This is a genomic window from Nitrospira sp. (genome assembly GCA_024760525.1).
In the GTDB taxonomy this organism is placed as follows: Bacteria; Nitrospirota; Nitrospiria; order Nitrospirales; family Nitrospiraceae; genus Nitrospira_D.
This window is the reverse complement of the sequence record CP060499.1, coordinates 634,387-749,419: the sequence shown is the minus strand read 5'-3', so window position 1 is coordinate 749,419 and position 115,033 is coordinate 634,387. Positions and strand designations below refer to the sequence as shown.

Sequence of the window (115,033 nt, the reverse complement as noted above, 5' to 3'; positions counted from 1 at the left end):
GATGCACATCTTCACCGTGACCTTGAATGATATTCATGGCCAGAATGAGCAACGCCTGTTCCAATTCTCTGGGATTGCCCCTCACACGTCCCAGGAACGGATCAGAAACGATCGTGACTTCGCGGCGTACTCCGATGACCAGCCGGATCATACGCTCCATGTCCGCCAACAGCAGGTTCATGTCCAGAAGCACAGGGTCCTTCGTCGTCGTCTTTCCGAGCGAGAGCAAGTGCTGTGTAATCGCCATGGCCCGCTGGCCGGCTTTTCGAATCTGGAGCATACGGCCGTGCGCGCGGGTATCCGCAGGCAAATCATGCACGACGAGATCGGCAAACCCATTGATGGCGGTAATCAGATTGTTGAAATCATGCGCGACCCCGCAGGCCAGGTTCCCCATCGCGGCGAATTGTTCCGCCTGCCTCAATTGTTGATCGGCCTTGCTGAACTTCTCTTCCATCGCATGTTGCTCCGTGATATCGAACAGCACGCCGTCTCGATTCGGCAATGCCCCGCGTGCCGGTCCGACACCTTGACCTCGGTCGAAAATCCAGCGGATCTGGCCGTCCTTTCGACGGATCCTGTACTCGATGGAATATGGTTGTTTGCGGGTCACGGCTCCCAGCAACATGCACATCGTGCGTTCCCGATCATCCGAATGAATCAGGTCCGAGTAGCCACCCGACGCTTTCGCCATGAATTCTTCTATGGAATATCCGGTCAACGTCTCGAACGAAGGGCTCGCAAACAGCAGTGCCCCGCGCTTATCGCTATGACAGCGATACACCACGCCGGGAATGTTCGCGACCAGCGATCGGTAGCGTGCATCGGACGCTCTCCGTTCGATGGAGTACTGAATCACTCGTACCAACGCTTCCGAATTCATGGTTCCCTTCAACAGGTAGTCCTGCGCGCCATGCTTGAGTGCCTCAAGCGCCTGCGCCTTGTCGTTCAATCCGGTCAAAACGATAATCGGCGCTTCCTTCGATAGCGGCTGCAATCGCTGAAGCCCTTCCAGCTTATCGCTGTCCGGCAACGAAAGATCGAGCAGCACCACATCGAAGGACTCATTGGTCATCACGTCGACAGCCTGATTGAGACGACCGACACAGGTCACATCCACCTCGAAATCCGGCGATTCGGAGAGCATTTCCTGGGCTAGTCTGGCGTCGCCGAGATTATCCTCTACGAGCAGGACTCGTTTCATATGGGCCTCCTTTGCGGCTCATTCAATGTATTGGCTGACCTTCCCATGGATTCTCCACAGTCGCCGATTCCCGTACTATGTCCAGGAATCCACCGATCAAACATGTTGGACACTGCTTCCGCGACGAGCGGCTTGTTGAGGACATCGTCCAACCCCGACGCCATGAATCGTTCTCGATCCTGAGGCTGCATGCTGGTCGTCAGGGCGATGATCGGCAACCGCGGAGCCGCTCCAGGTTTGAGAAATGGTGTGCCGTTTTCCGCCATTGAACGGGTCGCATCGGCGAGACGCTGCGCTTCCAGCCGGCGAATGGCTCTGGCCACACCAAGGCCATCCATGTCGAGCATTTGGATGTCCATCATCACCAGATCGTACCGTCGATGACCGATGATCTCGAGCACACGCTGCCCGTTCGACACGACATCAACCCTCCCCCCCAATTTCTCAAGGAGCCGAACCGCCACCTTTTGAGTGATGTCGTTGTCGTCAACAACTAATATCCGTGTCCGCCCACTCGCGCGGCGTTCATCAAGGCTGTGTGCCGTAATCAAGGGAAGCGCCGGCTGACTTCCACTCACCAGTCCTGGACGCGTACCCATGACCATACACAGACACTCATAGAGCTGCGCCTCACGAACCGGCTTCGGTAGGTATGCGGCAATCGTAGACTGATGCGCGCGTGCCGCATCTCCCCGTTCCCCGAACGCCGTCAGGAGCACAAGGGGAAGGCTTCGAAACGCCGTATTGGCTCGGATCCGTTTCGCGAGCTCGAACCCGCTCATCCCTGGCATTTTGGCGTCAAGAATCACCAGGTCGAAGGGATCGCCATTGGCATAGGCCTTCTCGATGCAGGCCAACGCCTGTGTTCCGGACTCCGCAGCTTGCGACTTCATCGACCACACCGCCGTCAAATGTCCCAAGAGGGAGCGGCAGGCGTCATTGTCGTCTACGATACAAACCCGTAACCCTTTGAGGTCGCGACGGGGAATCGTCAGAGGACAGTCGTCGTTGGATTTTGCGTCCAAAGTGATTGTGAACCAGAATCGGCTGCCTTTTCCCGGCGTGCTGTCGACCCCGATCTCCCCTTGCATTTGATGGACAAGATTCTTGCAGATCGCCAAGCCGAGCCCCGTGCCGCCGTACTTTCTCGTGGTGGAGGTATCGGCCTGACTAAACGGTTTGAACAGGACTGTTTGTTGTTCTACCGTCAACCCGATTCCGGTATCGGCCACTTCGAAGCGTAAGACGCTTTTGCTCCAGACTTCCTGTGCCAAGCCGACCCGTACGACCACTTCTCCGCGCTCGGTGAACTTGATGGCGTTTCCCACAAGGTTGATAAGAATCTGGCGGAGCCGCCCGGGATCACCGCGGAATCCATCAGGCACAAGGCCGGACACCACCGCGACCAGCTCAAGATCCTTTTCACTGGCTTGATGGCTCAAGAGATGTAAGACATCGTCGACGGTTTTTCGAAGGTTGAAGTCGATGCACTCGAGGGTCATCTTGTTGGCATCGAGCTTCGAAAATTCCAGCACGTCGTTGAGAATCATCATGAGGTTCTCTGCGGACATCTCGATCGTCTTGGCACACTCCTGTTGTTCCGGAGTCAACCCCATGTCCAACAGCATGTTGGCCATGCCGATGATGCCGTTCATCGGAGTTCTAATCTCATGGCTCATATTGGCCAGAAATTCCCCCTTGGCCCGAGCCGCATCGAGCGCGTGATTTCTGGCTTCGAGAAGCTCGTGATTCATGCGCTCAAGGTTTCGGTTCGTCGATTCCAACTGATGCTCGATACGCTGCCGCTCGATCGCATAACGAATCGAACGAACCAGGATATGGCCGTCCACTCGCCCTTTGATCAGGTAGTCCTGCGCTCCATGTTGCATGGCTTCGATGGCAAGCGCTTCATCACTCATACCGCTCAGGACAATGATCGGTAGGTTTGGGAATGAGCTCCGGAGTGGACGCAAGGTATCCAGCCCATGAGTTTCGAGCAATGTGAGATCGAGCAGGACGGCGTCGAATTGATCGCCGCTCAAACGGCGAATAGCCGCGCTGAGGCGTGTCACATGCGCGAGGGAAAATCCGTGGGGATGCGACTCTTGAATGAATTCCCGTGCCAGGCGGGCGTCAGCCTCATTGTCTTCTACCAGCAACACTTTCGTCAGCACATCAGAGGAACAGGCTGGTTCAACTGTCGTGATGGGCATGCTTGTGCGAACCTTCCTACCGGCCTCAAATAGGAAGCACTCAGCAAAGAGGCGAATGCTTGCTCAAGGGCCAAGCCCGACCTTGGCGTGCAAAATATGGCGACATATGGCAAAAAGTTCGGAGCATGGCTCTCCTCGACTTGTCGGATAAATACTGAAAAACTTTAGACTCTTTGTCGAAAAGAGGAGCCTCCTCACGGGTTTCAGATCAATAGTATCATTTGATCGGCGACATGGCGCCGTAGAGGGGAAATTACCGGTATCACGAGCCCCTATGGAGCGGTTAGAAAATGCTTGATCTCAGCGGTACAGCGACAACCAGTGGAATAAACCCGAGGTTAATGCGTCACAACGGCGATCATTCGACAGAGTCGGAGCAGCTGCCCTATGCCAAGTTAGGCGCTACCCGCGGCTGTGGAGAGTGCCGCTTTGAGAAGAGAGGAGGATTCTGGATCAGAAAACAAAGATCTGAACATCCGGTGGACCATATCTGTATGGCGCTGATGATCCTGACGGAACCGTTCGCTCGCCTGATCCCGATCGTCCGACCCATACCCCAAGCGAACCGCACATCGCTCGAGTTCAATCCGGCTCTCCGGAAGGGCATGGGTCTGGAGATCCTGGACCATCTGGAGCTTATGCTCGACATCCCGAAGAAACAGGTACGCTGCGGTCAGCTCATCCCGTTCTTTCGCCGAAATCAGTTTCCGACGGGCGAACCGATCCAATGCACCAAGAGTACTGCGGTCAAGGAGTGCCGGAACCCGCCTCCCAGCCAGCACCTGAATCGTCTGCACGAGGAATTCTATCTCCCGGATACCGCCTGTTCCGAGCTTCACATCACGCCGTTCGTGCCCACGGTCTGCTATTTTCGTGTCGATCATCTCTTTGACGATCCTCACTTCGTGGACCACCGGCAGCGCCTCGGTGAAACTCGTCTTCGTTCCAGGCTTCCCGAAAATAAATGGCTTCACCACGCCCAAAAATGCGTTCCCGACACGTGTCGAACCGGCTACCGGCGAGGCCTTCAGGAGCGCCAATCGCTCCCAGACTTGTCCACGTCTGAGATAGTATCGCCGATAACCCGAGAGAGAGCGTGCTAACTGGCCGACAGACCCCTCCGCCCGTAAACGCAGATCGACTCGAAAGACATGCCCTTCCCTGGTCGGTTCAATCAACACTCTCGTCAATTCTCGGGCAAGGATCTCAAAATATTCCTCATTGGAAATGCCGACACCGGCCGGCTTGGCGGCGCGCCTACCTCCCGGGGCTCTGGTTTCCCCGTCATCGGACTCATAGATATAGAGCAGATCGACATCAGAGCTGTAATTCAATTCATGGCCACCGAGCTTGCCCATCCCGATCACGGCGAATCTTGTTTCCATCCATCGTCCCTGCCGATTTCGGTGCATCGGGATGCCATACTGTTGTCTGAGATCGCCGTCGACAATTTCATACGCCGCATGAATGAGCAGGCAGGCCAGATCGGACAATGACGCCGTCGTCTGAGGCACCGTGGCGAGTCGGAGCAGATCCCGGACACCGATCCGTAACATTTCCCGCCGCCGAAACCGGCGCAGCGCGTCCAACCTCAATTGGCCGGACATCAGATGCCCGATGCTCTTGCGAAGCGCGCTCTCCAACTCATTCCGCGTAGGCGATCTGGACAACACGTCTTCCTCGGCCAGCCAATACACCAACGTCGGATCTCGAACGAGGGTGAAGGTCAAGGCATCGCTATTGCCGAAAATGACACAGAGGAGATCGAGCATGCGCGGCCAGCTGTGCAAATAGTCGAGAAAGGCAGTACGGGCGACACGCGACAGCATGCGCTCCCAATGGTTCAGCGCCTGATCCGGGTCGGCCGTTCTGGAGACTGATTCCAACAAAAGCGGCAGGATGTCGGCCAACCGGCGGCGTTGGGTCGGGTCGCCTGCCATTGCATTCAGGTTGCGGTCGGCCTGGTCGGGGTCGCGCAGACCATAGGCCGACAAAATGGCCCGTACTTCCTCGGCATTTCTCTTGGTCGCGAGCAAGACAGGCCTGGGATCCGGCTTGGAGGAAGTCGTCTGAATTGTTGGTTGAGCCTGTGCCGGCGGAAACGGAATGGATGATTGAGTCATGGCGGGGCATTATACTCTCCCCTACGCACAATGAAACCCATTCGGGTATACTGAAGGCCATGCCGATCAGCTCTCCCGACCTCGGGCCGATCTTCAATACCGTCCGTCCATTGTGTCCTGACGTAGTACCAGAAGCTCTTCAAGATTTCTTCACCCGCATGGATCAGGAGTATTTCCGGCGGTTCGATCCCACGACGATCGCTCAGCATATCCGATTGACGGCACAACTGACTTCGGAACATCCCTGCACAATTGCCTTTGCTGAACAGCAGGATAAACGGTTTGAGGTGACGATCGTCGCGTACGATTATTTCTCCGAATTCGCTACTATTTGCGGCCTACTTTCAGCGTTCGGCTTGAACATTGAAGAAGGACAGATTTATACGTTTGCCGACAAAGCCGCTCCGCAGTCTGCTCGCACGAATTGGACAGGATACGGACCGCGTGTCCGCGCAAAGAGCAGCCCGAGTTTGAGCAGAAAAAAGATTGTCGACGTGTTCCGCGTCTTGCCGGTATCAGGCGCGGAGTTGGGGATTGAACAACAGAATCTCCTGGCAGACTCACTCCACTCGGTCATCATGTTGCTCGACAAGGGACAGTTCGCGGAAGCGCGCTTTGCGGTGAACCGGCGGCTGGTCGAGCAGCTGGGCAAGCGGCGCGGATCCTTCAGCGGCCTGCTCAATCCGGTCCAGATCACGTTCGACAACAGCCAATCCCCCACCGATACAGTCATGGACATCCGGTCGGACGATACCCCGGCCTTTTTGTACGCCTTCGCCAACGCCCTCGCGATGCGCAACGTGTACATTTCCAAAGCGCAATTTGACGTCGAGAATGGCAAGATTCATGACCGCTTTTATGTCCGCAACCGCCACGGCCAGAAGCTCACCGATGCGGCAGATCAGCAGCAGTTGCGCTTGACGGCCGTGCTCATTAAGCAGTTCACACACGCCCTTACCTGGGCCCCCGACCCGACCAAAGCCCTGGAATCGTTTGACCAGTTTCTTGACCTCACCGTGCAACAGGCGAAAGGGAAAGCCCTGCAGAAAGCCTTGGCCTTTCTCAGCGACAAAAAGACGTTCCCCTTGCTCGCCCGTCTGCTGGGCGCCAGCGATTTTCTCTGGGAAGACTTTCTGCGTCGCCAATACAGCAACCTCCTTCCTCTCCTGCAAGACTATCGGGATGCGCCCCTTATTGCGCCACGAGCGACACTTCGCAAGGACCTTGATCGTCTGGTGAGTCGGGCTGCAACCGATGAGGAGAGGAAGGCGGCACTGAACAGCTTTAAAGATCGCGAGCTGTTTCGCATCGATATGAAGCATATCGTCGAGCCTGGCACCGCTCTCCCTGATTTTTCCGCGGCACTCACCCAATTGGCCGAAGTGATCGTCGATCGGAGCTTGAAGGACTGCCAAGCCAAATTGAACAAACTCTATGGCCCACCGCGTTTGCCGAACAAGAAACCCTGTCCATTCACCGTTCTCGGCCTGGGCAAATTCGGCGGCAAGGAACTCGGATACGCCTCGGATATTGAAGTGATGTTTGTGTACGGCGACGCGGGGCGCACCGGCGGCAAGCAGCCGATCGAGAACAGTGAATATTTTGAGCGGCTGGGGCACGAACTTTTGCAGTGGATTGAGGCGAAACAGGAAGGCATTTTTCACCTGGACGTACGCCTCCGTCCCCATGGTGGGAAAGGCTCTCTGACCAACCCCTTCGACGAGATCTCCAACTACTACAGTGAGCAGGGCCTTGCCGCCGCATTCGAACGCCAGTCGTTGATCAAACTGCGGCATGTGGCCGGCGATGCCGCTCTCGGTAAACGAGTCGAAGCTCATCGCGACAGTTATGTCTACAGCGGCCATCCCTGGGATCTTCCCGGAGCCCTCGACTTGCGTCGTCAGCAGCTGAAGCAACTGGTCGAGCGCGGCACCGTGAACCTGAAACATAGTCCGGGTGGCATCGTCGATATCGAATATGCCGTCCAGTACCTTCAAGTCATGCACGGCCATCGGCTCCCCGTCCTACGCACCCCCAACACCATGCAGGCCCTGGCCGCCTTGGTCGACTGTGGGATCGTGACGAGGCCGGATGGCGAGAATCTTCGCAAGGCCTATTTCTTCATCCGCATGCTCATCGACGGCCTCCGCATGGTCCGCGGCAACGCGAAAGATCGTGTCCTCCCGCCCGTTGACTCCGATGAATTTATCTTTCTCGCCCGCCGTGTCGGCTATGCCACAGACGACTGGGAGGCCGGCGCTCGGCATCTCCAGACCGACGTCGAACAGCATATGAGGCTCACCAAAGAATTCTTCGAGCGGACGTACGGAAAGCTCTAGCTCACCTCACGCCACGTCCCTGAGTCTTCTGAAGCCCTCACGAAGACCTGACTATCGGGTAATGGCCACACGATGCTGCGGAGGCCCGGCGCCTCGAAACGGACATCGAGCAAGATAATGAAGGAGCCTCGTCTCCTCAAGCTTGGTGGTGTTCTAACCGATAGAGCTTCAGACGTTCGACCGAGGAACTCCTATGATTTCGTCAGGCATAGCCGCGGAATCGGCCTTGATCGACTCTATTCGTCCTCGCCTCCATCGAAATCTCAAGCCCCTCTTCGATGAGTCCAGCCGCTGCCTTCCGATCCTACAGTCAACTTGCCAGCAAATCCTGAGTCACATGGGGCCTCATTCCAACGCCGTGAGCCTCGCCCGGGTGATCAGCCGCGATCACGGACTGACATGCAAGGTACTGCAGGTCGCAAACAGCATCGCCTACAGCCCGCAACAGACGATTGTCTCGGTCCCTCATGCGGTCAGCTGGCTAGGGCTCGATACCGTTCGGTCCCTCGTGGCTGCCGCGCACCTTGTCGAGCAGCTGCGACACTGGCCAGTTCGTCAGCATGAGTTTCGAACGCTGATCGCCAAGTCCCTCATCTCCGCAACCTATGCGTGCGAACTGGGCATGGCGATCGAATACCCTCAGCCGGGCCAGTTGTTTACCGCGGCGCTTCTCTACTCCATCGGAGACTTGGCGATTGCGTATCAGGATCCGGACCTGTTTGAAGCCCTCCAAGCCACCTCTCGAAAGGCGAAGCTACCGGCAGAATGCGTGCTTCAAGAGACTCAGCTCCTCGGCATACCTCGTCTGACTTTGGCTCAAGCGTTGGCTCGGATGTGGAAACTCCCGGACGATCTCATCGAGCTCTTCAGCAGGCCCGGGGAACCGGTGATGGGACGTTGGCCAAGCGGGTTCCCCACCTACAGGGGAATCGTCGTCGGTTCCATCCGGCTGGTCGAAGCCATGACCAACTCCGCACCACAGGCTGGCATCGAGGAAGCTAAACGAACACTCCTTCTCGGAAGCGGGCTCACTTCAGCGCAGTTCGCGGATTTACTGATTCGTGCCATGGACCGAGGACGCCAGCTCATTCGCTCGATGGGGTTGTCACTCGACTCCGCCGCCGAAGCAAAAGACGAAACACGGGAGGTCACCGAGTCGCCCTCATGCCGCCAGTCCACCCACTCGGTGGCTGATGAGAAACCAGCGTCTCCTCCTCAACGGGTTGCTCCGACACAAGCCCCCCCTCCTGCTCCGATTCGGACCAAGCCGCTTGAAACACTCCAAGCCTTTCAGGACTCGCTGCAGAGTGCAAAGGACCTAAACACCTTACTTGGCACCTTCGTCACCTCTCTGCACCAGGACGCCGGATTTGACCGCGTGGGTTTGGCACTCCTGAACCAAAGCGATAGTGATCTGCTCGTCGGAAGGCTGGTGCTTGGGGTGGCTCCACTAGCCCCCTACATCCGGTCCCTGTCCGGTTCGCTCAGCCGGGAACATCAGTTTTTCCTGACGGTCCTCAAGCGGGTCGATCCTCTGCTCGTTCCAAACTTTTCAGATCAACCGCCTGGAACCATGAAGCAGGACTTTCTCGAGATCTGGCAACCGACATCGGCGATCCTTGCGCCGTTGCGGGTGGGCGCGAAACCGATCGGACTCATCTACTGCGATCGGGCGACGAGTCATCAGCCGATGCATGCACAGGACTACCAGGCCTTGCAGCTGTTCTTTGCCCAGACAACATTGGGGCTGAATCGACTGGCCGGCATACTGTAGCTCAGCCTCCATCTGGATGTCGCAAAGACCGCCCGCGAGGTTTCGACCACGCTGCATGCAACTACTGTTTGGCCTCAGCAATCGTCGTTCTGATGCGCCAGCAGCCTCTAGTCAGATCCCGATGGCCAAGCGGACTGGATGGACCGCTTCAGAAATCCCGTATGGCCCCGTCGTCTCTACTTGGTCGGGATCCACATAGGTGCCGAACAGCCGATCCCACACGGTCAACAGGACCCCGAAATTCCCCCCAGCTCTCCCCATTTGTCTCAGGTGATGCACCCGATGGTAGCGGGGCGTGACGAAGCACCACTCCAGCTTTTTCGATTGCCACGTCACATTCATATGCATCCAGTTATTCGTCAGGATCAGCATACAGGAATAGAGCGGAAAGAATAGGGCAGGCACCGGTTTGAGAAGGGGAAACGCCAGCAGATAAGGGATGTTGGCAAGTGCCACTTGCGGAAGGCTCGCCCGGACACCGGCCAGCCAGTACAGTTCCGTCGGTGAATGGTGCCAGCGATGGATCGGCCACCCCCCCGATGTATGCCAGAACCGATGCATCCAGTAGGCAATTCCGTCCATGACGAACAGGAACACCAGCAGCTTGAACCCGAATGGGACCGCCTGCCAACGCCAGTGTGAGTAGTCAGGAAATGGGATTCGATCCGTCACTTGTGTAGCGACGACGAAGAAGATCTGATAGGTGATGAACGCCCCAATATCCCATAGAAACACGCGACGATAGAGGAGTGCGCGCGACGGCCAGTAATATTCCACTGCGAAAAAGAGCAGGCCGATTCCCCAATAGACGGCGAGCCATTCCAACGAAAACACAGTGGTCAACAAGTCGTCCATGATGCTCCTGTAAGAAACATGTGTCAGATCGACAACGAGGACAAAGTGAGGCAAGAGGATCGCTCATCTTGAAGATGCCGGTCAAGTCGGCACAACACTCCATTCACCCTTCCTATGCAGGCTGCCCCGGTCGGGAAACATCCCACATCGGAGATTGTTGTCTGATCACAGGAAGGTTCTGAGGAGCTACGCCGCCAGGGCGAGGGGGTGGATGAGCGCCAGCGTCTCTTGCAGTTGTGTGTGAGCCTCTTCCAGTAGTACAGGGAGGGTGGCCGGTACGAACCGAGTGGCGGTCACAGCATGGGGGCTGAACGGCGGTGCGGCAGGGCGCCGGCTGGGCTCGAGTTCTTCATAGTCGGCAACGACACCGGCTAGATGCACGACGGAAGCATGCATGATGAACTCGCCGGCATCGTTCGGACTCAGCTGGCAACGGATGGCCTGTTCGATCTGCATGGGCATGCCCCATGACCGAATGAGTTCGGCCCCTACTTCAGCAAAGTCGCACCCAATGTTGGACTGCTCCACTTCAGCCAGGGAAGTTTCAAGGTACCCCGCCTCGATGAGAGCAGACTGGGCGCGCTGCGGCACAGCTTCGTACAAGACAAGGTGGCCGATGTCGCGCAACAGGCCTTCGATAAAGAAGCGCTCGCTATCAGCGATACCACACGATCTGGCGATCTTTCCCGCAACCAGAGCGCAGAGCACGCTTTTCCGCCAGAATTGAGGAACGTCCATGAGTTGCACCGTCATCCCGGAAAAAGTTCGGCCGACAGTGGTCGCCGTAACGAGATCGTTGATTGCCTGGACGCCGAGAAGCGTCACGGCGCGAGTGATCGTGTCGATCTGTTTAGGAAACCCATACAGCGGGCTGTTGACGATGCGGAGCACCCTGGCCGAAATAGCTGGGTCCAACTTGAGAACATTGGCGAGATCGTCCATGGTCGAGTCGGGATCGTCCACCACATCCCGCACGCGAATGTATATCTCCGGCAAGGTGAAGACCGTGGTGCAGGACTGGACCAGTTCGCTCGCCGTTGGCATGGTGGAGGGTCCCTTCGGTGATACGCCGATACAGGCTCTCGCCTCCTCTATCGGTTATGAACGGGTGGAACTGTAGAGGAAGTGTTCGTCTGGAGAGAAAGACTCGCTATGCGACAAACCAGAACCAATACACAGGACGGGAGCCGGGAGTCTGTTTCTGGTCAGCAATTTACTGGGTGCTACCGATGGCTTGAGCGCGTTTCTCCTCCAATTCGGCCCAGCGGGCGTAGAGGCGCTCGACGTCAGCTTGCGCGACATGCAGCGCCGCGTAGCGTTCTTGTAATTCAGCGGCGGAGGAAGCAATGGATGGATCATTTGCCGCCATTTGGCAAGCAACGACCCGTTCTTCGGCTTTCTGAATGGTGATTTCGATCTGATCCCATTCTTTCTGTTCTTTGTACGACAAGCCTTTCCGTTTGGACGGTCCCGCCGAGGCAGGACTTTCCTTTGCAATCTGAGATTTTCGTTCTTGCGTCGTTTTTTTTGCCTGCGCGGCTTCCCATTGGGCATAGTCGGCGAACCACTCGGCGCGGCCCGTCCCATCCAGGGCAAGAAGTCTGGTGGAGACTCGGTCCAGCAGCCACCGGTCGTGCGTCACTAGAACAAGTGCGCCCTCGAATTCCAGCAGGCTGTCTTCCAGCACATCGAGCGTCGGGATATCCAAATCGTTCGTGGGTTCGTCGAGGATCAAGAGATCCGCCGGCTGAAGCATGAGTCGAGCGATCAGCAACCGGGCCTGCTCTCCGCCCGACAGACGGGAGACCGGCAAATCCAGCTGCTCCGGCCTGAACAGAAAACGCTTGGCCCATGAGACCAGATGCACGGACCGATCCTGGTACACGACGGCATCGCCACCGGCAGGAGCGAGGGCACGCCGCAACGTGGCCTGCTGGTCCAGCGACTCGCGATGTTGGTCGAAGGTCACGACCCGGAGCCGATCGGCTCGGGTGATGGCGCCGCTGTCTGTCGGCAACGTGCCCGCCAAGAGTTTGAGGAGAGTGGTCTTGCCGCCGCCATTGGGGCCCAGAAGACCGATCCGTTCGCCTGGCCCTATCATGAGGTCGAGGCAGGACACGATCGGCTTGCCGCCGAGTGTTTTCCCGATTTCCTTTGCAACCAACAATTGTTTCGACTTTCGACCGGAAGCCGCGAAGTCGATTCCGGCCGACGCATTCCCCTGCCGCGACTCGATATCCTGCAGTTCGTCGATGAGCCGTCCCGCCGAGTCAATTCTGGCCTTGGCCTTGGTCGTGCGGGCTTTGGGGCCACGCCTGAGCCATTCCACTTCGCGCCGGACCCGATTGGCCAATGATGCCTGATAGTCGGCCTGCGCCTGTAAGGCCGCGTCGCGCTGCTCCAGGAACTCGCTGTACCGCCCGTTCGCCTGAAAGAGGCCATTGGCGTATCTCCGGTTCAATTCCCAGATCCGCGTGGTCACCGATTCCAGGAACCGGCGATCGTGACTAATGACGATGAACGCATGGGGTTCGGCTTTCAGCAGGTCTTCAAGCCAAAGGATGCCGTCGAGGTCCAGATGGTTAGTCGGCTCGTCCATGAGCAGCACGTCCGGTTCCAGCATCAGTGACCGTGCGATCGCCAACCGCTTCTTCCATCCTCCCGAAAGTGTCGAGACCACCTGATCGGATCGAACAAATCCTCCGAGGCTGAGCGCTTTGGCAATTCTCCCGCCATGCTCATGCGGATCCAGTCCCTCGTCGAGAAGGACTTGGACCAGCGTGTCCTCCACCGAGTGCTGCTCGGCAAAGGAGGGCTCCTGCGGGACATAGCCGATGCGGATCTGCCGCCGTATGGATCGGGTCCCACTATCCGGCACCTCAAGGCCGGCGAGGATCTTGAGCAACGTGGATTTCCCGGAACCGTTGGGGCCGATCAGGCCGACATGGTCGCCGTCGGCCAGTCCGAGCGACAGATCAGTAAACAACGGTTTGATACCGAAGCTTTTCCCAAGAGACTCGCAACTGAGCAGCATGATCGGCGGCATGACGGGTGACGCGCAGTGTACCCGATCGCAGTGAGAAAACGGGTATCTTTCTTCAAGAGGATGAGCCGCAGCCCCATTCGCCGGCACACGGCCGCTCAATGCTTGGCCTCTCTCCCCTTACTCTCCCGTCATTGACACCTCGCCTCAGGCACAGTAGCCTGTGCTCAGAGTCACGTCTGCGCCACACAGGGACGACAGAAAGGGGAACCCATCAATGAAATCTACATGGACGATTCTGAGTCTTTGTCTGATCATGGCAACCATAGGTTGCGGCGGCAATAAGGCCGAAATTAAGGAAGACCGTCTCACCGTCGGCAAGGTGCAGGGTGAGGTCAAAGTCGGGATGCCTGCCTCTCAGGTGGCCGAACTGCTGGGGAGTCCCAATATCGTGACGACGGACGAGAAGCGGCGCGAGGTCTGGATCTACGACAAGGTCTCGACTGATCGCGTCGACACGGCCAGCTCATCCTTTGCAAGCATCATCATTCTCGGCACCACATCACGTGACAGCTCGAGCTCACAACGCCAACGTACTCTGACCATCATCATCAAGTACGATGAAGAAAAGAAGGTCCGAGACTTTGCCTACAACTCCACCCAGTTCTGATCCGCCCGTGAGAGGGATCCGCATCAGGGTTATGGGGAAAAGACTTCTTCTTCCGATCCTGGCTCTTACATTCCTAAACGGCTGTGTCGCCCAGACCGAACCGGCCGACCTTTTCGCTCTCACACCGGACGTTCCCAAACATCGGGCTATGCAGACTCGCATGTTCGAAACGCCGAACGAGCAGGAACTTCTCTCAGCCTCGGCCGCCGTGCTCCAGGATTTGGGATTTCAGATTGAAGAAAGCCAGCGGGAAGCCGGCTTCCTGCGCGCTGCGAAGGAGCGCAGTGCCCGTGAATACGGTCAATATGCCGGAAAGGCGCTATGGTTCTTCCTCTCGTTAGGGAAGGTCTTACAGCCGGTGGATCTGCATCAGAGGATCGCCGCGGCCCTCGTGTCCCGTCCGCTCGACCGGGAAGCGACCCGCCAGGAAGTCCGCATTGTGTTCTACCGGGTCGTCTGGAAGGGAGATGGCCAGATCGATCGCCAGTACATTCCGCCCGGGACGCAATATATGGAAATGGTCCGCGATGCGGAGATTTATCAGCAATTTTTTGCCAAGCTCTCCAAAGCCGTGTTTCTCGAGGCCCATCGAATCTGAAGCCGTGCCATGGAAAGGCTCACGATGCAAACCACGATGATCTGCACCGGCGTCCTATTCGCCGGAACCCTCTTCCTCTATGGATGCGTCCCGCCGGAAGTGAAACAGGATTTGCTCGCCCCGACCGAGGCACAGATGAAGATCCGGAGCCTTCAGACGAGGACTTTCGATCTGGCTGATCGCAACGCCGCCATCCGCGGAGTCATCGCCTCGCTCCAGGACCTCGGCTTCATCATCGAACGGGCCAACGAAGGACTTGGACTTGTCACCGCGGCACGATTCGCCGAACCCAACTACTACGACGTCGTGACGATCACCGTGACGGTGCGGCAGGAGACGGCGGAGAAAATGAGCATTCGCGCCAATGCCATCTACAACAACAAGCCCATCGAGGATCCCAAGGTGTACCAGAACTTCTTCGCGGCATTGCAGCGAACCCTGTTTCTCTCTCAGGAATCCAAACCATCGTCATGATCGCCCTCAGATCGCTCGATTTGCCATCGCCTCAACAATGGTTGCCTACGATGCTGCTGGCCGTAGCAACGTTCTGCACGGCCTGTTCGCCTTACGAAATGCGGCACGACAATCAATCCGACGCGCGGACACAGATCTGGCTGTCCGAGGAGAGTCAGGTCAAGGTCCGTGCCGCACAAACACGCGTGTTCGATACCAAAGACCGGCGCAAGATGCTCCAGGCGATCGTCATGACCTTGCAAGATCTGAACTGCAAGATCGAGGTGCTCGATGAGGAGCTGGGAATCGTGTCCGGCAAGAAATTTGTCGATCTTGAGGAACCGACCTTCATCGATCCGTCCTATTTTCTTTACCAGCCGGACACACTCCTGTTTCTCACCAGAAACTACCGTGCCTGGGGTCCTTTCTATCAGCGCAGCGACCTGGTGCGGCTGACCGTCACCGTCCGCAACCGCAACGACGTGCAACTCGTCGTGCGGGCCAGCGCTCAGTTCTATCTTCGTGCTGTCGAGGATCCCCTGCCCTACCAGCAGTTCTTCCGCACCCTGGAGCAAGCGGTTTTTCTGGAAGGCCACTCCGTCGAGTAACCGGCGTCGTACTTTTCTTGGTGATCCCTCGGACAAAATGGGTGGGAGGCGTGGCACAGATTGCCAAGGAGGAACCGATTGCCGGCCTGGCCGCTACGGCATCGCTGCAGGCAGTCGACGTACTCACTCACAAGTGGCTGGATTGCCGCCCCTGCCGCCATGCGCGCGTGGTGCGGGACATGACGTTAGGACGATATCTGCGCTTCCAAGGCACGCAGGAGATCTGAAACGGAAAGTACGCCGATGATGGTGGCATCGGCAGTCACAGGCAGATGCCGGATGCCCTGCTTCTTCATCAGCGACATGGCGTCCGCTAAGGACTCATCTTCTTCGATGGTCACGATTGATCGGCTCATGCAGGTGGCGACAGTGGTGCTGTTGGGATCCAACCCTTTGGCGACCGCTTTGCGGGTGACATCGGAATCGGTGATGATCCCGATATAACGAGACCCATCGTCCACGATCAGTGAGCCGACTTTGTGTTTCTGCAACATCTGCCCCGCTTGTTTAATCGAGGCCTCTCTATGGATGCTTCGGACCTCGTGCGACATATAATCTGCGACGAGTGCCTGCCCAACTCCTTTTGCCTTCCTAGTTGCCTGCACACGCCGGCGCAATTCGAGGTCAGCCAGGCAGCTTTCCAGCACTTGGCGCCGCTGCTGCAGACTTTCGCGCTCCACATTGTGCGTCCCGCTTTCCTGCGCTTCTTCCGGTAAGAGTGCCGACTCTCCCGTTTTCGCAAGGAGGTAGGCTTCGGATTCATCGGAGGCGGCACCGAACACCTGGCCGATCAGCTCTTCAGCTGCTTCGTCGAAATCCTCAAGCGAAACGGACCCGCGCTTGCGCGAGAGAAACGGCTGAAACTTCACGAGCTGCTGCTTGAACCGTTCGACATACCGATCGAGAATATCACTCCGCGTCAACCCCGTACGAACTCGCTTCGGCATCGTCACCCTCCCCGGTTATGAACGCGAGCATACTCTAAGCCAGGATGAGGCTCAAGAGGTCGATGGAACGGAATCTCTTGGTTCGCCACCCTGCAATTTGCCGCTTGATTTTTTGCCCGTTTGCCCTTATGCCATCCGCTCTCAACCTGTATGGCTCATGAAGTAGAAAACGAACCGGGTGCGCCGTCATGATCCGATTGGTGTTTGTTGCTATGCTGATCCTCAGCGACGGGCCGGTCTTTGCGGGATGGGTGGCCGTCGAGAAACAGTCCCAACCTGCCGGCTTGGAAACCGTGTACTTCGATCCGGAGACGATTCGTCGGAACGGGAGCCGCGCGACCCTCTGGCAACTCACGGACATCCAGTGGAATGACACGACACGATTCTTGTCCAGCAAGACCCACAAGGAATTTGATTGTGCGCAATCTCTGGTTCGCGTGCTGCAAATTGTGGAATTTTCCAGGCAGATGGGTACCGGCAAGTCGGCGTCCGGCTACATCGAAAATGGCCGTTGGCAGCCTATTGAGACTCAAAGCCTCAACCATGCCCTGTGGCAGATTGCGTGCAAGAAGCCCTGACCGTCGAACAGGGCATCTCGCAAGTCACTCTGGCTCTCTTTCGCTAAACATCGTAGTACAAGAAAAACTCATACGGATGCGGACGCAACCGCATCGCATCGATCTCCTTGTTTCGTTTATAGCCGACCCAGGCTTCGATCAGATCCTCGGTAAATACCTCTCCTTTGAGCAGAAACTGATGATCTTTTTCCAGGCTGCTGATCGCTTCATCAAGGCTCCCGGGCATCGTCGGGATACTGGCGGCCTCTTTGGGATCGAGATCATAGAGGTCTTTTTCAGCCGGTTCGCCGGGGTTGATCTTGTTTTGAATGCCGTCCAGCCCCGCCATGAGCATCGCGGAGAATGCCAAATACGGATTGCAGGACGGGTCCGGAAACCGCACCTCGATCCGCTTGGCTTTCGGACTCGGGGAGTACATCGGAATACGGATCCCGGCCGATCGATTCCGACTGGAATAGGCCAGCAGCACGGGAGCTTCGAATCCCGGTGTGATGCGTTTGTAGGAATTCGTCGTCGGGTTGGTAAACGCCGCCAACGCCGGCGCATGTTTCAGAATACCGCCGATATAATACAAACAGAGCTGTGAAATGCCGGCATAATCTTTCCCGGCAAAGAGTGGTTTTCCATCGTTCCAAATACTCTGGTGCGTGTGCATTCCGGATCCCGCATCATTGAACAGCGGTTTCGGCATGAATGTCGCCGTCTTCCCATGTCGACGGGCCACGTTTTTGACGATGTACTTGTACATCATCATCTTGTCCGCAGTCCGCAACAGGGAATCAAATCGAATATCGATCTCGGCCTGCCCGGCCGAGGCCGTCTCGTGATGATGCTTTTCCACCACGATGCCGACCTTTTCCATTTCAAGGACCATTTCGCTTCGGATATCTTGTTGGGTATCTGCGGGAGCCACGGGGAAATACCCTTGCTTGTGGCGGATCTTGCCGCCGAGGTTGAGCCCCTCTTGCCCCATGTTCCATGCGCCTTCCTCAGAATCCAGATAATAGAAGCCGCTGTGGCTGTTCTGATCGTAGCGGGCATGGTCGAAGATGAAAAATTCAGCTTCCGGACCCCAGAATGAACTGTCCCCGATCTTGGTGCTCTGAAGATACCGCTCCGCCTTCTGAGCGATGAATCTGGGATCTCTGTCGTAATTTTCACGGGAGATCGGATCCACGACGTTGCCGGTCATGCTGAGTGTCGGCACCGCGGTAAAGGGATCCAAACAGGCCGTCGCCGGGTCGGGCACTACCAACAAGTCACTGTTGTTGATGGCCTTCCAGCCGCGAATCGATGATCCATCCAGACCGGAACCGTCCTTGAACAGCGTCTCGGTCAGTTCGCTCACGGGGATCGTCATATGTTGCCACACGCCCGGCAGATCGACGAATTTCAAGTCCACCATCTGCACTCTGTGCTTCTTGGCGAACTCCAACACCTCACGCACGTTCATTCCCTTCCTCCTTTACGAGATCCTTTGCAATGATGTTCCACCGCTTGAATCCCCTTCCCTCACAATGCGGTTTCTCCGGTTTCTCCTGTCCGAATACGCACCGCCTCGCTCAATTCTCGAACAAAAATTTTCCCATCACCGATACTGCCGGTTTTAGCGGCGCGAATGATGGCCTCGGTCACCCGTGGCACCTGCGCATCCGTCACGGCGACTTCGATCTTGACCTTGGGCACAAATTCGATCGTATACTCTTGCCCCCGATACATTTCCTTATGGCCCTTCTGACGTCCGAACCCTTTGACCTCGGACACGGTCATGCCTTGGACACCGATTTCCAGCAGGGCATCCTTGATTTCTTCGAGCTTGAACGGTTTGACAATCGCCTCGACCAACTTCATGTAGATGCCCTCCCTGCCCAGCTGGCTCAAGAACCCGTGAAGGTTCTGAGATCGGACCATTAAGGAGTTCGATGTAGTTAACCGGTAAGCTACGCCTATCGCCACGCGAAAGCCATGGCCACTCCATCCGTCTGCCTGACTTGGGAGAGCCATCATAGCCCATCCTTTCCGCGCACTCAACGTGGAAATCGTTCAAAGTCCGCATAATCGCTCGACCTCTCGGTCACTGTACGAGCCGAAGGGAAAAGCACCCCAGTTCCTCCACTCTTATTCAGATCTGAGGGCAAATGTCTCCGTAATATCGATGTGTTTGGGAATAAACCCGTATTACTACCGCATACTCCGGTATCGGTTGGTGATCGGCATGCGCCGGTCTTTGCCGAAGGCGCGAGGAGTGATTTTGACACCGATGGGTGCCTGACGGCGCTTGAACTCGCTGCTATCGACCATCTTCACCACGCGAGCGACCGTGGCGCGATCAAACCCGGCTTCCACGATTTCATCGAGCGAGCGGTCTTCTTCCACATACGCCTGAAGGATGGGATCGAGAACCCCATATGGGGGCAGCGTATCTTCGTCCTTTTGATTGGGTTTGAGTTCGGCACTCGGTGGCCGGTCCAGTGTGCGCTTGGGAATCACAGGCGACGAATCGCGCCCATTTCTGAACCTCGCCAGGTCATAGACCATCGTCTTCGGCACATCCTTGATGACGGCAAACCCGCCGGCCATATCACCGTAAAGAGTCGCATATCCCACGCTCAGCTCGCTCTTATTCCCAGTGGTCAGAACCACATGACCGAACTTATTGGATATCGCCATGAGGATATTGCCGCGAATGCGCGCCTGAAGGTTTTCCTCTGTCACATCTGCCGCGCGGTCGCCGAATGACGGAGCCAACGACTGTCGATATGCCTCAAACGTCGGAGTAATCGGAATGACGTTCAAGTCGATGCCGAGGCCCTGCGCAAGACCCACAGCATCCTCTTCGCTCTCATGCGATGTATAAGGAGACGGCATGAACACCCCCAGGACATTTGTGGCCCCAAGCGCATCCACGGCCACCGCCGCGGTCAACGCTGAATCAACCCCACCGCTCAGCCCAATGACGACCCGCCTGAACCCATTCTTGCTGACATAGTCCTTCACCGCCAGTACCAGAGCCTGGTAGACTTCATGGACCTCGCCCAACGGCTCTGCCAAACCCGGTACGATTCGATCTCGCTTCCTCTTTGTCACAGGCGTGTTCACCGCGAGACGATCGACAATTGAAGCAACCTTTCCCGTCAATGCCCTCGTCCGTCCGCGAGTCCCGCGCCTGGGGGGCACGGCACCCACGTGTAAATCAGCTACCAGCAACTCTTCTCGGAACGCGCCACCGCGTGCGATCACATTGCCGGATCGATCGAGAATCACACTATTCCCATCAAAGACCAACTCGTCTTGACCTCCAACCATATTCGTATAGGTCACGATGACTCCACTTTCACGCGCTCGGGTCGCCAACATCTGCTCCCTCGAACGGCTTTTACCGACGTGAAATGGAGAGGCATTGATGTTGACGATCACCTCCGCCCCAGCCGTTGCTTGAACACGGGTAGGCCCTTGAGGGAGCCAAATGTCTTCGCAGATGTTCACACCGATCGTCGTTCCATTGACCACGAGCAACGGAAGCCTCCGCCCTGGATGAAAATACCGGCTTTCGTCGAACACGCCATAGTTCGGCAAATACCGCTTGCTATAGCTGCCGACCATCCTGCGATCGCCAATCAGCGCTGCCGCATTCGAGAGCGTATGCTGACGGGCTGAGACAATCGATGACTGCGATGAACGTGCGTCAGGTTGATCACCTCGCCCCACATAGCCGATAACGGCAACTACGCCGCGACAAGCGGGAATGATCTCGTTCAGGGCACGAAGATTATCTTCCACAAACTGCGGCCTGAGCAGAAGATCTTCGGGAGGATAGCCGGTAATCGCCAGTTCCGGAAAGGCGACCAAGTCGGCCTTGGCTTTTTTCGCCTCGCCGAGCCAATACATGATCCGATGAACATTGCCGTTCAGATCCCCCACAGCGGGGTTCATTTGTGCCATCGCGATCCGCAATACCTTCATCGCACTCCAGCCGACCAGGATTATGACTCTGAGAAACAATGGGCCAGCTTATGATGAGGAGCTGTTCCTCTTGGCGTGGTCCCTATACAAGGAGGTTTCAGTATGATCTCGACTTGAGTTATGTCGCCCGCGATGCCGCATGCCACCGATCAAAGACGCGTTTCTCTAACGGCGCTATCCGGACCTCTCCAATGCGCAACGGCCACACTCCGACAACCTGACCCTCCGATACTTTCTTATCATGGAGCATGGCCTTCCATATCTTCACGGGAGCTCGCCGGGGTAGCCGGTCGCTTAGCCCCGCTTCCTTCACAAGGCACCGAATCTCTTCGACGACGGCACGGGCACACATACCCTGAAAACAAGCGAGGTCGGCTTCCTGGACCAATCCAATGCCGACAGCCTCCCCGTGGACAAGCGACTGATAGCCCCCTAACGCTTCAAGCGCATGCCCGATTGTATGTCCATAGTTGAGGATGCGCCTCCGATCGGATTCTCGCTCATCCGCAGCGACCACTTCAGCTTTGATTTCACACGATCGCTTCACCACCGTTGCGACGACATGAGGAGTTTGTTTCCGTAACTCCGGCATGTTTCGTTGCAGATAAGCAAAGAACGGCGCGTCTGCGATGATGCCATACTTAATCACCTCGGCAAGCCCCGCGACCCACTCACGCGCAGGCAACGTCCGAAGTGTCGATGGATCGATCCATACGGCGCGGGGCTGGTAAAACGATCCGATCAGATTTTTACCCAGCCGATGATCGACACCTGTCTTGCCTCCGACGCTGGAGTCTACCTGGGCGACAAGCGTCGTCGGGACTTGGACATACGAGATGCCACGCTGGTAGATCGAGGCCGCAAACCCAGCCACGTCGCCCACGACTCCCCCTCCCAGGGCCAAGAGGAGAGACGACCGCTCAAATCGATGACGTGCCAACACATCGAGAACGTGTTCCACCGTCTTCAGTGTTTTTGAGCGTTCTCCAGGAAGGAACACGATCGGAACAGGCTCAATCCCGCACCGCCTGATCACCTCACACGTGTTCTTCAGATAGTGCCGGGCCACGTTCCGATCAGTCACAATTCCTACTTGTCTTTTCACTCCCTGCTTCTTCAACTCCCTTCCGAGCCGCTCTAAAATCCCGGTCTGAACGACAATCTCGTAGCTTCTATCAGCTAGGGAAACCATGACCGTTGAAGCTGGAGTCATTTCGCCACTCTGCATATTGTTGAGAGACAGAATTTCATATCGTTTCCATTGCGCAATACGCCCCCACGCACCACAGCGGGTGGGCATCGTAACACAGCTTCGGCAAAACTAAAAAGATGGACCTAGTGAAGAAGGCACTCAGACTCTAAGTAGTATTGAAGGGGTCGCTATGGGATAAAAGCAAGAGCGTGGTGACGCCGAAAGGCGTCACCACGCTCGTAGTCAACACACGCCTGAGATAGTCGCTAGGTCTTGATGATGCTCGGTGTGAGGAAAATGAGCAACTCTTGTTTCCCAACCGATTCAGACTTATTTTTGAATAACCAGCCTAGAACCGGCATGCGAGAGAGATAGGGAACACCTTGGACATTGTTGGCTTGTGTATCGACGAACACTCCGCCGATCACCATTGTTTCGCCATCCCTGACGATCACCTGAGTGGTGGCTTCTCGTCGATCAATACTCGGCCCAGCCGGGTTGCTCCGTGCACCGACGGCATTACGAGTTGCCCGCACGCGCATCAGGATTCGTTTCGCCTCTTCCCTTGGATCGCGCGAGGTGATCTGCGGTGTGACGTTCAACTCCAGATTCGCATCGACAAATGTCGTTTGTGTGCCTTGCAAGGATGTTGTTTGAAACGGAATCGATTCGCCCTGGGAGATCTTTGCTTCCCGCTTGTCCAGTGTGGTGATCTTCGGTGCGGCGATCACTTTGGTCAAGCCAAGCAACTCTCCGGCTGAGAGCCGCATATCCAAGGCGAAATCGCCGCCAAGCTTGCCGAAGGTCCAGCCGATCGAGGGAACGGCTGGTAATCCACCGACCTGGGCCGGCAAGTTGACCAGAAAGGACCGATCGATCGTATTGTTTCCTGTCCCGGCAATCTGCCCGAATGGACCGGTAAGGCTCGAGAGGGCAAAGAAATCGGTAGGTGTGCGATTGCCCGCTTGGAAGCCCCACTGAATGCCGAGTCCTCTCGCGTAGACGGTGTCAGCTTGAACGATGCGCGCTTCAATCTGCACCTGAGGAACCTCCAGATCCAGTCCTTCCACAAGCTGCTTAATGATCGTTAGTTTGGTTTCCGTGTCTCGCACGATCAACGCGTTGCTTCCCGCATTAAATTGCATCAGGCCGCGCGGGCTTAAGTTTTGTCGGAGCGATTGCATGAGCTCCTGCGCTTGAAGATTCCTGATATAGAAGACACGGTCGACGAGTTCCTCTGCCTTGGTCTTGGCATCCTTTGCCCGTGCTTCTTCATCCTGCTGCTTGGCAAGATTCGCCAGCGAATCTACCCAAACAATGCTCCCTTGACGAATCATGCCAAGCCCGTTCATCTTCAAGAGCATGTCCAACGCTTGGTCCCATGGCACACTGACCATCTTCATCGTAACTTTCGACTTGACGCCATCTCCCACGACGATGTTGAAGCCGCTGACTTCCGCAATCAATCGGAGAATGTTAGTAATGTCAGCCTGCTGAAAATCGAGCGAGATGCGCCGACCTACAAACCGCGTTTGTCCTACCACAAGGTCATCGGATCGGTCGTCCTTCTCGGCAGGAGCACTCTCCCCCGCCATCTGAACCCGTTGCACTTTGAACTGAGGCTGTGCCGGGCTGACAATTCTCGCCGCTCTTCTGACCACATGGTCTCCAGATTCAAACAGAGCTTTGCGGGCTCGAGGGACGATTGAAACGCTTTCCTCTCTCTCCAATTGCGCAGCAACCACCGAAGGTACTTTCCGTTCGCTCGGTTTCAGGGTGACCAGGACGTTATTGTCTTCGCGCGCGAGAGAAAAGACCGGCCGCTCCGGCACGTCGAACACCAACCGGACCTTATCGGCATGATGCCCGACTCTGATCTTCTTCAGCAGGTAATGGTCGGCTCGCACCACGGATCGCCTGAGGGTGGACGAAACGGCTGGAATATCAATGATCAACCGGGACTCATCCAAGAAGTTGGCCTCGGGGAATAACTGACCGTCACCGGTGATAACAACCGTCACCGAGTCAGTTTCATGGCGCACATCAACTGCGGTCACGGCTTGTGCGAGCAATCGCAGAGTAGGCTTTTCTGCCCTCGCCACATCACTCCGCTTCATCGAGCCGATCTCTTCGGCACCAACAGCCGTATCCGTATAGATGATCAGAGCGGCGAGCGACAGCCCCACGGCTCCGATGAAACATCCAGCTGTCAGGAAGCTACCTGTGCGACAAAATAATGGTTTCATTCTGATCCCTCTTTGGGATGAAGGAGCTTGACATATTCTCGCTCCTGCTTGGTGCCATACACATCTGTGAACCGCTCTTGGACAATGATGCCACGCTCGGTAATGGCGCTGACCACTCCGTTGTTTTGCCCGATCCTCGTCCCTCGTCGAACGGTATACCCATGCCCCTCAGGAGTCTGCACCATAGCCGTATAGCCGTAGGCCCCCCATACAATGGCAATCAGGTTGAGTTCCGTCAGCGTCACCCGCTGTAATGGTGGAAGAGTGGTATCGGTTCTCCCCGGCTGAAGTTCCTGGATGATGGGGGCGAACGGATCCCGCCGACCCGAAGGGTCATACCCGGACCCAGCCACGCCATCCGTTAATGGCAACTGGGAAGGCGCCTGGGCATTGACGCCCATCGATGGAGCTTCCATTGCCGGCGGAGTGGTCCGTGGGACTTCCGGATCGGAAGACATTTTGATGGTGTTGTGCCTCATCGGGGCGACTTGTCCAGGAATGGCAGATGGCTCAGCTTGAACCGCCACACTCCCAAAAAGGATGCTCCACGAAAAGACTGTGCCGACACCGACTGCCACGGAGTATCTCCAAGCCTTCTTCTCGCTGAGATCCGATTGACGCATGGTTTCGCGATCCTCTATTTGCCGGCTTGAGCCACTTTGGGAGCGTTTGCTGATGCTCCGGAAACCGGCTTTTCTTGTGGCGCAGCATATGCGATCAGGTCAAACGTTGTTTGCGACACAATCCGCCCTTGTTCAATTTTTGGAGAGCCCATCTTAAGGCCCGACACCGTGACAATCCGAGGGAGTCGATTGATGCGGTCGAAAAACAGCGCGGCCGTATGATAGACACCCGCCACTTCGACATTGACCGGCATCTTGACAAAGAGCTTCGACGGATCTTCGGTCTGTGCGCCGGGTTTCCATAGTTTGATATCGAGCCCCAAGCGCACCCCTAAGTCGGATACTTGTTTCAACAGCATGATCGCTTCTTCTTCCGGCGGGAGGCGCTCTTTCTTCTTGGCCAATTCAATTTCAAGCTGTTTATTGGCCGCAACTAACTCATCGAGATGTTTCACTTTGATCGTGAGGGTTTGAATTTCACTCTCCAACCCGGAGTTTTCAGCTTCGACGGCCACAATGGCTGCGGACTTCGGCTCTACGATATAGAAATAGAAACCGGCAACCAGGCCGCCGACCAGGAGGAACAACAGGGCAGCCTTTTGCGCAGCCGGCACATTACGCAGAGCATCGAGATTGAGTTGGGGTAACGTCATTCCTACCCTTTCAGACGAAAGGCCAACCGGAACTGGTACAGATTGATCTTGTTCTCGACCGCAGCTTTACTCTCCTGCAGATTGATACCGGTAAAGTAATCCGTGCGGCGCAAATTGTTGACGAATTCGACTACATCATCGTTTGTCAACGCTTTTCCCTCTAATTCGACCGCATCGGAAGACACGCCTAGCCTTGTGAGCCAGACTTTGAGCGGCTCTACGCTTTGACTCACATGATCGAGAACTTTCACCGGTCCCATTCTTGATTGCTCAAGCTGATCTATGATCCGGTTCTTGTCTTCAAGCAGCTTTTTCCTTTGCTCGAAATCGTGGACTTGCTTGACCTGCTCTTTCAGCTGAGCAACTTGCTTTTCCTTATCCCGTTTTTCCTCTTGCCGAGCTTCCAGTTCGCTATCCAAGGACGCCGAATACCACCAACAGCCGGCCAGCGTGACCAGGATCACCCCGACACCGAGCAGCACCTGCGCACGGACATCGTATTGAGGTTTGGCCGATCTTCCCTTGGGCCCGCCGGGGAGGAGGTTAATGCGAATCATCTGTCACCCACCGCTCTCAAAGCCAGACCGATGCCGACGGCTGCGGATGGAGCCAGCTCAGCCAGGAAGTCGGGGTCCACGCCACATCCCGCAACATCGATCTCCGCGAATGGATCAGCCAATTCCACCGGGAGCTGCATGCGATCACCGAGCTGCTGAATCAAACCCTTGGCCCTCGCTACGCCGCCACAGACCAGAACACGATTGAGCTCGGAGTCGGCGGTCGACGTCTTGAAATAATCCACCGTCCGGGCGATCTCCGACGCGACCTCTGCATTCACGCTGTCTATGACGTTATTGAGGGACGGCCCGCCCGAATCACTCCCTCGGTCCTTCTTCTTATTCTCTTCGGCTTCTTCAAACGACAGTCCGATCTCGCGTTGTATAGCCTCGGTGTACCGATTCCCCCCCAACGCGATATCTCGAGTAAACAAGGAAGACCCCGCGCGGATGATATTCACATTCATCACGCTCGCGCCAAGATTCACCAGAGCCGTCGTTTCTTCCTGTGCCATCGGATAATTAATCGCGTGCATATTTTCGATTGCGAAGGCGTCGACATCCATGACCATTGGAACCAGTCCGGCGGACTTGACCAGTTCGGTCAGTTCATTGATTTTGTCTTTCTTTGCAGCAACGAGAATCACCGCCATATCCCCGTGTCCATCACCGGACCCATCCGATGGCAGAACATGAAAGTCGATGTTCACCTCATTGATGTCGAAAGGGATATACTGTTCGGCGGCCAATTTTACCTGTCCTTCCAACTCGTCATCCGGCATCGGCGGCAAACTGATCTTCTTCACTATGACGGCATGCCCTGAGATCGAGATGGCGACATGCTTATTCTTGACGTTGGCTTCATCGAACAATTCCCGAATAGCCGAGACCACACGACCTTCGTCCATAACGGTCCCGTCGACAATCACTTCCGGCTCAAGCGGCTTCACGCCGAACTTTTGAAGAAAGTACCGTCCCTTACTTTCTTTAAGCTGGGCGACCTTGATCGCACTTGATCCGATATCAAGCCCCACCAGTTGCCGGCGAGGAGTCAGCATCGCAATGATGTCGGTCTCTACGAGCTTTTTAAACACAGTCAGCATGCGTTACCTGCCACTCTACACGACGGTTTTCCTGGCACGAATAACTTTCTCAATTTCGTCCACATTCTTTCGCGTATACAGCCGCCAATTTCTCCAATCACGAGCCGGCTGAGTGATAACTCCCTCTCGTTCCCACCGAAAGAGCGTGGCCTTCGAAATATCGAACAAGTCGCATATCTCATACGCTTTGAACCCTGTCTGTTTTGAATGCTGCGTAAGACGTTTCACTTCCGTATTTACACCCATTTAATGGCTTTTGTTAATCACAAAGCTAAGTATAGTCAATATGCTCTACCTGTCAAGGAAACGGCTTTTTGGGGGCGATCACGGCAGGAACACGATGGCTGCCAACCCGGCAACAACCTATGTTTTATCGATATCTCGGTGTTTGAGCCCCACCTCATACCCCAAGGAGGCGAGGTGTTCGCTGAGGCTCCTGGCAATCGCCACGGAGCGATGCCGTCCACCGGTGCACCCGATTGCGATCGTGAGATAACTACGCCGCTCTCGCTGAAACAGCGGCAGAAGGAACTTCAGTAACTGTTCGACATGTTCTAGGAAGGCGGTGGCATCAGGATCCGTCAGCACGAAGTGACGGATCCGCGGGTCATCTCCGGAAAGCGGCTTGAGATCGGGCACAAAAAATGGGTTTTTCAGAAAGCGCACATCGAATAACAGATCGATGTCGTAGGGTACACCGAATTTATACCCAAAACTCAGGAGTGAGATGATGAGCCGCCTGTCCGATGACTCCCTCTGGAACTCCCTGGCAAGCAGTTCACCGAGCTCATGCACCGTCAGATCGGAGGTATCGATGATACGATCAGCCCGCCGTCGAAGTTCGGCCATGCGCTCTTTTTCATATCGGATACCATCCAGAACGGGAAGATTCGGCAAGAGGGGATGGGGCCGCCGGGATTCGGAGAAACGTCTGATCAATACCTCTTCACGAGCCTCGAAGAAGAGCAATTGAACGGCATGGCCAAGCGCTTTGACTCGTTCCAGGATTTCGACGAAATCCGAAAAAAACACGCGTTCCCGAATATCGATACCAAGAGCGACATTTGCAATTTCGCCATGCTGCTGATGACAAAGATCGACAAAGGTTGGAAGCAGAGCAGGAGGAAGATTGTCGATACAGAAATACCCGGCATCCTCAAATGCCTTGAGGGCATAGGATTTTCCGGATCCCGACAACCCGCTGATGATGACTAGATTGAGCCGAGCCATAGGTCCAGGATTGCCTCGACCGCTACCGAAGATATCCGGATCAGACCGTCACGACCGAATCCTCCGCACATGAGACCTACCGTGGCAAACACGATGCCTCGCGTTCCTCCTCCCTCGCTGCAGCGGAGTCCGCCAGGAGCACCGCTCGCATTGTTCATTGCGGGTGCTTTGGGGAGAAACAGGTCACTCCCTCTTCGGCTTGGCTGGCTTATGACTGACGAGGCGCTCCTTCCACTTTCGGAACTGCGCATCCACACGGTCGACGAGCGCATCGATGGTGGCATACATCTCCGGGGTCGATATCTTGGCTTGCACTCGCTTGCCGCTGACCGCACCGGTCACTTCTCCCTTATGCTGAAGCTTTTCAACTCCCAGTACAACTTGGAGTGATCCCACCTTCAACCCATAGCGATCCAATCGACCGAATCGAGTTTCCACATAGTTTCTGAGCGCCGGCGTGATGTCCATGTGGCGGCCTGTAATTCTCAACTTCATGCTCACCTCCAATTTGGATCACGTTGGATGCGAAGCGGCAGCGATCAAAAAAACCGTTTGCGCTGGCTGGCAGAAGGAATGTTCAATTCAGCCCGATATTTGGCCACCGTCCTCCTCGCAATGAGCACGCCCAGGTGGCGAAGTCTGGCGGCGATCTCTTCGTCTTTCAACGGACGCTTGGCATCTTCTTCAGCCACCATCGTCTTAATCATGTCTCTGACGGAAACGGAGGAATGCATCCCCGAAGGCTCGTCGGCTCGTTGGAGCCCGGCATTGAAGAAGAACTTGAGCTCCAGCATACCTTGCGGGCAGTACATATATTTGTTAGCCGTCACACGGCTGATCGTCGATTCGTGCATCCCGATATCTTCAGCCACCTGCTTGAGAACCAATGGCTTGAGATATTGTACGCCATGGTCAAAAAATTGCTCCTGAAACTTGACGATACTGGAAACGACTTTGACGATCGTCCTATTGCGCTGCTCAATGCTTCGGATAACCCACTGCGCGGCTCGCAACTTTTCATCCATGTAGGCTTTGGTCTCCGGAGTTCCGCCCTGTCCCGAGGAAATGAGCTGCTTGTAATATGGGCTGATCCTCATGCGCGGCAGCCCGTCATCGTTTAACAGCACAACCCACTCCCCTTCATTTTTAACCACAAACACATCGGGAACGATGACATAGTTCTGTGTATTGGTGAACGGCCGCCCGGGTTTGGGCTCGAGCTCTCCGATGATCTTCGTGGCTTGAAACACTTCCTCGACCGTGACGTTCAAAGCCTTGGCGATCTTGGCATATTGCTTCTTTTCCAAGTCCTTCAAATGATGCAGGACGATGCTCTCAATAATGGATCCCTTCAGCGCTCCGGGAGGTGACCCGAGCGAACCGAAGGGGTTTCGACCTAAATGCCCCAGCTGTAACAGCAGGCATTCAGGAAGATCCCTCGCAGCGACGCCGGTCGGATCGAAAGTCTGAATGTCCTTGAGCACGGATTCTGCTTCGGCTTCAGTAAAACTGGTTCCAACGATCACTTCAGCCAACGAAATGCGAAGATATCCGTCGTCATCGAGATTGCCGATGACCAAGCGACCCAGTTCCTTGTCTCGCTCAGGAAGTGTGGACAGGGACAATTGCCAGAGAAGATGTTCTTCTAGAGAGGTCGCCTTTGCCACAGTTTGTTCGTATGAGGGAAAGTCGTCTTGCGCTGAAGAATATTCGGACTCGCCGTTCCTTCGATCCCTGCCAAAGTATTCTTCCCATCCGGAAGCGGAAAACTCCTCCGGCGACCCTCGCTCTTCCGGCGTTTCAGCCCCAGCCGACTGCTCCTGCACCGCCGAGGTAGACGTTTCTTCAGCCTTTTCCTCATTGGCCAGCTGATCACCTTCTTCCACATCGGCTTGAACCTCGTCCAATAAAGGGTTCTCCATAAGGTGTTGCGTGAGGCTTTGCTGCAATTCGAGGCGAGACAGCTGCAACAACTTGATGGCCTGCTGCAGTTGCGGCGTCATGATTAACTTTTGACTGAGCTTTAGATCAAGACGCAGTTTCATCGCGGACGATTCATTCCTCTATAACTTAAACTGTTCTCCAAGATAGACCGCTCGGGCAGTCTCACTTTGCACGATCACTTCGGGAGGCCCCGATTCCAGAATCAATCCTTCGTTAATGATATACGCCCGGTCAACGATCGACAGCGTTTCCTGCACATTGTGATCGGTGATCAATATACCGATCCCCTTCTCTTTCAATCGTGTGATGATCTGTTGAATATCGGCTACCGCGATGGGGTCAATCCCTGCAAATGGCTCATCCAATAGCATAAAGGACGGCGTGGTCGCCAATGCACGCGTAATCTCCAAACGCCGTCGCTCTCCCCCCGACAGCGCATAGGCCATGCTCTTTCGAATGTGCATGAGATCCAATTCCTTGAGCAACGCATCCACTCGTTGGCTCCGTTCGTGACGAGCATACCCCAGCATTTCGAGAATCGCCAAGACATTGTGCTCCACCGAAAGCCGTCGAAAGACGGATGACTCCTGCGGCAAATACCCGATTCCCCTACGCGCTCGTTTATACATCGGCAGATTGGTGACGGATTCCCCTTTGAAGGTTATTTCTCCTTCATCGGGCTGACACAAACCAACCATCATGTCGAAGATGGTGGTTTTCCCGGCCCCATTCGGACCGAGAAGTCCTACCACCTCACCCGCGTACACCTCGATCGCGACACCCTTGACGACTTTACGGCTACGAAAACTTTTCACCAATCCTGTGGCTCGCAGACATGCCCCCTCCCGTGCAGGGGGCAAATCGACGAGTGCGCCAGGCTCAGCGTGAACACTCTGAGTCATGGTTGGTTCGGGCCCTCGCCTTCGATGCGTACATGGGAGCCTCCCTCCACCACACTCCGCTCTTCCGTCAAATAGATCGTAATCTGTTTGCCGCTGACACGGGTCCCTTTTTCCCATGCCACAGGATCGCCCGTCAGCACAATCTTTTCGCCGTCAACGAAATACACGGCTTTTTGGCACGTGGCGTTGCCATTCTCATACTTGATCTTGACGTGATGGGCGTCAGCCGTCGCCTCGATCCGGCTCACGGAACGATTCGACACCGTGGATACGGCATTACTCTCCTTGGGCGGGGAGTTGTGAACGGAATCCCCCTGATCCGTTCCTCCACGAGGCGACTGCGTGTTCTCACGGTTTCGCGAATTGAACAGGACAACCATCTTATCTGAGTGGACAACGAGTGGGCCGCGAGTGAGCACGACCATTCCTTCGAAAACTGCCTGGCTGTCTTGGTTTCGCACCGTCATTTTCTTGGAAGTAATCGTCGTCGGCACGTCGGATGCTTCCACACTCCTCTTCAGGTTTCCAGATTCCATTGAAGGAGCTGCCAACGTGGATCCGACGAAGATGACATTAAGAAGAAGGTACCAGATCCACATGGACATCTTGTAAAACCTCGAATTCTTCAGACTCCATTCGCCCGAGCAACCCCTGTCCCGTTACCACCAGCCCATGCCCCACGATCCGCACAGGATCCCCCGTCCGAATTTCTTTAGCCTCATCCGTCCAGACCAAATGATTGGTATAAATGGTATACCCGCTCTTGGTTTCCACGACAATGGGCGTATCACGATTGGCCAACGCAAAGTCCTTCGTTGCGGTATCGAGTGTCCCTTCGTCGCCATGCACGGTCACTTCTTCACCTTCCCCACCATAGAAGATGAGGGCAACCTCGCGGAGCACCGCGCGCTTTTCTTGCTCAAATAGCCGAGCCTGCTTGGCCTGCACTTGCCATTGGACAACCTCGCCTTTTGACTGCGTAAAGGTGAACTCCAAGAGTTTGGCATCTGCTTGTTCAATCGATCCGGAAGGTACCGCCTGGCCAGTAGACACTGAGTCAGCATTTCTGAAGAGAAGAACGCCGAGAAACGCGGCCAAGAGCACGCTCAATGTGAGGAGGGTTCGTCTCGCTACGAGTTCCCACATGCGTTAGGAATTCCCCCAACATAGATCCACGGTGATAGCTGGCACGATCGTAGCATGCACCGCTTGTCAAGTAAACGTCCTCCGGAGAACCAGAAACAAAAAGACTCCCGCGTGGTTTCACGCGGGAGTCTTGACGTACAAACCGAGTGTGGTTGTTTGAAACTTACGCCGACGTTCCGGTCTCGCCTGACGCAGGCTGTGCAGTCCGAGCAGCCGACTTCTTCTTGGTCGTTATTTCCGGGCGGGACACTAACTCAATCGCCACCATCTCAGCAGCATCTCCAATACGGCGCCGAGTTTTCACAATTCGCGTGTATCCGCCCGAACGATCCTTGAATCTTACGGCAACATCGGCGAACAGTTTGGACACAACGGCCTTGCTGCGAAGAAACCCCAATGCCCGCCGTCGAGCAGGAAGCGTCCCTTCCTTGCCAAGTGTGATCATACGATCGGTAAACCCTCGGATCTCCTTGGCCTTCGCTCCCGTGGTCTCGATTCGCTCTTGATCCAGCAACGAGGTCACCAAGTTTCTGAACAACGCTCCTCGGTGCTTGGTCTGCCGCCCAAGTTGTCGTCCTTTTTTCCTATGTCGCACGGTATTCCCCTTGGCTAGAAAGCATTACTCGGGCTTCGGACTTCCATTGTGCGGAGACGACGCAGCCTCGATTTTAGTCCCCAACGAAAGTCCCATCTCAGTAAGAATTTCCTTGATCTCGTTGAGGGACTTCTTCCCGAAGTTTTTCGTCCGAAGCATCTCTCCTTCCGATTTTTGCACAAGATCCGCGATCGTCTTGATATTCGCGTTTTTCAGGCAATTGGCCGCGCGAACCGACAGCTCCAACTCGTTCACGCTGCGGGAGAGATTCTTATTCACTTCCCGCTGAGACTCCTCGTACCCTGCTTCGCTTTTCCCTTCGCTGCGCTCCTCCGGATTGATAAAGATATCCAAATGTTCGCGCAGAATGCCCGCTCCAGTAGAAAGGGCGTCCCGTGGACTGATGGTGCCGTCCGTCCAGATCTCCATCGTCAGCTTGTCATAGTCCGTCATCCGCCCGACACGCGCATTCTCAACATGGAAATTCACACGCTTGATCGGAGAGAAGATGGAATCGATGGCGATCACCCCGATCGGCAATCCTTCTTCCTTATTGCGCTCGGCCGGCACATACCCTCGCCCATGCTTGACGGTCATTTCGATATCAAGCGTCGCATCTTTGTCGAGCGTCGCGATATGCAAATCAGGCGTCAGAATCGCCACGTCAGCGTCGTGAAGAATATCGGAGCCTTTCGCCTCTCCGGGGCCCTTCTTTTTCAACCGAATGGTCTTCGGCTTGTCGGTGTGAAGCGCTAACCGCAAGCTCTTGATATTCAGGATGATCGCCGTAACATCTTCCGTCACACCCGAAATCGTCGAAAACTCGTGCACGACTCCTTCGATCTTCACCGTCGTAACCGCAGCCCCCGTAAGCGACGACAACAAAATGCGACGGAGGGCGTTACCGATCGTGGTGCCAAACCCCCGTTCAAACGCTTCCGTCGTGAACCGCCCAAATGTGGGGGAATGCGCATCCTTGTCGACTTCCACCCGCATTGGGATCTGAAAGTCTTTCATCGCTTTGATCATGACCCACCCTCCATACCATCGAGTGAGGAACACATTGACAGATGACCTGAACCAACGGAATGAAATTCAGACCGGCAACCTATCGTGAGTACAATTCCACCACCATCTGTTCGTTTACCGGCAACGCGATCTGCTCCTTTACCGGCAAGGCCCGCACAATTCCCTTGAACGCCCCTTTATCCAGTTCAAGCCAATCGGGAATCCCCCGGCTATCGACGGATTCCAACGCGGCTTGGATGGCCGCCAAATCTCGACTCCGCTCACGAATCTCAATCACATCACCTGGTTTCACCAAGGCACCGGCCACCGTAATCTTCTTGCCGTTCACTGTGAAATGGCCATGACTGACCATCTGACGAGCTTGTTTCCGAGAAGCCCCAAACCCCAATCGGTACGCGACATTGTCCAATCGGCATTCGAGCAATCTCAATAAGGCATCGCCGGTGACCCCGGTCTGTCGCTCGGCACGTTCAAACACACCACGGAATTGACACTCCTGAAGACCATAGATTCGACGCAGCTTCTGCTTCTCGCGCAACTGAAGGCTATAGTCCGAGGTACGCTGACGCCCCTGCCCATGTTGCCCAGGAGGATAGCTCCGGCGTTCGATGGCACATTTCTCCGTCATACAGCGAGTGCCCTTGAGAAAGAGCTTCTCACCTTCTCGCCGACACAACCGACAGACTGGACCACGATACCTTGCCACTGCTGCCTCCTCGCCAAATGGCTACTAATTGCTTGAAAAACCGGTCATCTGGACCCTCTGACCCAGAGGACTCACTCCTTCTTGGGGTTAGACTCGCCGCCGCTTGGGCGGCCGGCATCCATTGTGCGGAATCGGTGTCACGTCACGAATCAAGTTGATCCGCAAACCAGCTCCCTGCAGGGAGCGAATAGCCGATTCTCGACCGGAACCCGGACCATTGACATACACATCGACCTGCCGCATCCCACTTTCCATGGCTTTTCGCGCTGCTGCCTCCCCGGCGCGTTGCGCAGCAAACGGGGTGCTCTTTCGCGATCCCTTGAACCCTTGATTGCCCGCGCTTGCCCATACCACCGTATTGCCGCTCATGTCGGTGATCGTCACGATCGTATTGTTGAACGATGCTTGAACATGCGCCACTCCACTCTGAACGATCCGACGCTCTTTCTTCTTGCCTTTTTTCACGCTCATACAACTCCTCCGGCTGTTTCAGCAGATTAGGCGCTTGGCGCCGTTTTGGTGACCGTCGGCCTCGGTTTACTACTGACGCCCGCACGTCGTCCCTTGCGTGTCCGGGCATTCGTCTTGGTCCGCTGACCACGAACAGGCAATCCTTTGCGATGGCGTAGCCCTCGGTACGATCCAGTGTCGATCAACCGCTTGATATTGAGCGACACTTCTTTGCGAAGATCCCCTTCGACCCGATGGTCGCGCTCGATGATTTCACGTAACTTGACGATCTTATCCTCGCTGAGATCCTTGACACGGACCGCCCCATCGACACCGGCTTCGTCGAGAATATGTTGAGCGGACACTCGCCCGATCCCGTAGATATACGTCAACCCTATATCCGTTCGTTTGTTCCGCGGTAAATCGACGCCAGCAATACGTGCCATGCTTCCTCCAGATATACGTGCTTGGGCACTAGCTAAGAGCCTGCTTCCTCATTCGTTGCGTCCATCATACATATACGCTCGAGATTCAGCACCCGTCGTTCGGGGCTGTCATTCATCCCTGTCGTTGCTTATGACGAGGGTTGTTGCAGAGAATCCGAACGACTCCCCGACGGCGTACGACTTTGCACTTCGCGCAAATGGGCTTCACTGATGATTTGACCTTCATATGAATTCACGGCTCCCGTTACTTAAAGCGATAGGTAATACGGCCTCTGGTCAAATCGTACGGCGACATCTCCACCGTGACCTTATCGCCAGGAAGAATGCGAATGAAATGCATCCGCATTTTCCCCGAGATATGAGCCAATATGATATGGCCGTTTTCGAGTTTCACCCGAAACATGGCGTTGGGAAGCGTCTCCGCGACCGAGCCCTGAACTTCAATAATGTCTTCTTTTGCCACGTCGTTCTGTATTCTTCCTGGAAACCTAAAGTTTCTCGATCTGACTCAAAACCTGGGGAGGTCCGGCCGGTTGTATGGCAATCGTATGCTCGAAGTGGGCAGACAGACTGCCATCCACCGTGACAGCCGTCCATCGATCCTCAAGAACACGAACAGCACTCCGACCCATGTTCACCATCGGCTCAATCGCCAATACCATCCCGGGCTGCAAGCGAGGCCCCTGCCCAGGTTTCCCATAGTTGGGAACTTGGGGTTCTTCATGCAACTGCCGACCGATCCCGTGACCGACAAACTCTGTCACGACCGAGAATCCGGCCGATTCGACATGACGCTGCACGGCATACGAGATGTCCGTCAATCGATTGCCGACGACGGCCTGTTTGATCCCCAGATCAAGCGCCTCTTTTGTCACCCGAACCAGTTTCTCTGTCGCCTCAGGGATTCGCCCGACCGCGACGGTCACGGCAGAATCTCCATAGAATCCACCGACAATCGCACCAAGATCCAGCCCAATAATATCTCCCTCCTTAAGCTTTCGCTTCGAAGGGATACCGTGAACCACCTGTTCGTTCACAGAGGCACAGAGGGTCTTGGGATAGTTCCGATAGCCCTTGAACGCTGGAACCGCCCCTCTGGCTCGTATTTCCTCCTCAGCAATCCAATCCAGTTCTTCGGTGCTGATACCGGGATGAACCGCCTTCTTGACGATCTCCAGCGCCTCAGCTACCACCCGTGACGCCGCCGCCATCACTTCGATCTCGGCGGGCGTTTTCAGAATGATCATGCCGCCTGGTATGCCGCCAGCGTTCGTACGAGGTTTTGGTAGACGGCTTCCACCGCCTCGGCACCATTGAGATGCGACAACACGTGCTTCTGTTCATAAAAAGCGATTAATGGTGCTGTCTGCTCTTCATACACTCGGAGGCGCATCTCAATCGCCTCCCGTTGATCATCACTTCGCTGAACCAATATTTCTCCGCACCGATCACACGAGCTTCCGTCCTTGGGCGGCGCGAAATCTACGTGATAGGTCGTCTGGCATTTAGGGCAGCTCCGTCGTCCACTCAGACGCTTGACGATTGCCTCTCGAGGAACCTGGAAATTAATCACTTGATCCAGCTGAATGCCTCGCTCCTCCAGCACTTTTGCCAACGCTTCCGCTTGAGGAACCGTCCGTGGAAACCCATCAAGAAGAAATCCATCAGCGTGAGATGGGTCCGCGAGTTTCTCCCGCACCAACCCGATGACCACGGAATCAGGAACCAGCTTTCCCTGGTCCATATGCCCTTTGGCTTCCAGACCAAGTCGGGTCTGATTGCGAACCGCCTCCCGCAGCAAATCACCCGTTGAAATCTTACGGATTCGATACTGAGCCGCGACCTTATCCGCCTGCGTCCCTTTTCCGACACCCGGAGCCCCTAGAAATACAAGCCGCATACCCCTATCCGCTTCTCCCACGCAACGGCGCCATTCCTTTGCCCAAAAATCCCTCGTAGTTACGCATCAGCATGTGGGATTCAATTTGCTGGGCCGTGTCGAGTCCCACCCCAATCACGATCAAAAGGGACGTTCCTCCAAAATAAAATGGGACATTGAGTTTATAAATCAGGAATTCCGGAATGACACAGACGACGGCGAGATAGATGGCACCGGCAAAGGTGATCTTCGTCAGCACATTATAGATATAGTCGGAAGTTCGTTGCCCAGGCCGGATCCCGGGGATAAACCCCCCGTACTTTTTCATGTTATCAGCCATATCCACAGGGTTCAGGACGACCGCCGTGTAAAAGAAACAGAAAAAGACAATTAAGCCGACATACATCAATGTATAGAGCAACGATCCTGGCGCCAGCTGGGCTCCGATCGATTTCACCCATGGGGTCTCAAAGAATCCCGCTATGGTTGCAGGAAACGCAATGATTGACGAGGCAAATATGGGAGGGATGACGCCTGCCGTGTTAATCTTTAACGGAATGTGCGTACTCTGTCCCCCATAGACCCGTCGGCCGATGACCCGTTTCGCATATTGCACCGGAATCTTTCGGCGTCCGCTTTCCAAAAATACGATCGCCGCAACCACACACACCATCAAGAGAGCCAAGGCGATCAGCAAGAACGCGTTGAGCTGACCGATCTCGTACAAATTGTAAGTCTGGGCGACGGCTGCCGGCAACCGTGCGACGATACCGGCAAAAATGATCAAGGAGATTCCGTTGCCGATCCCTCGTTCAGTGATTTGCTCGCCGAGCCACATCAAGAAGCCGGTGCCGGCCGTCAGCGTGATCACCGTCATGAGACGGAATCCCCAACCGGCGTTGAGTACGAACGCTCCCTGATTCATTTGTTCCAACCCAATTGCGATACCGAACCCTTGAATCAAGGCGATCCCGATCGTCCCAAACCGCGTGTATTGGATGATCTTCTTGCGGCCTCGTTCACCCTCCTTGGCCAACTTGGTCAAATGCGGGATGACGACTGTCAACAATTGGAGAATGATCGATGCGCTGATATACGGCATGATGCCCAGCGCAAAGATTGTCAGGCGGGATAATGATCCGCCTGAGAAAATATCAAGGAACCCCAGTAAAGATCCGCCCTGTTTCTGCAAGAACTCGGAGAGCGCCTCACCGTTGATGCCGGGAGTCGGAATATGCGACCCCACCCGATACACGACCAACATTCCGAGCGTGAACAGGACACGAGTGCGCAACTCGGGAATCTTGAAGATATTCTGAAAACTGGTGAGAAGCCGCTCAAGCACCGCCGATGACCTCGACTCGCCCTCCGGCCGCTTGGATCTTCGCTTCAGCAGATTTACTGAACTTGTGGGCTTGCACAACGAGTGGCTTTTTGAGCTCACCGTTGCCAAGAACCTTGATCGGCAGTTTTTTTCGTTTCACTAATCCAGCATCGACCATGGCTTGCGGAGTAACCGTCTCGCTCCCAGCCCATCCTTCGAAACTCTTGAGGTTCACAATGGCATATTCCACTCGGGAAGGATTCGTAAAGCCATACTTCGGAAGGCGGCGGATCAACGGCATCTGCCCACCCTCAAAGCCAGGACGCTTCCCCCCACCGGATCGAGCCAGTAACCCCTTATGCCCTTTGGTCGCGGTCTTTCCGTGACCGGACCCAGGCCCACGTCCAATACGTTTCCGTCGCTTCTTTGCCCCGCGCGCCGGAGTCAAATCATGAAGATTCATGGCTTTCCAACCTCAAGCAGATAGCCGACTTTATGAATCATTCCTCGTACCTGAGGGGTATCCGGATGCACAACGGTCTGACGCAGGCGTCGAAGCCCCAGGCCACGCAGCACGAGCCGATGGCGCTCAGGCGTTCCGATGGGACTGCGCCTCAGGGTCACTCGCACACTCTGAACCCCAGGTTCTGAACTCCCTGATGACTTTGTTGCCCCCATCAAGCCGTAACCCTTTCTTGTCCTTCAGCGACCGCCTGTCGACGGAAGCGAAGAACATCATCCAAATTTCTCAATTGGGTCAGTCCGTCGAGTGTTGCGCGAACCGCATTGAAGGGATTACCACGCCCTAAGGTTTTCGCGATCACATTGTGCGCGCCGACTAATTCCACGACGGCGCGAACCGCGCCTCCGGCAATAATGCCTGTTCCGTCGACGGCTGGTTTCAGTAACACATGCTCTCCCCCGAACAACCCATGCACTTCATGCGGGATGGTTCCACCCTTCAGAGGGACATGAACGAGGTGTTTCTTGGCCTGTTCGACAGCCTTAGAGATGGCGACCGGGACTTCAGCAGCCTTTCCCTTACCGATCCCAACCCACCCGTGACCGTCACCGACGACAACGAGCGCGCAGAAGTTGAAGCGCTTTCCACCCTTCACAACTTTTGCGACCCGGTTAATGAAGACCACCTTGTCCTTGAGGCTTAATTCATCGGGATTGACTCGCACGCTCTTACCCCTCAGTCCTAAGTTCGGTTACAGTTCGGGAGGAAGATCATCCACGATACCCTACCCGCTTCTCACCCTAAAATTGCAAACCCCCTTCGCGTGATGCATCGGCAAGCGCCTTGATTCGACCGTGGTACATCCGTCCACCTCGATCGAACACTACAGCCGTGACTTTCGCGGCTTTGGCGCGGTCGGCGATCAATTTCCCCACCGCCTTGGCCGCCTCAATTCCACCGGTCGACTTGAGCGATTTACGGAGCGATTTATCGAGCGAGGACGCGGCAGCAAGGGTTGCTCCTCGAGTATCATCGATAACCTGAGCGTAAATATGAACCGCGCTCCTGAAGACATTCAAGCGAGGCCGTTCAGCCGTTCCCAGAATGACTCGCCGCACTCGCCGGCGTCGGCGCTCAAGCTGTCGAACTTTGTCTGCAGCATTCATCATCGGTTCCTACTTCCCAGTCTTGCCTTCTTTCTTGCGCAAGACCTCACCCGCATAACGGACACCCTTTTGCTTATAGACATCCGGCGGCTTAATGGCTCGCAGATCAGCTGCGACCTGGCCGACTAATCGCTTGTCGACTCCTTTGATGTTGATGAGCGTTTGTTTGTCCACCTTCACATCGATACCTGTCGGGACCTGATAGATCACCGGGTTGATATACCCGACATTGAAGCTCAATGTTCGGCCCTGGACCTGGGTCTTGTAACCCACTCCGGTAATTTCGAGCGAGCGCTCGTACCCTTTTGTCACGCCATGGATCATGTTGCTCAATTCCGCACGGGTCAGTCCGTGTAACGCACGTAACTTGCGATCGTCGCTAGAACGACCGACAATGACCTGGCCATTATTCACGGCAACATCAACTCCATGCACGAGCGACCAATCTAACTTACCGAGCGGACCCTTGACCGACACAGTTGATCCGGCGACTTTGACTTCCACTCCACCCGGAATGGCAATCGGTTTTTTCCCAATACGCGACATCTGTTGTATTCCTTCAGCCAAGGTCTCGATAACTTATCTGCTCACCATACCGAGCAGAGCACTTCACCCCCGAGGTGACTCTTGCGAGACTCCTGGTCCGTCATAATTCCTTTTGATGTTGAAAGGATTGACAGGCCGATCCCATTACGGACCTTTTTGATATCCTGACTGCCGACATAGACGCGGCGTCCCGGCTTACTAATGCGCTCGAGCCCCGTAATCATAGGCTGTCCTTCACCGACATATCGCAGACGCACGTTCAGAACGGGATGGCCGTCCTGCACTGCGTCCTCAATTGCGTCAACGTAGCCCTCTCTTCTCAAAATCTCCAAAATCGCGCGCTTTAGCTTTGAGGTGGGAACCGTGACCATCTCAAAACGGCGTTGCGCGCCATTTCTTAAACGAACAAGAAGATCGCCGATTGGATCGGTAACCATGCTATATCCTTCTACCCTCCGTTTTCAGTCACAGACGTGAACACACCACCTACCAGCTCGATTTCCGTACTCCAGGGATCTCGCCACGTAATGTCATCATCCGAAAGCAGATGCGACACATCCGAAACCGACGCAGATATCCCCGCACTCGACCACAGACGCCGCAGCGATGATATTCGCGAGTGGAAAATTTCTGTTTCGTTGCCGCCTTATTTCTGAGCGCTAATCGTGACACAAACACTCCTTCCGTCCGACCGTGACCGTCGGCTCATGCCATTTTCACGCACGAAACGGCATCCCGAGGTGCTTTAAAAGAGCTTTCCCTTCGTCGTTCGTCTTGGCCGTGGTAACGACCGTAATGTCCATACCGTGAATGGATGCAACTTCGTCGTACTTGATTTCCGGGAAGATGAGCTGTTCCTTCAAACCCAGCGTATAATTCCCACGGCCATCGAATGCTTTCGGAGAGACGCCGCGGAAGTCACGGATACGAGGAAGCGCCAATGACACCAATCGATCGAAAAACTCATACATTCGCCGGCTACGGAGCGTCACTTTAGCACCAATGGGCAACCCTTGCCTGAGCTTGAACCCGGCGATGGCCTTTTTGGCCCTCGTGACCACCGGCTTTTGGCCCGTGATCATCCCCAATTCAGTCACCGCACTCTCCAAGAGTTTGACATTCTGAATCGCCTCACCCATACCCACATTCAACACCACGCGTTCAAGCTTGGGAACCTGCATCACATTCTTGTAGCCGAACTCCTTCATGAGTGCCGGTATCACCTGTTGCTCATACACGTCGCGAAGTCTCGGCCTAAACTTGGACTCCTCACTTCCCTGGTCCAGTTGCTGCGCCGGACTTTCCTTCTTTGAGGATTTTCGTTCAGACGGTTTGCTGGGTCGGTTCTTCGATTCCTTAGCCATTCGCCAACCTATTCCACGGTCTCGTTTGATTTTTTGCTGAAGCGCACGCGCCGCCCATCCTCTGAAATGCGGATCCCGAGCCGAGTGGGCTTTTGCGTGGCTGGGCAGAGAAACATGACATTGGAAAGCTGAAGCGGCGCTTCCCGCTCCAATATGCCCCCCTGCTTGACCTTCTGATTTGGTTTTGTATGTCGCTTGACAATATTCAGCTTTTCGACGAGGACCTTCCCGGCGCCACGATCCACCGACAAAACTTTACCGGTCTTGCCTCGTTCACGGCCGGAAACCACGACGACCGTATCCCCTTTTCGAATTCTGCTGTTTCGGAATACTCCCACAACGCCCCTCGTTCGTTTTGCCCTACAAGACTTCAGGTGCCAAAGAAATAATCTTCATGAACTTCTTCCAGCGGAGTTCGCGAGCAACGGGACCAAAGATACGCGTCCCAATCGGTTCTCCCTCTTTATTGATCAAGACGCACGCGTTTCGATCGAACTTGATGTAAGATCCATCCTCGCGTCGAACTTCTTTGGTCGTTCTGACGATGACCGCTCGGCTCACATCCCCCTTCTTCACACTTGCTTGAGGGATAGCCTCCTTGACAGCCACCACCACGACATCACCCAGCGATGCGTAGCGTCGCCTCGTTCCCCCAAAGACATGAAAACACATGGCCTGCTTCGCCCCGGAGTTATCGGCCACATCCATATACGTATAGTTCTGAATCATCGATATGTTCCTACGAGTATCGAAAGCTGATGAGTCGGAGAAGGACCTCGGTTATTTTTCAGGCTGCCCTTTTTCCATGACCTGGACGACGCGCCAATTCTTTTCTTTACTCAGAGGTCTGGTCTGAACGAGCTTGACCCGGTCTCCCACTTTACACATCCCACTTTCATCATGAGCCTTTAATCTCGTCACCCGCCTAAGAACCTTTTTGTAGACCGGATGGACGACTGACCGTGAAACGACAACGACGACGGTCTTTTGCATTTTGTTACTGACGACATCGCCATACCAATGACGTCGCTTTGCCACCTCAGACATAATGTCCTTTACCTTTTAGGTCCTTTTGTTCGACCCTTCACCTGCTGGAGAACGGTCTTCACTCGCGCAATATCCCGCTTCGTTTTCCGAATCTGCATAGGATTTTCGAGACGCCCGGTGCCGAACTGAAAGCGCAGATTGAACAGCTCTTGCACGAGCTGCTTCTCTTTCTCCGCAAGTTCATCCACCGCCATACCACTCAATTCTTTGACGTCCAGCGCCATATGCCCGCTCCTCTTTACACCGGCAAGAACTTATCCAAACTCACCGCGAACGACCAGTTTCGTCGCAATAGGCAATTTGTGAGAAGCGAGCCGAAACGCCTCTCGAGCGGTTTCCGGTGTCACTCCGTCCATCTCATACAGAATCCTGCCCGGCTTTACGACGGCAACCCAGTATTCAGGATTTCCCTTCCCTTTGCCCATTCGAGTCTCGGCCGGCTTTTTCGTAATCGGCTTATCCGGGAAAATACGCGTCCACACCTGGCCACCTCGCTTCACATAGCGAGTAATCGCAATACGAGCAGCCTCAATTTGTCGGCTGGTGACCCATCCCGGCTCCAATGCCTTAAGGCCGAACTCTCCCAGCGTAATCTGTCCACCACGATAGGCCTTTCCGGTCATCCGGCCTTTTTGCATCTTTCTGAATTTGACTTTCTTAGGCGCTAACACAGTTCGATCTCCTCACCCAAACCGTCGCTCTAAGGACTCTGCTTTCATAGGCTGAACCGGAAGCAGTTCTCCTTTGTAAATCCAGGTCTTCACCCCGATCTGCCCCATGGTCGTGTGCGCTTCAGCAAAACCATAATCTATTTCTGCACGGAGAGTATGCAACGGCACACGCCCTTCTCGATACCACTCCGTCCGCGCAATTTCCGCACCGCCCAACCGCCCCGCCACCATGATCTTGATGCCCTGAGCACCAAGTCTCAGAGCAGATTGGACACTACGCTTCATAGCACGACGAAACGCAACCCGCTTCTCAAGCTGCGTGGCGACATTTTCACTGACAAGCTGGGCATCAAGCTCGGGCTTTTTGATTTCCTTGACCGTAATGTAAACCTGCCCCCCGTACTGTTTTTCCAGATCGGCCTTCAACTTATCAACTTCGGCTCCCTTACGGCCAATGATAATACCGGGACGAGCCGTATGGATAATCACTCTGGTCTGATCTCCAGACCGTTCAATTTCAACCTTTGCCACCCCGGCATGATACAGCCGAGCCTTGACCATTTTGCGAATCTTGACGTCCTGATGGAGCAGCTTGGCATAATCTTTCCCTGCATACCAACGAGAGCTCCACGTGTAGTTGTAGCCCAGGCGATAACCGATTGGATGTGTTTTTTGACCCATGCGTTGTTTGCCTCAATAAAAGAAGATCGACCTACTTCTTGTTACCTCGAATTTCCGGCGCCGTCACCACGACGGTAATATGACTGGTGCGTTTCTGAATCGCATTGGCTCGCCCCATCGACCGAGCACGCACACGCTTGTACGTTGGGCCGCAATCAACAAAGGCTTTGGAGATCACCATGGATTCACTGTCGCCCATTTCCTTCAGTTCGGCGTTTGCCACAGCGGAACGGACGAGTTTTTCCACCACTCGCGCCGCATGTCGGGGGGTGTGCTTGAGGATGGCTAACGCCATCGGCACCTGCCTCCCGCGAATCATATCGATCACCGGCTTGGCTTTACGCGGCGCCACACGAACAAACCTGAGAACTGCATGTGCTTCAGTCATCTTCACAACCCTATTACCGGCCAACTCTCCGTGATCAATGAACTACGCTTTGCACCAGATTCGACGACGACCCACGACGGTCAGTGCTTCACTTCAAGGCGACAGCTTTTTCTGTTTTGGCTTGTCCATGCCCCTTGAAAAACCGAGTCGGAGCGAACTCACCAAGTTTATGACCAACCATATTCTCAGTCACAAACACTGGAATGAATTTCTTCCCGTTATGAACTGCGAAGGTATGGCCGATCATGTCGGGGACAACCGTCGATCGCCGAGACCATGTCTTGATCAACTTGCGATCCTTCGTCTGATTCATCTGCTCGACTTTCTTGAGAAGATGGCCGTCGACAAAAGCCCCCTTGCTTACCGATCTAGGCATTGCGCACCCCTGACTTACGTCGAGCAATAATGAACTTGTCTGTCTTCTTATTCTGCCTGGTCTTATAGCCTTTCGTCGGAAGGCCCCATGGAGAGACGGGGTGCGGGTTTCCTTGCCCTGATTTTCCTTCGCCACCTCCGTGAGGATGGTCGACAGGATTCATCACCACCCCTCGCACGTGCGGCCGCTTCCCCTTCCACCGACTTCGCCCCGCCTTCCCAACGCTGACGTTTTCATGATCGACGTTGCCAACTTGCCCAACCGTCGCCATACAGACGCCCAAGATGCGCCGCATCTCTCCGGACTTCAGTCGTACCTGCACATAGTCACCATCACGCCCCATGACTTGCGCAGACCCACCCGCACTTCGGATCAACTGTCCCCCTTTGCCGACCCTTAGCTCAAGATTATGAATGGTCGTGCCGAGCGGCATATTGACCAACGGGAGCGCATTGCCCGGTCGAATCTCCGCCTGAGGTCCCGATTGGACTTCATCATTCACGCTCAGTCCGACCGGGGCCAAAATATACCGCCTCTCTCCATCTCGATATTTCAAGAGGGCGATTCGTGCAGATCGATTCGGATCGTATTCAATGGCTTCAACCTTTGCCGGAACCCCGATTTTGTCACGATGAAAATCAATCGTCCGATACAGACGCTTATGTCCACCCCCGCGAAAACGGATAGTCATCCGGCCATCGTTGTTGCGCCCACCACTCCGCAGATGAAAAGAAGTCAACGACTTTTCCGGCTTCTTATTGGTCAGTTCCTCGGTCACCACAGCCGTCATACCTCGACGACCCGGAGATGTTGGACGATATACTTTCAACCCCATGTGCTGCTCCTACCTTCCAGACCTCAACAAGTAGAGACGATGTCCTCGTCGACTTAAGCGCTTTCGTACATCTCCAGCTTTTCACCTTCTTTGAGCGTGACGAACGCCTTCTTCCAATCAGAACGCCTGCCTGAAAACCGACCGAGGCGCTTAACCTTCCCACGGACATTCATGAGGTTGACCTTGTCGACCTTAACCTTGAGGAGCGCCTCTACCGCTTGCTTGACCTGAACGCGATTCGCATCGGGATGAACCACGAAACCCACCGTATTGGACTTTTCGCGAAGCCCCGTAATTTTCTCCGTCAAGAGCGGCTGAATCAAGATTCTGTGCATGTCGATCTTCATGACCAGACCTCGCTCACCGGGCCAAGCTCCTGCTCAGAGATCAGGATCACTCGCGCACGAACAACGTCGTACACATTCAACTCATTCGCGCTCAGCACCTTCACGGCGGCCAAATTTCCAGCGGCCTGCACGATTTCCGGGTGTCCCTTCCCCACGATGACCAGCGCGTGATCACCCCCACTAAATTGCTTCAACGCTTGAGCCAGCACCTTGGTCCTGGGTTGTTGCAGAGAAAGATCCGACACGACAAATAACTTGTTCTCCACCACCTTGGCGGACAACGCGCTCTGAAGCGCAGCACGGTACTTTTTCTTCGGCATCGAATAGGCGTAACTTCTCGGCTTCGGTCCAAACACACTACCCCCATGACGCCAGACCGGAGAACGAAGCGATCCAGCCCGCGCCCGTCCGGTGTGCTTTTGCTTCCACGGCTTTTTCCCAGACCCGCTGACTTCACCTCGGCGCAAGGTGGACGCCGTCCCCCGGCGCTCACAGGCCCGTTGCATGACGACCGCTTCATGCACCAGCGCAACACGCTGTTCACAGCCGAATACTTGCGGTGACAGCTCGACTGTTCCAACCTTTTTTCTTTGCAGATCGACCAAATCGATAGTAGGCATACTAGCTCTTCTTCGACTTCCTCACGACCACGATCCCATTGGTGGCACCGGGAACCGCGCCGCGGACAAATAGGAGATTTTCATTAGATCGCGACTCAATGACTTTCAAGCGATGAACCGTGACCCGCTCCGACCCCATGTGACCCGGCAGTGTCTTCCCCTTCCACACGCGAGAGGGGAATGAACTTGCGCCGATAGAACCAGGAGCCCGATGAAACATGGATCCGTGCGACTCAGGGCCACCCGCATAGTGATGTCGCTTAACGACACCCTGAAACCCCTTACCTTTCGATACACCGATCACATCGACCCAATCGCCCTTCTTAAACATCTCGACCGTGACCAACTGACCGACCGTCGGGTCGCCGTCCTTTTTAAATTCACGCAGGATACGACTGGGCGAGGCCTGATTTTTCTTCAGATGGCCAAGCTCCGGCTTGGAGAGCTTGCGCTCTTTGACTTCGCCGAACGAAAGCTGAACTGCTTCGTACTGATCCCGCTCCTTCGTCTTGACGGTCACCACTCGACATGGACCCGCCTCGATCACCGTTACCGGCGTCAAACGACTCTCATCGAAAACCTGTGTCATCCCTAGCTTTTTCCCGATCAGTCCGTTCGTCATAATCATCCAATACTGAGCATGATGTCCTGAATGCAGAGCCCTACCACTCAGGGCCTAGCACTCGAGGTTCATAACTTGATCTCTACATCCACCCCCGCAGCGAGATTAAGCTTCATCAGCGAATCCATCGTCTCGGGCGTGGGTTCCATAATATCGAGCAATCGCTTGTGCGTGCGCATTTCAAACTGCTCGCGAGACTTCTTGTCGGCATGCGTCGATCGCTGAACCGTAATCTTCTCAATCCGAGTGGGAAGCGGGATCGGACCGACCACCTTGGCTCCACTGCGTCGAACGGTTTCGACAATTTCGCTGACCGATTGATCCAGCACACGGTAGTCAAATCCTCGCAACCTGATTCTGATCCGCTGATCAACTTTCACTTCATTACTCCTCAGCTACCAACCGGCAGCCGTCCGTTTTACGCCAGAATTTCCGTGACGACCCCGGAGCCGACGGTCTTGCCCCCCTCGCGTACGGCAAACCGTAACCCCTGATCCATCGCGATCGGGCTGATCAACTCCCCCGTCACACTCACGTTGTCCCCCGGCATCACCATCTCGACCCCCGGATTGAGCTGCACCACCCCGGTCACATCCGTCGTCCGGAAGTAGAACTGCGGCCGATACCCGTTGAAGAACGGGGTATGCCGCCCCCCTTCCTCCTTGGTCAACACATAGATCTCCGCCTTGAACTTCGTATGCGGCGTAATGCTCTTGGGCTTCGAGAGCACCATGCCCCGCTCCACGTCTTCTTTCTTGGTCCCCCGCAAAAGCACCCCGATGTTGTCCCCCGCCTGCCCTTCGTCGAGCACTTTGCGGAACATCTCGACGCCCGTCACGATGGTGCTCTGCGTCGGCCGCAACCCCACGATCTCGATTTCATCCCCGACCTTCACGATGCCCCGCTCACACCGCCCCGTCACGACGGTGCCCCGGCCGCTGATGGTGAACACGTCTTCGATCGGCATCAGGAACGGCTTATCGATGGGCCGCTGCGGCGTGGGAATATAGGTATCAACCGCCTCTAACAGCTTCATGATGGCCGGAATCCCCAACGGCCCCTGGTTGCCTTCCATGGCTTGCAGGGCGCTGCCTTGGACGATCGGGGTCTTGTCCCCTGGGAACCCATACTTGGAGAGCAGCTCCCGCACTTCCAACTCGACCAACTCCAACAGCTCTTTGTCGTCGACTTTGTCGGCCTTGTTCAAAAACACCACGATGTACGGCACCCCCACCTGCCGCGCCAATAAGATGTGCTCCCGGGTCTGCGGCATGGGGCCGTCTGCGGCGCTCACGACCAGGATCGCCCCGTCCATCTGGGCCGCTCCGGTGATCATGTTCTTCACGTAGTCGGCGTGGCCCGGACAGTCCACGTGCGCATAGTGCCGGGCATCGGTCTCGTACTCGACGTGGCTGATGGCGATGGTCATGATCTTGGTCGCGTCCCGCCGCCCTTGGCTCTCGCTCGCCTTGGCCACTTCGTCGTAACTGATGAATTTCGCCATCCCCCGATCCGCACACACTTTCGTCAACGCCGCCGTCAACGTCGTCTTCCCGTGGTCCACGTGCCCGATCGTCCCAATGTTCACGTGCGGCTTCTTCCGCTCGTATTTCGCCTTCGCCATACCCCACTCCTCCCCTGATTCACGACCCGCTATTTCTTGATGATGGCTTCCGCAATATTCTTCGGCACCTGATCGTACCGATCAAACTCCATACTGTAGGTTGCGCGGCCTTGCGTTCGAGATCGCAGGTCGGTCGCGTAACCGAACATCTCCATCAAAGGCACGGCAGCCTCGATAGCTTGGGCGCCGGCTCGAACCTTCATACCTTGCACCTTGCCCCTCCGCCCGTTGAGATTGCCGATGACATCGCCCATAAACTCCTGAGGAACCAAGACCTCCACCTTCATAATCGGCTCGAGCAAGACAGGATCCGCTTTTTTACAGGCATCCGCAAAGCCCATCGATCCGGCGATCTTGAACGCCATTTCATTTGAATCGACATCATGGTATGACCCGTCAATGACGGTCACTTTGACGTCTCGGAGAGGATAGCCCGCAACGACCCCTGTCTCCATCCGCTCCTTCACACCTTTTTCAATGGCAGGGATATATTCTTTAGGGATCGCTCCTCCCACAACCTTGTTGACGAACTCCAACCCCTTACCCGGATCCGACGGTTCGACCGTCAACACGACATGACCATATTGTCCACGGCCACCGGTCTGCTTAATGTATTTGGATTCAGCCTCAGCTTTCCGTCGAATCGTTTCCCTGAATGCCACCTCAGGTTTTCCGACATTTGCTTCAACTTTGAATTCACGCAACATTCGGTCGACGATAATCTCGAGATGCAACTCCCCCATCCCGGCAATGATCGTCTGTGCCGTTTCTTCATCCGTCCGTACGCGGAAGGAGGGGTCTTCCTGCGACAATTTCTGGAGCGCAAAACCCATCTTCTCTTGATCCTGCTTGGTCTTCGGCTCAATCGCCATTGCAATGACCGGCTCAGGAAATTTCATCACCTCAAGCAACACCGGCTGCTTTTCATCAGCCAACGTATCTCCAGTGGTGGCTCCTTTAAGCCCCACCGCTGCGACGATATCCCCCGCGTGGACCTCGTCGATATCTTCCCGCTTATTGGCATGCATCTTCAGGAGACGCCCGATCCGATCCTTAGTGCCCTTTGTGACATTCAGTACCGGCGTACCAGTCTTGAGCATCCCGGAATACACACGGAAATAGGTCAACTGACCCGCAAACGGATCAGACATGATCTTGAACGCCAAGGCTGCAAAGGGTTCACCGTCATCGGATTTCCGCTCTACTTCCTTGCCGGTGTTCGGCTCTATCCCCATAACAGGAGGAATATCGAGCGGCGATGGCAGATAGTCTACGACACCATCGAGGAGTTGCTGGACGCCTTTGTTTTTGAAGGCCGACCCACAGAGCACGGGGGTGATTTTCATCGAAATGGCCCCGGCTCGGATCGCACGCATGACTTCTTCTTCCGTCAACGAATGACCGTTCAGATACTTTTCCATCACTTGGTCATCGAATTCCGCGACTGCATCGATCATCTTCTCGCGGTACTCTTTGGCCTGAGCAAGGAGTTCTTGAGGAATCTCATCAACCTTGTACTTCGCACCCAAGGTCTCATCGTCGTAGAAGTACCCCTTCATCCGGACTAGATCGATGGATCCCCGAAACTCCGCCTCACGGCCGATCGGGATTTGGATCGGAACCGGTTTTGCCCCCAGACGGTCGATAATGGATTGGACACTGCCGTAAAAATCCGCTCCCACCCGATCCATCTTATTCATAAAGGCAATGCGGGGTACGTGATACTTATCCGCCTGACGCCACACCGTCTCTGACTGCGGCTCAACTCCCTGCACCGAATCGAATGCCGCTACGGCCCCGTCAAGCACCCGCAGTGAACGCTCTACTTCAATCGTAAAATCCACGTGTCCCGGAGTATCGATGATATTGATGCGATGGTCTCGCCAGAAACAGGTCGTAGCAGCAGCAGTAATGGTGATGCCCCGCTCTCGCTCCTGCTCCATCCAATCCATGGTCGCGGCGCCCTCGTGGACCTCGCCCATTTTATGCGTCATGCCCGTATAGTAGAGGATCCGCTCAGTGGTCGTAGTCTTCCCTGCATCAATATGAGCCATGATGCCGATATTTCTCGTGCGCTCTAATGATGTCTGACGAGCCACTTCAACTCCTCTAAAAACACTTGTGCTGCAGATCGAGCCGGATCACGTTGCTGCGATGGAGGAGCACCCAGGTCTGCGGATCGCAGCACGCGGCTCAACTGCAGCACAGAATGACGTTACCAGCGATAATGGGCGAACGCTTTATTCGCCTCTGCCATCCGATGCACGTCTTCCCGCTTCTTGACCGCAGCCCCGGTATTGTTCGACGCATCCATCAGTTCGGCTGCGAGCTTTTCGCGCATGCTCTTGCCACCGCGCGTACGGGCAAATTGTGACAACCAACGCAACGCCAACGATACCCGGCGTGCCGGCCTGATTTCGACCGGAACCTGATAGGAGGCACCTCCCACCCGGCGAGACTTGACCTCAACGATCGGCTTCACATTGTCCACAGCCGCCTTAAATACCTTAAGCGGGTCCCCGCCGGTCTTCTCTTGGATAACGTCGAAGGCTCCGTAGCATATTCGTTCAGTCGTACTTTTTTTCCCGCTGCTCATCAGCGTATTGATAAACTTCCCCACCAACTTATCTCGATATCGCACATCGGGGAGCACTTCACGTTGACCTAAAAATCTACTGCGTGGCATGTTGACCTATTTCAATCCGAGTTAGAACCACCTAAACAATTACCCTACTTTGGCCGTTTCGCCCCGTACTTTGAACGACTCTGCTTTCGATCGGCCACTCCCACGGCATCCAGGGCACCACGAACCAGGTGATACCGAACGCCTGGAAGGTCTTTGACACGCCCTCCACGCACAAGCACGATCGAGTGCTCCTGGAGATTGTGTCCAACACCTGGGATATAGGTTGTCACTTCCATGCCGTTTGTGAGACGCACACGAGCAACCTTCCGCAAGGCTGAATTCGGCTTCTTTGGCGTCGTCGTGTAGACGCGAAGACAAACGCCTCTCTTTTGTGGACAAGACTTCAGGGCCGGACTCTTCGTCTTCGCCTTCACAAACATCCGGCCTTTTCGAACTAGCTGATTGATCGTCGGCATCGCGTTTAGACCCTCTTGAGAAACACAAAACCACCAGCCGTCAAGAGCAAAGCCGCAGGATTATAATGAGGCAACTACATCCTGTCAAGTGGCCGGGATTTCCCGGCTCATTATGACCGAGTCGCCTCTCCCGTCACTGCTGGAACAGGCGCATCAGATGTCACAGCGGCCGACGCAGGTGCGGTGCTTACCGCTGCAGTTTCAGACTTTTCACTGATCACGAACGTATCGCGATACTCTTCAAATCCTGACCCAGCCGGAATTAATCGACCGACGATGACGTTTTCTTTCAGGCCCAACAGATTATCCTCACGCCCATTGATCGCCGCTTCCGTCAGGACTCGTGTGGTTTCCTGGAAAGACGCCGCCGAAATAAAGCTGTCGGTTGTCAATGCCGCCTTGGTGATCCCAAGCAAAACAGGCTTGCCCAAGGCCGGCTTCCCATCCTTGGTGAGCACTCGTTCGTTTTCTTTTTCGAACAGGCTCTTGCTAACCTGGCTGCCCGGCAAGAATTGCGTGTCACCCGGATCCTCAACCCGCACCTTGCGCAGCATTTGTCTCACGATAATCTCAATGTGTTTGTCGTTGATCGAAACACCTTGCAATCGATAGACATCCTGTACTTCGTCCACCAGGTATTTCTGCAATTCGTTGGGGCCGAGCACATCGAGGATGTCATGAGGATTCGCGGATCCATCCATCAATGGCTCTCCGGCCCGCACCCAATCACCTTCGTGGACATTGACGTGCTTGCCCTTCGGAATAAAGTATTCCTTCACATCACCCATCTTGTTGTCGACAAGAACTTTGCGCTGGCCTTTCACGAACCCGCCATACGAAACCTCTCCGTCGATCTCAGTGATGACCGCCTGTTCTTTCGGCTTCCTTGCCTCGAAGAGCTCGACGACACGCGGAAGACCGCCGGTGATGTCCTTCGTCTTGGTCGTTTCACGAGGAATCTTTGCCAGGACGTCCCCGGCATACACGGTGGCGCCCTTCTCGACGAAGATGTGCGCTCCGACCGGCAACAAGTACCTCGCCACGGCATTGGATCCGCCGGGCACTTTCGCCGTCTTGCCGTTGTCGTCTTTGATCGACACACGAGGGCGGAGAGTCTGGCCGGTATGTTCGATGATCACCTTGCGCGATAAGCCGGTCACTTCATCGAATTCGTCTTTCATCGTGACACCTTCGACGATATCGCCGTAGGCGACCCTTCCACCAACCTCGGTCAAAATCGTGAGAGAGTAGGGGTCCCACTCAACCAATTTCTGACCCACGACCACCGGATCTCCGTCTTTGATCTTGATCTTGGCCCCATACACGACGGGATATTTCTCACGCTCCCGCCCGCTGTCGTCGACGATCGCAATCTTCGTATTGCGATTCATGACGACCCATTCGCCCTCTTTGTTCCGCACTGCGATCCCAGAGTTGTGAATGTCCGCGTTCTTTTTGGCATCGAAGCTCATGAATTTAATTCGCCCGGCATGCTTCGCCTCAAGAACCGTCTGTTCGACGACCTTGCTGGCCGTGCCGCCGATGTGAAAGGTCCGCATGGTCAACTGCGTGCCGGGCTCGCCGATTGACTGTGCGGCGATGACACCGACCGGCTCACCTTTTTCCACGAGACGCCCACGGGCCAGGTCACGGCCATAGCAGGCACGACACACACCGCGCGGTGATTGACAGGTCAGCACGGACCGGATCTTGACACGGTCCACCCCGGCTTCAACGATCGACTTCGTCAATTCTTCATTAATCTCTTCATTCCAGGATACGATGATTTCTCCCGTGACAGGGTCGCGGATATCCTCTGCCGCCAAGCGACCAAGGACGCGTTCCTCCAACGGTTGGATAATCTCACCGCCTTCGACCAGAGCGCTGACGATAATGCCGTCGCGCGTGCCGCAATCGATTTCATTGATAATGACGTCTTGAGCGATATCGACCAATCGCCGCGTCAGATAACCCGAGTTCGCGGTCTTCAACGCCGTGTCGGCGAGACCTTTACGAGCGCCGTGAGTCGAGATGAAGTACTGCAACACCGTCAACCCTTCACGGAAGTTGGCGGTAATCGGAGTCTCGATGATTTCACCGGACGGCTTGGCCATCAAACCGCGCATACCGCCCAACTGCCGAATCTGTTGCGAGCTGCCTCGAGCGCCGGAATCCGCCATCATGAAAATGGGGTTGAACGATTCCACCTTGCCCGGATCGCCTCCGGCACCGAGCTCTTTCATCATCTCGTTGGCAACTTGTTCCGTCACATGCGCCCAAATGTCGATCACCTTGTTGTAGCGCTCTCCATTGGTGATCAAACCCTCTGAATACTGCTTTTCGATCTCATTCACCTCGCGCTGTGCCTTCCCGATAAAGTCTTCTTTCTTACTCGGGATGTGCATGTTGTCGATACAGATCGACAAGCCGGCCTTGGTCGCATAGGTAAAACCTATATCTTTGATCTTATCGAGAAACTCGACGGTGTCCCGATGACCGGTCTGACGATAGACGGCGTCGATCAGCTTCGTCATCTCCTTCTTGGTCATGAGCCTGTTCGCATTGGCGAACGGCAAGCCTTGAGGAAGGATTTCCGAAAGCAACACACGACCGACAGTCGTTTGCACCATCGCGCCCGCGAGTCGGACCTTGATCCGCGCATGCTCTTCCACTTCTCGCGCGTCGAAGGCGATCCGAACTTCTTCGGGAGACCCAAACACCTTCCCCTCGCCCCTTGCACCAAGCCGTTCTTTTGTCAGCCAATAACACCCGAGCACCATATCCTGAGACGGGACCGCGATCGGCTTGCCGTTGGCCGGCGACAGAATGTTGTTGATCGACATCATCAGGACCCGCGCTTCGACCTGCGCCTCGACAGACAACGGCACATGCACCGCCATCTGATCTCCGTCGAAGTCCGCGTTGAACGCCGCGCAGACGAGCGGATGCAATCGAATCGCCTTACCTTCGACCAGCACGGGATCGAACGCTTGAATGCCCAGTCGGTGGAGCGTCGGAGCACGATTCAGCAACACGGGATGCTCACGAATCACTTCGTCAAGAACATCCCAAACCTCCGGCCGCTCTTTTTCGACCAGTCGCTTGGCGCTCTTAATGGTAGTTGCCGCTCCCCGAGCTTCGAGCTTGTGGAAAATGAAGGGCTTGAACAACTCCAGCGCCATTTTCTTAGGCAAACCACATTGATGGAGACGCAGCTCAGGGCCGACGACGATGACGGTACGGCCGGAATAATCGACGCGCTTCCCCAGGAGGTTCTGACGGAACCGGCCCTGCTTGCCCTTCAACATATCGCTCAGCGATTTCAACGGACGCTTGTTGGGCCCACGAATCGCGCGTCCGCGCCGACCGTTGTCGAACAGGGCATCCACAGCTTCCTGCAGCATCCGCATCTCGTTCCTGATGATGACGCCCGGCGCCTTGAGCTCCATCAACCGCTTCAACCGATTATTCCGATTGATGACACGACGATAGAGATCGTTCAGGTCAGACGTGGCAAACCGTCCACCATCAAGGGGAACCAAGGGACGCAGCTCAGGAGGCAGCACCGGGATGACATCCATGATCATCCACTCCGGTTTGTTCCCGGACTTGCGAAACGCCTCCAAGACCTTGAGGCGCTTGGCGTACTTTTTCTTCATGGCGGCCGATGTCGACGCCTTCGCCTTTACTTGCAGGTCATCCCACAGCGCATTGATATCGATCTTTCTCAATAAGTCACGGATGGCTTCGGCTCCGATCCCGACCTTGAACCCGCTTGAACCGAATTCAGAGATGAGCGTGCGAAGCTTATCCTCCGGGACCAATTCCTTTTCCGACAGATCGGTAGAGCCCGGGTCCACACACACATAGCTTTCAAAGTAGAGAATCTTTTCCAACTGCTTGAGGCTCATGTCGAGCAGGGTTCCAATCCGGCTTGGCACGCCTTTCAGAAACCAAATATGCGCCACAGGCGCGGCCAATTCGATATGCCCCATGCGCTCTCGACGAACCTTCGATTGAATGACTTCGACGCCGCACTTATCGCAGACAATTCCGCGATGCTTCATGCGCTTGTACTTGCCGCAATTGCATTCCCAGTCCTTGGTGGGGCCGAAAATCTTGGCGCAGAACAGCCCATCTTTCTCCGGCTTGAACGACCGATAGTTGATCGTCTCCGGCTTCTTGACTTCACCGTACGACCAGGACCGGATCTTCTCGGGCGATGCAATGCGAATACGCATCGAATCGAACGACACCGAGTCCCGTTGTTTTTCGAACAATGTATATACGCCTTCCAAGGTAGTGACCTCCTCTGATGCCGGGGTTTCACCGGCACACAAACGGTTAGTCTTGCGTCTTGACCAACTCTACATCGAGTCCCAAGCTCTGTAATTCTTTGACCAACACGTTGAACGACTCAGGCAACCCTGGTTCGAGAAAAGGCTCGCCCTTGACGACCGCTTCGTACATGCGTGACCGGCCCGGCACGTCGTCGGATTTCACGGTAAGGAATTCCTGGAGGGTCGAGGCCGCACCGTAGGCTTGCAACGCCCAGACTTCCATTTCTCCCAGACGCTGTCCGCCGAATTGAGCCTTGCCGCCGAGCGGCTGCTGGGTCACGAGTGAGTACGGACCGATGGACCGTGCGTGGATCTTGTCGTCCACCAAATGGTGGAGCTTGAGCACGTACATATATCCGACCGTCACCGGACTACCGAACGGTTCGCCTGTCTTCCCATCGATCAGTTGAGTTTGACCGCTCGTCGGCAGCTTCGCCTTCTTCAACAGGTCCTTAATTTCCTTCTCCGATGCTCCATCAAACACCGGACTCGCCACCTTGATCCCCAAAGCCCTCGCCGCCCATCCAAGATGGGTTTCCAGAATTTGCCCTACATTCATACGCGACGGCACACCGAGTGGATTTAGCACGATCTCTACAGGGGTCCCGTCCGGCAAATACGGCATGTCCTCCTCGGGCAAAACCCGTGACACGACGCCCTTGTTGCCATGACGACCGGCCATCTTGTCACCGACTTGGATCTTGCGCTTCATCGCGATGTAGACCTTGACGAGCTTGATCACACCGGGAGGCAATTCATCGCCCCGTTTCAAGCGGCCCACTTTCTCGTCGTAGAGAGTCTGGAGGATCTCAATCTGCTCTTTTGCCCGCCGTTCGACGTCTTCCAGTTCCTTTTGTTCGTCAGGATCGCTCAGAATGATGTGCCGTACCGTATCGTCGGGCAATCGTCTGAGAATCTCCGCTGTGAGCTTGCCCTTCTTCTTCAAAATAACGTCGCCGCTCTCCGGATCCATGAGATCGCGGCCTACGACCTTGCCGAGCAACAACTTCCGAATCTTCTTCGTCTTTTCTTCATCAATGATCCGCAGCTCTTCGTGGTGATCACGCTGCAACTTCATCTGGTCATCGGTCTCGATGCTCTTCGAACGTTCGTCCTTGTCGAGCCCTTTGCGCGAGAAGATTTTGACGTCGACCACGATGCCCTCTACCCCGGGAGGCACAGTCAACGATGTATCCTTCACGTCGCCGGCCTTCTCGCCGAAGATCGCGCGGAGCAGCTTTTCTTCAGGGGTCAGCTGAGTCTCGCCTTTGGGCGTGACCTTTCCCACTAGAATGTCACCCGGCTTCACTTCCGCCCCGATACGGATAATCCCGCTCTCGTCCAGATTCCTGAGCGCTTCTTCGCCGACATTGGGAATATCCCGCGTGACGTCCTCCTTACCCAGCTTGGTATCCCGGGCTTCCACCTCGAACTCTTCGATGTGGATCGAGGTGAAGGCGTCTTCGCGGACCAACTTCTCGCTGAGCAAAATGGCGTCCTCGAAGTTGTAGCCCCCCCATGGCATGAACGCGACGAGCACATTTTTCCCCAGCGCGAGTTCTCCGTGATCGATCGCAGGCCCGTCTCCCAATACCTGTCCTTTCTTGACCGGCTGCCCGATTCGAACCACAGGAGTTTGGGTGATACAGGTGTTTTGGTTCGACCGCTGGAACTTGATCAGGTCATAGACGTCTAACCCGGAATCCTTGCCCTTCTTGCCGTCTTTCGCATCGGCCCGCACGACGATACGTGTCGCATCGACACTCTCTACGACTCCGGCTCGACGAGCCTGGATGACATACCCTGAATCTCGAGCGACCACGGCTTCCATTCCGGTCCCGACGAGAGGAGATTCGGACGTGACCAAGGGAACCGCTTGGCGTTGCATGTTGGAACCCATCAGCGCGCGATTGGCGTCGTCGTGCTCCAAAAACGGCACGAGGGCGGTCGCCACACTCACCACTTGCTTCGGCGAGACGTCCATGTACTCGATCTTATCCGGAGCCGCCAACACGAAGTCTCCTCCATGACGACAGGAGACCGTTTCTGAAACCAGCCGCGCCGTTCCATCCAATTTTGAGTTGGCCTGGGCGATGATATATTTGTCACCTTCGATCGCCGAGAGAAATTCAATTTCATCGGTGACGCGCCCCTTGACAACCTTTCGATAGGGCGCCTCAATGAACCCGAACTGGTTGATCCGTGCATAGGTCGCCAGGGATGTAATCAGCCCAATGTTCGGACCTTCCGGCGTTTCGATCGGACAAATTCGACTGTAGTGGGACGGATGCACGTCTCGGACTTCAAATCCCGCCCGTTCCCTCGTGAGTCCACCAGGACCAAGCGCGGACAATCGACGCTTATGCGTGATTTCAGCCAGCGGGTTGGTTTGGTCCATGAATTGAGAAAGCTGACTGCTGCTGAAGAACTCCTTCACGGCCGCGACCACCGGTTTCGCGTTGATCAGATCATGGGGCAATACGGTTTCCATATCGAGGAGATTCATGCGCTCCTTGATGCTTCGTTCCATGCGAACCAGGCCCAGCCGAAACTGATTCTCGAGCAGTTCACCGACCGACCGTACACGGCGATTGCCCAAGTGGTCGATGTCGTCGATTTCGCCTTTTCCGATCTTAAGGTTCACGAGATAGCGAATGACTTCCACGATGTCCTGAGCGGTCAGGGTGCGCTGATCAAGCGGTAAGTCCAATCCCAGCTTCTTGTTCAGCTTGAGCCGACCGACCGGAGACAAATCGTAGCGCTTGGAATTCAAGAACAAATTGTCGAACAACGCCCGCGCCGTATCGACGGACGGAGTCTCACCAGGACGGAGACGGCGATAGATTTCCACCATCGCTTCCTCCTTCGACCCGATCTTCTCCATCTCCAAGGTATCGAGGATCACCGGCGTCGCGGTGGCCATATCGAGATAGATGACCTTAAATTCCTCAACATCGCTCTCGACAATCTGTTCGACGATTTCGGGGGTCAAACGCTGATTCTTTTCCGCCAGCTTGTTCTTCTTCGAATCGAGCAATTCCGTGAGAATGGCACGCCCCACCAACTCGGTCGGGAGCATGGGAATTTCCTTCACGCCCGACGCCTTCAGTTTGGCGATCATGCCTTTCGTCAGCCTGGCGCCTTCCCGGACTAACGGTTCCTTACCGCCCTTGTCCGTCACCTCTGCGGAACACCGAAGCCCATGATGGATGTCCGGGTCCAGCTTGCGGAACATCTTGCCCTTCGATACCCGAATTTCTTCGACCGGGTAGTACATTTTGAGCAAATCGTCGCTCGAAAACCCAAAAGCCTTCAATAAGATCGTAGTCGGCATCTTCCGGCGGCGATCGATGCGCACATACAGAATGTCTCTCGCATCGAACTCAAAATCGAGCCAAGAACCTCGATAGGGAATAATTCGCGCCGAGTACAACACCTTGCCGCTCGCATGGGTGCGTCCCTTGTCGTGCGTGAACGACGCGCCAGGCGACCGATGAAGCTGGCTGACGACGACGCGCTCCGTTCCATTGACGATGAACGTGCCGCGCTCAGTCATCAACGGCAATTCTCCGACATAGACCTCCTGCTCGCGCACATCCAGCACTTTCTTCCGAGGTCCCTTATCCTCCTTATCAAACACCACCAAACGGACACGCAACTTCAACGGAACCGCAAAGGTCATACCCTGCTCAAGGCATTCGCGTTCGTCGTATTTCGGTGTCCCCAACGTGTAGCTCGAAAATTCGAGTACGGCCGTATTGTTATAGTCCGGGATCGGGAAGACACTGGCCAACGCCGCCTGTAGTCCATGATCTTTTCGTCGCTCCGGCTCGACTTCAAGCTGCAAAAATTCTTCGTAGGAACGCTTCTGGATTTCAATCAAATCCGGAATATCGATGTTGGTTCGGATACGAGAAAAATCTTTCCGCTCGACGAACTCTTGTAGAGTCGTTTCGGACATGCCTACTCCTCCACGCGGGTTGATGGTGAACAGCAGTCACCAGTCATAACACGCTCATGAAAAGACGACCGTCGTCAGCCTCACCGACTAACGAATACCCAGTGGCTATGACGAATGCTTGCTTACTTGACTTCGACCTTGGCGCCGCTTTCTTCAAGCTTCTTCTTCATCGTGTCGGCTTCTTCCTTGGTCACCCCGGCCTTGACCGGTTTGGGCGCGCCCTCGACAAGGTCTTTGGCTTCTTTGAGTCCGAGACTGGTGAGCTCGCGCACCACCTTGATGATTTGGATCTTCTTATCAGCCGGAGCGGACGCGAGGATGACATCGAATGCCGTCTTTTCCTCGGCAGGAGCCGCTGCTCCACCACCTGCAGCCGGCGCTGCGGCCATCGCGACCGGAGCCGCTGCCGTCACACCGAACCGCGTTTCCAACCCCTTCACCAGTTCAGCAAGATCGAGCACACTCATGCTTTCGATCGCCTTGATCAATTCTTCCTGCGACAATTTCCCTTCCGTAGCTGGCATGTCCCCTTCTCCTTTCCGTTTATCCTGAATGGCTGCAATGACTCTGACGAACTTCGATAAAACCGCGTTCAACGTATAGACAACACCGCGAATCGGCCCTTGCATGGCCGAGAGCAGCATAGCCACGAGAACTTCTTTCTTCGGCAGTTTCGCAACGGCGGCCAGCTCCGCGGGCTGGAGAATCTTCCCTTCCAGCACTCCGGCCGTCATGCGAATCTTCTCTTCTCGCTTTTCCGCACCGATGAAATCCTTTAAAACCTTGGTCGGCAACACAGGGTCGTCGTATCCGATAACCACCCCGGTCGGACCTTTGAGATGCGCCTTGAGGCCGGCCAACACCGTGCCCTCGGCGGCACGAGCCGCCAACGTATTTTTCACGATACGATATTCGGCCTTTGCCCCGCGGAGCTGCTTTCGCAACTCTGTGACCTGGTTCACAGGCAGGCCGACGCATTCAGTCAAGATGGCGAGACGTGCGCGACCGAATTTTTCGGCCAATTCCGCCACCGCCGTAACCTTCTCTTCCTTTTTCATCGCTCTCCTTCTTCGAAGAATCGCCGCTCATCACTGATGAGTCGTCCACCAGGAACCATGGGGCGCCCCTGAGCGGACACGTGACGAAAGACGTCGTTCGACTAACTCCACTGCTTCGTCAGCGCGACGGTATCCAATTTCACACCGGGACCCATCGTACTGGAAATCGTGGCGCTCTTGAGATAACGCCCTTTGCATGAGGCCGGCTTCGCCTTGATGACGGATTCAAGGATGGCCGAGGCATTGTCGTACAGCTTCGTTGGATCGAAAGACACTTTCCCGACCGGTACGTGCACAATGCCGGCCTTTTCGACCTTGAACTCCACACGACCTTTTCGGATGTCCGCGACAGCCTTTCCAACCTCGAACGTCACTGTCCCCGTCTTAGGATTCGGCATCAATCCCCGAGGCCCCAGCACCTTACCGAGTTTTCCCACCGAGGCCATTAGATCAGGCGTGGAGATCGCGCAATCGAAATCCATCCATCCGCCCTTGATCTTTTCCATCAAGTCATCAGACCCGACGTAGTCGGCACCCGCTTGACGCGCCTCCTGCTCTTTTTCGCCTTTTGCAAACACGAGGACACGAACCTTTTTTCCCGTTCCGTGGGGAAGTGAAGCCGTTCCTCGGACCAGCTGATCGGAGCGCTTTGGATCGATTCCCAGCCTGAGCGCGAGATCTACCGACTCATCAAATTTGGCAAAGGCCGATTTTTTCACGGTTTCAACGGCCTCACGCAATCCATACACGCGAGGCTCAACGTTCTTGATCGCCGTATCCATTTTCTTTCCCATACCTGCCGCTCCTTCGCTCTCGCTATTATCCTTGAATGACGACGCCCATGCTGCGGGCGGTACCCTCGATGATTTTGGCCGCCCCTTCCACATCAGCTGCATTCAAATCCGCCATCTTCTTGCGGGCAATTTCGTTCAATTGCTGTCTTGTGATTTTCCCAACCTTATCTTTCTGCGGCACACCAGACCCTTTGATGATCCCCGCGGCCTTTTTCAGGAGATCCGAAGCAGGCGGCGTTTTCATCACGAAGGTGAAGGTGCGATCCTTGTAGACCGTAATGATGACGGGAATGATACTGTCCCCGTCCTTCTGGGTCTTGGCATTGAACTGCTTGCAGAACTCCATGATATTGACTCCATGCTGGCCCAGCGAGGGACCGACAGGAGGAGCTGGATTGGCCTTGCCAGCCGGAATTTGCAACTTGATCTGCGCCGACACTTCTTTCGCCATGTCTTCCTCTTTCTCCTTACGCGATCAGCAATCAGCCGTTGACGTCAACCATGATCTGGACTGACGCCAGCTGATCGGTCTATATCCGTTCCACTTGTAAAAATCCTAATTCAACCGGGGTCGACCGGCCGAATATGCTCACCATAACCTTCAACCGGCTATGATCCTGATCGACTTCATCAACCACACCGTTGAACCCCAAGAACGGGCCATCGATGATGCGAACATTGTCGCCCTTGATAAACTTGACCTGTTCGCGTGGTTCGGCCTGCCCCGCATCGACTTGCTTGAGCAAGGACTCCACCTCCTCACTGGTCAGCGGTGTCGGCACGGCGCCCCCTCCGACAAACCCTGTCACTTTTGGAGTTTCCTTGATCATTTGCAACGTCTCATCGCCCAATGGAGACTCCAGTTCCACAAGAACATAGCCCGGAAAGAACTTTCGCCGGGAGGTGCGTCGCTTGCCATCCTTAATTTCAATCACATCTTCTGTCGGAACAAGCACCTGCCCGAGCTTCTCGACAAGCCCCATTTGATTCGCACGCTCCACGAGACTGGTCTTCACGCGCCCCTCAAAACCCGCGTACGTATGGATGACGTACCAGTTCTTTGTCATGCACCACCCTCAGGTCTTCGATGAATTACCGCGGAATCTTCTCACTCATTTTCAGGAGGCTAAATGACCTTGCCCACCAACCATGAAAGGAATGAATCGATGACGGACAAGTACAACGACATCAGGATACAGAACACAATGACCACCGTTGTTGAGCCGACGGTTTCTGCACGGCTCGGAAATGAAACCTTTTTCATCTCCGCCCGCACGTCCGTCACAAACAACCGAATCGATTCTGTCATACGCGTAAACATTACGACTCCGCTTCTATCATCCTAATCAAGAACTACCCACCGGCTACGTCAGACCTGTAGTGCCTATCCGACGGCCACACTCAACACCCCCCCCTGACTCCCGGTTCGAGCAAGCTTGGGGTGGCAGGGGCACTAGGATTTGAACCCAGACTCTCGGTTTTGGAGACCGATGTGCTACCATTAACACCATGCCCCTCCCTGAATAGTGCCGAGTCCTGAGTGCCGCGCTAACCGGTTCCTCCACAAACTTCGCACTGCGCGCTCAGTTCGCTATTTCACTTCCTTATGAGGCGTGTGCTTTCGGCAGAACTTGCAGAACTTGTTTCGTTCCAACCGATCCGGATCGTTCTTCTTGTTCTTCATGGACGAGTAATTCCGCTGTTTGCAAAGCGTACACGCCATGTCGATAATTTCTCGCATTGTAATCCTCGTTATTCGTCAACCGTCACAACATCAAGCGAAGGATTCGGCTGCCCGTCTTCTCCGGTTGACCGACCATCGACGTTTGCCGTCCGTTTTACGCCAGAATTTCCGTGACGACCCCGGAGCCGACGGTCTTGCCCCCCTCGCGTACGGCAAACCGTAACCCCTGATCCATCGCGATCGGGCTGATCAACTCCCCCGTCACACTCACGTTGTCCCCCGGCATCACCATCTCGACCCCCGGATTGAGCTGCACCACCCCGGTCACATCCGTCGTCCGGAAGTAGAACTGCGGCCGATACCCGTTGAAGAACGGGGTATGCCGCCCCCCTTCCTCCTTGGTCAACACATAGATCTCCGCCTTGAACTTCGTATGCGGCGTAATGCTCTTGGGCTTCGAGAGCACCATGCCCCGCTCCACGTCTTCTTTCTTGGTCCCCCGCAAAAGCACCCCGATGTTGTCCCCCGCCTGCCCTTCGTCGAGCACTTTGCGGAACATCTCGACGCCCGTCACGATGGTGCTCTGCGTCGGCCGCAACCCCACGATCTCGATTTCATCCCCGACCTTCACGATGCCCCGCTCACACCGCCCCGTCACGACGGTGCCCCGGCCGCTGATGGTGAACACGTCTTCGATCGGCATCAGGAACGGCTTATCGATGGGCCGCTGCGGCGTGGGAATATAGGTATCAACCGCCTCTAACAGCTTCATGATGGCCGGAATCCCCAACGGCCCCTGGTTGCCTTCCATGGCTTGCAGGGCGCTGCCTTGGACGATCGGGGTCTTGTCCCCTGGGAACCCATACTTGGAGAGCAGCTCCCGCACTTCCAACTCGACCAACTCCAACAGCTCTTTGTCGTCGACTTTGTCGGCCTTGTTCAAAAACACCACGATGTACGGCACCCCCACCTGCCGCGCCAATAAGATGTGCTCCCGGGTCTGCGGCATGGGGCCGTCTGCGGCGCTCACGACCAGGATCGCCCCGTCCATCTGGGCCGCTCCGGTGATCATGTTCTTCACGTAGTCGGCGTGGCCCGGACAGTCCACGTGCGCATAGTGCCGGGCATCGGTCTCGTACTCGACGTGGCTGATGGCGATGGTCATGATCTTGGTCGCGTCCCGCCGCCCTTGGCTCTCGCTCGCCTTGGCCACTTCGTCGTAACTGATGAATTTCGCCATCCCCCGATCCGCACACACTTTCGTCAACGCCGCCGTCAACGTCGTCTTCCCGTGGTCCACGTGCCCGATCGTCCCAATGTTCACGTGCGGCTTCTTCCGCTCGTATTTCGCCTTCGCCATACCCCACTCCTTTGTCTAAAACACAAAAGGTAAAATCCCGCCGTGCTCCGTGCCTGCGCTTCGAATCCAGCAGTCCTACATAAAACCAAAAACCCAACACACGAGGCGTCTAGTCGACCGCTAAGATCACTCCTACTTGGCTCCCGATGGTGTCAAGCGCGGTATGGAGCCCACGACGCGGATCGAACGCGTGACCTCGTCCTTACCAAGGACGTGCTCTACCAACTGAGCTACGTGGGCATTCGGCGCGTCAAGGGTCATTCGTGCAACCAGGCTCTCCTCAATCTATTTCAACCACGACGCTTGACGTTGACTCTTACCGCCCTAGCACCAGCTTTTTGGAGCGGGCGATGGGATTTGAACCCACGACAGCCAGCTTGGAAGGCTGGAACTCTACCACTGAGCTACGCCCGCCTACTTTCCCTTCTTCACTCACATATCGATTCAAACCAAAACTCTTAAGGTACGCTTCTGACTCGCCCGCTCTGAAGCTCCCCGGTACGAGCGAGCCCATAAACAAACTTGCAGATCTTATCCCGTCGCCAAGAACAATATGATCGGCTCCCGGTCGAGCAAGCTTATGAAAAACCCAACCACTGGAGGCGCCTATCCGGCTCGCCCACTTGCACGCTCGCCGGAACGAGCGAAGCTTGGTTTGGTGGGCAGGCAAGGATTCGAACCTTGGAAGACATAAGCCAGCAGATTTACAGTCTGCCCCCTTTGGCCGCTTGGGTACCTGCCCGCAATGTTTCATTGTTCTATGCAAACCAAATTTGCAGCACAAATAGAGGACGTTCTCACCGACCAATCGTTCAACAAAGACAAGTAGGCCTACCCGCGCACAACTCTCTTTCTCGAATCATTGAAGATTGATCCGCTGAGGTGCTCGGACAGGCTAGATCACGAAATGCTGGATTCTATTGATGAACTTTCTCCGTGTCAAGAGGAGAATTCGGCTCGGGTCCTTTTAATTTGTCGTGTCATTGGAACTCGGACAGTTTGTGACCCTGGAGAATCCAGGCAACGTTTCCAATCGATCAATAAAATCATATTGAAAACCAAGCGCTTGCCTCATTAAGAGTATCGCCTCCTCCATGCTGAGCTGAGACGGCTTGCTCAAATATCTCTTCTGCGCGAGGCGCCGTTCATCGGGATCTTCTGGGACGTAATACCCACGAAGCTCTCCGTTCTCAAATGCCACGTGGAATCGGCGTGTCCATTCATCGCCCTGTCGCCGCTCTTGAAACATTGATTTGCCGATCTGGCGCTGCACTTCAAGCTGGTTCCACACCGCCCAACCAATGAAGACCGCCCACGTTTCATTGAGCGCTTCCCACGACTCTCCCGGCGTCAAGTAGCGCGATTCCGTCTCATCTTTTCGCTGGGCGATCGGAGTGATCTCGACTTCTCCATATCGACAGGCTTGCCACTCTCTCGCGAAGCGCAGGAGTCCTTCGGAGCGCTGGCCGGTCTCACTGACTGCCAAGTAGTCCATATAGGCATGGAACAGTTCATGATAGAGCACTTCCAACTCCTTGTGTGTCATCTTGCCAAGCGGTTTGAGCGTCCTTCCAGCGGCGTTAAATGACAACGACCGATTAAGGACCATTCGATGCTCACCGAGATGGTATTCGGCGGCGTAGGTCCGAAGATCATCGAATTCGAAATGAATAAAATCAGATGGGAGCGCTTTCAAAAACTTAGTCGGCAATCGTAAGCGTTCCACGTCATCGATGAGACGTACCCATGTCTGGCCCGCACTCCGCTCTTCATTCGACGAGATGGCCGAGGCTTCTGCGAGGAAGGCCGACCCCGACCAGCAGCACCACACCAGAAGCAATCTGATCGAGAGGTCACTCATACTGGCAGGGAAGGAAAACCGACACGCAACGCCGGAAACTGCGTGATTAATAGTACGGGTCTCGTGCCATCCCCCAGTCCTCTCGCCCACCCTCCTCTATCAATGCGAGTGTATCGAGAAGATCCGTGGACACATGGTCCAGAAACCTCGAAGGCCTTGAAAGCAACATTCCGCTGGTCCTGTCGTACACGTTGATGGGATACGTTAAAAACAAATGGCGCTTCGCTCGAGTCACGGCCACATAGAAGAGCCGCCGCTCTTCTTCCAATTCGTCATCCGTGAGAAAGGAATAGGCGGACGGAAACCGACCGTCCACCACCCAAATCACAAAAACGCACTGCCATTCCAGTCCCTTTGCGGAATGAATCGTCGAAAGCACCAGCCGTTCATCATCGCGATCAGGCGCCTCCACATCCACAGCACTGCCATCCGGCGGCTCCAGCGCCAAATCGGCGAGAAACTCATCGATGCCATGATACCCCTCGGCAATCGTGTGGAGGTGATCCAAATCTCTCGTACGCTTCGGATAGTCGTCGTACTGATCCTTGAGGATCGGAAGATAGTACTCGTAAATGTGATTGACCTGTTCAGCGGGCTGCCGGTCATCCGATCCAGCCAGGCTCTCCAAGGTATTGGCTAGATTCTTGAGACCTTGTCCGGAACGGCCACTCACCCCACGCAGCACGTCAAAGGGCCGTTCAGCTTTCACGATCGCAGCGAGTAAGTCCTGGGCCTTCTTCGGTCCCACACCTTCCACCAACATGAGGACACGATGCCAGCTGACCGTATCAAGTGGATTCGAGACCACTCGCACATGGGCCAGCAAATCCTTGACATGCGCCGTTTCGATAAACTTCACGCCCCCGCGTTTGATAAAGGGTAACCCCTTGCGCGAGAGTTCGATTTCCAGGTCAAAGGAATGAAAACTCGACCGAAACAGCACAGCCACTTCGCTCAGCGGCACTCCCTCTTCCCGCAACTCAAGAATCTTCTGCCCAATGAACCGTGATTGCGCATTTTCTCCGGCTGCTTCGACCAATGCCGGCAACGGCCCGTCGATCTTTCTCGTGAAGAGGCGCTTCGTATACTTCTCCGCCGCTTCCTCGATAATGCAGTTGGCCAAGTTCAAAATCGGCTGGGTGCTGCGATAGTTTTCTTCAAGCTTGTAGATCGTCGTGCCGGGAAACAGCACGGGAAAATCCATGATGTTTTTAAAGGTCGCGCCTCGGAACGCATAGATGGATTGAGAATCATCGCCGACCACCATCACATTCTGATGTGCCGCCGCCAGCTGGCGAATGACCTCGGCCTGCAAGCGATTCGTATCCTGGTATTCATCCACGAGGATGTAGCGATACTGACGGGAAATGTTCGCGCGAGCCGCCTCATCCAGCAAGAGCAGCTGCCGCAGCATGACCAACAGATCGTCGTAGTCCAACAGTTGTTTCTGGCGCTTCGCGGTTTGATAGGCTTTCTGAAGCCGCCCGAGATCATCGGAGTGATCGGCGAAATGGCTGAACTCCTCCAAAATAATCTCATCGAGACTGCACAGGGTGTTCTCGCTCTTGCTGATTATTTCCATGATCGTTCCCTTGCGGGGAAAGCGCTTGTCTTTTTCGTTCAGACCAAGCTGCGATCGGACTAGAGCGATCAAGTCTTCCGCATCGCCCCGATCCAGAATGGTGAACCCGGGCTCGACACCGATGGATCGGCCGTGCCGCCGCAGCAGCATGTTTGCCACCGAGTGAAACGTCCCGCCGCAGACCCGCCGGCTGCTCATTCCGATCAGGTCGCCGGCGCGCTCCAACATTTCCTGTGCCGACTTCCTCGTAAACGTGAGGAGGAGGATGTTCGATGGGTCCACGCCGGAGTCGATCAAATAAGCCACGCGATAGATCAATGTGCGCGTCTTGCCGCTTCCAGCACCCGCAATGACCAGCGAAGGACCATCGCCCGCCGTTACTGCCGCCAGTTGCTGGGGGTTTAACGCCGCAGCATAGTTGATGGTCAACTTGCGCGGTACGGCCTCCTCGGCAGGCCGCTTCAACACATAGGTTTTAACGTCTCTTTCCATGGAGGTACGGGAAGGAATTGTTAGCTGATTCGATCATTCGGGAAGGGTTGTTCTATATCATACTCCGCCGATATTTTCACAGCGACATCATTGCCCACAACTTGATCACCAGCCAAACCACGAAGACAATCAGGAACATCAGCAGTGCCACCGTACCTCCGATAATTCCGACCACATAGAACCAATCGGTATGGGTCTCACGGCCCGGTTTCATCGCAGCCTCGCGAAGCAGCGCGGCATTCCTCGCGTGACTTCGGAACCAAACCGAGAACAGATCTCCGACAATCGGAACCGCCCCCACCGTACCGTTGAGCAATAAATTGAGACTCATGCGGGCCAGCACGATGCGCGGCAGTTGCAAACGCGTCGCCAGCGCGAGGATGATCGTGCCGATGAGATTGGCCAACATGTCGCCGATTCCGGGAATGAGTCCCAAGAGCGGATCGAGTCCTAAATAGATCGACGTTCCTGGAATCTTGATCGTGGTATCCAGCGCCTTGGCAAGCATGTCCGCAATCGCGAGCAGGTCTTCGCGCGCCTCATCACGCGGCAACACCTTTACGCGAGGCTCCGACTCCGCATCCTGCGCTGGACTGAATTCCATCTTAAAACCCCTCTGACTTCGTTGGACTCACTCTATCGGAAGGGATGGGTTACGGCAACATCGCGGGAAACCATCCGTCACGCTTTGAATGCCGCTCCGGTCTCCGCTATAATCCGCGCTTTACAAGGAGAATTCATGGCCGCTGCCAATACTCAATATAAGGAACAGCTTCGCCAACTGGCTGAACTGATGCTTGCCGTGTCGGGCGAATCGGTCACGATGATGAAGCGCAATGCCCCCGAACAGGCGCTGAAGCTTAAGCGCCAGGAGGAATGGGGCATCTACCTGGAATTCCTTAAAATCATGTTCAATCTCACGGACCGATTGGTGGCTCTGCACGTCCCATTGAAGGACCAGATGGAGTTCATGAACGGGTTGGAAGACGCCGTAACGCAACAATTGAAACGCGCACTGGAACCGGCGTTCGGGACCAATGCGGATCAGATGGAAATCGTGTTGACCATCGGCACCACGGTCGCGGAGAGCCGTCAGGTGTATGAAAAATACAAATTCTTGATCACGGAAGACTCTAGGATCAAGAATGAGATGTTTCATGACTTCGGCGAGAAAGTAACGGAAGCCCTCGGAGCGCCCGGCAATGTCCAGTTGAGCTCAGCCGCAACACTCTGTGCCAGCGCGGCGGTCCCCGCGCTCAGCGCGGTGTTGCAAGGACACGCGCCACCTTCTCCTGAAATTGCGCAAGGGGCGCCTACGTCTGACCAACCTGCGATCGGGCAACAGCGATCGACCGGTCAGGACATTAAGCTTGTCAGCCTGATGTCGAGCGTATCGGGCGAAGAGGTTGAGACACGCTGGGGCCTTCATCCGCAATTCCGCAACGACCTGACGCCGGCCGAACTGCAGCAACTCACCAAACTGCTGAACCAGGTTGCGAAAATCCTTGGCGAACGTTATGCCGCCGTGGCATTCTCCGAAGAATGGGCCTCGTGGCATAAGGCAGGACATGCCTGATCCGAACCCGTGGTCGCCCCCCACAGCCTGTATCCATGGCTTATTTGAACTAAGGAGTGTTTGTGGATTCTCAGAATAATGACGTAACCAGTTCCTCCAATCCTCTCCCCCAGAGCCTCAACCGCCTGCCTGAACTGGCGCGGAACCTGTGGTGGAGCTGGACCTTGGAAGCTCGTCAACTGTTCGAAGTGATCGATCCGACCTTGTGGTTTCTCACCAACCATAATCCGGTCAAACTCCTTGCTGATGTCAAGACGGACCGGCTCACGCGCTTGGCCGAGGATCCCGCGTTTCTCCGTCAATACTCGGCCGTGTTCCGCCTGTTTGACGAGTATCTTGCCAACAAAAAGAGTTGGGTGGGAACTCACCATGCCGACATGACGAAGACGACCATCGCCTACTTCTCGGCCGAATTCGGCTTACATGCCTCCGTTCCCATTTATAGCGGCGGCCTCGGCATCTTGGCCGGTGACCATTGTAAGGAGGCGAGCGATCTGGGTTTATCGCTCGTCGGTATCGGATTCATGTATCCGCAAGGCTATTTTCGCCAACGGATTACGCCGGAAGGATGGCAAGAGGCGGCCTACGCCCCGTTCAACCGTGACGAGTCGCCAGTGCATCCGGCGCTGACTCCCGCAGGAGAGCCTTGCCGGTTTGCGGTCGAGATGGGCAACCGCCGTGTGACCGCGGCGGTCTGGAAAGTATTGGTAGGGCGGATCCCGCTCTTCCTCATCGATACCGACGTGCCGGAAAACAGTCCCGAAGACCGCGCTCTTTCGGCTCGTCTGTACGGCGGCGATCAGGAAATGCGGCTGTGTCAAGAAATCTTGCTGGGCATCGGCGGCGTGCGCATGCTGCGTTCGCTCGGTATCTCACCATCAGTCTGGCATGCCAATGAAGGTCACTCAGCCTTCCTCACACTGGAGCGAGTACGCGAACTGGTCCAAAAGGGTTCATCCCACGCGGAAGCCAGCGAACTTGTCCGTCAGAGCACGGTCTTCACGACGCACACACCCGTGCCGGCCGGGCACGATGTATTCCCGCACTATCTGATGGATCGATACTTTGCAGGCTATTGGGAACAATTGAGCCTTTCGCGTGACGAATTTCTCCGACTCGGTGAAACTCCCGAGTCGCGCGGACAAGGCTTCAACATGACCGCCCTGGTCATGCGCCTGTCGGCCCACGTCAACGGCGTAAGCCGCGAGCACGGCCGCGTCACGCGCGAGATGTGGCACCACTTCTGGCCAGGGTTACCGACCGACCAGATACCGATCCGCAGCGTGACGAACGGGATTCACGCGCCGACATGGATCTCGCCGGAACTCCACCATTTGTACAGCAAATCACTCAGCCCGACCTGGACACACACCTGCGACGATCCGGCCATGTGGCAGCGGGTGATGGATATCCCAGATCATGAACTGTGGACCGTTCGACAAACAATGAAGCGGAAGCTGATGGGGTTTATCCGCGATCGAGCCAGAAACGGCTGGATGCATGGACACCTGCAGCCGTCTCAAGTCCTCACACGCGGCACGCTCCTGGATCCCGAAGCGTTGACGATCGGATTTGCCCGACGATTCGCGACCTACAAGCGGGCAACTTTACTCTTCCGAGACCTGGACCGGTTGAAGGCTCTCCTCCAAGACCGATGGAAGCCGGTGCAACTGATCTTCGCGGGAAAGGCCCACCCGGCCGATGAACCAGGGCGATACTTCATTCATGAAGTGTTGAGCTTCTGCCATGATCATAAGCTGGGAGGTCGCGTCGCATTCCTTGAAGATTACGAGATGCATATGGCGAAGTATCTCGTCCAAGGCGTCGACATTTGGTTGAACACCCCTCGATTTCCGCTGGAAGCCAGCGGTACCAGCGGAATGAAAGCCGCCCTGAACGGCGTGTTGAATCTGAGTGTTCTTGATGGATGGTGGGTCGAGGGATACAACGGGGCCAACGGCTGGGGCATCCAGCCGTTGAGCGAGCAGGCCGATCCGCAAGCTCAAGATCACCACGATACCGAACAGCTCTATCGCATGTTGGAACAAGAAGTCGTGCCGCTGTTCTATCAGCGCGATCGTGACGGCATTCCCCGAGGTTGGCTCCAAATGGTCAAAGAATGCATCCGTACCATCGCACCCCAGTTCTGCACCACGCGTATGGTGAAAGACTATGTCAGTCTGATGTACCGTGGCGCCACGGTACGCCTGCCGACGACATGGTAGCTCGGTTCGACGTTGCAGCTCGGCGTCACCGAGAGCATCCAGGGGTCGACCCACTCCGGACCCGGCTGGTACGAGGCGTGCTCCTTCTCAGTCTCATCACAACCCCTCTCTATGCCGCCTCGGCAGAAACTCCTGCCGCGGTCGAAACGAAAGCTGAGGCGCTTTTCAAAGCCGGTGACTACCCAGCCGTCACGGCTCTCTTCCGAGAGCTGCCACCTGATGCCAGGCCGTCGCGACAGTTCCTCCGCCTTTCCCTGTTGAGCTATGTCCGCACTGGGCGGACAGATGAAGCGCTCGCTATTTATGGGAAGTTGAACCAGCCGGGACAGGCTTACGACTCTTCGCTCCTTCGTCCCTTGGCGCTCAGCGTAATTACCAGCCATGTTCGGGACCGGAAAGAGCATGTTCGTATCGCAGCCTATTCGGCATTGGCGGACTTGGGCCTGCCGGAGACCGCAGCGTTGTTAGAGGATGGCTTGCTTGACACCTCGATAGTCGTACGGGCGCGCGCGGCAGAGGCGATCGGGAAAGCCGGACTTGCCGCGAAGTCCGGCGCGTTGCGCCGCGCGCTGCGTGATGAGATGCCGACCGTCCGCATCGCCGCGATGACCGCATTGGGAGAAGCGAACGCCGCCGATGTTCGGCAACGGTTGCTCGACGTTGCGCGCACTGAAGACGGACCTGAAGCCATTTTCGCGTACGCAGCCCTGTTCAAACTGGGCCATTCCGAGAAGCTGGACGACATCACCAGCGCGGCCACGTTACCGGATGCGGAATCGAGAATGGCGGCATTGGGTGTCTTGGGGCGCCTGAAGCGCCCGGCGAGTCTGGCGGTCCTTGGCCAAGCTGTGTATGATCCCGATCCATCCGTGCGTGCCTTCGCTGCCGGAGCGTTGGGAGAATTCGGTTCCCCCGGCGGTGTGGCCCCGTTGACGCATGCAATCGGGGACGAAATGGCGATGGTTCGCGGCGTGGCCGCGGCAAGTCTGGGGAAACTCGGGATCAAGGAAAACCGGCCTCTGCTGATGGCGCTCACCAGGGATCCGAATTTTCACGTCCGTGCCAATGCCGCAGAAGGGCTGCTGCGCCTCGGAGAGGCCTCGGCGATTACTCTCGCATCCGATCTGGCCCGGCACCCCGACCCTTCCATTCGCGGCGCCGCAGCGCAGGCCTTGAGCGCATCCTCGGACGAACAAGCGCTGACGGTTCTACAAACCCTGCTGCAGGATCAGCAGCCGCTTCCTCGCCTCATGGCCGCCAAGGCCTTGCGAAAAGGCAGTGACCACGCGGTTCCCGCACTGGTGAGAGGGTTACACGACTCCGATGAAGCCGTGCAAATCGCTGCGGCGAACAGTCTGTTACAACAGTTCGGCCGGCTGAACCCATCAACACGTCGCCGCTGACTGAGGACCTCCATGGCCAAATTCTTGAGTGTCCTGGTGTTGCTCGTCAGCGCATTCGGAGCGGGCTACTATCTCGGACAACGGCCCGTCGGAACGCTGCAGAAAACGGTCTTCGACCTTCAACAGACGTTAAAGGATTTGTCTCGAAACGTATTGGATACGACGCTCGGGATCGAGCGTGATCTCCGCAGGCGTCAAGGTCTCGTGGAGGCCAAGTCCCGCTTAGTACAGGCAAAAGCGCACCTCGTCGAACGAAACTTCGGCGACACGGCGAAAGAACTGGCTGAGGCCATCAATGCCGTGGAAGCCACCACGAAAGGGACCAAGCCGGATAGCTCCACCAATGCCCTAGCGGATCTGGCTGGAGCACTGCGGGAGGCACGGTTGGAAATCGCGATGGGGAAGCCGGTATCGTTGAAGAAACTGGATGAGTTACAGCACCGGATGGATCAACTGCTCAATAAGTAGACGGGGTCAGGCATTGGCCGGTTGAGAGATCGGCTGTTTCTTCCACTTCGCCAAAATGCGTTCCACCCGCATCTTGACCACCATATCGGGATCCTTGAGCAGCGGCTTGATCGCTTCGCGGCCTCGTTCGTCGCCGATCGATTCCAAGGCGGCAGCCGCCGTCAACCGCGTGAACCAGTCTTTATCGCCAAGCATTTCAATCAACGGATCGATGGCTTCGCCGCTCTTAATCCTTCCCAACGCGAGCACTGCGCTCTTGCGGACATTTTCATCCTTGTCGCGAAGCGCCACAATCAACTTCTCAACGGACGGCCGACCCAGTTGGACCAAGGCCTCGATGGCATCATCCTTAAACTCATCGTTCCGAAGTTGGAGCATCAGAGGATCGAGCACGCGTTCATCGCGGATTTTGCCGAGCGCAGCAATGGCATACTTGCGCACTTCCCAGTCACGGAGCAATTTGAGGAGTGTGTCGACGGCGGGAGAGCCCACCTGACTCAATGCTTCAATCGCAACTTCTCGGACCTGCCAATCACCGTCGCGCAACGCGCGGGTCAATGGCGCCACACAACGCTCGTCACCCATCTCGCCGAGTGTGATGATAGCTTCTCGGCGGACCACCCAGTCAGGATCGTTCAGGAGGTCGATCTGAATATCGATCTCATCTTTGACCTGCTCTTCTTCAAGCGCAACAGGATCCTGGCCGACGGTGGCCGCGTCAGGCTGGGCAGGTGATTCAGCCTGGGTCGGATCGGCGGCAACGCCACCGAGTGGCTCATCACCGGCCTGCTGGTTGAGAGGATTCATATCCTGAGATGAGTGTTTCGGTTCTTGTTCCATTGGATCAGTACCGGACACGACTGCGGGACCCGATAGACTACGCAGGAGTTGCCGCCGCAGCTTTGCTCCCGGCCGCCCGCTTTTTTCGCAGTGCAAGCGCCCGCCGCTTCCGCTGCTCCCTCTTCAATCGTTTCTTGAGTGATCTTACCGCGGCATCCCCTTCCGGATTGCCGTGGTTGGTGAGCTTCGCTGTAATCTTCTTTTTCAACCTGGCTTCATCCGGTTCCGCGGCTCGCTTCTTGGCCATCGATCTGTGCCTCCCCTTCGATTAGACTCAAGTATTATACGGTGATGACGAGAAGGTGCAGTCTAGTAGAGAGCTTTGCGCACTGTCAACCTCGAGTGGACAACCAGCCTACAGGGTCGTTGGCAAGGAGCTGACCGGGAAGCCCGCGGGATAGGATGAACTTAGTTGATGACCAATGAGGCGACCGGAACCTGCGCCGGATGATCCGCAACGAGCATCGCAAGCGCCCAGCGATTGCGCCTCTCGATCCAAAGATCGCCTATGAAATTTCGAGCTGGAGAAGCCATGCCAGGGGAAGTCCGGTCAAATTCCGGCCCGGCAGCGGCAAGAAGTGACGTAGCTCGTTCTGAGAATCGTTCTGAAAGCAAGATCAGCTCCGGATGGCGCTCACCAACGATCTCCACTTGCACATGCGCCAACCCTTCATGCTCCATACCCAACTGCACGGCCGCACGACGGGAAAGATCAAGAATCCGACCTTTTTCGTAAGGACCACGGTCGGTAATCCGCACATAGAGGTGTTTCCCATTGGTCAAATTAACCACACGCACCACACTCCCAAGAGGAATAGTTCTATGCGCAGCCGTCAGGGCTTCCATATCGAATAGCGCGCCGTTCGCAGCTTGTCTTCCGTGAAACTGTTCACCGTACCATGAAGCCACTCCTCGATCCTTGATCCCGACATCGAGTTGCATATCCCCTTTGGGGATCCAAGAACAGGCCCCCAACGAAAGACATAGAACTATTGCACAATGCTTATACGATGAAGACCAGCTTCTGTAATGGATGTCTGTGTACATGCTGCGTATCGCCTCCCTTTGGCTTGCTATCGACCGTTCGTCGTACACGTCGATATCAGGTTATGAGAGGCCTAGGACTTCAACAATACCGACTGGAGTATCCGCCACCCCCACCTCCGTATGGAGTCAACCGATTCCGTTATCAAGGGGGAAAACACAGGCAACGGCAAGAAGCTGGCCTGCGGCGCACCTCTATATAAAGGAGAAGTGCGTCTAAATCAACACCTTGGGAGTGGAATAGATTGGGCAATGAAGACGAAGAGCTATCGACGAGCACAGGGTGACGAACGTTCACGTCCGAATAGCCATACCACAGCGCCGTCGTGTTTCCTCATGACGTTTGGTCCTTGTGGCCGTATTGACTGCTCCCGACGGAGTGAGTAAGATCCCCGAGGCAATGCTATCGTACTCTAGAGCGGTACCGCTCCATTCTCCACGGTTGCTCACACCGATATCGCATTCGTGATCGACGTTCAGAACATTACCAAACGATACGGCCATCACACGGCTATTGATCGCGTCACTTTCTCCGTGGCCAAGGGAGAAGTCTTGGCGTTCCTTGGTCCCAACGGCGCGGGTAAAACGACTACCATGCGGATCCTGACTTGTTTCATGCCGGCGACGGAGGGCAGTGCGAAAGTGGCCGGCTATGACTGCACCGATCAACCACTGGAGGTCAAGCGGCAGATCGGATACCTACCGGAAACTCCACCGGTCTATCAAGAACTGACGGTCACCGAATATCTGACCTTCGTTGGACGACTTCGCGGGATCACAGGATCTAAGCTGACATCCGCGCTCGACCAATCAGTCGGACGGCTCGAAATCGGCTCCGTACGTCACCGGCTGATCGGCAACCTTTCCCGTGGGTATCGTCAGCGTGTAGGACTGGCACAAGCGCTACTGCACGATCCCCCGGTACTGATCCTCGACGAACCGACGGTCGGTCTCGATCCCAAACAGATCATTGAAATCCGGGAACTCATCAAGAGCTTGGCCGGCTCGCATTCAGTCATTCTCAGCACCCATATCCTCCCGGAAGCGACGGCGGTCTGCCAACGAGTGGTCATTATCAATAAGGGGCGGATCGTCGCGGAGGATACTCCCGAACAATTGTCGGCCCGGCTGCGTCAATCGGAGAAAATTTCGATTACCCTCAAGACATGCCCGGCCGACTGCGAGATGAAGCTCCGCACGATCTCCGGCATCTTGAATGTTCTCCCAGGGCAGGCAGGGGGCACTTTCCTCATCGAGTGCGAACTGGGTCACGATCTGCGGGACGAGATCGCACGTGTGGTGGTCTCAAACCAGTGGGGATTGCTCGAACTCCGCACCGTGTCTATGACATTGGAAGACGTGTTTCTCCAACTCACGCGCCACGAGGACCATCTCTCAGAGCCGGCGGAAGCCATGGTCAGCACGGCCTCTGCTGAAAGGACGGACGCGTAGAAACCCCATGACCCCGGTGCAGGCCGTCATCGCCAAGGAACTGCGTGGGTATTTCGTATCCCCCATTGTCTACGTGGTGGGGGCCGTCTTTTTACTAATTTTTGGACTACTCTCATATCTGTATGTCGGATTTGCCGGGGCGCAAGCCATCCAATTGATGCAGATGCAGGGAGGGATGGCCCAGATTAACTTGAACGATCTGGTCTTTCGAAATCTCTTCGCCAGCATGCGTATCGTCCTCCTGCTCATTCTGCCTATTCTCACCATGCGATTGTTCGCGGAAGAGCGCAAGCTTCGGACGTTTGAGTTCCTGATGACGTCGCCCATCAGGATCAATGAGATAGTCATCGCCAAGTTCGTCAGTGTCTTTCTGGTGTATCTCGGCCTCTTGGGACTAACCGTGCTGGTCCCGACTGTATTGATGCTGTTCAGCGATTTCGATTGGAACCCCATCTGGACCGGCTATCTGGGGATGGTGCTGCTGGGAGCCCTCTTTCTTTCCGTAGGAGTGTTTGCGTCGGCGTTGACGGAGAACCAGATCGTCGCCGCCTTTGTCAGCTTCGGCATGCTGCTGACGATCTGGTTGATCTCCGGGTTAGGCAGCCTCTTCGGCGACACCCCTGCAGGCCGAATCATCTCGTATGTCTCCTTCATGGAGCACTATGAGCGTCTGGTGCGGGGACTCATCGACACAAGCGATCTCGTGTATTTCGGAAGTGGACTGGCGCTCATGCTGTTCCTCACACATCGAGTCGTGGAATCGACACGCTGGAAATGAACCTGAAATCCCTTCCCTTCGGCCTGCTCGGAGTCGTGCTCGGAATCGGGGGCATGATTGCGTACAGCCTTAGACCTGATTGGCTGTGGGCGGTCACGATCGCGGAAGGGTTGGGATTGCTCTGCCTGGTGCTGTTCTTTGTCTTGCACTTCGAGACCGTCAAAGCCTTTTCCGGCCGGCGTTCGACCAAGATGGGGCTGAACAGCTTTCTCATGATCGTGCTCGTTTCGGGTATTCTGATCATCGTGAACTTTTTGGCGTCTCGGCACTCGATACGCTGGGACCTATCGGAAAACCAGAACTTCACGCTCGCACCGCAAACTCATCGGATCCTGAGAACCTTGGCGCGCGACGTCAAAATCACCGTCTTCACGAGGGAAAAAGATCCCGGCTACCAGGCCTATAAGGAGCGACTGGAGAGTTATCGACAAGCCTCCACGAAGCTCGCCGTAGAGTTCATCGATCCGGAGAAACAGCCAAAGCTCGCCCAAAACTACGGAATTTTCCGAACCGATACCGCGATTTTTGAGAGCAACGGCCAAACGATCCGCGTCACCTCACCGTCGGAAGTGGAATTGACCGGTGCCCTGCTTCGGATATCCAAGGACGCCAAGAAACGCATCGTGTTTGTCGAGGGGCACAGCGAGTTGAGTGTCGAGGATAAGGATCGCAACGGCCTTTCCCTTGCCAAAGAAGCCCTGACTCGCCAAGGCTATGAAGTCGGCACTATCTCGCTCCTGAAGGAATCGGCCGTGCCGGACAACACCTCAGTGTTGGTCTTGGCCGGCCCACGCCGCGCCGTGATGAAAGAAGAGCAGGATCGTATTCAGACCTACGTCGAGAAGGGCGGCCATCTTTTGGTTCTGGCCGATCCCGATACTCAGACTGGTTTGGAGTCACTACTCGCCCATTGGGGACTCGGCTTGGGCCCCGGGGTCTTGGTGGACTTACAGGATCGATTGGCCCAGGGAGACCTTACCGCGCTGTTGGTCAGAACGTTCACTGAACATGAGATCACCCAGGATCTCACCTCTGCCGTGCTGTTGCCGCTGTCCCGACACGTGATGTTCGACGAACTCGTCGGAAAAGACTGGGACTTCGTGCCGCTGGCCCGTACGTCGCCGAACAGCTGGGCTGAAACAAACATGCAGGGCCGGGTCGTGAGCCTGAACGAAAAGGAAGACGTGAAAGGACCGCTACCCATGGCCGCAGCGCTGGCGCCTAAGAAGGCTCCTGAAGAAGGGAAACCGCGTCCGGCTATCGTGGTGATCGGCAACTCCACGTTTGTGTCCAACGCGTTTTTCAATTTTCCCGGCAACAGCGACTTTTTCCTCCACACGACGGGTTGGCTCGCAGAAGAACGCGACTTGATTTCCATCGCGCCAAAGGAGCCTGCGTTGCGGCCCTTCACGCCTAACCCCACGCAGGAACGCGCGTTGATTTACATTCAGGTCGTCTTCCTTCCGCTCATGACGTTTCTTACCGGCATCATCGTGTGGAGAAAACGCCGCCGCCTCTAGCCTATGACGCGCTACTGGCCGACTTTACTCATGTTTGCCGTGCTGGCCGGTCTGGGTGGCTACCTCTATCTCGTCGAATTTCCCGCTAAGCAGCGAGAAGAGAAACAGGAAAGCGAGCAGAAGCAACTTCTGCTTTTCCCGGAAACCGCGATCACCGGACTCTCCATCACCACCGCTCAGGGACCGATCGAATTCAAGCTGGCGGAACCCGGCAAGTGGACTATCGTAGCACCGCTTCAAACGGATGCGGATAACCGCGAGGTACAGGCACTCATTCGAGCGCTGGTGACAGGGGCCGTGAACAGAACGGTTGAAGAGCAAGCCACCACGCTGGCGCCATTCGGGCTTGAACAGCCGGTGACTACTCTCACCATCACAGCCGGGACGCAACAAGAGACGATTTTGATCGGCGACAGCGGTCCCCTTTCAAATACTCTCTATGTGCTGCGTGTATCGGACCGGCGTGTGCTCCTGACGAACCTGGCGCCGAAAGACTTCATCAATAAATCCTTGATGGCGTTCCGCCGGAAAGAGCTGCTGAGATTCGTGCAAAACGACATCGAGCGGGTTCGCCTGACCTACCCGACGACCGAGATCGTGATCTACAATATGGCCAAGGACAAGCCCAAGCCCTTGTGGAAAATCCGTTATCCGATCGAAGCTGAAGCAGACCAGAATGAAGTTCGCTCAATGATGTTTCGATTGGAAGACCTGAAGGCGCTCGGCATCATCGATCCCGGCCCCGAACGAGAAGCCATTGCCAAGACCCTGACGACGCCAAAAGTGAAGGTCACATTGCATACCGCCGCCGGCGACCAATCAGTCCGGCTCTATCAACCCGATCCCCAAAGCGGCGAGGCCATTGCGGAAACGACGGCCGATGCGCCGCTCTATTACATCAACCCGGCGCTGCTCAAGGACCTGACCAAGGAGCTGTTCAATCTGCAGGATAAACGACTCCTCGGCCTCGACTACACGGATATCGCGATGTTGTCGGTCAAAACCAGAGATCAGCAGTATGTCTTGATCAATCAAACCGGCGAGTGGGTGCTCGAAGACCAGCCTACGGATAAGGTGAGCCAAGAGGCGGCGGATCTCTTCGTCAGTCGAGTTGCGAATCTGCCGGCCGAGGAACGCGTGATGAAGCAGTCGGCGCCGCTGGCTCCGTATGGACTATTGGCGCCCAGTGCGGAATTTGTCGCCACCGGCAAAGACGGCAAAACCATCGGAAAACTGACGCTCGGCAACCATGCAGGTAATCTTGTCTTTGCCACCGGCCAACGTCTGCAGGGTGTGTTTCAAGTGCGTCCTGAGCTCCTCACTCAGATTCCACTCAAGACCGACCTTCTCGCCAAACCGCAGGGCACCCAAGGAACCGGGCATTGATCGCCTCGCCGTCAAAGATGTCCGATGGTCTTGTGACTACCGGAACCTTCAGCGTTCTAGCTCCGAAATAATGATTTCAATCTCGGATCTTTCGCTCCTCACAATTCAGGCAAACCCTTACCTATGTAGGGCTAGACCGATTTCAGACCCTCTCGTAGTATCCAGTTCTACCCTGTGAATTCACAGGAATTTTGATAGCCCTCATTCCTACATTCTGACAAGCGAATATAGGTGGGTCTATATGAAACCAACCCTGACTGCCATATGCCAATACCTAGCGGCCACCCTCCTTGTTGCTCTCTGCTTGAGTGCCTTGGGCTGTGCGGATACAGTGTCGATTTCAGATGAGCCTGAAGTACCGCTCTCCGGCTTAGGGATTGCCCCCGGCAGGCTCCAGCCCACATTTTCAAGCAATGTCACAAGCTACGCACTGAGAGTATCGGCGACCACGGCCAGTGTCACCGTGACGGCCAGACCTAAAGATAGCAATGTGACCATGACGATCAATGGGAACATCACAAGCGCTGGGCAGGGGCGCATCGTGACACTTGGCCCCCCTGGATCGACCACCGCCATCAGCATCAACTTGACGACACAGACTGGAAGCGAGACCACTTATAGCGTCGATGTCGTTCGGCCCTTGTCGAGCGACAACAATCTATCCGCGTTGAGCGTGACACCAGGCCCTCTGGCCCCTGCCTTTGATCCGGCTACCTTGAACTACACTGTGAACGTTGCCCCCGCCGCCACCCAAGTGATCGTCTCCGCAACTAAATCCGATCCTATTGCGGTGATGTCCGGTTCTGTAACGGCTGGAGCAGGAGTCCCAACAGGACAGGCGACGATCCCACTCGATGGGCCAGGAACCAGCAAGCAGGTGTCGATCACTGTGGCAGCTCCGAATGGCGCCGCGAAGACCTACACCATCACCGTGAACCGTCTCTCCGGCGATAACAACTTGTCGGCATTAACGGTCACACCAGGCACCTTGGCTCCAAATTTTGATCCAACTACGTTGAACTACGCAGTGGACGTGGCCACCGATGTCACCGCCGTGACCGTCATAGCCACGAAGTCTGATTCCAATGCCGTGATCTCGGGTGATGTGCCCAATCAAGGACAAGCGATCATCCCGCTTGACGGGCCGGGGACCAGCAAGATCGTATCGATTACTGTCACAGCCTCGAATGGTGACTCAAAGACCTATACGATTACCGTGAACCGTCTGCTCTCCAGCGACAATAATCTGTCTGCCTTGACCGTCGCACCAGGTTCCATGACACCTGCCTTTGCTGCAGGCACCTTAGACTACGCAGTCAATGTGGCCACCGACGTTACCGAAGTGACCGTCACGGCCACGAAGTCCGATTCGAATGCCGTCATCTCGGGTGATGTCCCAAACCAAGGACAAGCGACCATCCTGCTCGACGGGCCAGGGACCAGCAAGCTGGTGTCCATCATCGTGACGGCTCCGAATGGCACCCCTAAGACCTACACCGTCACTGTAAACCGCGCGGCTCCGGCAAGCGACAACAACCTGTCGGCCTTGACGGTGACGCCCGGCACCTTAGTTCCCGACTTTGCTCAGAGCACAACGACATATTCGGTGGAAGTTCCGCTCAGTGTCGACAATGTAATCGTCTCCGCGACCAAATCCGATCCGAATGCCGTGATGTCGGGTGACGTAACGGCTGGAGCCGGGGTCGCAACAGGACAACAGCCCTTTCTCCTCGTACCACTATTACCCGTGACAGTGTTGATCAACGTTACGGCCCCGAATGGAGATTCAAAGCTATACTCTGTTGTCATCGTCAGAACGTTATTCTAGAAATGCTCGCGCTCGCCGTTGGATTCTATTGGGTCCGACGGATCATAAGAGCCGCTGTATCGACATCGCCATACCTGTAGAAGACCTCCATAATCAGTCTCATCCGAAGACCAACGGTTCCCATTCCCTGGGTGAGTAACACGAGCGGCCTCAAAAAAGCTGGCTTCTCATCGAAAATCCTACATACAGTGTCCACCTGAGTTCCGCGGAGCCCAGCCCACCAAGGCCTGATGGCTCTTGACCTCACCCAAGTGGATCGGTTATACGTACTCCCCCCGTCCGCTGGGACATACAGTTAAGTAAGGTGGACCAGCTTGGACTCTCTCATAAGTATCTGCACCTCTTGTTAGGGTTCATAAGATGGACCTGACACTTCATACCTTTAGAGAAAGTGAACAATCTATATGATCCGCACCATGACCGTTGCCGGCCAATATCTAGCCGCTGTCCTTTTCGTCGCGATCGCCCTGGGAACGTACGGCTGTGGTGATACGGCATCCGTTAACCCAGAAGTGGAACTCTCCAGGCTGACAGTCAGTCCCGGCACCCTTCAACCGGGGTTCAGCGGCGGAATAACCTCATACCGTGTCGATCTGACCAGCAACATTGCAAGTGTGATCGTCACCGCCCAAGCGGCGGTGTCAGGCGACACCGTAACTATTAATGGGCAGGCGACGACAAGCCGCACCATTACACTGGATCCGGCAGGATCAACGACGATCGTCAGTATCGTTGTTTCAGAATCAGACACGAATTCGAGAACCTACACGGTCCGTTTAGTCAGAGCAGGATTAGCCGGAAACAACTCCTTACAGGGTCTGACGGTTTCCTCCGGAACCCTGGCTCCCGCATTCGATGCGAACGTGCAAAGCTATACCGTCAACGTCGCCAACAGCGTCGGAAGCGTCAATGTCACGCCCACGTTGTCGGATCCTGCTGCAACGGTAACGGTGAATGGACAAGCGGCGATCTCCGGTCAAGCCCGTGCCATAACCCTTAATGGCCCAGGCCAGAGCACGAACATCACGATTATCGTCACGGCTCAGAACGGAAATGACAAGACCTACCTGGCGACCGTGAGTCGCGGGGTGTCCAACAATAACAATTTGCAGACTCTGCCCATTTCACCAGGACCGTTGGCCCCATCCTTCAGCGCCGGCACGGTCGGCTATACGGTCAATGTGGGAAGTGGCGTAGCCAGTGTCACAGTAACACCGACCCTGCAAGATACCGCGGCAAGCATGACCGTGAATGGGCAGGCTACTAACTCTGGGCAGGCTCGAACCATTACGTTGAACGCACCGGGAGCAAACACCTTTATCAATATCGTCGTGAACCCTCAGAGCGGCCCCTCCAAGACATATTCTGTGAACGTCATCCGTGCCGCACTTGCTGGAAACAATAATCTGTCGGCATTGAGCGTGTCGCCGGGACCATTAGCCCCTGCCTTCAGCACCGCCACAGAGGATTACACAGTGAATGTAGGAAGCGGCGTGACCAGCGTCACGGTGACGCCTACTGAACAAGATACTGCGGCGAGCACGACCGTGAATGGACAAGTCACGAATTCCGGGCAGGCTCGAACCATTACGTTGAATGGGGCGGGATCGAACACCTTGATCAATATCGCTGTGACGGCCCAGAACGGCAGCCAGAAAACCTATTCCGTGAACGTTATCCGTGCCGCACTGGGCGGGAACAACAACCTCTCAGGCTTGAGTGTAACCCCAGGCCCACTATCACCTGCCTTCACTACCAACACAGAGGATTACACGGTGAATGTTGAAAGTGGCGTGACCAGCGTCACGGTGACACCCACTGAACAAGATACTGCGGCGAGCACGACCGTGAATGGACAAGTCACGAATTCCGGGCAGGCTCGAACCATTACGTTGAATGGGGCGGGATCGAACACCTTGATCAATATCGCTGTGACGGCCCAGAACGGCAGCCAGAGAACCTATTCTGTGAATGTCATCCGTGCTGCTCTGGGCGGGAACAACAACTTGTCGGCGTTGACGGTGTCGCCAGGCACCCTGAGCCCCGCGTTTACCAGTGCCAGGACTGCTTATACCGTAAACAACGTGAGCAGCAGCGATACGTCCATCCTCGTGACCGCCACTCCCCAGGACTCAAGTGCAACCGTGACGATCAATACACAAGGGGGGAATTCTCGTTCCATCCCTCTTCCGGGTGGTCCATCCAGCACCGAAATAGAAGTTAGTGTGACTGCTCCGAATGGTAATGATAAGACGTACCTTATTACCGTCAACCAACCAGCACCGGCAGCACCGCCTGCACCACCGGCAAGTGCACCGGATCTGATATCAGCGGATGACTCCTGTCCTCTTGGGGTACCTCCCAATGTTGATGCTGACGGGTGCGCCCCCGGCACGAGCAGGTCGGACAACAACACCAATATCACGACACCGAGATTCGCAATACCTCAGCCGGGGCCAGGCCTGACTCCAAACCTTTACATGGGTCCAACCAAGATCCCATCTACCTTTAATGCGACTAATAGTACTCTCCAGCCAACGGCACCGCTGCCTGACGGGACCCACACGATTACCAGCACAGTGACCAGTACGGCAACAAATCTTGAGTCTGATAAGAGTGGAGGCTTGCAAGTGACCATCGACAGCACGGCCCCTGGGGATCCCGGGTAAATACAACTGACCGCGTCCCGTCTCAGCAGTTAATGATGGCAGCGATAAGAATGGCTGAGACGGGAACAGTACCGGAAGAATAGACCTCTCACAGAATTTTCGTCACCGTACGGATCCGATTCCCACACACTGATTTACTTCTCTCTCGATTCGAGTCTTGACCTCATCAGTCGGATTGGCTATACATCTACCTCCTGCTCAACTAATCTGAACCCTCTCGTCATTTCCACATTTCACGTTTGGGTTCACCAGAACCGACGGGCTCATCATTTCGAGTACCAAGGGAAGGTGATCGGCTCCTGATGGGGCGCAGAATTCCATTCATCACACACGGGCTAGCTATCGCCCTCATCCTGGCGATCGGCTTCATTTTCTACGGCTGTCAAGATACCGGATCGATCTCGGATGAACCCGAGGCTCGACTCTCCAGCCTATCCGTCAGTCCAGGCGTGCTCCGGCCGGCCTTCTCAAGCAACACCGTCAGTTATGAGGTCGATGTCTCGACGACTGTGACCAGTGTCACGGTGACCGCCACCCCTGAAGACAACACGACCACTATGACGATCAACGGAACCGCCACCGGCGCGGGACAGGGGCGGACCATCACGTTAGGAGATCCGGGGTCACGCACGAACATTACGATCTCTTTAACGGCGCAGAGCGGAAGTCGCAATACCTATGTCGTCATCGTCAATAGACCGGCATCGAATAACAGCGATCTCTCGGCTTTGCGCGTGACGCCGGGCGCCTTGTCTCCCGCCTTTGCTCCAAGCACCTCGAGCTATACGGTCGACGTGGCGAGCACCGTGACTGGCGTCTCGGTGGTAGCCACCCCGGAAGACAACACAACCACCATGACGATCAACGGAGTTGCCACCGGCGTCGGGCAGGGACGGACCGTCATGCTGGGGTCGCTGGGATCCAGCACCAGCATTACGATCGTCTTGACGGCGCAAAGCGGAAGCCGCAACACCTACGTCGTCGTCGTCAACCGAGCGGAATCGAGCAACAACAACCTATCGGCCTTGAGCGTGACGCCAGGCCCCTTGGCCCCTGCGTTTGCACAAAACACCATCAGCTACACGGTGACCGTGGCGAGCGCTGTCACAAGCGTGACCGTCTCCGCGACGAAATCCGATCCAAATGCTGAGATGTCCGGTTCGATAACCGCCGGGGGGGGAACAGCTTCAGGACAAGCATCCATTCAACTCGGGGGACCAGGGACGACCACCTCAGTGTCGATCACTCTGACCGCTCCAAATGGGAGCTCAAAGATCTACCGCATCACGGTTGAACGAGCGGCGCTCGCCAGCAATAACAACTTGTCGGCCTTGTCTGTGACACAAGGCTCCTTGGATCCTGGCTTTGCTCCAAACACCACGGCCTACTCGGCGGACGTGGCGACCACGGTCACCGAAGTAACCGTCTCCGCCACGAAAGCAGACTCGAATGCGAGCATGGTGGTGAATGGACAGGGAACCAGCTCAGGCCAAGGCCGCGACATTACCCTCGGCGCTCCAGGATCGGACACGAACATCACCATTGTCGTGACCGCCCCGAATGGAATCGCCAAGACCTACCGCATCACCGTGAGCCGAGCAGCGTCCGCGAACAACAACTTGTCGGCCTTGACTGTGTCATCGGGCAGCCTGGCTCCACCCTTTGCTCCAGGCACTGTGACGTATGCTGTGAACGTCGATAGCGGAGTCGCCAGTGTGACCCTTTCCGCAACCAAGTCTGACCCAAACGCCGTGATGTCCGCATCCGGTTCGGTCATCGCTGCAGCGGGGGACTCAACGGGTCAAGTGACCGCCTCCGTGGGGCTAGGAACAACCACAGAGGTGTTAATCACCGTGACCGCACCGGATGGAACCCCCAAAACCTACCGTATCACCGTCAGCCGACCGTTCCGCTAGAGGATCGTCCTCGCATTCGTAGATCCGACTCCAATGGATCTATTGAATCCATCACTCTCCAAACCGAATTCCACACTGGGCGCCGGCAAGCGTACAATGAGAACCCCGCAGCAATCGACACAACCTGCCTCGGGCCCTTCGCAATCCTCATAGCTCCTCATCCAATGTGTTGACCGGACCTATGGGATCAGCTATACAATCACTAGGCCTTGTGAAGACGTCAGAGGCCGATTTTGAGCCCTCTCGTAGCCTTTACGCCTACCGTTTGGGTTCACCGGAACAGACAGCTCATCATCAATCGAGAGAAAGTGACCCGCATCACATGGGGCGCACGTTCACCATAGCCGGGCAATGTTTTGCTGCCGTCCTTCTGATTGTCATCGGCTTGGGGATCTCCGGCTGCCAGGATACGGCGTCGGTTAGCGCGGAGGGACAGCTCGCCAGCCTGAGCGTCACCCCTGGAGGGCTTGATCCGGCTTTTTCCAGCGATATCACAACCTATACAGTCGACGTGTCGACAGCGGACACCAGTGTCACCGTAAGAGCCACCCCTCGAGACGGCGGAACAACGATGACGATCAATGGGCAGGACACGAGCCCCGGAGAGGCGCGCACCATTGCACTCCCACAGCCTACAACTAACATCATTATCGTGTTGACGGCACCAAGCCGAACCCAAAACACCTACGTGGTCATTGTGCGCAAAGTAAACAACGACCTGTCGGCGTTAAGTGTGACACCTGGATCCTTGGCTCCGGCTTTTGTTCCAGGCACCCTGAACTACACGACGGATGTCGACGCTGCCATCACGAGTGTGACTGTCTCCGCGACTAAAACCGATCCGAACGCGGTCATGTCCGGTGCAGTGGCAGCCGGGGCGGGAACCGCAACCGGCCAGGCGACCATTCCGTTGGGCCAGCCAGGGTCGAGCACCGTGGTGTCGATCACCGTGACCGCGTCGAATGGAATTTCGAAGACGTACCGCATCACGGTGAGTCGAGTGAACAACAATCTGTCCGCGCTGAGTGTGACCCCAGGCGTGTTGATTCCCGCTTTTGCCCAAAGCACCCTGAACTACACGGTCACCGTCGGCAGTAGTATCGACAGCGTGGCCGTTTCCGCAACCAAGGCCGATTCGGATGCTGTGATGTCCGGGTCGGTGTCCGCTGCTGCCGGGACCGCAACCGGCCAGGCGACCATTCCGCTCGGAGGGCAAGGAACCACGACCGCCGTGTCAATTATCGTGACTGCGCCGAATGGAGACTCAAAAACGTACCGTATCTCCGTGAATCGAGCCACTCCCGGTAGCGAGAATGCTCTGTCGGCGTTGAGTGTGACACCAGGCGCGTTGGTTCCCGCTTTTTCCCAGGGCCTCCTGCTCTACACCGTCACCGTCGGCAGTGGTATCGACAGTGTGACCCTATTTGCAACCAAAGCTGATCCGAGCGCTGTGATGTCCGGTTCAGTGACAGCCGGCGCAGGAACCGCGACCGGCCAAGCGACCATTCCATTGAATGGGCCGGGAACGATCACCATAGCATCGATCACCGTGACTGCACCGAATGGAACCCCCAGGACCTACGCGATCACCATAGCCCGTGGGTTCCGATAGAAATATTGACGACTGTTTCGTCTCTTAAGGCCGTTTCAGCTAACCTGCCGTAGAGAATCTATCCCCAGCTATAAGCCATGGGCTTCCTCTCGGAATTGAAACTGTGACGAGTTGCAAAAGGCTGCTGCGGGCCACGGACTTGTCGCGGCAGTACCTCCTACCGCTTCGGATCGAGCTCGATCAGTCCTTTGCGAATGGCGAGAATCGCCGCTTGTGTACGGTCGTAGACTTGCAGCTTGTGGAAGATGTTCCTGACATGATTTTTCACGGTCTTTTCACTGAGGTCGAGGTTGTTCGCGATCTCCTTGTTGGTTTTTCCGTCGGCGACCAATCGTAACACTGTAATCTCCCGCTCAGTCAAATCGTGCTCAGCCCAAGCCGGTTTCTTCCCCTTCTTTTGGGCCATCAACGAGAATTCGGCCAAGATTTTGCTGGCGACGGAGGGATGGATCAGTGATTCGCCTCGATAGATCGCGCGTATGGCTGCAACGATCTGCGACGACTCGGAGTCCTTCAGCAGGTACCCTGTCGCTCCGGCACGAACGAGATCGAAGATGTATTGCTGCTCCTCATACATGGTCAAAGCCACGATGCCGATGTGCGGAAATTCGCGTTTGATCTGTCTCGTTGCCTCGACACCGCCCATACGCGGCATGCTCACATCCATTAAAATGACGTCCGGGAGCAGGGCACGAGCTTTCTCCACCGCCTCAACCCCGTCCTGCGCTTCACCGATGACCTGAATGTCCTCCTTAGTCTTGAGAATGGCGGCCAAGCCTTCCCGGACAACCCGGTGATCATCGGAAATCAGAACCTTAATTTTCTCCATTGCCCCTCTCCTCCTTATAACCCAGCGGCACCTCGACGATGATTTTTGTGCCCTTCCCCGGTTTGGATTGGACGCGTCCCTCTCCTCCGACTAGGCGCGCTCGTTCCAAGATGCCCTTAATCCCGAAATGATCCCACTTTTCAGGGTCACGCAAGACGGTTTCCAGGTCGAATCCCACCCCATTGTCGGTGATGGTGACATGCAACATATCGATCGCGATGTCCAGTTTGATCGAGACTCGGTCGGCTTTCGCATGTTTCTGAACGTTGCTCAAGGCTTCCTGAATGATCCGGAAGAGGAATATCTTCGTTCGCGGAAAGAGGATCTGCTCATCCCCGGCCACCGTAAACTTCGTGGTGATATGGGTTTGGATCTCGTAGGATTTGAAATAGTTCGTCAGGGCGGGAATCAATTCCATCTTGTCATAGTGCAAGGGCCGGAGGTTGAAAATGACCTGCCGGGCCTCCTGAATGGCCAACTTGAGTTGGGCTTTGCTCTCTTTGATGGTGGTCAGACTGGCTCTTGGATTCTTCCGGAACAGTTGTTGGGAGAGATCCAGTTTGAAATTCACTCCCGCCAGGCTTTGCACCAGCCCGTCATGCATCTCGCAGGCGATTCTGGTCCGCTCCTCCGTCACCGCTGCTCCGCTCTCTTTCACGTAGAGCCGGTACAGGGATTGATATTTGTTCAAGGTCTTCTCAATCTCGGCCGTTGCGCGAATCCGAGCCTCGATCAGTTCCCACATGAACTTGGCGCTGGCACCGCCGATGATCGTCACCCCCATGCGATGAAAATCCTGGAGAAACACCCAGACATCCGCGTCGCCCGACACATCGATGACCAGATCGACTCGCTCCATCGCCAACAACTGTCGATAATCGCGGGTGATCGGGATTCTGAGTTGTTTGGCCAATCCAAGTCCCGGCGCTTCCGGATCGCGTTCCGCGACGCCCACAATCTGCACCAGCGGGTCATTCGCAAAAATCTCCATCAATGCCGTACCACCGCGACCGGCGCCGATGATGGCGACGCTCGTCGCGCCTGAAGTCGGCGTATTCCGTCTCGCACGCTTGGGAAGCGGTTTGCTCATCGGTCCAGCACTTCCTGCACAGAGTCCGTCAGGATCACAATGGATGGTTGTCGAATCGGAGAGGAGGGAACGAGTCCGGAGAAGACGGACCATGGCTCCAGGAGTAACGTATTACCGTTCGCGGCGTTGCTGAGCCAGCGTTTTCAATTCGTCCATGAATTGGTCGATGTCCTTGAACTCCCGATAGACGGAGGCAAATCGGACATAGGCGACCTGGTCCAGCTGGTGCAACTCCTTCATGACTTCTTCCCCCACGACCCGACTTTCAATCTCCGTTTCGCCCATCTCTTGAATCCGTTTTTCTATCCGATCGGTGACGGTTTCGATAGTCCCGGTGCTGATCGGCCGCTTTTCGCACGCTTTCTTCATTCCGGCGAGGATCTTGGTGCGGTCGAACGACTCGCGTCGGCCGTCTTTTTTCACGACGACGGGCAGAATTTCCTCGACGCGTTCGTAGGTGGTGTAGCGGCGTTTACAGCCAAGACACTCGCGCCGGCGGCGGATGACCTCGCCTTCCTTGGCCATGCGAGAATCGACGACTTTGTCTTCGAGTTCATCACAGAACGGACATTTCACCGGCGGCGACCCTGCTCTCTCGCTATCGGCTGGCTAGTAGGGATGAAAGATGGGAAATCGGGCGCACAACGCTTTGGCCTGTGCACGAACTTCTTCGAGCACCGCCGGGTCCTGCCTGTGTTGAAGGACGCGGTCGACTAAGTCGACGATCTGCTTCATTTCCGATTCACGCATCCCGCGCGTCGACACGATCGGCGACCCCAAGCGGATACCGCTGGCTACGGCGGGTGGCTTTTCATCGTACGGAACGGCGTTCTTATTGACGATAATCCCGGCCGCATCGAGGGCGGCATCCGCTTCTTTCCCGGTGATGCCCTTGTTCGTGAGATTCAGGAGCATCAGGTGCGTATCCGTTCCGCCGGAGACAATCTTGTAGCCGCGATCGACGAATTCTCTCGCCAGGGCTTTCGCATTGGTGAGTACTTGCTGCTGATAGCGCTTGAATGACGGCGACAACGCCTCCTTGAAGGCGACGGCCTTGGCGGCGATTACATGCATCAAGGGTCCTCCCTGTAGACCCGGGAACACCAGTTTATCGACCGCCTTCGCATGTTCGGCCTTACACATCGTGACGCCCCCGCGCGGACCGCGCAACGTCTTATGGGTCGTCGTCGTGACGAAGTCCGCGTAGGGAACGGGATTCGGATGAAGCCCCGCTGCAATGAGTCCGGCGATATGGGCGATATCGACCAGCAGATAGGCTCCAACCGATTTGGCAATCCTTTGGAATCGAGGAAAATCCAGCACGCGGGCATAGGCGCTGGCCCCGACCACGATCATCCTGGGGCGGCATTCTTCTGCAATCTTTTGGACGGCGTCGTAGTCGATGATTTCGGTCTGGCGATCGACACCATACGAGAAGACGCGGAAGAGGAGACCGGAGAAGTTGACTTTGCTCCCGTGCGTGAGGTGCCCGCCCTGGGCAAGGTCCATTCCAAGAATGGTGTCCCCTGCCTTCAGGACCGACAGATACGCCGCCATGTTGGCCTGCGAACCGGAATGCGGCTGCACATTGACGTGTTCGGCCCCGAAAATCTCTTTACATCGTTGAATCGCCAGATCTTCCACTGTGTCGGCATGCTGACAGCCGCCGTAGTATCGCTTGCCGGGATACCCTTCGGCATACTTATTGGTGAGCAAGGAACCTTGCGCCGCCAAAACGGCGGGGCTGGCAAAATTTTCCGACGCAATCAAGAGCAGCTTCTCCCGCTGCCGGACTTCTTCCGCTTGGATCGCAGCGCAGACTTCAGGGTCTGCGGTCTTCAGTGCGTCCCATGAACCGATTGCATCGCCGAGCATCTTTTCCATATTCGAATACCTATGCCGGAGTCTCTTCAGGCTCTTCTTTCTTCACCACGCGAACCGTCACCGTCGCCGTCACATCTCTGGGCATCTTGATCGGTACCGCCACGGTGCCGAGTTCCTTGATCGGATGCGCCAGCTGAATCTTGCGGCGATCCACCGTCACACCTTGGGCGGCCAATCCTTCAGCGATGTCTTTGGCCGTGACGGAACCGAACATCTTGTCGTCCTTGCCGACTTGCGCCTCGATCGTCAGCGCAACCGCCGACACCTTCTTGGCATAGGACTCGATCTCCAGCTTTTCCTTCTTGGCCTTCTCAGCGGCGACTCGCTTGACGTGTTCGAACGCTTTAATGCTACGGCCGTCGGCCTCAACCGCCTTGCGGCGCGGTAACAGATAATTTCGTGCAAATCCATCAGCGACGTTGATGAGATCGCCGAGGTGACCCACGCCTTCCATGGTCTCTTGAAGAATGACTTTCATACCCCTGCTCCTTCACATAATAAAGAGTGCGAGGATACTGACCTGACTGCAAAATGTCAATTCTGGGGAAATCCTTGAAGGAGCTAGCGGATCACACCGAGCGATCGTCCCACCCGTGCAAACGCCTCCACGGCTTGCTTGAGCTGATCAGTCGTATGGGCAGCCGACATTTGAGTCCGGATTCGTGCCTGCCCTTGCGGCACCACCGGATAACTGAACCCGACGACATAGACTCCTTCTTTCAGTAGCGCTTCCGCCATAGACGTGGCCAGGACGGCGTCACCCAACATGACGGGGATGATCGGATGCTCGCCAGGAACGAGCCTGAAACCAAGCGAAGCCAGCTGTTCCCGGAAGAAGGCGGCATTGGCGCGAATGCTTTCCCTGAGATGGTCGCCTTGCTGCACCAGATCCAGGGCACACAATGCGCCGGCCGCGACGGGAGGGGGAAGCGCGTTCGAAAACAGATAGGGCCTCGATCGTTGGCGCAGCAACTCGACCACCTCGGCCTTCCCGGATGTAAATCCGCCGGTCGCGCCACCGAGCGTCTTCCCCAACGTGCTGGTGACGATCTCGATTCTGTCGGCGACCCCGAAATGAGCCGGTGTGCCCCGCCCCTTGGGACCGAGGACCCCGGTCGCATGACTGTCATCAACCACCACCGCCGCATCGTACCGTTCCGCAAGCTCCACGATCTGATCCAGTTTGGCCAGATCGCCATCCATCGAGAACACGCCATCGGTTGCGACCAGCCGCAGGCGGCAGTCACTCGAATCCTGTAGCCGAGCTTCAAGTTCCGCCATGTTGGAATGGGCATATCGGAACCGTTTAGCCTTGCACAGTCTGATGCCGTCGATGAGGCTGGCATGATTCAACGCATCACTGATGACGGCATCATGCTCATCCACCAAGACCTCGAACAATCCTCCGTTCGCATCAAAGCACGAACTGTATAGGATCGAGTCCTCGGTACCGAGAAATTCACTGACGGCCTGTTCGAGCTGTTTGTGCAGATCCTGCGTGCCGCAAATGAACCGCACTGAAGCCATGCCGTATCCATACGTTTCCAACCCCTTGTGGGCGGCCTGCACGATAGCCGGGTGATTCGCCAAGCCCAGATAATTGTTCGCGCAGAGATTCAGCGCGTGACCTTGCGCCACTCTGATGTCGGCACCCTGTGGGCTCAACAGTCGACGTTCGACCTTATAGAGACCGCGGGCTCTGATATCGGCAAGTTGAGTTTGGAGAGATGCTTTAAGTGAGTGATACGCCATGGTTCGTCGTCGACGTGGAATAGACGCTTTGCCAAAGATCGGGAAGGCCTGCCGTCTGACCGGTTAAGGGAACAAGACGACTTTGCCGCATTGGCCGGACTGGATCAATTCAAAGCCGGTCGCAAACTCTCGCAGAGGGAAAGAATGTGTGACGACCGGCCGAATATCGAGACCCGCCTTAAACAGTCCTGCCAACCGATACCATGTGCCGAAAAGACGACGGCCGGTGATTCCATAGACACGGATGCCCTTAAAAATAATTTCGTTCGGCAGATCGAAGCACACCGAACCGGTCGGAATGCCGAACAGAGTCACTCGTCCCCCGTTCTTCACTGCGCGGAAGGCCTGGTGCAAGGCCGGGGGATTTCCTGACATTTCCAGCGCCGCATCCACCCCTTCACCGCCCGTCATATCGAGGATCGCCGCCCCCACTCGTTCCGGTGATTCCGTCTTCGCATTGAGCACATGATCGACCCCGACCTGCTTCGCCAAACCGAGCCGATAGTCGCTGACATCGGACGCAATGATTGTGGCGGCGCCGGCGGTCCGCGCAACCGCCGCGGCAAAGAGGCCCGTCGGACCACATCCCGTGATCAACACCGTATGACCGGTGAGGTCTTCAGCAAGCGCCGCGTCGACCGCATTCCCGAGCGGTTCCTGCACACAGGCCAACTCCGGAGGGATTCCCGAATCCGTGTGCCACAGAACCCCCTCGGGCAACACGACATACTGTGCGTAAGACCCGTCTCGGTCGACCCCGAGAATCTTGTAATTCTTGCACACGTGCGCCTGTCCCGTCCGGCACTGGAAACACGCTCCACAGGTCAGGTGCGATTCGGCCGCGACGTAATCACCGACCTTGACGAGAGACACCTCACGCCCAACCTCGACGACATGGCCGCACAATTCATGGCCGATGATGCGTGGAGGCTGGATACGCTTCTGCGCCCATTCGTCCCAACGGTAGATATGCGCATCGGTTCCACACAATGACGTAGCGGCGACCTTCACGACGGCATCATGTGGACCGGGGGTCGGATCAGCCCAATCCCTCAGGGTCAAACCTGGTTCTGCGGCGGTCTTGACGAGTGCTTGCATGAACCTATTCTATACTAACTCCATCGGTTCGACACATAGGTTTAGGGAAAGAACGGGTTGCGCGGATGTCCCGACGATGAGTAGGATGCCGTGACCATGGTCCATCCGGCTGTTACCCGTCTGATCTTGGCTTGCGGCCTTCCGATCGTTGTATTGGGCCTCACGCTTCTTCAGGCCGACGCGCGGGCAGACTCTCGGCCTGCGGCGTCTCAGGCATTTTCTTCCGGAAAACGATGGGTCACGTTCGATTTCGCCGGTTCGAATCACTCCGGGGATATCCAACTCGGCCAACCGCTCGAATTGTCGATTACACTCGGCGGAGTCGCCCAGGGCCATGCGCCATTGGTCGCCATCTGTGAATCAAGCCATTTCCAGTTACAGGTCGTGACATTTACACCCGATCCTTCATCCATGGTGATGAAGGCAACGACGACCCTTGAACCCGTTCCGCCAACCCGACTGTCGGTGAACCCGAACATTTCACGGCTACAATTCACATTCGCCAGATCCAATGAGAAGAAGTTCGAGCGGATCATGACACGCATCGTGTACGTCACGTTGGAACCACCGGAACCACCGAGCCCCGACAAGGAGCCGTCGCCGCTCGATCAAAATGAATCGAGCGCCAGCGATTTGGCCACGGACCAAGCTGAACCACTGCCGGACGCTATTCCATTGGCCAGTGGACCGGTGATTGAAGAAGATCTCCTGCCGCCCCCTTCAGCGGAACAGCCGCAAACCTATTGGCACCGAGTGAGCCACCTCGTCAGCCGAAGCTGGAGTCATGCCGTGCGCCGAGTCCGTCATTCCCCGTCCAGCGAGACCGTGCATGTACGATTTCGGCTCTATCCCGGTGGACGAGCCCAGTTGATCCAGATTGAAAAAGGATCCGGGGCTCGCGAGATTGATACGGCCGGTATCCATGCCATCCTCCACGCGCAACCATTTCCCGTGTTTCCCCAGGATTTGGGATCGGAGCCCATCGATGTTCACGTGCTGATGAAGACAGGGGCGAAGGGAGGACAGGGATCTCGTGCGGTCATCAACCCTCAGAAACCTCGTCCAACTTCGAGGTCGCTGAAGAAATGACCCAAAGTTCATGGAGGCTGCGATGCCGAAAGGGGCAGAAATGAAGATCCGGGCGAGATGGATGCGGAGAGTCGTGATCACGGGCCTGTTGATGCTCCTCCCGCTGGGCGTCGAGGCGGAAACGACTCGTTGGGACATCGACCCGGATCATTCGACGATTGAGTTTCGTGTCGCCCATATGATGGTGTCAAAAACGTCGGGACGGTTCATGGACTATCATGGATTCGTCGAGATGGATGCGGACGCCAAAACCTTCAAAACTATTGAAGCGACGATCACCGCCGAGTCGATCAACACAAACCACGAAAAACGCGACGCGCATCTCCGCACTGCCGATTTCTTGGACGTCAAACAGTTTCCGACGATGACGTACAAGATGAAGCAGTACCAGAAGCAGGGAGACACCTACACAGTGATCGGTCACTTCACGCTGCGCGGCATGACCAAGGAGGTCACGCTCATCGGAACCTTCAACGGTGCGACTAAAGATCCCTGGGGCAACACCAGAGCCGGGTTCACCGCCCAGGGGAAGCTGAACCGCAAAGAGTTCGGCATGATTTGGAACAAAACGCTCGACAGCGGCGGACTCGTCGTCGGAGAGGACGTGGAAATCCGGCTTGACATCGAGTGCGTCAAAGCGAAAACTCCGTAAGTGTTATGAGTTTCAGGTTTCGCGAATTCGTGTCCTGCGTCTTGCAGCCTAAAACTCAAGTCCAGAACTCCAAGATCGAAACCGGAAATCCGCAACTCGAAACTGATACCCCTGAATGACGATGAAAGCGATGGTGCTCAACCGTACAAGTGATGTCTCCGGCAGTCCTTTGCAACTTCAAGACCGGCCGATTCCTGTTCCGAAGCCAGGTCAGGCTCTCGTCAAAGTTCACGCCTGTGGCGTCTGCCGCACGGACCTCCACGTGGTGGAGGGAGAGCTTCCCGACATTGCATTGCCCCTGATCCCCGGCCATCAAGCCGTTGGTACGGTGATACAAGTTGGCTCCCAGATCTCTGAGGTCAAGGAGGGGGACCGTGTGGGGATTGCCTGGCTTCAGGGCACGTGCGGACAATGCGCATTCTGCACAAGTGGGCGGGAAAATCTCTGCTTACAGGCGAAGTTTACCGGCTATCAGGTCGACGGAGGCTATGCCGAGTATGTGGCCGTACCCGCACGATTTGCCTACCCGATCCCGTCGACCTTTTCGGATGATGAAGCGGCACCCTTGCTCTGTGCCGGGATTATCGGATATCGCGCCTTGCGTCTCAGCGGCATTCAACCAGGGCAGCGTTTGGGGCTTTATGGATTCGGTGCGTCGGCACATATCGCCATCCAGATCGCGCGCCACTGGAACTGCCAGGTCTACGTCAGTTCCCTCAAGCCGGAGCATCAGGCCCTCGCAAGACAACTTGGGGCAGTTTGGGTGGGCGGGGCAATAGATATGCCGCCTGACAAACTGCACGGGTCGATCATCTTCGCGCCAGCCGGGGAACTCGTTCCTCCGGCATTACGAGCGCTCGACCGAGGGGGGACCTTAGCTTTGGCGGGCATTCATATGTCGCCGATTCCCTCGCTGGACTATGATCGTGAAGTGTTCGGCGAGCGGGTGATCCGCAGTGTCACCGCCAACACGAGACAGGACGGGATTGATCTCCTGCGCGAAGCAGCCGCCATCCCTATCAAACCGCATACGATCCGTTTTCCTCTTGAGCAAGCCAACCGCGCGTTGCAGGAGCTCAAGGCCGGGACCTTCCAGGGAGCGGCAGTCCTCACCATGTGATCGTGACGTAACTGAATTACCGATGCTGCTGGTTCTACGTCGGAAGCTACCGCAAGAGCCTGCCGGCAAGCGCTCGAGAGAACGCATCACTCGCATTGAAACACTAATAGTCGAAAGCGTAGGAGTTTCCACAGTAGATGGTAATGACCTATTTGACTATTTTAGCCTGATTGAGTAGAATGTGCCCCATGAAGAAGTCGAACACTGTCCACGCAGAAAACACGGTGACGGCGACTAAGGCCAAGGCGAGTTTCTCAGCCGTCTTAGCCAAAGCCGGCTATCAGGGGCAGCGGATCGTGATTAAGAAAGGGGCGCGCCCGACCGCCGTACTCCTTGGTTATGATGACTATCAGCGATTGGTTGATTTAGAAGATCGTTACGAGTCCGCCCTCCTCACCAAAAGCCTCAAGGACGATCGATTTCTGACCCTCGATGATATGACCAAGCGTCTTGGCCTGTGAGTTATTCGCTCGAGTTCTCAGAGGCCGTTTTCGCGACACTTGAAGATCTTGGACATTCCGATGCCAAACGGCTCCGCCAGGTCTTTCTCAAGATTCTTACTCTCCGCCGTGCCCCTCGTCCTCCTGACTCCGAACAACTCGCGCATTTCACCTACCGGGATTTTACCGGCTTTCGGGTGACACAGGGAGAATATCGCATCATCTATGCAATCGATGAAAAGGTTAAGGTGGTGAAAGTGGCCAGGGTCCTGCACCGCGACCGGGATTATCGAGAGCTGGATCGCATTTAATGCTGCGCGAAGCAGCCGCCATCCTAATCAAACCGCATACGCTCCGTCATTCTCTTGAGGAAGCAAACCGCGCGTTGCAGGAGCTCAAGGCCGGGACCTTCCAGGGAGCGGCGCTCCTCACCATGTGAGATGCGAGAATGACACTAAAACTGCGTATTCTAGATGCTCTAGTCAGCCCTTCCTAAGGATCTAACCGCGTTTGTTAATTGAGCAGAAATCGGCAAGCATTAAGGTTGTTCTGGGGTCACCCCTGATCAATGCAAATCTACCATTCGGGGAAAGGACTAGTTAGATTCATGCCAAAACATCATTCCATGTAGTTTTATGGTTGAGCGCACCCAGCGGCTCAACTTGAATAAAATCACTCCTATAGATATTGGTGGCCTCTTCTCCAAACTAAAAAAGCGAACCATTCTCCACAGCAAGTACTTCAATACCCACTTCGAATACAGCAATACCAACTACTACCTTTCGGGGCAATCTCGCGCTGTTGACTTACACGGACATGCGTCGCTCGCTCACGGTCGATAATAGGATGTATAGACGCGTTTATAGATGACTACTGCGCGGTAAATTGCACGGGCAGGAAAGGCACCATGGCCGACCCGAGATGCCACATCCATCTAAAGAAGCAGAACTTTATACTAGCTTATTATTCCTACTCTATGATAGTTACTTAAAACTTTTACGTAAGCGCCATACGGCTCTGTTGAACAAGCAAATTTGTCCTGTTTTCAAGCGGAGTAAGCGCGGTCGTACAGAATTGCTATCGTTCTCGGCAATGACCTTGTCAATCTGCGAGCGAGTGGACGAATAGGCCGCATGCCCTAAAACATGGACTCTCCGCTGTCTACTTCTCCACACATTATATGGAGCTGAGATTGCAAGAGCCTCACGTTAAACCAGAAGGAGAATTTCATGAGAAGAAATGTTTCCTGGATATTGTGTTTGCGGTATCAGTCCAAGTCTGCACTTTTATGTTGGATGCAGATTCTTGGCTTCTTGTTTCTTGCAACCCTTACAGGATGCGGAGGTGACACCCCCGAGACATCTTCAAATCCTGGAACCAATGGGACTATTACTGGTCGTGTTATTTCTTCTGACGGTGCGGGAGGAATTGCCAATGCCACAATTGAAGTGGGGTCCGTGCGGTCCTCATCAGGATCTGATGGGAGCTATACACTCTCTGTACCTGCAACTGGCCGGGCAGTGGTGCGAGTCGAAGCTGCCGGTTTTGCAGAGAACATTCGTATTGCTCGTGTGATGGCTGGGGAGAGCACGCCGCTCACCGTACAACTTGTCAGGGTCGGCATTACGCAGAATGTCGCCATCGCGTCCGGAGGCACGATAACCGTACCGAACTCTACGGCCCAGATTGTCCTTCCAGCTAACGGACTTGTTCCACAAACGGGTGGATCCCTGGCGGCCAATGTCGCAGTCTCGGTCACTCCTATTAACGTGGCAACTACTACGAACGGCATGCCCGGAGATTTTACCGCTTCTGTTGGTAATGCTATCAGACAGATCGAGAGTTTTGGCGCAATGGCGATCGATGTCCGCGACAGCAATGACGTGCGGTACAACTTATCCCCGGGTAGCAGCTCCACGATTCGTATTCCTGTCAGTACAAGATCCGCTAATATTCCTGCGACAATTCCGCTCTTCTATTTTGATGACTCGACCGGGCGATGGATCCAAGAAGGTCAAGCAACACTGGTTGGTATTGGCCCCAATCGTTATTACGAGGGTAGCGTGACTCGGTTGATCTATTGGAATGCTGATCTAGTGACAGAGACTATCTTCGTAACCGGATGTGTTAGAAACGACTCGGGCCAGCCTGCAGTCAATGCCCTCGTCGAGAGCGACGGCATTGACTACTCCGGTTCCTCACGGGTCTATACCGCAACAGATGGTTCGTTCCAGATACCTATCAGTAAAAATGGTAAAGCGACGCTAGCAGCTCTTGTCGGTACACAATTGACTAACACGGTGACAGCCGGGCCTGCAGGGACAAATATTGTTTTAGACCCGTGCCTCGCTATAACTACTAACTTGAGTGGTTTCAACATCAAGCTGACGTGGGGCACGCAGCCCCTCGATCTCGACTCCCATTTGTTCACGCCCAACGGTAGCCACGTGTTTTTCGGCGCGCCAGGTTCCTTGACCGCTCTGCCCTTTGTAAGTCTTGACGTGGATGACACCACCAGCTTCGGCCCCGAAGTTGTGACAATCACCAAGTTAATGCAAGGAACCTACACCTATGCCGTACATAATTTCAGTGGGACGCTGACTCCCGGCATGACAGGGTCGCCCGGTCGCGTGGAGCTCAGCCAGAATGGGAATATCAGCGTCTTTGCCCCGCCCCCTGGTGAAGGGTCCAAGCTTTGGTGGCATGTCTTCAATATTATCGTGGATGCGCAATGCAAAGTGTCAGTGACACCAGTAAATGCCTGGCTGGATCAACAACCTGCGTCGTCACCTGGTGGAACTCCGACATTCTGCATCGTGAACTAGGCGAAGCGGGGTCTCAATTAGCGGTCTATCTAGTTTTGGCACAAGAATACATGGGGAAGAGGCCTATCCAGTTGGGTAGGCCTCTCCAAAGAAAGAATGTTGTGCCGAATAAGAGCAACATGCTGGCATCCGAAGCCCTTAAGATGAGCCATCACTTTGATCGACAACTTCTGTTACTTTCAACAACTCATATGTCCCACCAGCGGCCAGTACTATTCTAGTGGAGAAACATTATGACTCTGATAATTGCAGGCAAGAGCGACGTTATTCCCCCGATGGCCATGAAGGTCGCCCTTTCACTGTGTATGGCGGCTATGATTGCAGGGTGTAGCAGTGGCACCATGGTAAACATGTCAGAAGATAAGAAAGATGACGAACCTTGCCTAACACAGGAACAAAAACTGGCAAAGGTAAAAGAACTCAAGGAGAAGGATTCAGGGTTTAAAAGCTTTGCTGAAAGCAAGATTGTGAGAGGAGGTGGCAATTTATTAGGATCCATGGTTGGTCTAGGTAATGCTGGTGAATATGCTGATATGGCGAATGATGTAAAGAAAATGACGGTAAAAGGGAATGCTGCGCGGGATTCTATTGATACCATACGCACGAAGGACTGCGATTCAGAACATGACTCCGCAATTGGAGCATCAGCAGTAAAGTAGTGCGAGAAGCGGTTGGAGGGTCCCGCGCACCGACAGGACGGTCGTAATTTGACTATGCACAACCAGAGCACGGTCGTCTGATATTGGTGCCGTTAACAGTCAATCTCTGAATTCTTGGAGCGTCCGACCTTGACATGTACCTGATCTTATCGCTTTCTATCGAGGATTTTAGAGGCTTGTTCCGACACTTCCTTGACCAAAACCCCCATCTTGGGATGTGACGGCTCGAAATCGATCGGCCAATTATGATGTCGCAGCCGTTCACTGGCCGTCGGGCCTATGGAGGCAACGACTATCTTTCCCAGTGCCTCGCGGAAGGGCTGCAACTTTCCATCTTGTGCTAACACATGTATGAGATGGTCTACTTGAGCCGCGTTGGTAATCAGCATCACGTTGGCCCGCCCCGCGATGATTTCATCGATCGCATGGCGAATCGGGGCAAGGTCTTCCGGCAAAGCCCATTTGTAGATCGGAACTGGAAATACTTCTGCCTCTCGCTCTTCCAGCGCCTTCAGGAGAGCGGGGTTTGAAACCCCATACTCTTGCACAGCCACCCGCAATCCCTTCACAGGGTACGACTGATCCAAGGTGGAAATCAGATCGACCCAGGTGTTTGGTTCTGGGACGGTTGCCGTCGCCTTGAGACCCAAGGCCTTAAGAGCCGCGACCGGCTTCGGCCCCCGTGCGATAAGAATAGTCCGCGTAAGCGCTTCCGAGATTGCCGTCCACGGATAGTACTTTTTGAGGAAGTCAAACAGCGTGGTGGTGCCGACACCGGTCAGCAGAATCAGCAGATCGATACGTCCGGCCATGAGCCGAGTCCCGAACTCCTGTGCCGCCGGATTGTTCTCCAGCGGGATCTCGCGCAGGGCCGGAGCGACCAGTGACCGTCCGCCGTAGCGTTCGATCAGGCCAGCGATCTCCGTTGCCATCCGGCTTTCGAACGTGGCAACCGTCATTCCGTTCAATGTCATTGACCTGAGCACCCTGAAGTCATCAAGTATGCGATTATACTCCAGTCGCCGATTTGGGGCAGGAGCCGATTTTCCGTTGACGGCTGGTCGTTGGTCTCCCTACTATACCAATTCCAGTTTGATCAACGTGAATTGCGATCGTATGACGGCTCCATTCCATCAAGGCCTTCGTCATCTGGCGTTACGTGTCATGGACCTTCCTCGCTCGCGGCGATTCTATGAACAGCTGCTTGGCATGCAGACCGTTTGGGAACCGGACCAGGAGAACGTATATTTTAGCTCCGGGACCGACAACCTGGCGCTCCACCAAATTCCAAAGGATGAGCTGTCCTCCTACCAGCCCCCAACGGCCCAACTTCTCGATCATATCGGGGTGATTCTCGACAGTCCACAGGCCGTCGATCAGATGTATCAAGCGGTCATGGTGAAGATCGAATCTCTGGGAGGACGAATCACCAAGGAACCCAAGCAACACCGAGACGGCAGCTATTCGTTCTATTTTTCAGATCCTGACGGCAATCTGATTCAGGCTCTGTATGAGCCGACGATCAGCAAGCTGAAGTTCAGAGCCGACATATGAGCCGGATTTGGACCAGCCTCCCCCCAAATCATCATCTGAGCCTCGCTCCCTGGTGCTGGATCCAACTGGAAAGCGCGGAGCCGCCGGGGCCCTTCCCGTTCGTATGCGGCGTGGCCTCCGAGGTCGTTGCCAGTCTCCACGAAGCGCACGGTCTTCTGTCCAGTGCGATTGACACGGCAATCAGCGATGTCTTCGCGAAGCGGGCACCGCTCGATGACCTCGATCGTCAACGACGGCTGGAGGATGCCTATGCAGAGCTGGTCAACGCGCGGCCATACCTCAAACAGCACATTCGCTGCGGCCGCCGACCGGATGGAACGTTCCATTGGGAGTTTCCGATCGATCCGACCGCATCCGCAACCGTGACCAACGGCGGTCTTCGCATTTTTGATGCGGTCAACCACCAAGTGGTCCCCATCGGGTTCAATGATCGGCCTCTGGGTCCTGTCGTCGGGAAATTGCTCGGTCAGCTCGATGGAACTCACACGGTGGACGATCTCAGATCTGTACTGTCTGCGATGCCTCGCGACTCACAGGGAGTACTGGCGAAGTTGATGGAGTTGCTGCACCTGCACGGGTGCTTGGCCGCTTCGCCAACGGCATCAATCCGGCGGCATTGGTTCGAAACCGTACGGGATCAAGACGCAGTCCACCTGGGACATGCGGCCCTGCTCTACCGACAACGCGAGACGGTATTACTCTTCGACCCATGGCTTCTGCCGTGGTTTGCCGAATCACCGATGCCGTCGCTCTGGGGCGCGCTTCTCCCAAAACCCGCCGCGGTGTTTCTGACCCACGATCACGATGATCATGTCGATCCCCGAACGTTGCTCCATTTGCCGAAAGACACGCCGATTATCGTTCCCAGCCGACGAAACCGAAAGCAGCTGTTCTTTGACTATCGGTCGCTTCTTACAGAACTGGGGTTCGATCGAATCATCGAACTCGCACATGGCGAAAGTTGGCCGTTTGAAGGCGGTGCGGTGATCTCCGTTCCCTTCTATGGAGAGGACCCTTGTGACCTTGAAATGCCCAGGAATTGCTATTTGATCTCGGATCGTGGGCATAACGTGTTGATCCATGCGGACAGCGGCCCGACCAACGACGGACGATCGGCGCTCAAGGATAATATCATTCAGCGATTGGTCGGGAAATACGGACCGATACCCTTGGTGCTGGCGTCGCAGCAACAACTGCTCGAGATCAGGAGCCATGCCGCCCACGCCCCTCTCTCCCATCCCGGCAAATGGCTGGATGTCGGTGAGAACGGGTATCTCACCAACAGCTACCTTGCCGAGGTTTGCGCGGCCGCCCACGCACAGATGTTTGTTTCGTACGCCACCGGCGGAGCCGACTGGTATCCCGATCATCTTTCTTTTATGTTCAGCTGCCGCAATCCCGCCAGAACCGCGCTGTTGACGGCTCACTGGGAGTCGCCTGAAAAGCTAAAAGACCTTCTCGCTCCGCACGAATGTCGATATCATTGTGCCCACGCCCTGGACCTGTATCGAACAGCCGGCAGGGACAGGATCGAAATCGTTTCAGCGGGACAAGCGTTGGCTCCGCTGACTCTGTACCGGTTGGACCACGGGGATCCGCCGTTTATAAAAGCCGCCGCACGAAGATGAATCATTTTCTTTGATTGAGGAGAAGACATGAGTGGATCACAGTCGCCGATTCTTGTCACAGGTGCCGCGGGGTTCATCGGATTCCATGTGGCAACGCGTCTGTTGGATCGAGGCGACCTTGTCATCGGCCTCGACAATATCAATGACTACTACGACGTCCGGATAAAAGAAGCTCGGCTCGCGCAATTGAAATCCCGCGAAGGATTCAGGTTCGTCAAGCTCGACCTGGCCAATCGGCAGGGCATCCGCGATCTCTTTACCGATGAGCCAATACGACGTGTGGTTCATCTTGCGGCGCAAGCAGGCGTGCGTTACTCCCTCGTCAATCCCCATGCGTATACGGAGAGCAACATCGAAGGATTCATGAATATCTTGGAAGGCTGCCGGCACAGTCACATCGAGCATCTCGTCTATGCGTCCTCCAGTTCCGTATACGGCGGCAATACTCACATGCCGTTCTCGATTCACGATAATGTGGACCATCCGGTCTCGCTCTATGCCGCCACCAAGAAAGCCAACGAATTGATGGCCCATTGCTACGCACACTTGTATCGGCTGCCCTGCACAGGTCTCCGATTCTTTACGGTGTATGGGCCCTGGGGACGCCCTGATATGGCCCTTTTTATCTTTACAAAGGCGATCTTGGAGGGGAAACCCATCGAGGTCTTCAACCAAGGCAGGATGCAACGCGACTTCACCTATGTGGACGACATCGTCGAAGGGGTCATACGGACCCTTGATCATCCGGCAACGGCCAATCCATCATGGTCAGGAGACAAGCCGGATCCAGGAACCAGCTCGGCCCCGGCGCGCATCTATAATATTGGGAACCATCAGCCGGTGGAACTCCTGCACTTCATCGAGGTGCTGGAAAACGCGTTGGAGAAAAAGGCAGAAAAGAGATTGATGCCGATACAACCGGGAGATGTCCCTGCTACCTATGCCGACATCGACGATCTCACCAACGATATCGGCTTCAAGCCGACCACCCCGATCGAACAGGGCATTCCTCGTTTTGTGAAGTGGTACCGTGAGTTCTATAGAGTGTGATGCGTTGGGTGCCTGGCGCTAGAAACACCCCACGGGCACGAACCCTGGCCCGAAGAGCCTCGACAGCGCAATATAGCGTGAGTTGTCGTAAAAGGAGTGGCTCGCTCCTCGCTGAGCGCGCCCAGTGATATCTCCCCCATAGGACGGATCCGTTCCGAAAAATACGCCGCCCCGGGTCTTCTGCACCAGATGCATCCATTCCATATACAATGTGCATACCTCGGCTTGTACGGAGCCGGAAGATGTGTTGTTCGCATACCAGTCGCGCGCCCAATCCGGGACCTGACGACCTTCCGACCCAGATGAGCGCCCCTGATGAGGAGGCACCTCATAATGCGGAGCGCCGGTGGTCATGGTTCGAGGAGCCGTCGGCATATTTTCCAAATCGGGTACCACAGACAGCGGCTTGAGCGCCATGGCATGGCAACCGGCTCTCTCCTTATTGGTGTACATAGAGCTGCCATCGGCTTGAGGGCATTCCCACGTTGTCGCAGGTCCGGGTGAGGAATCGGCGAAAGCCGACCCAGCAGACATGACCGCCAGGATTGCCGATGATAAGAATGCCGTTCGGATCAGCCGCATGGGGCACCTCCAGATCATATGGCGGAGGCACTGGGTGCCTGGTCGCCGTGTCACGTTAAGGTGCCCACACCCTACGCAATACTTTATTGTTCGGTCTATGCCTCTTTGGAGGGGGCAAAGCCAAGACTGTGGCCGCGAAAGACCATTCGGTGGCGCTCTGATCCTCCATCTTTAATCTGTACTCGCTTCGCACTCCCCCCTCACTGCGACCTCTGGGACCCATGTGAGGACAGGAAAAGTCTCTGAACAATCTTTGTGTGGGGTTGCCGCTTTGCCTTGTCCCTTGCATAGACCTCAGGTATCCTTCGTATCTCTCGTGACGGCCTCTCGACGAGAGATGTGCTGCTTCAGCGAGAAATCGTCGGACCACAGACGACGAGGGTGTTCTACGCATGACCGCCGATGCGATAAACGTACGACATGACTGACCACGGTGTGCTCGGAAACTTGCTGCTCATTTACACCGTTTCCATCGCGGTGGTGTTTCTCTTTCATCAATTCCGACTGCCGTCTATCGCGGGATTCCTCGTGGCCGGTGCGTTGATCGGTCCACACGGACTCAATATTGTTTCCGATATCGAGACGGTTCACTTATTGGCGGAAATCGGAATCGCGCTGCTCCTGTTCACGATCGGCATCGAATTCTCACTGGTCCAACTCGCATCGCTCAAGCGGCTGCTCCTGGTTGCCGCTCCCATTCAAGTGGGCGGAGTCATTGCCATCGCATGGCTTGGCGGTACCCTGACAGGATTGCCGACATCGCAGGCGATCTTCTGGGGCTTTCTGCTCTCACTCAGCAGCACCGCCATTGTGTTGAAAGCGTTGGCTGCCAGTGGAGACAATGATACGCCGCACGGGCGAGCCACCGTCGGCATTCTGGTCTTTCAGGACTTGGCCGTCGTTCCCATGATCTTGTTGACGCCCATTCTTGCCAGCCCCAATGAGGGTGCGGTCACCTCAGTGTTGCTCTCGTTAGGCAAGTCTATGGTGGTGGTCGTCTGTATCGTCGCAGCCGCATGGTATGCGGTTCCGAAGCTGCTCGATCACATCGTTCGCAGTCGAAGCCGGGAACTCTTTCTCTTGACGATCATCGTGATGTGCCTCGGCATCGCGTGGTTGACTGCTCTGGGTGGACTGTCGCTCGCCTTAGGCGCCTTCATCGCCGGACTCGTGATTTCCGAATCGGAGTACAGTCACCAGGCTATTGCCGAAGTGCTGCCGTTTCGAGACAGCTTCAACAGTCTGTTTTTTGTCTCCATCGGCATGCTGATGGATTGGCGCATTTTGTCGGAGTATCCGGCCGTCGTGACCGGCGTCTTGCTCGTGGTCCTGCTTGTAAAGTTCGTCACCGGCGCCGGAGCCGTCCTGACCATCCCTGTCCCTCCACGCTCGGCCATCATGACCGGCATTGCCCTTGCGCAGGTGGGGGAGTTCAGTTTCGTGCTGGCACAAGTAGGACAGGAGAAAGGGCTGTTGTCGGGAACGCCGTATCAGATCTTCCTGGCGGTCTCGGTCTGTTCCATGATCATCACACCGTTCCTGATGCAATTGTCGCCGCATCTCGGCCGAAGAGTCGAAGCCGTGCAACGACTCCACCACTGGCTTCCCGGACAGACGGCAGCCCATGTGCTGGAAGCGGAGGGGCGGCACCTGCGCATCAAAGACCACGTCATTATCGTGGGGTATGGGTTGAACGGGCGCAATCTGGCCCGTGTATTGAGTGAGACGGAAGTGCCGTACATCGCATTGGATTTAGACGGTGACAGAGTGCGCCGCGAGGCGGCCCATGGCTTGCCCCTCTATTATGGAGATGCAACGAACCCGACTGTGCTGAGACACGTGAAGATCGAAGACGCACGGGTCTTGGTCGTCGCGATCTCTGATCCGTTCATGGCCCGCCGGACGGTGCAGGTCGCCAGAGGCTTGAGCCCAAAGATCCATATTGTCGTAAGAACCCGCTATTTGCGAGAGTTAGAGGAACTCCACCAACTGGGCGCGGACGATGTGGTGCCGGAAGAATTTGAAACGTCGATTGAAATCTTCGCCCTCGTACTCCGCACGTACAACATGCCGCAAGACTTCGTCGTGCGAAAGGCCGAACAGGTACGCCGTGAGGGCTATGCGCTCCTACGCCGCAGCGAGCTCCCCGAGTTGGCTCATCACCTTCGCGGCGGCACCCTCACAGATGTCGAAGTGGAGACGTGCCGAATTGAGGAAGATTCACCGGCCGACGGAAAGACAATCGCCCAATTGGCGCTGCGACCACGGACAGGGGCCTCCATCATCGCATTGACCAGAAGCGGCGTGACGGAATCCAACCCCTCGGAGAAGACCACACTCCTCGCCGGCGATATCGTCGTTCTGCTCGGATCACGGCCTGAGATCAGGCGGGCCATGAGTTTTATTCTAGCGAACCAGCCTGAAAGCTAGCGTGTCGTCAAGATTGACACGCCTCACGTCTGATGCATCGCCGCGATAAATCCCGAAGGAACGTCGAGCCTATTCAAGTCGGCACGCACCGATAGGCATACCGATCGAACGAGTGCGGTCAGCTTCGCCACCGCAGCGTCACTCGCTCTTTGAGGGGGTGATCGAACGGCTGGCCGTTATGGACGGAGGCCACATGGGCCGCCTTCAATTTGTAATACCATTTGGCCGGCATGTCGGCATCGCCGAGAAACATCGATGAGGGTTTGTGACGAAGACCGACTGCCAGATGCTTCATTGCCCGCTCATCCTGGCCGAGAAACATTTTCGTCAGGGTGCGAAAAATCAAATTGCCGAACGGGAGCCAGTGCAGTCCGCGCCAATAGGCGGAGAAATCGATACGGCATTCCATATCGGATATGGGTGTGGCCATCAATCGATTGGCGAGCCACACGCTCCCGCACTGCATGAGTTCCACTCGTTGGTTCGGCAAGAGGAAGTCGATCGTGGTGGTCAGCGGTCCCCCATAGATACGCTCAATCCAATGAAACGGCCCGCTGTTCTTCGCCGGCCGGTGGGCGGTCATTCGAAAACCGTTGGGAATCGGCTCAAAGATCTTGGTCTTCTCGTGCATACGCGCATCGCTGCGCCACCAGGAATGCACGTACGGTCCATGGACCGGATCGATGAGGCCGATGATGCCGTCATCCGCAGTACAGCTGTAGGTCAACGAGATATGGAACGATTGCCGAGGCTCTGATGGAAGCGGCATGCGAGGAGCAGCCGGCAGCGGATCCATATTCCCGCGCTCATCGGCCAGATACAGCCAAATCATGCCGTCCGTTTCTTCGGCCGGATAAGTCGTGACACCGATTTTGTCGGTTTGTAGCTCCGACTCTCCAGGTAGGGCAGGAATACACCGGCAGCGACCTTTCATGTCGAACTGCCAGCCATGATACGAGCATTCCACCCGCTCACCGTTGAACCGTCCGAATGACAGAGGCATGCCGCGGTGGGGACAGATATCCCGCATTGCCGCGAGGCCACCCGCTCGATCCCGGCAGAGAACGATCGGCAACCCCAACATCTGCAATCCCTTCATGGTACCAGGGGGTAGGGTATGGCTGGGCACGGCAGGGTACCAGAATCCAAAGAGTGGAGCACTCTTGGATGATACGACTTCGGGTGACGGTTGCTCGGTCATGAGATAGGCAGGAAGCTCACAAGAAGGGCATTGTACAATGGGACCCGACTATAGCGAGGGGATGGCTGATAGGTCAAGCAACGATCGGAGGAGCGTGGTCGCCCGGTTTCTTGACACCCCAAGGATCACATACTATTCTGTTTATGCATGGAAAATGCACATCGTACAAGCATGAAGAGGTGACATGATGATTGCCTCTCAGGTAGAACCGGCGACGACGTTGGCACAGCTGCAAGAATCCAAGCCCGAGCGAGTGACGATTGTATTACTGAGCGGGGATCTTGATCGAGCCATGGCCGCTTTCATTATCGCGACGGGTGCCGCTGCGATGGGCATGCGTGTGACCATGTTCTTCACATTTTGGGGGTTGAATACGATTCGAAAGAAGGGCGCGGCGAGCTCAGCGAAGGATTGGCTTCGACGTGTGTTTGGATTCCTCAACAAAGGCGGAGCCGATACGTTGCCATTATCCCGCTTCCATTTCGGCGGGCTGGGCACCAAAATGATGCAGCAGGTGATGAAGCAAAATCGGATGCCCGGTGTTCCGGAGCTGATGCAAACAGCCATTGACCTGGATGTGCGATTTATCGCCTGCACCACGACGATGGGCCTCATGGGCATTGCCAAGGATACATTGATCGACGGGATTGATCAGTTCGCGGGCGTGACCACGTATCTGGCGGAAGCAAAACATGGCAGCGTCAACTTGTTCATTTGAACCGCCGACCAAGTGAGGTGCCTTGATGGTGCAAGCCGATATCAAGCTGGATACATTGGGGTACTTTTGCCCGATGCCGATTATTTTGACGTCCAAGAAAATCAAAGAGCTGGCTTTGGGACAAGTGCTCGAGGTCATCTCCGATGATGAGGGCATCAAGAAGGACATGCCGGCGTGGTGCGAATCCACGGGCCATGAAATGATGGGCTTGGAAGAGGAACAGGCCAAGTCCGGCCGGATCTATAAGGCCTTCGTCAAGAAAACGAAATAATCACACCTTCTTGGAGACATCAAGGCAAGAAGCCGGAGGGACGATGCCCAGTCCTCCGGCTTTTTCGTTTACGAGGGGCCTATGGACGGAATCGTCGAGTGCGTCCCAAATTTCAGCGAAGGTCGGGATCGAGCGACCATTCAAGCTCTGATCGATGCGGTGACCTCGACCACCGGCGTGGCGCTCTTAGACCATTCTATGGATGCGGACCACCACCGGTCGGTCCTGACGTTCTGTGGAAACCCTGACGCGATCGTCGAGGCGGCCTTTCGTGCCGTTCGGATCGCGACAGACCTTATCGACCTGCGCAAACATGCCGGCGGACATCCTCGCGTGGGGGCGACCGACGTGGTGCCGTTTATTCCGATCAGAGGCACAACCATGCAGGACTGTGTGCAGCTCGCCAAGCGACTGGGAGAAAAAGTCGCGCGTGAGCTGGAGATTCCCGTGTTCTTATACGAACGGGCCGCAAGTCATGCCGACCACGTCCCGTTGGAGGCAGTGAGACGTGGTGGGCTTGAAGGCTTGGCCTTCCGGATGGCCCACGATCCGGATTGGACACCGGACTTTGGACCGCCTCGACTCCATGAGAGCGCCGGAGCCATTGCGATCGGCGCCCGCCCCCCCCTGATCGCCTACAACGTGAACCTCCGATGCAAGGACGTCGACGTGGCCCAGGCCATCGCGAGGGCCGTTCGCCAATCAACCGGAGGATTGCCCCATCTGAAAGCGATCGGCGTAGAGTTGGCCAGCCGCGGCATGGTGCAAGTGGCGATGAATCTGACCGACCACCTGGCGACGCCGATCCTGACGGCATTTCAGATGGTCATGCGCGAAGCCGCAAACCGGGGAGTAGAGGTGGCGGGAAGTGAACTGATCGGATTAGTGCCGCAGGCGGCACTGGATCAAGCCGCGGCGGCTGCGGTGCAGCTCGACCGATACGATTCGGGCCAGGTACTCGAAACAAGAATAGCCGAGACAATGCTCGGGAAGAAGGAAACAGAGCACACGTTGTCGGACTTTCTCACCGCAGTCGCTGATGCCAAACCGACACCGGCCGGTGGTGGCGTGGCGGCATTTGTCGGTGCCTTGGCGGCTGCTTTGGGAGTGATGGGAGCACGTCTTGG

116 protein-coding genes, 4 tRNA genes and 1 pseudogene (2 of these 121 running past the window's edge) are annotated in these 115,033 nt (G+C 55.7%); 34 read left to right on the top strand and 87 right to left on the bottom strand.

Features of this window, described 5'->3' with window-relative positions; all coding sequences use genetic code 11:
• The 3 genes from H8K04_03625 to H8K04_03615 form a co-directional block, all read right to left on the bottom strand.
• Window positions 1-1,204, bottom strand: partial view of a response regulator gene (locus H8K04_03625; protein ID UVT16662.1) — the 5' portion only. It extends 737 nt beyond the left edge of the window; the window shows 1,204 of its 1,941 coding nt (coding positions 1-1,204); the start codon lies at window positions 1,202-1,204; the stop codon falls past the left edge of the window.
• The gene (locus H8K04_03620; GenBank protein UVT16661.1) at window positions 1,201-3,417 is read right to left on the bottom strand and encodes a response regulator; all 2,217 of its coding nucleotides are present in this window, start codon (window positions 3,415-3,417) and stop codon (window positions 1,201-1,203) included. The genes H8K04_03625 and H8K04_03620 overlap by 4 nt, the downstream gene beginning before the upstream one ends.
• Before the next feature lie 395 nt (window positions 3,418-3,812).
• Window positions 3,813-5,540 carry a hypothetical protein gene (locus H8K04_03615; protein UVT16660.1) on the bottom strand — a complete coding sequence of 576 codons (1,728 nt, stop codon included), beginning with the start codon at window positions 5,538-5,540 and terminating at the stop codon, window positions 3,813-3,815.
• Window positions 5,541-5,599: 59 nt separating this feature from the next.
• On the opposite strand from H8K04_03615, the gene H8K04_03610 reads away from it, so the two are divergent.
• Window positions 5,600-7,879, top strand: a complete 2,280-nt coding sequence (locus H8K04_03610) for a hypothetical protein (GenBank protein ID UVT16659.1) — start codon at window positions 5,600-5,602, stop codon at window positions 7,877-7,879.
• A 193-nt stretch (window positions 7,880-8,072) separates the two neighbouring features.
• Complete coding sequence (locus H8K04_03605; protein ID UVT16658.1) at window positions 8,073-9,653, top strand: HDOD domain-containing protein; 1,581 nt, start codon at window positions 8,073-8,075, stop codon at window positions 9,651-9,653.
• 111 nt (window positions 9,654-9,764) lie between these two features.
• Here the strand turns inward: H8K04_03605 and H8K04_03600 are convergent, their stop codons facing one another.
• The 3 genes from H8K04_03600 to H8K04_03590 form a co-directional block, all read right to left on the bottom strand.
• A complete protein-coding gene (locus tag H8K04_03600; GenBank protein UVT16657.1) occupies window positions 9,765-10,508 on the bottom strand; it encodes a sterol desaturase family protein in 744 nt (247 codons plus the stop codon).
• A 186-nt stretch (window positions 10,509-10,694) separates the two neighbouring features.
• The gene (locus H8K04_03595) at window positions 10,695-11,552 is read right to left on the bottom strand and encodes an HDOD domain-containing protein (GenBank protein ID UVT16656.1); all 858 of its coding nucleotides are present in this window, start codon (window positions 11,550-11,552) and stop codon (window positions 10,695-10,697) included.
• A 169-nt stretch (window positions 11,553-11,721) separates the two neighbouring features.
• Window positions 11,722-13,554: an ABC-F family ATP-binding cassette domain-containing protein gene (locus tag H8K04_03590; GenBank protein ID UVT16655.1), complete on the bottom strand. Its 1,833-nt coding sequence runs from the start codon at window positions 13,552-13,554 to the stop codon at window positions 11,722-11,724.
• A 214-nt stretch (window positions 13,555-13,768) separates the two neighbouring features.
• Between H8K04_03590 and H8K04_03585 the strand changes: the two genes are divergently transcribed.
• Genes H8K04_03585 through H8K04_03565 form a run of 5 tightly spaced genes read left to right on the top strand, consistent with a single transcriptional unit; the run spans window position 13,769 to window position 16,047 of the window.
• Window positions 13,769-14,161, top strand: a complete 393-nt coding sequence (locus H8K04_03585; GenBank protein UVT16654.1) for a hypothetical protein — start codon at window positions 13,769-13,771, stop codon at window positions 14,159-14,161.
• Window positions 14,162-14,192: 31 nt separating this feature from the next.
• Window positions 14,193-14,759 carry a hypothetical protein gene (locus tag H8K04_03580; GenBank protein UVT16653.1) on the top strand — a complete coding sequence of 189 codons (567 nt, stop codon included), beginning with the start codon at window positions 14,193-14,195 and terminating at the stop codon, window positions 14,757-14,759.
• 24 nt (window positions 14,760-14,783) lie between these two features.
• Window positions 14,784-15,233 carry a hypothetical protein gene (locus tag H8K04_03575; protein UVT17847.1) on the top strand — a complete coding sequence of 150 codons (450 nt, stop codon included), beginning with the start codon at window positions 14,784-14,786 and terminating at the stop codon, window positions 15,231-15,233.
• The gene (locus tag H8K04_03570) at window positions 15,230-15,820 is read left to right on the top strand and encodes a hypothetical protein (protein ID UVT16652.1); all 591 of its coding nucleotides are present in this window, start codon (window positions 15,230-15,232) and stop codon (window positions 15,818-15,820) included. The genes H8K04_03575 and H8K04_03570 overlap by 4 nt, the downstream gene beginning before the upstream one ends.
• Window positions 15,821-15,870: 50 nt before the next feature.
• Window positions 15,871-16,047 carry a hypothetical protein gene (locus H8K04_03565; GenBank protein ID UVT16651.1) on the top strand — a complete coding sequence of 59 codons (177 nt, stop codon included), beginning with the start codon at window positions 15,871-15,873 and terminating at the stop codon, window positions 16,045-16,047.
• Here the strand turns inward: H8K04_03565 and H8K04_03560 are convergent.
• Window positions 16,006-16,767 (bottom strand): CBS domain-containing protein, encoded by a 762-nt coding sequence (locus H8K04_03560; protein UVT16650.1) that lies wholly within the window; start codon window positions 16,765-16,767, stop codon window positions 16,006-16,008. The genes H8K04_03565 and H8K04_03560 overlap by 42 nt on opposite strands.
• A 188-nt stretch (window positions 16,768-16,955) precedes the next feature.
• On the opposite strand from H8K04_03560, the gene H8K04_03555 reads away from it, so the two are divergent.
• On the top strand, window positions 16,956-17,345 hold the full coding sequence (locus tag H8K04_03555) for a hypothetical protein (GenBank protein ID UVT16649.1): 390 nt from the start codon (window positions 16,956-16,958) through the stop codon (window positions 17,343-17,345).
• A 43-nt stretch (window positions 17,346-17,388) separates the two neighbouring features.
• Here the strand turns inward: H8K04_03555 and glnA are convergent, their stop codons facing one another.
• From glnA to H8K04_03220, 67 genes and pseudogenes are all read right to left on the bottom strand, one after another.
• Entirely contained in the window at window positions 17,389-18,798 is a 1,410-nt protein-coding gene (gene glnA / locus H8K04_03550) for a type I glutamate--ammonia ligase (protein ID UVT16648.1), read from the bottom strand.
• A gap of 59 nt (window positions 18,799-18,857) precedes the next feature.
• Window positions 18,858-19,196 (bottom strand): P-II family nitrogen regulator, encoded by a 339-nt coding sequence (locus H8K04_03545; protein ID UVT16647.1) that lies wholly within the window; start codon window positions 19,194-19,196, stop codon window positions 18,858-18,860.
• 330 nt (window positions 19,197-19,526) lie between these two features.
• Window positions 19,527-21,308, bottom strand: coding sequence for an NAD+ synthase (locus tag H8K04_03540; protein ID UVT16646.1), 1,782 nt, complete (start codon window positions 21,306-21,308; stop codon window positions 19,527-19,529).
• A gap of 118 nt (window positions 21,309-21,426) precedes the next feature.
• Window positions 21,427-22,521 (bottom strand): 3-dehydroquinate synthase, encoded by a 1,095-nt coding sequence (gene aroB, locus H8K04_03535; protein ID UVT16645.1) that lies wholly within the window; start codon window positions 22,519-22,521, stop codon window positions 21,427-21,429.
• 245 nt (window positions 22,522-22,766) lie between these two features.
• The gene (pilQ, locus tag H8K04_03530) at window positions 22,767-24,746 is read right to left on the bottom strand and encodes a type IV pilus secretin PilQ (GenBank protein ID UVT16644.1); all 1,980 of its coding nucleotides are present in this window, start codon (window positions 24,744-24,746) and stop codon (window positions 22,767-22,769) included.
• A complete protein-coding gene (locus tag H8K04_03525; protein ID UVT16643.1) occupies window positions 24,743-25,369 on the bottom strand; it encodes a pilus assembly protein PilP in 627 nt (208 codons plus the stop codon). Before H8K04_03525 ends, pilQ begins: the two co-directional genes overlap by 4 nt.
• A 14-nt stretch (window positions 25,370-25,383) precedes the next feature.
• Window positions 25,384-26,022, bottom strand: coding sequence for a type 4a pilus biogenesis protein PilO (pilO, locus tag H8K04_03520; GenBank protein UVT16642.1), 639 nt, complete (start codon window positions 26,020-26,022; stop codon window positions 25,384-25,386).
• 2 nt (window positions 26,023-26,024) lie between these two features.
• Window positions 26,025-26,579 carry a PilN domain-containing protein gene (locus tag H8K04_03515; GenBank protein UVT16641.1) on the bottom strand — a complete coding sequence of 185 codons (555 nt, stop codon included), beginning with the start codon at window positions 26,577-26,579 and terminating at the stop codon, window positions 26,025-26,027.
• Window positions 26,576-27,682, bottom strand: a complete 1,107-nt coding sequence (gene pilM / locus H8K04_03510) for a type IV pilus assembly protein PilM (protein ID UVT16640.1) — start codon at window positions 27,680-27,682, stop codon at window positions 26,576-26,578. Before pilM ends, H8K04_03515 begins: the two co-directional genes overlap by 4 nt.
• Before the next feature lie 15 nt (window positions 27,683-27,697).
• Window positions 27,698-27,928, bottom strand: coding sequence for a MerR family transcriptional regulator (locus H8K04_03505; protein ID UVT16639.1), 231 nt, complete (start codon window positions 27,926-27,928; stop codon window positions 27,698-27,700).
• 117 nt (window positions 27,929-28,045) lie between these two features.
• Window positions 28,046-28,912, bottom strand: a complete 867-nt coding sequence (gene rapZ / locus H8K04_03500) for an RNase adapter RapZ (GenBank protein UVT16638.1) — start codon at window positions 28,910-28,912, stop codon at window positions 28,046-28,048.
• Window positions 28,913-29,095: 183 nt separating this feature from the next.
• On the bottom strand, window positions 29,096-29,407 hold the full coding sequence (raiA, locus tag H8K04_03495) for a ribosome-associated translation inhibitor RaiA (protein ID UVT16637.1): 312 nt from the start codon (window positions 29,405-29,407) through the stop codon (window positions 29,096-29,098).
• Between the two features lie 44 nt (window positions 29,408-29,451).
• Window positions 29,452-30,957, bottom strand: coding sequence for an RNA polymerase factor sigma-54 (gene rpoN / locus H8K04_03490; GenBank protein UVT16636.1), 1,506 nt, complete (start codon window positions 30,955-30,957; stop codon window positions 29,452-29,454).
• Between the two features lie 18 nt (window positions 30,958-30,975).
• Window positions 30,976-31,758 (bottom strand): LPS export ABC transporter ATP-binding protein, encoded by a 783-nt coding sequence (lptB, locus tag H8K04_03485; GenBank protein ID UVT16635.1) that lies wholly within the window; start codon window positions 31,756-31,758, stop codon window positions 30,976-30,978.
• Window positions 31,755-32,267 carry a hypothetical protein gene (locus H8K04_03480; protein ID UVT16634.1) on the bottom strand — a complete coding sequence of 171 codons (513 nt, stop codon included), beginning with the start codon at window positions 32,265-32,267 and terminating at the stop codon, window positions 31,755-31,757. The genes lptB and H8K04_03480 overlap by 4 nt, the downstream gene beginning before the upstream one ends.
• A gap of 64 nt (window positions 32,268-32,331) precedes the next feature.
• Window positions 32,332-32,904 (bottom strand): LPS export ABC transporter periplasmic protein LptC, encoded by a 573-nt coding sequence (gene lptC, locus H8K04_03475; GenBank protein UVT16633.1) that lies wholly within the window; start codon window positions 32,902-32,904, stop codon window positions 32,332-32,334.
• A gap of 163 nt (window positions 32,905-33,067) precedes the next feature.
• A complete protein-coding gene (gene rplQ, locus H8K04_03470; GenBank protein ID UVT16632.1) occupies window positions 33,068-33,499 on the bottom strand; it encodes a 50S ribosomal protein L17 in 432 nt (143 codons plus the stop codon).
• 24 nt (window positions 33,500-33,523) lie between these two features.
• Complete coding sequence (locus tag H8K04_03465; protein UVT16631.1) at window positions 33,524-34,528, bottom strand: DNA-directed RNA polymerase subunit alpha; 1,005 nt, start codon at window positions 34,526-34,528, stop codon at window positions 33,524-33,526.
• 79 nt (window positions 34,529-34,607) lie between these two features.
• On the bottom strand, window positions 34,608-35,234 hold the full coding sequence (gene rpsD, locus H8K04_03460; GenBank protein UVT16630.1) for a 30S ribosomal protein S4: 627 nt from the start codon (window positions 35,232-35,234) through the stop codon (window positions 34,608-34,610).
• A gap of 87 nt (window positions 35,235-35,321) precedes the next feature.
• Window positions 35,322-35,705 (bottom strand): 30S ribosomal protein S11, encoded by a 384-nt coding sequence (gene rpsK / locus H8K04_03455; protein UVT16629.1) that lies wholly within the window; start codon window positions 35,703-35,705, stop codon window positions 35,322-35,324.
• A gap of 26 nt (window positions 35,706-35,731) precedes the next feature.
• Window positions 35,732-36,130, bottom strand: coding sequence for a 30S ribosomal protein S13 (rpsM, locus tag H8K04_03450; GenBank protein ID UVT16628.1), 399 nt, complete (start codon window positions 36,128-36,130; stop codon window positions 35,732-35,734).
• Between the two features lie 112 nt (window positions 36,131-36,242).
• Window positions 36,243-36,356: a 50S ribosomal protein L36 gene (gene rpmJ / locus H8K04_03445; protein ID UVT16627.1), complete on the bottom strand. Its 114-nt coding sequence runs from the start codon at window positions 36,354-36,356 to the stop codon at window positions 36,243-36,245.
• An 18-nt stretch (window positions 36,357-36,374) separates the two neighbouring features.
• Window positions 36,375-36,593, bottom strand: a complete 219-nt coding sequence (infA, locus tag H8K04_03440) for a translation initiation factor IF-1 (protein UVT16626.1) — start codon at window positions 36,591-36,593, stop codon at window positions 36,375-36,377.
• Between the two features lie 25 nt (window positions 36,594-36,618).
• The gene (gene map / locus H8K04_03435) at window positions 36,619-37,377 is read right to left on the bottom strand and encodes a type I methionyl aminopeptidase (GenBank protein ID UVT16625.1); all 759 of its coding nucleotides are present in this window, start codon (window positions 37,375-37,377) and stop codon (window positions 36,619-36,621) included.
• Window positions 37,374-38,030 carry an adenylate kinase gene (locus H8K04_03430; GenBank protein ID UVT16624.1) on the bottom strand — a complete coding sequence of 219 codons (657 nt, stop codon included), beginning with the start codon at window positions 38,028-38,030 and terminating at the stop codon, window positions 37,374-37,376. Before H8K04_03430 ends, map begins: the two co-directional genes overlap by 4 nt.
• A 4-nt stretch (window positions 38,031-38,034) precedes the next feature.
• Complete coding sequence (secY, locus tag H8K04_03425) at window positions 38,035-39,354, bottom strand: preprotein translocase subunit SecY (GenBank protein ID UVT16623.1); 1,320 nt, start codon at window positions 39,352-39,354, stop codon at window positions 38,035-38,037.
• Complete coding sequence (gene rplO / locus H8K04_03420; protein UVT16622.1) at window positions 39,347-39,796, bottom strand: 50S ribosomal protein L15; 450 nt, start codon at window positions 39,794-39,796, stop codon at window positions 39,347-39,349. Before rplO ends, secY begins: the two co-directional genes overlap by 8 nt.
• A complete protein-coding gene (gene rpmD / locus H8K04_03415) occupies window positions 39,793-40,011 on the bottom strand; it encodes a 50S ribosomal protein L30 (protein UVT16621.1) in 219 nt (72 codons plus the stop codon). Before rpmD ends, rplO begins: the two co-directional genes overlap by 4 nt.
• A complete protein-coding gene (gene rpsE, locus H8K04_03410; protein ID UVT16620.1) occupies window positions 40,011-40,520 on the bottom strand; it encodes a 30S ribosomal protein S5 in 510 nt (169 codons plus the stop codon). Before rpsE ends, rpmD begins: the two co-directional genes overlap by 1 nt.
• Window positions 40,521-40,596: 76 nt before the next feature.
• The gene (locus H8K04_03405) at window positions 40,597-40,965 is read right to left on the bottom strand and encodes a 50S ribosomal protein L18 (GenBank protein UVT16619.1); all 369 of its coding nucleotides are present in this window, start codon (window positions 40,963-40,965) and stop codon (window positions 40,597-40,599) included.
• A 6-nt stretch (window positions 40,966-40,971) separates the two neighbouring features.
• On the bottom strand, window positions 40,972-41,508 hold the full coding sequence (gene rplF / locus H8K04_03400; GenBank protein ID UVT16618.1) for a 50S ribosomal protein L6: 537 nt from the start codon (window positions 41,506-41,508) through the stop codon (window positions 40,972-40,974).
• 41 nt (window positions 41,509-41,549) lie between these two features.
• Window positions 41,550-41,945, bottom strand: coding sequence for a 30S ribosomal protein S8 (gene rpsH / locus H8K04_03395; protein ID UVT16617.1), 396 nt, complete (start codon window positions 41,943-41,945; stop codon window positions 41,550-41,552).
• Window positions 41,946-41,994: 49 nt separating this feature from the next.
• The gene (locus tag H8K04_03390) at window positions 41,995-42,180 is read right to left on the bottom strand and encodes a type Z 30S ribosomal protein S14 (protein ID UVT16616.1); all 186 of its coding nucleotides are present in this window, start codon (window positions 42,178-42,180) and stop codon (window positions 41,995-41,997) included.
• 44 nt (window positions 42,181-42,224) lie between these two features.
• Window positions 42,225-42,872 (bottom strand): 50S ribosomal protein L5, encoded by a 648-nt coding sequence (rplE, locus tag H8K04_03385; GenBank protein ID UVT16615.1) that lies wholly within the window; start codon window positions 42,870-42,872, stop codon window positions 42,225-42,227.
• 8 nt (window positions 42,873-42,880) lie between these two features.
• Window positions 42,881-43,210 carry a 50S ribosomal protein L24 gene (locus tag H8K04_03380; protein ID UVT16614.1) on the bottom strand — a complete coding sequence of 110 codons (330 nt, stop codon included), beginning with the start codon at window positions 43,208-43,210 and terminating at the stop codon, window positions 42,881-42,883.
• Between the two features lie 22 nt (window positions 43,211-43,232).
• Entirely contained in the window at window positions 43,233-43,601 is a 369-nt protein-coding gene (rplN, locus tag H8K04_03375) for a 50S ribosomal protein L14 (GenBank protein ID UVT16613.1), read from the bottom strand.
• A 51-nt stretch (window positions 43,602-43,652) separates the two neighbouring features.
• Window positions 43,653-43,919: a 30S ribosomal protein S17 gene (gene rpsQ, locus H8K04_03370; GenBank protein UVT16612.1), complete on the bottom strand. Its 267-nt coding sequence runs from the start codon at window positions 43,917-43,919 to the stop codon at window positions 43,653-43,655.
• An 8-nt stretch (window positions 43,920-43,927) separates the two neighbouring features.
• A complete protein-coding gene (gene rpmC / locus H8K04_03365; protein ID UVT16611.1) occupies window positions 43,928-44,143 on the bottom strand; it encodes a 50S ribosomal protein L29 in 216 nt (71 codons plus the stop codon).
• A 30-nt stretch (window positions 44,144-44,173) separates the two neighbouring features.
• The gene (gene rplP, locus H8K04_03360; protein ID UVT16610.1) at window positions 44,174-44,590 is read right to left on the bottom strand and encodes a 50S ribosomal protein L16; all 417 of its coding nucleotides are present in this window, start codon (window positions 44,588-44,590) and stop codon (window positions 44,174-44,176) included.
• Window positions 44,591-44,602: 12 nt separating this feature from the next.
• The gene (rpsC, locus tag H8K04_03355; protein ID UVT16609.1) at window positions 44,603-45,271 is read right to left on the bottom strand and encodes a 30S ribosomal protein S3; all 669 of its coding nucleotides are present in this window, start codon (window positions 45,269-45,271) and stop codon (window positions 44,603-44,605) included.
• Between the two features lie 31 nt (window positions 45,272-45,302).
• A complete protein-coding gene (gene rplV, locus H8K04_03350) occupies window positions 45,303-45,659 on the bottom strand; it encodes a 50S ribosomal protein L22 (GenBank protein ID UVT16608.1) in 357 nt (118 codons plus the stop codon).
• Between the two features lie 88 nt (window positions 45,660-45,747).
• Window positions 45,748-46,035 carry a 30S ribosomal protein S19 gene (rpsS, locus tag H8K04_03345; protein UVT16607.1) on the bottom strand — a complete coding sequence of 96 codons (288 nt, stop codon included), beginning with the start codon at window positions 46,033-46,035 and terminating at the stop codon, window positions 45,748-45,750.
• On the bottom strand, window positions 46,028-46,870 hold the full coding sequence (gene rplB / locus H8K04_03340; GenBank protein ID UVT16606.1) for a 50S ribosomal protein L2: 843 nt from the start codon (window positions 46,868-46,870) through the stop codon (window positions 46,028-46,030). The genes rpsS and rplB overlap by 8 nt, the downstream gene beginning before the upstream one ends.
• Window positions 46,871-46,923: 53 nt before the next feature.
• Entirely contained in the window at window positions 46,924-47,211 is a 288-nt protein-coding gene (locus H8K04_03335) for a 50S ribosomal protein L23 (GenBank protein UVT17846.1), read from the bottom strand.
• Window positions 47,212-47,213: 2 nt separating this feature from the next.
• Window positions 47,214-47,837: a 50S ribosomal protein L4 gene (gene rplD / locus H8K04_03330; GenBank protein ID UVT16605.1), complete on the bottom strand. Its 624-nt coding sequence runs from the start codon at window positions 47,835-47,837 to the stop codon at window positions 47,214-47,216.
• 1 nt (window position 47,838) lies between these two features.
• Entirely contained in the window at window positions 47,839-48,459 is a 621-nt protein-coding gene (rplC, locus tag H8K04_03325; GenBank protein UVT16604.1) for a 50S ribosomal protein L3, read from the bottom strand.
• Between the two features lie 68 nt (window positions 48,460-48,527).
• Entirely contained in the window at window positions 48,528-48,839 is a 312-nt protein-coding gene (rpsJ, locus tag H8K04_03320; GenBank protein UVT16603.1) for a 30S ribosomal protein S10, read from the bottom strand.
• Between the two features lie 38 nt (window positions 48,840-48,877).
• The gene (tuf, locus tag H8K04_03315) at window positions 48,878-50,083 is read right to left on the bottom strand and encodes an elongation factor Tu (protein ID UVT16602.1); all 1,206 of its coding nucleotides are present in this window, start codon (window positions 50,081-50,083) and stop codon (window positions 48,878-48,880) included.
• A 29-nt stretch (window positions 50,084-50,112) separates the two neighbouring features.
• Complete coding sequence (gene fusA / locus H8K04_03310; protein UVT16601.1) at window positions 50,113-52,182, bottom strand: elongation factor G; 2,070 nt, start codon at window positions 52,180-52,182, stop codon at window positions 50,113-50,115.
• A gap of 116 nt (window positions 52,183-52,298) precedes the next feature.
• A complete protein-coding gene (gene rpsG / locus H8K04_03305) occupies window positions 52,299-52,769 on the bottom strand; it encodes a 30S ribosomal protein S7 (GenBank protein ID UVT16600.1) in 471 nt (156 codons plus the stop codon).
• Window positions 52,770-52,813: 44 nt separating this feature from the next.
• Window positions 52,814-53,185: a 30S ribosomal protein S12 gene (locus H8K04_03300; GenBank protein ID UVT16599.1), complete on the bottom strand. Its 372-nt coding sequence runs from the start codon at window positions 53,183-53,185 to the stop codon at window positions 52,814-52,816.
• A 206-nt stretch (window positions 53,186-53,391) separates the two neighbouring features.
• Window positions 53,392-57,483: pseudogene (rpoC, locus tag H8K04_03295) on the bottom strand (DNA-directed RNA polymerase subunit beta').
• Window positions 57,484-57,529: 46 nt separating this feature from the next.
• Window positions 57,530-61,486, bottom strand: a complete 3,957-nt coding sequence (gene rpoB / locus H8K04_03290) for a DNA-directed RNA polymerase subunit beta (protein ID UVT16598.1) — start codon at window positions 61,484-61,486, stop codon at window positions 57,530-57,532.
• 122 nt (window positions 61,487-61,608) lie between these two features.
• Window positions 61,609-62,544, bottom strand: coding sequence for a 50S ribosomal protein L7/L12 (rplL, locus tag H8K04_03285; GenBank protein ID UVT16597.1), 936 nt, complete (start codon window positions 62,542-62,544; stop codon window positions 61,609-61,611).
• Window positions 62,545-62,645: 101 nt separating this feature from the next.
• Window positions 62,646-63,338, bottom strand: coding sequence for a 50S ribosomal protein L1 (locus H8K04_03280; GenBank protein ID UVT16596.1), 693 nt, complete (start codon window positions 63,336-63,338; stop codon window positions 62,646-62,648).
• Window positions 63,339-63,363: 25 nt separating this feature from the next.
• Window positions 63,364-63,789, bottom strand: coding sequence for a 50S ribosomal protein L11 (gene rplK / locus H8K04_03275; GenBank protein ID UVT16595.1), 426 nt, complete (start codon window positions 63,787-63,789; stop codon window positions 63,364-63,366).
• A 79-nt stretch (window positions 63,790-63,868) separates the two neighbouring features.
• Entirely contained in the window at window positions 63,869-64,405 is a 537-nt protein-coding gene (gene nusG / locus H8K04_03270; GenBank protein UVT16594.1) for a transcription termination/antitermination protein NusG, read from the bottom strand.
• 59 nt (window positions 64,406-64,464) lie between these two features.
• Window positions 64,465-64,659, bottom strand: a complete 195-nt coding sequence (gene secE, locus H8K04_03265) for a preprotein translocase subunit SecE (GenBank protein UVT16593.1) — start codon at window positions 64,657-64,659, stop codon at window positions 64,465-64,467.
• Window positions 64,660-64,780: 121 nt separating this feature from the next.
• Window positions 64,781-64,855, bottom strand: a tRNA-Trp gene (locus tag H8K04_03260).
• 74 nt (window positions 64,856-64,929) lie between these two features.
• Window positions 64,930-65,079 carry a 50S ribosomal protein L33 gene (gene rpmG / locus H8K04_03255; protein ID UVT16592.1) on the bottom strand — a complete coding sequence of 50 codons (150 nt, stop codon included), beginning with the start codon at window positions 65,077-65,079 and terminating at the stop codon, window positions 64,930-64,932.
• Between the two features lie 97 nt (window positions 65,080-65,176).
• Entirely contained in the window at window positions 65,177-66,382 is a 1,206-nt protein-coding gene (tuf, locus tag H8K04_03250) for an elongation factor Tu (GenBank protein UVT16591.1), read from the bottom strand.
• 164 nt (window positions 66,383-66,546) lie between these two features.
• A tRNA-Thr gene (locus H8K04_03245) sits at window positions 66,547-66,622 on the bottom strand.
• 99 nt (window positions 66,623-66,721) lie between these two features.
• Window positions 66,722-66,796 (bottom strand) — tRNA-Gly (locus H8K04_03240).
• A 242-nt stretch (window positions 66,797-67,038) separates the two neighbouring features.
• Window positions 67,039-67,124: transfer RNA gene (locus H8K04_03235), tRNA-Tyr, on the bottom strand.
• A gap of 225 nt (window positions 67,125-67,349) precedes the next feature.
• Window positions 67,350-68,243, bottom strand: coding sequence for a hypothetical protein (locus H8K04_03230; protein ID UVT16590.1), 894 nt, complete (start codon window positions 68,241-68,243; stop codon window positions 67,350-67,352).
• A 46-nt stretch (window positions 68,244-68,289) separates the two neighbouring features.
• The gene (locus H8K04_03225; GenBank protein ID UVT16589.1) at window positions 68,290-70,317 is read right to left on the bottom strand and encodes an ATP-dependent helicase; all 2,028 of its coding nucleotides are present in this window, start codon (window positions 70,315-70,317) and stop codon (window positions 68,290-68,292) included.
• A gap of 76 nt (window positions 70,318-70,393) precedes the next feature.
• Window positions 70,394-70,921, bottom strand: coding sequence for a DUF4112 domain-containing protein (locus tag H8K04_03220; protein ID UVT16588.1), 528 nt, complete (start codon window positions 70,919-70,921; stop codon window positions 70,394-70,396).
• A 135-nt stretch (window positions 70,922-71,056) separates the two neighbouring features.
• Between H8K04_03220 and H8K04_03215 the strand changes: the two genes are divergently transcribed.
• The 4 genes from H8K04_03215 (at window position 71,057) to H8K04_03200 (ending at window position 75,989) form a co-directional block, all read left to right on the top strand.
• A complete protein-coding gene (locus tag H8K04_03215) occupies window positions 71,057-71,893 on the top strand; it encodes a hypothetical protein (GenBank protein UVT16587.1) in 837 nt (278 codons plus the stop codon).
• A 62-nt stretch (window positions 71,894-71,955) separates the two neighbouring features.
• Window positions 71,956-74,118: an alpha-glucan family phosphorylase gene (glgP, locus tag H8K04_03210; GenBank protein ID UVT16586.1), complete on the top strand. Its 2,163-nt coding sequence runs from the start codon at window positions 71,956-71,958 to the stop codon at window positions 74,116-74,118.
• On the top strand, window positions 74,112-75,521 hold the full coding sequence (locus H8K04_03205; GenBank protein UVT16585.1) for a HEAT repeat domain-containing protein: 1,410 nt from the start codon (window positions 74,112-74,114) through the stop codon (window positions 75,519-75,521). Before glgP ends, H8K04_03205 begins: the two co-directional genes overlap by 7 nt.
• 12 nt (window positions 75,522-75,533) lie before the next feature.
• Window positions 75,534-75,989: a hypothetical protein gene (locus tag H8K04_03200; GenBank protein ID UVT16584.1), complete on the top strand. Its 456-nt coding sequence runs from the start codon at window positions 75,534-75,536 to the stop codon at window positions 75,987-75,989.
• A 6-nt stretch (window positions 75,990-75,995) separates the two neighbouring features.
• Here the strand turns inward: H8K04_03200 and H8K04_03195 are convergent, their stop codons facing one another.
• The 3 genes from H8K04_03195 to H8K04_03185 all read right to left on the bottom strand — a co-directional run bounded on the left by H8K04_03195 (window position 75,996) and on the right by H8K04_03185 (window position 77,771).
• The gene (locus tag H8K04_03195; GenBank protein UVT16583.1) at window positions 75,996-76,796 is read right to left on the bottom strand and encodes a HEAT repeat domain-containing protein; all 801 of its coding nucleotides are present in this window, start codon (window positions 76,794-76,796) and stop codon (window positions 75,996-75,998) included.
• Window positions 76,797-76,866: 70 nt separating this feature from the next.
• Window positions 76,867-77,076, bottom strand: coding sequence for a hypothetical protein (locus H8K04_03190; protein ID UVT16582.1), 210 nt, complete (start codon window positions 77,074-77,076; stop codon window positions 76,867-76,869).
• A 161-nt stretch (window positions 77,077-77,237) separates the two neighbouring features.
• A complete protein-coding gene (locus H8K04_03185) occupies window positions 77,238-77,771 on the bottom strand; it encodes a septal ring lytic transglycosylase RlpA family protein (GenBank protein UVT16581.1) in 534 nt (177 codons plus the stop codon).
• A 567-nt stretch (window positions 77,772-78,338) separates the two neighbouring features.
• Here H8K04_03185 and H8K04_03180 point away from each other — a divergent pair.
• The 8 genes from H8K04_03180 to H8K04_03145 all read left to right on the top strand — a co-directional run bounded on the left by H8K04_03180 (window position 78,339) and on the right by H8K04_03145 (window position 91,034).
• Complete coding sequence (locus tag H8K04_03180) at window positions 78,339-79,325, top strand: ATP-binding cassette domain-containing protein (GenBank protein ID UVT16580.1); 987 nt, start codon at window positions 78,339-78,341, stop codon at window positions 79,323-79,325.
• A gap of 7 nt (window positions 79,326-79,332) precedes the next feature.
• Window positions 79,333-80,103, top strand: a complete 771-nt coding sequence (locus tag H8K04_03175) for an ABC transporter permease subunit (protein UVT16579.1) — start codon at window positions 79,333-79,335, stop codon at window positions 80,101-80,103.
• On the top strand, window positions 80,100-81,623 hold the full coding sequence (locus H8K04_03170; protein ID UVT16578.1) for a GldG family protein: 1,524 nt from the start codon (window positions 80,100-80,102) through the stop codon (window positions 81,621-81,623). The genes H8K04_03175 and H8K04_03170 overlap by 4 nt, the downstream gene beginning before the upstream one ends.
• Before the next feature lie 3 nt (window positions 81,624-81,626).
• Window positions 81,627-83,009: a DUF4340 domain-containing protein gene (locus H8K04_03165; protein UVT16577.1), complete on the top strand. Its 1,383-nt coding sequence runs from the start codon at window positions 81,627-81,629 to the stop codon at window positions 83,007-83,009.
• A 241-nt stretch (window positions 83,010-83,250) separates the two neighbouring features.
• Entirely contained in the window at window positions 83,251-84,837 is a 1,587-nt protein-coding gene (locus H8K04_03160; GenBank protein UVT16576.1) for a cadherin-like beta sandwich domain-containing protein, read from the top strand.
• A 404-nt stretch (window positions 84,838-85,241) separates the two neighbouring features.
• A complete protein-coding gene (locus tag H8K04_03155) occupies window positions 85,242-87,506 on the top strand; it encodes a cadherin-like beta sandwich domain-containing protein (protein UVT16575.1) in 2,265 nt (754 codons plus the stop codon).
• A 302-nt stretch (window positions 87,507-87,808) separates the two neighbouring features.
• Window positions 87,809-89,422, top strand: coding sequence for a cadherin-like beta sandwich domain-containing protein (locus tag H8K04_03150; GenBank protein UVT16574.1), 1,614 nt, complete (start codon window positions 87,809-87,811; stop codon window positions 89,420-89,422).
• A gap of 322 nt (window positions 89,423-89,744) precedes the next feature.
• Window positions 89,745-91,034: a cadherin-like beta sandwich domain-containing protein gene (locus H8K04_03145; protein UVT16573.1), complete on the top strand. Its 1,290-nt coding sequence runs from the start codon at window positions 89,745-89,747 to the stop codon at window positions 91,032-91,034.
• A 157-nt stretch (window positions 91,035-91,191) separates the two neighbouring features.
• On the opposite strand, the gene H8K04_03140 is transcribed toward H8K04_03145, so the two are convergent.
• From H8K04_03140 to tdh, 7 genes are all read right to left on the bottom strand, one after another.
• On the bottom strand, window positions 91,192-91,863 hold the full coding sequence (locus H8K04_03140) for a response regulator transcription factor (protein ID UVT16572.1): 672 nt from the start codon (window positions 91,861-91,863) through the stop codon (window positions 91,192-91,194).
• Complete coding sequence (locus H8K04_03135; GenBank protein ID UVT16571.1) at window positions 91,850-92,953, bottom strand: hypothetical protein; 1,104 nt, start codon at window positions 92,951-92,953, stop codon at window positions 91,850-91,852. Before H8K04_03135 ends, H8K04_03140 begins: the two co-directional genes overlap by 14 nt.
• A 111-nt stretch (window positions 92,954-93,064) precedes the next feature.
• Entirely contained in the window at window positions 93,065-93,529 is a 465-nt protein-coding gene (gene nrdR, locus H8K04_03130; protein UVT16570.1) for a transcriptional repressor NrdR, read from the bottom strand.
• A 33-nt stretch (window positions 93,530-93,562) separates the two neighbouring features.
• Entirely contained in the window at window positions 93,563-94,828 is a 1,266-nt protein-coding gene (locus H8K04_03125; GenBank protein UVT17845.1) for a serine hydroxymethyltransferase, read from the bottom strand.
• A gap of 19 nt (window positions 94,829-94,847) precedes the next feature.
• Entirely contained in the window at window positions 94,848-95,315 is a 468-nt protein-coding gene (locus H8K04_03120; protein ID UVT16569.1) for a 50S ribosomal protein L9, read from the bottom strand.
• A gap of 83 nt (window positions 95,316-95,398) precedes the next feature.
• The gene (locus H8K04_03115; GenBank protein UVT16568.1) at window positions 95,399-96,589 is read right to left on the bottom strand and encodes a glycine C-acetyltransferase; all 1,191 of its coding nucleotides are present in this window, start codon (window positions 96,587-96,589) and stop codon (window positions 95,399-95,401) included.
• 63 nt (window positions 96,590-96,652) lie between these two features.
• Window positions 96,653-97,687 carry an L-threonine 3-dehydrogenase gene (gene tdh / locus H8K04_03110; GenBank protein ID UVT16567.1) on the bottom strand — a complete coding sequence of 345 codons (1,035 nt, stop codon included), beginning with the start codon at window positions 97,685-97,687 and terminating at the stop codon, window positions 96,653-96,655.
• 96 nt (window positions 97,688-97,783) lie between these two features.
• Here tdh and H8K04_03105 point away from each other — a divergent pair, with 96 nt between their 5' ends.
• The 7 genes from H8K04_03105 (at window position 97,784) to H8K04_03075 (ending at window position 104,472) form a co-directional block, all read left to right on the top strand.
• Window positions 97,784-98,776, top strand: a complete 993-nt coding sequence (locus H8K04_03105; GenBank protein UVT16566.1) for an energy transducer TonB — start codon at window positions 97,784-97,786, stop codon at window positions 98,774-98,776.
• Between the two features lie 40 nt (window positions 98,777-98,816).
• Entirely contained in the window at window positions 98,817-99,428 is a 612-nt protein-coding gene (locus tag H8K04_03100; protein ID UVT17844.1) for a polyisoprenoid-binding protein, read from the top strand.
• Window positions 99,429-99,549: 121 nt separating this feature from the next.
• Window positions 99,550-100,548: a zinc-dependent alcohol dehydrogenase family protein gene (locus H8K04_03095; GenBank protein UVT17843.1), complete on the top strand. Its 999-nt coding sequence runs from the start codon at window positions 99,550-99,552 to the stop codon at window positions 100,546-100,548.
• Between the two features lie 188 nt (window positions 100,549-100,736).
• Window positions 100,737-101,009 (top strand): type II toxin-antitoxin system Phd/YefM family antitoxin, encoded by a 273-nt coding sequence (locus H8K04_03090; protein UVT16565.1) that lies wholly within the window; start codon window positions 100,737-100,739, stop codon window positions 101,007-101,009.
• Window positions 101,006-101,299 carry a type II toxin-antitoxin system RelE/ParE family toxin gene (locus H8K04_03085; protein UVT16564.1) on the top strand — a complete coding sequence of 98 codons (294 nt, stop codon included), beginning with the start codon at window positions 101,006-101,008 and terminating at the stop codon, window positions 101,297-101,299. The genes H8K04_03090 and H8K04_03085 overlap by 4 nt, the downstream gene beginning before the upstream one ends.
• Before the next feature lie 918 nt (window positions 101,300-102,217).
• Window positions 102,218-103,813, top strand: a complete 1,596-nt coding sequence (locus H8K04_03080; protein UVT16563.1) for a carboxypeptidase regulatory-like domain-containing protein — start codon at window positions 102,218-102,220, stop codon at window positions 103,811-103,813.
• 233 nt (window positions 103,814-104,046) lie between these two features.
• Window positions 104,047-104,472: a hypothetical protein gene (locus H8K04_03075; GenBank protein ID UVT16562.1), complete on the top strand. Its 426-nt coding sequence runs from the start codon at window positions 104,047-104,049 to the stop codon at window positions 104,470-104,472.
• Window positions 104,473-104,618: 146 nt separating this feature from the next.
• On the opposite strand, the gene H8K04_03070 is transcribed toward H8K04_03075, so the two are convergent.
• Window positions 104,619-105,446 (bottom strand): uroporphyrinogen-III synthase, encoded by an 828-nt coding sequence (locus H8K04_03070; protein UVT16561.1) that lies wholly within the window; start codon window positions 105,444-105,446, stop codon window positions 104,619-104,621.
• A gap of 28 nt (window positions 105,447-105,474) precedes the next feature.
• Between H8K04_03070 and H8K04_03065 the strand changes: the two genes are divergently transcribed.
• Genes H8K04_03065 through H8K04_03055 form a run of 3 tightly spaced genes read left to right on the top strand, consistent with a single transcriptional unit; the run spans window position 105,475 to window position 108,704 of the window.
• A complete protein-coding gene (locus tag H8K04_03065) occupies window positions 105,475-106,026 on the top strand; it encodes a VOC family protein (GenBank protein ID UVT16560.1) in 552 nt (183 codons plus the stop codon).
• Window positions 106,023-107,654: an MBL fold metallo-hydrolase gene (locus H8K04_03060; GenBank protein ID UVT16559.1), complete on the top strand. Its 1,632-nt coding sequence runs from the start codon at window positions 106,023-106,025 to the stop codon at window positions 107,652-107,654. The genes H8K04_03065 and H8K04_03060 overlap by 4 nt, the downstream gene beginning before the upstream one ends.
• A 27-nt stretch (window positions 107,655-107,681) precedes the next feature.
• Window positions 107,682-108,704, top strand: coding sequence for an NAD-dependent epimerase (locus tag H8K04_03055; GenBank protein UVT16558.1), 1,023 nt, complete (start codon window positions 107,682-107,684; stop codon window positions 108,702-108,704).
• An 18-nt stretch (window positions 108,705-108,722) separates the two neighbouring features.
• Here the strand turns inward: H8K04_03055 and H8K04_03050 are convergent, their stop codons facing one another.
• Complete coding sequence (locus H8K04_03050) at window positions 108,723-109,286, bottom strand: hypothetical protein (protein UVT16557.1); 564 nt, start codon at window positions 109,284-109,286, stop codon at window positions 108,723-108,725.
• A 420-nt stretch (window positions 109,287-109,706) separates the two neighbouring features.
• Between H8K04_03050 and H8K04_03045 the strand changes: the two genes are divergently transcribed.
• Entirely contained in the window at window positions 109,707-111,716 is a 2,010-nt protein-coding gene (locus H8K04_03045) for a cation:proton antiporter (GenBank protein UVT16556.1), read from the top strand.
• 118 nt (window positions 111,717-111,834) lie between these two features.
• Here the strand turns inward: H8K04_03045 and H8K04_03040 are convergent, their stop codons facing one another.
• Window positions 111,835-112,917: a Rieske 2Fe-2S domain-containing protein gene (locus H8K04_03040; GenBank protein UVT16555.1), complete on the bottom strand. Its 1,083-nt coding sequence runs from the start codon at window positions 112,915-112,917 to the stop codon at window positions 111,835-111,837.
• 187 nt (window positions 112,918-113,104) lie between these two features.
• Here H8K04_03040 and H8K04_03035 point away from each other — a divergent pair, with 187 nt between their 5' ends.
• From H8K04_03035 to ftcD, 3 genes are all read left to right on the top strand, one after another.
• The gene (locus H8K04_03035) at window positions 113,105-113,635 is read left to right on the top strand and encodes a DsrE/DsrF/DrsH-like family protein (GenBank protein UVT17842.1); all 531 of its coding nucleotides are present in this window, start codon (window positions 113,105-113,107) and stop codon (window positions 113,633-113,635) included.
• A gap of 25 nt (window positions 113,636-113,660) precedes the next feature.
• Window positions 113,661-113,906, top strand: coding sequence for a sulfurtransferase TusA family protein (locus H8K04_03030; protein UVT16554.1), 246 nt, complete (start codon window positions 113,661-113,663; stop codon window positions 113,904-113,906).
• Window positions 113,907-113,987: 81 nt separating this feature from the next.
• Window positions 113,988-115,033 carry the 5' portion of a glutamate formimidoyltransferase gene (gene ftcD / locus H8K04_03025; GenBank protein ID UVT16553.1) on the top strand. 442 nt of this gene lie beyond the right edge of the window, so 1,046 of the gene's 1,488 nt are visible here — the first part of the coding sequence; it begins with the start codon at window positions 113,988-113,990; the stop codon falls past the right edge of the window.

What these genes read in the sequence shown, in the direction of transcription:
- H8K04_03620 (UVT16661.1), bottom strand. Translation starts at nt 3,417, where the DNA reads ATGCCCATCACGACAGTTGAACCAGCCTGTTCCTCTGATGTGCTGACG.
- H8K04_03615 (UVT16660.1), bottom strand. Translation starts at nt 5,540, where the DNA reads ATGACTCAATCATCCATTCCGTTTCCGCCGGCACAGGCTCAACCAACA.
- H8K04_03610 (UVT16659.1), top strand. Translation starts at nt 5,600, where the DNA reads ATGCCGATCAGCTCTCCCGACCTCGGGCCGATCTTCAATACCGTCCGT.
- H8K04_03605 (UVT16658.1), top strand. Translation starts at nt 8,073, where the DNA reads ATGATTTCGTCAGGCATAGCCGCGGAATCGGCCTTGATCGACTCTATT.
- H8K04_03600 (UVT16657.1), bottom strand. Translation starts at nt 10,508, where the DNA reads ATGGACGACTTGTTGACCACTGTGTTTTCGTTGGAATGGCTCGCCGTC.
- H8K04_03595 (UVT16656.1), bottom strand. Translation starts at nt 11,552, where the DNA reads ATGCCAACGGCGAGCGAACTGGTCCAGTCCTGCACCACGGTCTTCACC.
- H8K04_03590 (UVT16655.1), bottom strand. Translation starts at nt 13,554, where the DNA reads ATGCCGCCGATCATGCTGCTCAGTTGCGAGTCTCTTGGGAAAAGCTTC.
- H8K04_03585 (UVT16654.1), top strand. Translation starts at nt 13,769, where the DNA reads ATGAAATCTACATGGACGATTCTGAGTCTTTGTCTGATCATGGCAACC.
- H8K04_03580 (UVT16653.1), top strand. Translation starts at nt 14,193, where the DNA reads ATGGGGAAAAGACTTCTTCTTCCGATCCTGGCTCTTACATTCCTAAAC.
- H8K04_03575 (UVT17847.1), top strand. Translation starts at nt 14,784, where the DNA reads ATGCAAACCACGATGATCTGCACCGGCGTCCTATTCGCCGGAACCCTC.
- H8K04_03570 (UVT16652.1), top strand. Translation starts at nt 15,230, where the DNA reads ATGATCGCCCTCAGATCGCTCGATTTGCCATCGCCTCAACAATGGTTG.
- H8K04_03560 (UVT16650.1), bottom strand. Translation starts at nt 16,767, where the DNA reads ATGCCGAAGCGAGTTCGTACGGGGTTGACGCGGAGTGATATTCTCGAT.
- H8K04_03555 (UVT16649.1), top strand. Translation starts at nt 16,956, where the DNA reads ATGATCCGATTGGTGTTTGTTGCTATGCTGATCCTCAGCGACGGGCCG.
- glnA (UVT16648.1), bottom strand. Translation starts at nt 18,798, where the DNA reads ATGAACGTGCGTGAGGTGTTGGAGTTCGCCAAGAAGCACAGAGTGCAG.
- H8K04_03545 (UVT16647.1), bottom strand. Translation starts at nt 19,196, where the DNA reads ATGAAGTTGGTCGAGGCGATTGTCAAACCGTTCAAGCTCGAAGAAATC.
- H8K04_03540 (UVT16646.1), bottom strand. Translation starts at nt 21,308, where the DNA reads ATGAAGGTATTGCGGATCGCGATGGCACAAATGAACCCCGCTGTGGGG.
- aroB (UVT16645.1), bottom strand. Translation starts at nt 22,521, where the DNA reads ATGACTCCAGCTTCAACGGTCATGGTTTCCCTAGCTGATAGAAGCTAC.
- pilQ (UVT16644.1), bottom strand. Translation starts at nt 24,746, where the DNA reads ATGAAACCATTATTTTGTCGCACAGGTAGCTTCCTGACAGCTGGATGT.
- H8K04_03525 (UVT16643.1), bottom strand. Translation starts at nt 25,369, where the DNA reads ATGCGTCAATCGGATCTCAGCGAGAAGAAGGCTTGGAGATACTCCGTG.
- pilO (UVT16642.1), bottom strand. Translation starts at nt 26,022, where the DNA reads ATGACGTTACCCCAACTCAATCTCGATGCTCTGCGTAATGTGCCGGCT.
- H8K04_03515 (UVT16641.1), bottom strand. Translation starts at nt 26,579, where the DNA reads ATGATTCGCATTAACCTCCTCCCCGGCGGGCCCAAGGGAAGATCGGCC.
- pilM (UVT16640.1), bottom strand. Translation starts at nt 27,682, where the DNA reads ATGCTGACTGTGTTTAAAAAGCTCGTAGAGACCGACATCATTGCGATG.
- H8K04_03505 (UVT16639.1), bottom strand. Translation starts at nt 27,928, where the DNA reads ATGGGTGTAAATACGGAAGTGAAACGTCTTACGCAGCATTCAAAACAG.
- rapZ (UVT16638.1), bottom strand. Translation starts at nt 28,912, where the DNA reads ATGGCTCGGCTCAATCTAGTCATCATCAGCGGGTTGTCGGGATCCGGA.
- raiA (UVT16637.1), bottom strand. Translation starts at nt 29,407, where the DNA reads ATGAAGTTGAGAATTACAGGCCGCCACATGGACATCACGCCGGCGCTC.
- rpoN (UVT16636.1), bottom strand. Translation starts at nt 30,957, where the DNA reads ATGAAACTGCGTCTTGATCTAAAGCTCAGTCAAAAGTTAATCATGACG.
- lptB (UVT16635.1), bottom strand. Translation starts at nt 31,758, where the DNA reads ATGACTCAGAGTGTTCACGCTGAGCCTGGCGCACTCGTCGATTTGCCC.
- lptC (UVT16633.1), bottom strand. Translation starts at nt 32,904, where the DNA reads ATGTGGGAACTCGTAGCGAGACGAACCCTCCTCACATTGAGCGTGCTC.
- H8K04_03465 (UVT16631.1), bottom strand. Translation starts at nt 34,528, where the DNA reads ATGATCAAAGCGATGAAAGACTTTCAGATCCCAATGCGGGTGGAAGTC.
- rpsK (UVT16629.1), bottom strand. Translation starts at nt 35,705, where the DNA reads ATGAGCGTGAAAAAAGGCAAGAAGAAAGAGCGTCGGATCGTTCAGAGT.
- rpsM (UVT16628.1), bottom strand. Translation starts at nt 36,130, where the DNA reads ATGGCACGTATTGCTGGCGTCGATTTACCGCGGAACAAACGAACGGAT.
- rpmJ (UVT16627.1), bottom strand. Translation starts at nt 36,356, where the DNA reads ATGAAGGTCAAATCATCAGTGAAGCCCATTTGCGCGAAGTGCAAAGTC.
- map (UVT16625.1), bottom strand. Translation starts at nt 37,377, where the DNA reads ATGATCATTCTGAAAACGCCCGCCGAGATCGAAGTGATGGCGGCGGCG.
- H8K04_03430 (UVT16624.1), bottom strand. Translation starts at nt 38,030, where the DNA reads ATGCGGCTTGTATTTCTAGGGGCTCCGGGTGTCGGAAAAGGGACGCAG.
- rplO (UVT16622.1), bottom strand. Translation starts at nt 39,796, where the DNA reads ATGAATCTTCATGATTTGACTCCGGCGCGCGGGGCAAAGAAGCGACGG.
- rpmD (UVT16621.1), bottom strand. Translation starts at nt 40,011, where the DNA reads ATGGGGGCAACAAAGTCATCAGGGAGTTCAGAACCTGGGGTTCAGAGT.
- H8K04_03405 (UVT16619.1), bottom strand. Translation starts at nt 40,965, where the DNA reads ATGATGAATGCTGCAGACAAAGTTCGACAGCTTGAGCGCCGACGCCGG.
- rplF (UVT16618.1), bottom strand. Translation starts at nt 41,508, where the DNA reads ATGTCGCGTATTGGGAAAAAACCGATTGCCATTCCGGGTGGAGTGGAA.
- rpsH (UVT16617.1), bottom strand. Translation starts at nt 41,945, where the DNA reads ATGGTTACCGATCCAATCGGCGATCTTCTTGTTCGTTTAAGAAATGGC.
- rplE (UVT16615.1), bottom strand. Translation starts at nt 42,872, where the DNA reads ATGGCTAAGGAATCGAAGAACCGACCCAGCAAACCGTCTGAACGAAAA.
- rplN (UVT16613.1), bottom strand. Translation starts at nt 43,601, where the DNA reads ATGATTCAGAACTATACGTATATGGATGTGGCCGATAACTCCGGGGCG.
- rpsQ (UVT16612.1), bottom strand. Translation starts at nt 43,919, where the DNA reads ATGTCTGAGGTGGCAAAGCGACGTCATTGGTATGGCGATGTCGTCAGT.
- rpmC (UVT16611.1), bottom strand. Translation starts at nt 44,143, where the DNA reads ATGGCGCTGGACGTCAAAGAATTGAGTGGTATGGCGGTGGATGAACTT.
- rpsC (UVT16609.1), bottom strand. Translation starts at nt 45,271, where the DNA reads ATGGGTCAAAAAACACATCCAATCGGTTATCGCCTGGGCTACAACTAC.
- rplV (UVT16608.1), bottom strand. Translation starts at nt 45,659, where the DNA reads ATGACTGAAGCACATGCAGTTCTCAGGTTTGTTCGTGTGGCGCCGCGT.
- rpsS (UVT16607.1), bottom strand. Translation starts at nt 46,035, where the DNA reads ATGCCTAGATCGGTAAGCAAGGGGGCTTTTGTCGACGGCCATCTTCTC.
- rplB (UVT16606.1), bottom strand. Translation starts at nt 46,870, where the DNA reads ATGGGGTTGAAAGTATATCGTCCAACATCTCCGGGTCGTCGAGGTATG.
- rplD (UVT16605.1), bottom strand. Translation starts at nt 47,837, where the DNA reads ATGCCTACTATCGATTTGGTCGATCTGCAAAGAAAAAAGGTTGGAACA.
- rplC (UVT16604.1), bottom strand. Translation starts at nt 48,459, where the DNA reads ATGACGAACGGACTGATCGGGAAAAAGCTAGGGATGACACAGGTTTTC.
- tuf (UVT16602.1), bottom strand. Translation starts at nt 50,083, where the DNA reads ATGGCGAAGGCGAAATACGAGCGGAAGAAGCCGCACGTGAACATTGGG.
- rpsG (UVT16600.1), bottom strand. Translation starts at nt 52,769, where the DNA reads ATGCCACGCAGTAGATTTTTAGGTCAACGTGAAGTGCTCCCCGATGTG.
- H8K04_03300 (UVT16599.1), bottom strand. Translation starts at nt 53,185, where the DNA reads ATGCCGACGATCAATCAGCTAGTTCGAAAAGGCCGGATGTTTGTGAAG.
- rpoB (UVT16598.1), bottom strand. Translation starts at nt 61,486, where the DNA reads ATGTCCGAAACGACTCTACAAGAGTTCGTCGAGCGGAAAGATTTTTCT.
- rplL (UVT16597.1), bottom strand. Translation starts at nt 62,544, where the DNA reads ATGAAAAAGGAAGAGAAGGTTACGGCGGTGGCGGAATTGGCCGAAAAA.
- H8K04_03280 (UVT16596.1), bottom strand. Translation starts at nt 63,338, where the DNA reads ATGGGAAAGAAAATGGATACGGCGATCAAGAACGTTGAGCCTCGCGTG.
- rplK (UVT16595.1), bottom strand. Translation starts at nt 63,789, where the DNA reads ATGGCGAAAGAAGTGTCGGCGCAGATCAAGTTGCAAATTCCGGCTGGC.
- nusG (UVT16594.1), bottom strand. Translation starts at nt 64,405, where the DNA reads ATGACAAAGAACTGGTACGTCATCCATACGTACGCGGGTTTTGAGGGG.
- secE (UVT16593.1), bottom strand. Translation starts at nt 64,659, where the DNA reads ATGTTTACGCGTATGACAGAATCGATTCGGTTGTTTGTGACGGACGTG.
- rpmG (UVT16592.1), bottom strand. Translation starts at nt 65,079, where the DNA reads ATGCGAGAAATTATCGACATGGCGTGTACGCTTTGCAAACAGCGGAAT.
- tuf (UVT16591.1), bottom strand. Translation starts at nt 66,382, where the DNA reads ATGGCGAAGGCGAAATACGAGCGGAAGAAGCCGCACGTGAACATTGGG.
- H8K04_03230 (UVT16590.1), bottom strand. Translation starts at nt 68,243, where the DNA reads ATGAGTGACCTCTCGATCAGATTGCTTCTGGTGTGGTGCTGCTGGTCG.
- H8K04_03225 (UVT16589.1), bottom strand. Translation starts at nt 70,317, where the DNA reads ATGGAAAGAGACGTTAAAACCTATGTGTTGAAGCGGCCTGCCGAGGAG.
- H8K04_03220 (UVT16588.1), bottom strand. Translation starts at nt 70,921, where the DNA reads ATGGAATTCAGTCCAGCGCAGGATGCGGAGTCGGAGCCTCGCGTAAAG.
- H8K04_03215 (UVT16587.1), top strand. Translation starts at nt 71,057, where the DNA reads ATGGCCGCTGCCAATACTCAATATAAGGAACAGCTTCGCCAACTGGCT.
- H8K04_03205 (UVT16585.1), top strand. Translation starts at nt 74,112, where the DNA reads ATGGTAGCTCGGTTCGACGTTGCAGCTCGGCGTCACCGAGAGCATCCA.
- H8K04_03200 (UVT16584.1), top strand. Translation starts at nt 75,534, where the DNA reads ATGGCCAAATTCTTGAGTGTCCTGGTGTTGCTCGTCAGCGCATTCGGA.
- H8K04_03195 (UVT16583.1), bottom strand. Translation starts at nt 76,796, where the DNA reads ATGAATCCTCTCAACCAGCAGGCCGGTGATGAGCCACTCGGTGGCGTT.
- H8K04_03190 (UVT16582.1), bottom strand. Translation starts at nt 77,076, where the DNA reads ATGGCCAAGAAGCGAGCCGCGGAACCGGATGAAGCCAGGTTGAAAAAG.
- H8K04_03185 (UVT16581.1), bottom strand. Translation starts at nt 77,771, where the DNA reads ATGCAACTCGATGTCGGGATCAAGGATCGAGGAGTGGCTTCATGGTAC.
- H8K04_03175 (UVT16579.1), top strand. Translation starts at nt 79,333, where the DNA reads ATGACCCCGGTGCAGGCCGTCATCGCCAAGGAACTGCGTGGGTATTTC.
- H8K04_03170 (UVT16578.1), top strand. Translation starts at nt 80,100, where the DNA reads ATGAACCTGAAATCCCTTCCCTTCGGCCTGCTCGGAGTCGTGCTCGGA.
- H8K04_03165 (UVT16577.1), top strand. Translation starts at nt 81,627, where the DNA reads ATGACGCGCTACTGGCCGACTTTACTCATGTTTGCCGTGCTGGCCGGT.
- H8K04_03160 (UVT16576.1), top strand. Translation starts at nt 83,251, where the DNA reads ATGAAACCAACCCTGACTGCCATATGCCAATACCTAGCGGCCACCCTC.
- H8K04_03155 (UVT16575.1), top strand. Translation starts at nt 85,242, where the DNA reads ATGATCCGCACCATGACCGTTGCCGGCCAATATCTAGCCGCTGTCCTT.
- H8K04_03150 (UVT16574.1), top strand. Translation starts at nt 87,809, where the DNA reads ATGGGGCGCAGAATTCCATTCATCACACACGGGCTAGCTATCGCCCTC.
- H8K04_03145 (UVT16573.1), top strand. Translation starts at nt 89,745, where the DNA reads ATGGGGCGCACGTTCACCATAGCCGGGCAATGTTTTGCTGCCGTCCTT.
- H8K04_03140 (UVT16572.1), bottom strand. Translation starts at nt 91,863, where the DNA reads ATGGAGAAAATTAAGGTTCTGATTTCCGATGATCACCGGGTTGTCCGG.
- H8K04_03135 (UVT16571.1), bottom strand. Translation starts at nt 92,953, where the DNA reads ATGAGCAAACCGCTTCCCAAGCGTGCGAGACGGAATACGCCGACTTCA.
- H8K04_03125 (UVT17845.1), bottom strand. Translation starts at nt 94,828, where the DNA reads ATGCTCGGCGATGCAATCGGTTCATGGGACGCACTGAAGACCGCAGAC.
- H8K04_03120 (UVT16569.1), bottom strand. Translation starts at nt 95,315, where the DNA reads ATGAAAGTCATTCTTCAAGAGACCATGGAAGGCGTGGGTCACCTCGGC.
- H8K04_03115 (UVT16568.1), bottom strand. Translation starts at nt 96,589, where the DNA reads ATGGCGTATCACTCACTTAAAGCATCTCTCCAAACTCAACTTGCCGAT.
- tdh (UVT16567.1), bottom strand. Translation starts at nt 97,687, where the DNA reads ATGCAAGCACTCGTCAAGACCGCCGCAGAACCAGGTTTGACCCTGAGG.
- H8K04_03105 (UVT16566.1), top strand. Translation starts at nt 97,784, where the DNA reads ATGGTCCATCCGGCTGTTACCCGTCTGATCTTGGCTTGCGGCCTTCCG.
- H8K04_03100 (UVT17844.1), top strand. Translation starts at nt 98,817, where the DNA reads ATGAAGATCCGGGCGAGATGGATGCGGAGAGTCGTGATCACGGGCCTG.
- H8K04_03095 (UVT17843.1), top strand. Translation starts at nt 99,550, where the DNA reads ATGAAAGCGATGGTGCTCAACCGTACAAGTGATGTCTCCGGCAGTCCT.
- H8K04_03090 (UVT16565.1), top strand. Translation starts at nt 100,737, where the DNA reads ATGAAGAAGTCGAACACTGTCCACGCAGAAAACACGGTGACGGCGACT.
- H8K04_03080 (UVT16563.1), top strand. Translation starts at nt 102,218, where the DNA reads ATGAGAAGAAATGTTTCCTGGATATTGTGTTTGCGGTATCAGTCCAAG.
- H8K04_03075 (UVT16562.1), top strand. Translation starts at nt 104,047, where the DNA reads ATGACTCTGATAATTGCAGGCAAGAGCGACGTTATTCCCCCGATGGCC.
- H8K04_03070 (UVT16561.1), bottom strand. Translation starts at nt 105,446, where the DNA reads ATGACATTGAACGGAATGACGGTTGCCACGTTCGAAAGCCGGATGGCA.
- H8K04_03065 (UVT16560.1), top strand. Translation starts at nt 105,475, where the DNA reads ATGCGATTATACTCCAGTCGCCGATTTGGGGCAGGAGCCGATTTTCCG.
- H8K04_03060 (UVT16559.1), top strand. Translation starts at nt 106,023, where the DNA reads ATGAGCCGGATTTGGACCAGCCTCCCCCCAAATCATCATCTGAGCCTC.
- H8K04_03055 (UVT16558.1), top strand. Translation starts at nt 107,682, where the DNA reads ATGAGTGGATCACAGTCGCCGATTCTTGTCACAGGTGCCGCGGGGTTC.
- H8K04_03050 (UVT16557.1), bottom strand. Translation starts at nt 109,286, where the DNA reads ATGCGGCTGATCCGAACGGCATTCTTATCATCGGCAATCCTGGCGGTC.
- H8K04_03045 (UVT16556.1), top strand. Translation starts at nt 109,707, where the DNA reads ATGACTGACCACGGTGTGCTCGGAAACTTGCTGCTCATTTACACCGTT.
- H8K04_03040 (UVT16555.1), bottom strand. Translation starts at nt 112,917, where the DNA reads ATGACCGAGCAACCGTCACCCGAAGTCGTATCATCCAAGAGTGCTCCA.
- H8K04_03035 (UVT17842.1), top strand. Translation starts at nt 113,105, where the DNA reads ATGATTGCCTCTCAGGTAGAACCGGCGACGACGTTGGCACAGCTGCAA.
- H8K04_03030 (UVT16554.1), top strand. Translation starts at nt 113,661, where the DNA reads ATGGTGCAAGCCGATATCAAGCTGGATACATTGGGGTACTTTTGCCCG.